Source organism: Dietzia natronolimnaea (genome assembly GCF_002289575.1).
In the GTDB taxonomy this organism is placed as follows: Bacteria; Actinomycetota; Actinomycetes; order Mycobacteriales; family Mycobacteriaceae; genus Dietzia; species Dietzia natronolimnaea_A.
This window is the reverse complement of the sequence record NZ_NTGA01000004.1, coordinates 57,502-171,920: the sequence shown is the minus strand read 5'-3', so window position 1 is coordinate 171,920 and position 114,419 is coordinate 57,502. Positions and strand designations below refer to the sequence as shown.

General features: G+C 70.8%; 103 protein-coding genes, 1 tRNA gene and 2 pseudogenes (2 of these 106 only partly in view). 39 read left to right on the top strand and 67 right to left on the bottom strand.

The window, feature by feature from the left end; translation table 11 throughout:
• Positions 1–115: the 3' portion of a hypothetical protein gene (locus tag CEY15_RS02365; protein WP_095717120.1), read on the top strand. 152 nt of this gene lie to the left of the window's left edge; only the last 115 of its 267 coding nucleotides appear in the window; its start codon lies beyond the left edge, outside the window; it ends in the stop codon at positions 113–115.
• A gap of 53 nt (positions 116–168) precedes the next feature.
• Positions 169–405, top strand: a complete 237-nt coding sequence (locus CEY15_RS02360; protein ID WP_095717119.1) for a hypothetical protein — start codon at positions 169–171, stop codon at positions 403–405.
• A 319-nt stretch (positions 406–724) separates the two neighbouring features.
• On the opposite strand, the gene CEY15_RS02355 is transcribed toward CEY15_RS02360, so the two are convergent.
• The 12 genes from CEY15_RS02355 to CEY15_RS02295 all read right to left on the bottom strand — a co-directional run bounded on the left by CEY15_RS02355 (position 725) and on the right by CEY15_RS02295 (position 6,891).
• A complete protein-coding gene (locus CEY15_RS02355; RefSeq protein ID WP_176474991.1) occupies positions 725–1,177 on the bottom strand; it encodes a hypothetical protein in 453 nt (150 codons plus the stop codon).
• Between the two features lie 530 nt (positions 1,178–1,707).
• On the bottom strand, positions 1,708–1,908 hold the full coding sequence (locus CEY15_RS02345; RefSeq protein WP_095717116.1) for a hypothetical protein: 201 nt from the start codon (positions 1,906–1,908) through the stop codon (positions 1,708–1,710).
• A 274-nt stretch (positions 1,909–2,182) separates the two neighbouring features.
• The gene (locus CEY15_RS02340; RefSeq protein WP_095717115.1) at positions 2,183–2,620 is read right to left on the bottom strand and encodes a hypothetical protein; all 438 of its coding nucleotides are present in this window, start codon (positions 2,618–2,620) and stop codon (positions 2,183–2,185) included.
• A gap of 8 nt (positions 2,621–2,628) precedes the next feature.
• Positions 2,629–3,009 carry a capsid cement protein gene (locus tag CEY15_RS02335; protein ID WP_095717114.1) on the bottom strand — a complete coding sequence of 127 codons (381 nt, stop codon included), beginning with the start codon at positions 3,007–3,009 and terminating at the stop codon, positions 2,629–2,631.
• A gap of 17 nt (positions 3,010–3,026) precedes the next feature.
• On the bottom strand, positions 3,027–3,914 hold the full coding sequence (locus CEY15_RS02330; protein WP_095717113.1) for a major capsid protein: 888 nt from the start codon (positions 3,912–3,914) through the stop codon (positions 3,027–3,029).
• A gap of 8 nt (positions 3,915–3,922) precedes the next feature.
• Positions 3,923–4,291 carry a hypothetical protein gene (locus CEY15_RS02325; RefSeq protein ID WP_095717112.1) on the bottom strand — a complete coding sequence of 123 codons (369 nt, stop codon included), beginning with the start codon at positions 4,289–4,291 and terminating at the stop codon, positions 3,923–3,925.
• A gap of 79 nt (positions 4,292–4,370) precedes the next feature.
• Positions 4,371–4,766, bottom strand: a complete 396-nt coding sequence (locus tag CEY15_RS02320; protein ID WP_095717111.1) for a helix-turn-helix domain-containing protein — start codon at positions 4,764–4,766, stop codon at positions 4,371–4,373.
• A complete protein-coding gene (locus CEY15_RS02315; RefSeq protein WP_095717110.1) occupies positions 4,763–5,077 on the bottom strand; it encodes a hypothetical protein in 315 nt (104 codons plus the stop codon). Before CEY15_RS02315 ends, CEY15_RS02320 begins: the two co-directional genes overlap by 4 nt.
• Positions 5,070–5,222, bottom strand: a complete 153-nt coding sequence (locus CEY15_RS18380) for a hypothetical protein (RefSeq protein WP_176474990.1) — start codon at positions 5,220–5,222, stop codon at positions 5,070–5,072. Before CEY15_RS18380 ends, CEY15_RS02315 begins: the two co-directional genes overlap by 8 nt.
• Positions 5,212–5,391 (bottom strand): hypothetical protein, encoded by a 180-nt coding sequence (locus CEY15_RS02310; RefSeq protein WP_095717109.1) that lies wholly within the window; start codon positions 5,389–5,391, stop codon positions 5,212–5,214. The genes CEY15_RS18380 and CEY15_RS02310 overlap by 11 nt, the downstream gene beginning before the upstream one ends.
• A 241-nt stretch (positions 5,392–5,632) precedes the next feature.
• Positions 5,633–5,839 carry a hypothetical protein gene (locus tag CEY15_RS02300; RefSeq protein WP_176474989.1) on the bottom strand — a complete coding sequence of 69 codons (207 nt, stop codon included), beginning with the start codon at positions 5,837–5,839 and terminating at the stop codon, positions 5,633–5,635.
• A 41-nt stretch (positions 5,840–5,880) separates the two neighbouring features.
• A complete protein-coding gene (locus CEY15_RS02295; RefSeq protein ID WP_176474988.1) occupies positions 5,881–6,891 on the bottom strand; it encodes a DUF3631 domain-containing protein in 1,011 nt (336 codons plus the stop codon).
• A 547-nt stretch (positions 6,892–7,438) separates the two neighbouring features.
• Here CEY15_RS02295 and istA point away from each other — a divergent pair.
• Positions 7,439–9,019, top strand: coding sequence for an IS21 family transposase (gene istA, locus CEY15_RS02290; protein WP_067718656.1), 1,581 nt, complete (start codon positions 7,439–7,441; stop codon positions 9,017–9,019).
• Positions 9,016–9,824, top strand: a pseudogene (istB, locus tag CEY15_RS02285) (IS21-like element helper ATPase IstB). The gene istA and the pseudogene istB overlap by 4 nt, the downstream one beginning before the upstream one ends.
• Before the next feature lie 99 nt (positions 9,825–9,923).
• Here the strand turns inward: istB and CEY15_RS02280 are convergent.
• The 5 genes from CEY15_RS02280 to CEY15_RS02260 form a co-directional block, all read right to left on the bottom strand.
• Positions 9,924–10,499 (bottom strand): hypothetical protein, encoded by a 576-nt coding sequence (locus CEY15_RS02280; protein ID WP_095717105.1) that lies wholly within the window; start codon positions 10,497–10,499, stop codon positions 9,924–9,926.
• Positions 10,496–10,696, bottom strand: a complete 201-nt coding sequence (locus CEY15_RS02275) for a helix-turn-helix domain-containing protein (protein ID WP_095717104.1) — start codon at positions 10,694–10,696, stop codon at positions 10,496–10,498. Before CEY15_RS02275 ends, CEY15_RS02280 begins: the two co-directional genes overlap by 4 nt.
• 100 nt (positions 10,697–10,796) lie before the next feature.
• Entirely contained in the window at positions 10,797–11,297 is a 501-nt protein-coding gene (locus CEY15_RS02270) for a hypothetical protein (protein WP_095717103.1), read from the bottom strand.
• Entirely contained in the window at positions 11,290–12,474 is a 1,185-nt protein-coding gene (locus tag CEY15_RS02265; RefSeq protein ID WP_095717102.1) for a tyrosine-type recombinase/integrase, read from the bottom strand. The genes CEY15_RS02270 and CEY15_RS02265 overlap by 8 nt, the downstream gene beginning before the upstream one ends.
• A gap of 148 nt (positions 12,475–12,622) precedes the next feature.
• A tRNA-Ser gene (locus CEY15_RS02260) sits at positions 12,623–12,708 on the bottom strand.
• Positions 12,709–12,846: 138 nt separating this feature from the next.
• Here CEY15_RS02260 and CEY15_RS02255 point away from each other — a divergent pair.
• Complete coding sequence (locus CEY15_RS02255) at positions 12,847–13,887, top strand: NAD(P)H-quinone oxidoreductase (RefSeq protein ID WP_095717101.1); 1,041 nt, start codon at positions 12,847–12,849, stop codon at positions 13,885–13,887.
• A gap of 110 nt (positions 13,888–13,997) precedes the next feature.
• Positions 13,998–14,453, top strand: a complete 456-nt coding sequence (locus CEY15_RS02250; RefSeq protein WP_095717191.1) for an SRPBCC family protein — start codon at positions 13,998–14,000, stop codon at positions 14,451–14,453.
• Positions 14,454–14,505: 52 nt separating this feature from the next.
• Here the strand turns inward: CEY15_RS02250 and CEY15_RS02245 are convergent, their stop codons facing one another.
• From CEY15_RS02245 to CEY15_RS02230, 4 genes are all read right to left on the bottom strand, one after another.
• Positions 14,506–15,057 (bottom strand): PadR family transcriptional regulator, encoded by a 552-nt coding sequence (locus CEY15_RS02245; protein ID WP_095717100.1) that lies wholly within the window; start codon positions 15,055–15,057, stop codon positions 14,506–14,508.
• A 4-nt stretch (positions 15,058–15,061) separates the two neighbouring features.
• Entirely contained in the window at positions 15,062–16,027 is a 966-nt protein-coding gene (locus CEY15_RS02240; protein WP_095717099.1) for an NAD(P)H-dependent flavin oxidoreductase, read from the bottom strand.
• A gap of 119 nt (positions 16,028–16,146) precedes the next feature.
• Positions 16,147–17,526, bottom strand: coding sequence for a polysaccharide pyruvyl transferase family protein (locus CEY15_RS02235; protein ID WP_095717098.1), 1,380 nt, complete (start codon positions 17,524–17,526; stop codon positions 16,147–16,149).
• A 49-nt stretch (positions 17,527–17,575) separates the two neighbouring features.
• The gene (locus CEY15_RS02230; RefSeq protein WP_095717097.1) at positions 17,576–18,592 is read right to left on the bottom strand and encodes an NADP-dependent oxidoreductase; all 1,017 of its coding nucleotides are present in this window, start codon (positions 18,590–18,592) and stop codon (positions 17,576–17,578) included.
• Positions 18,593–18,658: 66 nt separating this feature from the next.
• Here CEY15_RS02230 and wzm point away from each other — a divergent pair, with 66 nt between their 5' ends.
• From wzm to CEY15_RS02210, 4 genes are all read left to right on the top strand, one after another.
• Positions 18,659–19,546, top strand: coding sequence for a galactan export ABC transporter permease subunit Wzm/RfbD (gene wzm, locus CEY15_RS02225; protein WP_095717096.1), 888 nt, complete (start codon positions 18,659–18,661; stop codon positions 19,544–19,546).
• Between the two features lie 12 nt (positions 19,547–19,558).
• On the top strand, positions 19,559–20,377 hold the full coding sequence (wzt, locus tag CEY15_RS02220) for a galactan export ABC transporter ATP-binding subunit Wzt/RfbE (protein ID WP_095717095.1): 819 nt from the start codon (positions 19,559–19,561) through the stop codon (positions 20,375–20,377).
• A gap of 109 nt (positions 20,378–20,486) precedes the next feature.
• Positions 20,487–21,383, top strand: a complete 897-nt coding sequence (gene glfT1 / locus CEY15_RS02215) for a galactofuranosyltransferase GlfT1 (RefSeq protein WP_241730517.1) — start codon at positions 20,487–20,489, stop codon at positions 21,381–21,383.
• Positions 21,380–21,979, top strand: a complete 600-nt coding sequence (locus CEY15_RS02210) for a maleylpyruvate isomerase family mycothiol-dependent enzyme (protein ID WP_095717093.1) — start codon at positions 21,380–21,382, stop codon at positions 21,977–21,979. Before glfT1 ends, CEY15_RS02210 begins: the two co-directional genes overlap by 4 nt.
• Positions 21,980–21,997: 18 nt before the next feature.
• Here CEY15_RS02210 and CEY15_RS02205 read toward each other — a convergent pair whose 3' ends face one another.
• The gene (locus tag CEY15_RS02205) at positions 21,998–22,192 is read right to left on the bottom strand and encodes a ferredoxin (protein WP_095717092.1); all 195 of its coding nucleotides are present in this window, start codon (positions 22,190–22,192) and stop codon (positions 21,998–22,000) included.
• Between the two features lie 53 nt (positions 22,193–22,245).
• On the bottom strand, positions 22,246–23,745 hold the full coding sequence (locus CEY15_RS18930) for a fatty acid desaturase (protein ID WP_095717091.1): 1,500 nt from the start codon (positions 23,743–23,745) through the stop codon (positions 22,246–22,248).
• Positions 23,746–23,949: 204 nt separating this feature from the next.
• Here CEY15_RS18930 and CEY15_RS02195 point away from each other — a divergent pair, with 204 nt between their 5' ends.
• Both CEY15_RS02195 and CEY15_RS02190 read left to right on the top strand, forming a co-directional pair.
• Positions 23,950–24,423 carry a DUF4442 domain-containing protein gene (locus CEY15_RS02195; RefSeq protein ID WP_017837455.1) on the top strand — a complete coding sequence of 158 codons (474 nt, stop codon included), beginning with the start codon at positions 23,950–23,952 and terminating at the stop codon, positions 24,421–24,423.
• Positions 24,424–24,491: 68 nt separating this feature from the next.
• On the top strand, positions 24,492–25,691 hold the full coding sequence (locus CEY15_RS02190; RefSeq protein ID WP_095717090.1) for a TerC/Alx family metal homeostasis membrane protein: 1,200 nt from the start codon (positions 24,492–24,494) through the stop codon (positions 25,689–25,691).
• 24 nt (positions 25,692–25,715) lie between these two features.
• On the opposite strand, the gene CEY15_RS02185 is transcribed toward CEY15_RS02190, so the two are convergent.
• Both CEY15_RS02185 and CEY15_RS02180 read right to left on the bottom strand, forming a co-directional pair.
• The gene (locus tag CEY15_RS02185) at positions 25,716–26,729 is read right to left on the bottom strand and encodes a hypothetical protein (RefSeq protein WP_245847138.1); all 1,014 of its coding nucleotides are present in this window, start codon (positions 26,727–26,729) and stop codon (positions 25,716–25,718) included.
• 128 nt (positions 26,730–26,857) lie between these two features.
• Positions 26,858–27,226, bottom strand: coding sequence for a VOC family protein (locus CEY15_RS02180; RefSeq protein ID WP_095717089.1), 369 nt, complete (start codon positions 27,224–27,226; stop codon positions 26,858–26,860).
• A 62-nt stretch (positions 27,227–27,288) separates the two neighbouring features.
• Here CEY15_RS02180 and CEY15_RS02175 point away from each other — a divergent pair, with 62 nt between their 5' ends.
• Positions 27,289–27,747: a MarR family winged helix-turn-helix transcriptional regulator gene (locus CEY15_RS02175; protein WP_095717088.1), complete on the top strand. Its 459-nt coding sequence runs from the start codon at positions 27,289–27,291 to the stop codon at positions 27,745–27,747.
• Positions 27,748–27,809: 62 nt separating this feature from the next.
• Here the strand turns inward: CEY15_RS02175 and CEY15_RS02170 are convergent, their stop codons facing one another.
• Both CEY15_RS02170 and CEY15_RS02165 read right to left on the bottom strand, forming a co-directional pair.
• The gene (locus CEY15_RS02170) at positions 27,810–29,681 is read right to left on the bottom strand and encodes a glycosyltransferase (protein WP_095717087.1); all 1,872 of its coding nucleotides are present in this window, start codon (positions 29,679–29,681) and stop codon (positions 27,810–27,812) included.
• Between the two features lie 112 nt (positions 29,682–29,793).
• A complete protein-coding gene (locus CEY15_RS02165) occupies positions 29,794–30,300 on the bottom strand; it encodes a GtrA family protein (protein WP_095717086.1) in 507 nt (168 codons plus the stop codon).
• Positions 30,301–30,627: 327 nt separating this feature from the next.
• Between CEY15_RS02165 and CEY15_RS02160 the strand changes: the two genes are divergently transcribed.
• Positions 30,628–30,810 carry a hypothetical protein gene (locus CEY15_RS02160; RefSeq protein WP_095717085.1) on the top strand — a complete coding sequence of 61 codons (183 nt, stop codon included), beginning with the start codon at positions 30,628–30,630 and terminating at the stop codon, positions 30,808–30,810.
• Positions 30,811–30,857: 47 nt separating this feature from the next.
• On the opposite strand, the gene CEY15_RS02155 is transcribed toward CEY15_RS02160, so the two are convergent.
• Positions 30,858–31,679, bottom strand: coding sequence for an ABC transporter permease (locus CEY15_RS02155; protein WP_095717084.1), 822 nt, complete (start codon positions 31,677–31,679; stop codon positions 30,858–30,860).
• A gap of 86 nt (positions 31,680–31,765) precedes the next feature.
• Between CEY15_RS02155 and CEY15_RS02150 the strand changes: the two genes are divergently transcribed.
• The 6 genes from CEY15_RS02150 to CEY15_RS02125 all read left to right on the top strand — a co-directional run bounded on the left by CEY15_RS02150 (position 31,766) and on the right by CEY15_RS02125 (position 44,424).
• On the top strand, positions 31,766–33,211 hold the full coding sequence (locus CEY15_RS02150) for a lipase family protein (RefSeq protein WP_095717083.1): 1,446 nt from the start codon (positions 31,766–31,768) through the stop codon (positions 33,209–33,211).
• Between the two features lie 29 nt (positions 33,212–33,240).
• On the top strand, positions 33,241–34,689 hold the full coding sequence (locus CEY15_RS02145) for an FAD-binding oxidoreductase (protein ID WP_095717189.1): 1,449 nt from the start codon (positions 33,241–33,243) through the stop codon (positions 34,687–34,689).
• Between the two features lie 285 nt (positions 34,690–34,974).
• Positions 34,975–35,736, top strand: a complete 762-nt coding sequence (locus CEY15_RS02140) for a decaprenylphospho-beta-D-erythro-pentofuranosid-2-ulose 2-reductase (protein ID WP_095717082.1) — start codon at positions 34,975–34,977, stop codon at positions 35,734–35,736.
• 2 nt (positions 35,737–35,738) lie between these two features.
• Complete coding sequence (locus CEY15_RS02135; RefSeq protein WP_095717081.1) at positions 35,739–37,700, top strand: arabinofuranosyltransferase; 1,962 nt, start codon at positions 35,739–35,741, stop codon at positions 37,698–37,700.
• 12 nt (positions 37,701–37,712) lie between these two features.
• A complete protein-coding gene (locus tag CEY15_RS02130) occupies positions 37,713–41,075 on the top strand; it encodes an arabinosyltransferase domain-containing protein (RefSeq protein ID WP_245847135.1) in 3,363 nt (1,120 codons plus the stop codon).
• Positions 41,076–41,097: 22 nt separating this feature from the next.
• Positions 41,098–44,424 carry an arabinosyltransferase domain-containing protein gene (locus CEY15_RS02125; RefSeq protein ID WP_095717080.1) on the top strand — a complete coding sequence of 1,109 codons (3,327 nt, stop codon included), beginning with the start codon at positions 41,098–41,100 and terminating at the stop codon, positions 44,422–44,424.
• Between the two features lie 215 nt (positions 44,425–44,639).
• On the opposite strand, the gene CEY15_RS02120 is transcribed toward CEY15_RS02125, so the two are convergent.
• From CEY15_RS02120 to CEY15_RS02070, 11 genes are all read right to left on the bottom strand, one after another.
• On the bottom strand, positions 44,640–46,193 hold the full coding sequence (locus tag CEY15_RS02120) for an acyl-CoA carboxylase subunit beta (protein ID WP_095717079.1): 1,554 nt from the start codon (positions 46,191–46,193) through the stop codon (positions 44,640–44,642).
• Positions 46,190–51,265 (bottom strand): polyketide synthase Pks13, encoded by a 5,076-nt coding sequence (gene pks13 / locus CEY15_RS02115; protein WP_095717078.1) that lies wholly within the window; start codon positions 51,263–51,265, stop codon positions 46,190–46,192. The genes CEY15_RS02120 and pks13 overlap by 4 nt, the downstream gene beginning before the upstream one ends.
• 87 nt (positions 51,266–51,352) lie before the next feature.
• Complete coding sequence (fadD32, locus tag CEY15_RS02110) at positions 51,353–53,353, bottom strand: long-chain-fatty-acid--AMP ligase FadD32 (protein WP_095717077.1); 2,001 nt, start codon at positions 53,351–53,353, stop codon at positions 51,353–51,355.
• Positions 53,354–53,464: 111 nt separating this feature from the next.
• Positions 53,465–54,430, bottom strand: coding sequence for a cutinase family protein (locus CEY15_RS02105; protein ID WP_095717076.1), 966 nt, complete (start codon positions 54,428–54,430; stop codon positions 53,465–53,467).
• 214 nt (positions 54,431–54,644) lie between these two features.
• Positions 54,645–55,136 carry a hypothetical protein gene (locus CEY15_RS02100; RefSeq protein WP_095717075.1) on the bottom strand — a complete coding sequence of 164 codons (492 nt, stop codon included), beginning with the start codon at positions 55,134–55,136 and terminating at the stop codon, positions 54,645–54,647.
• Positions 55,133–57,124: an alpha/beta hydrolase-fold protein gene (locus CEY15_RS02095; RefSeq protein WP_095717074.1), complete on the bottom strand. Its 1,992-nt coding sequence runs from the start codon at positions 57,122–57,124 to the stop codon at positions 55,133–55,135. Before CEY15_RS02095 ends, CEY15_RS02100 begins: the two co-directional genes overlap by 4 nt.
• Before the next feature lie 241 nt (positions 57,125–57,365).
• Positions 57,366–58,508, bottom strand: a complete 1,143-nt coding sequence (locus tag CEY15_RS02090; protein ID WP_095717073.1) for an alpha/beta hydrolase — start codon at positions 58,506–58,508, stop codon at positions 57,366–57,368.
• A gap of 194 nt (positions 58,509–58,702) precedes the next feature.
• Positions 58,703–60,781, bottom strand: a complete 2,079-nt coding sequence (zomB, locus tag CEY15_RS02085) for a flagellar motor control protein ZomB (RefSeq protein ID WP_245847132.1) — start codon at positions 60,779–60,781, stop codon at positions 58,703–58,705.
• A gap of 16 nt (positions 60,782–60,797) precedes the next feature.
• Positions 60,798–61,832 (bottom strand): decaprenyl-phosphate phosphoribosyltransferase, encoded by a 1,035-nt coding sequence (locus CEY15_RS02080; protein WP_095717072.1) that lies wholly within the window; start codon positions 61,830–61,832, stop codon positions 60,798–60,800.
• Complete coding sequence (locus tag CEY15_RS02075) at positions 61,829–62,491, bottom strand: phosphatase PAP2 family protein (RefSeq protein WP_245847130.1); 663 nt, start codon at positions 62,489–62,491, stop codon at positions 61,829–61,831. Before CEY15_RS02075 ends, CEY15_RS02080 begins: the two co-directional genes overlap by 4 nt.
• Positions 62,475–64,481 (bottom strand): glycosyltransferase, encoded by a 2,007-nt coding sequence (locus CEY15_RS02070; RefSeq protein WP_095717071.1) that lies wholly within the window; start codon positions 64,479–64,481, stop codon positions 62,475–62,477. Before CEY15_RS02070 ends, CEY15_RS02075 begins: the two co-directional genes overlap by 17 nt.
• A 122-nt stretch (positions 64,482–64,603) precedes the next feature.
• On the opposite strand from CEY15_RS02070, the gene CEY15_RS02065 reads away from it, so the two are divergent.
• Entirely contained in the window at positions 64,604–65,338 is a 735-nt protein-coding gene (locus CEY15_RS02065) for a peptidylprolyl isomerase (protein ID WP_095717070.1), read from the top strand.
• Positions 65,339–65,352: 14 nt separating this feature from the next.
• Here the strand turns inward: CEY15_RS02065 and CEY15_RS02060 are convergent, their stop codons facing one another.
• Entirely contained in the window at positions 65,353–66,795 is a 1,443-nt protein-coding gene (locus CEY15_RS02060) for a DUF5129 domain-containing protein (protein WP_095717069.1), read from the bottom strand.
• 273 nt (positions 66,796–67,068) lie between these two features.
• Between CEY15_RS02060 and CEY15_RS02055 the strand changes: the two genes are divergently transcribed.
• Positions 67,069–68,379 (top strand): hypothetical protein, encoded by a 1,311-nt coding sequence (locus CEY15_RS02055; RefSeq protein WP_095717068.1) that lies wholly within the window; start codon positions 67,069–67,071, stop codon positions 68,377–68,379.
• A 33-nt stretch (positions 68,380–68,412) separates the two neighbouring features.
• Here the strand turns inward: CEY15_RS02055 and glf are convergent, their stop codons facing one another.
• The gene (gene glf / locus CEY15_RS02050) at positions 68,413–69,612 is read right to left on the bottom strand and encodes a UDP-galactopyranose mutase (RefSeq protein ID WP_095717067.1); all 1,200 of its coding nucleotides are present in this window, start codon (positions 69,610–69,612) and stop codon (positions 68,413–68,415) included.
• A 410-nt stretch (positions 69,613–70,022) separates the two neighbouring features.
• On the opposite strand from glf, the gene CEY15_RS02045 reads away from it, so the two are divergent.
• Positions 70,023–72,074, top strand: coding sequence for an N-acetylmuramoyl-L-alanine amidase (locus tag CEY15_RS02045; protein ID WP_245847127.1), 2,052 nt, complete (start codon positions 70,023–70,025; stop codon positions 72,072–72,074).
• A gap of 135 nt (positions 72,075–72,209) precedes the next feature.
• Here CEY15_RS02045 and CEY15_RS02040 read toward each other — a convergent pair whose 3' ends face one another.
• Positions 72,210–73,040: an HAD family hydrolase gene (locus CEY15_RS02040; RefSeq protein ID WP_095717065.1), complete on the bottom strand. Its 831-nt coding sequence runs from the start codon at positions 73,038–73,040 to the stop codon at positions 72,210–72,212.
• A complete protein-coding gene (locus CEY15_RS02035; RefSeq protein ID WP_095717064.1) occupies positions 73,037–73,858 on the bottom strand; it encodes a lysophospholipid acyltransferase family protein in 822 nt (273 codons plus the stop codon). The genes CEY15_RS02040 and CEY15_RS02035 overlap by 4 nt, the downstream gene beginning before the upstream one ends.
• A gap of 60 nt (positions 73,859–73,918) precedes the next feature.
• On the opposite strand from CEY15_RS02035, the gene CEY15_RS02030 reads away from it, so the two are divergent.
• Positions 73,919–74,449: a PaaI family thioesterase gene (locus CEY15_RS02030; protein WP_095717063.1), complete on the top strand. Its 531-nt coding sequence runs from the start codon at positions 73,919–73,921 to the stop codon at positions 74,447–74,449.
• A gap of 38 nt (positions 74,450–74,487) precedes the next feature.
• Here CEY15_RS02030 and serS read toward each other — a convergent pair whose 3' ends face one another.
• Together serS and CEY15_RS02020 are read right to left on the bottom strand one after the other, a co-directional pair.
• Positions 74,488–75,747 (bottom strand): serine--tRNA ligase, encoded by a 1,260-nt coding sequence (gene serS / locus CEY15_RS02025; protein ID WP_017837487.1) that lies wholly within the window; start codon positions 75,745–75,747, stop codon positions 74,488–74,490.
• Between the two features lie 90 nt (positions 75,748–75,837).
• Complete coding sequence (locus CEY15_RS02020; protein ID WP_202959120.1) at positions 75,838–76,185, bottom strand: ankyrin repeat domain-containing protein; 348 nt, start codon at positions 76,183–76,185, stop codon at positions 75,838–75,840.
• Between the two features lie 142 nt (positions 76,186–76,327).
• Here CEY15_RS02020 and CEY15_RS02015 point away from each other — a divergent pair, with 142 nt between their 5' ends.
• Entirely contained in the window at positions 76,328–77,443 is a 1,116-nt protein-coding gene (locus CEY15_RS02015) for a septum formation family protein (protein WP_245847125.1), read from the top strand.
• On the top strand, positions 77,440–77,790 hold the full coding sequence (locus tag CEY15_RS02010) for a metallopeptidase family protein (protein WP_017837490.1): 351 nt from the start codon (positions 77,440–77,442) through the stop codon (positions 77,788–77,790). The genes CEY15_RS02015 and CEY15_RS02010 overlap by 4 nt, the downstream gene beginning before the upstream one ends.
• 40 nt (positions 77,791–77,830) lie before the next feature.
• Here CEY15_RS02010 and CEY15_RS02005 read toward each other — a convergent pair whose 3' ends face one another.
• Genes CEY15_RS02005 through CEY15_RS01995 form a run of 3 tightly spaced genes read right to left on the bottom strand, consistent with a single transcriptional unit; the run spans position 77,831 to position 79,997 of the window.
• Complete coding sequence (locus CEY15_RS02005; protein ID WP_095717061.1) at positions 77,831–78,463, bottom strand: histidine phosphatase family protein; 633 nt, start codon at positions 78,461–78,463, stop codon at positions 77,831–77,833.
• A complete protein-coding gene (gene pheA / locus CEY15_RS02000) occupies positions 78,460–79,437 on the bottom strand; it encodes a prephenate dehydratase (RefSeq protein WP_095717060.1) in 978 nt (325 codons plus the stop codon). Before pheA ends, CEY15_RS02005 begins: the two co-directional genes overlap by 4 nt.
• 20 nt (positions 79,438–79,457) lie before the next feature.
• Positions 79,458–79,997 (bottom strand): hypothetical protein, encoded by a 540-nt coding sequence (locus CEY15_RS01995; RefSeq protein WP_095717185.1) that lies wholly within the window; start codon positions 79,995–79,997, stop codon positions 79,458–79,460.
• Positions 79,998–80,039: 42 nt separating this feature from the next.
• On the opposite strand from CEY15_RS01995, the gene CEY15_RS01990 reads away from it, so the two are divergent.
• From CEY15_RS01990 to CEY15_RS18665, 3 genes are all read left to right on the top strand, one after another.
• Complete coding sequence (locus CEY15_RS01990) at positions 80,040–80,729, top strand: hypothetical protein (RefSeq protein WP_095717059.1); 690 nt, start codon at positions 80,040–80,042, stop codon at positions 80,727–80,729.
• Positions 80,730–80,764: 35 nt separating this feature from the next.
• Positions 80,765–81,577, top strand: a complete 813-nt coding sequence (locus CEY15_RS01985; RefSeq protein ID WP_095717184.1) for a CPBP family intramembrane glutamic endopeptidase — start codon at positions 80,765–80,767, stop codon at positions 81,575–81,577.
• 107 nt (positions 81,578–81,684) lie between these two features.
• Complete coding sequence (locus tag CEY15_RS18665; RefSeq protein WP_245847123.1) at positions 81,685–83,187, top strand: LCP family protein; 1,503 nt, start codon at positions 81,685–81,687, stop codon at positions 83,185–83,187.
• Between the two features lie 37 nt (positions 83,188–83,224).
• Here CEY15_RS18665 and CEY15_RS01975 read toward each other — a convergent pair whose 3' ends face one another.
• The 5 genes from CEY15_RS01975 to CEY15_RS01955 all read right to left on the bottom strand — a co-directional run bounded on the left by CEY15_RS01975 (position 83,225) and on the right by CEY15_RS01955 (position 88,794).
• Positions 83,225–84,121 (bottom strand): hypothetical protein, encoded by an 897-nt coding sequence (locus tag CEY15_RS01975; protein WP_095717058.1) that lies wholly within the window; start codon positions 84,119–84,121, stop codon positions 83,225–83,227.
• A 135-nt stretch (positions 84,122–84,256) separates the two neighbouring features.
• On the bottom strand, positions 84,257–85,165 hold the full coding sequence (locus tag CEY15_RS01970) for a DUF5926 family protein (protein WP_095717182.1): 909 nt from the start codon (positions 85,163–85,165) through the stop codon (positions 84,257–84,259).
• A gap of 42 nt (positions 85,166–85,207) precedes the next feature.
• A complete protein-coding gene (locus CEY15_RS01965) occupies positions 85,208–86,020 on the bottom strand; it encodes a glycerophosphodiester phosphodiesterase (protein ID WP_017837499.1) in 813 nt (270 codons plus the stop codon).
• Between the two features lie 3 nt (positions 86,021–86,023).
• Positions 86,024–86,866, bottom strand: a complete 843-nt coding sequence (locus CEY15_RS01960; RefSeq protein WP_245847120.1) for a DUF4328 domain-containing protein — start codon at positions 86,864–86,866, stop codon at positions 86,024–86,026.
• 83 nt (positions 86,867–86,949) lie between these two features.
• Positions 86,950–88,794 (bottom strand): pyruvate kinase, encoded by a 1,845-nt coding sequence (locus CEY15_RS01955; protein ID WP_095717056.1) that lies wholly within the window; start codon positions 88,792–88,794, stop codon positions 86,950–86,952.
• A gap of 272 nt (positions 88,795–89,066) precedes the next feature.
• Between CEY15_RS01955 and CEY15_RS01950 the strand changes: the two genes are divergently transcribed.
• Positions 89,067–89,270, top strand: a complete 204-nt coding sequence (locus tag CEY15_RS01950; protein ID WP_017837502.1) for a cold-shock protein — start codon at positions 89,067–89,069, stop codon at positions 89,268–89,270.
• A gap of 114 nt (positions 89,271–89,384) precedes the next feature.
• Here the strand turns inward: CEY15_RS01950 and msrA are convergent, their stop codons facing one another.
• Positions 89,385–90,062, bottom strand: a complete 678-nt coding sequence (gene msrA / locus CEY15_RS01945; RefSeq protein ID WP_428844177.1) for a peptide-methionine (S)-S-oxide reductase MsrA — start codon at positions 90,060–90,062, stop codon at positions 89,385–89,387.
• A 104-nt stretch (positions 90,063–90,166) separates the two neighbouring features.
• On the opposite strand from msrA, the gene CEY15_RS18375 reads away from it, so the two are divergent.
• The gene (locus CEY15_RS18375; protein WP_176474987.1) at positions 90,167–90,340 is read left to right on the top strand and encodes a hypothetical protein; all 174 of its coding nucleotides are present in this window, start codon (positions 90,167–90,169) and stop codon (positions 90,338–90,340) included.
• On the opposite strand, the gene CEY15_RS01940 is transcribed toward CEY15_RS18375, so the two are convergent.
• Complete coding sequence (locus CEY15_RS01940; protein ID WP_095717054.1) at positions 90,302–90,808, bottom strand: NUDIX hydrolase; 507 nt, start codon at positions 90,806–90,808, stop codon at positions 90,302–90,304. The two genes, CEY15_RS18375 and CEY15_RS01940, sit on opposite strands and share 39 nt — an antisense overlap.
• 148 nt (positions 90,809–90,956) lie before the next feature.
• Between CEY15_RS01940 and CEY15_RS01935 the strand changes: the two genes are divergently transcribed.
• From CEY15_RS01935 to CEY15_RS01925, 3 genes are all read left to right on the top strand, one after another.
• Complete coding sequence (locus tag CEY15_RS01935; RefSeq protein ID WP_031265000.1) at positions 90,957–91,559, top strand: superoxide dismutase; 603 nt, start codon at positions 90,957–90,959, stop codon at positions 91,557–91,559.
• 151 nt (positions 91,560–91,710) lie between these two features.
• Complete coding sequence (locus CEY15_RS01930; RefSeq protein ID WP_095717053.1) at positions 91,711–93,789, top strand: neutral/alkaline non-lysosomal ceramidase N-terminal domain-containing protein; 2,079 nt, start codon at positions 91,711–91,713, stop codon at positions 93,787–93,789.
• A 77-nt stretch (positions 93,790–93,866) separates the two neighbouring features.
• On the top strand, positions 93,867–94,634 hold the full coding sequence (locus tag CEY15_RS01925; protein ID WP_095717052.1) for an SDR family NAD(P)-dependent oxidoreductase: 768 nt from the start codon (positions 93,867–93,869) through the stop codon (positions 94,632–94,634).
• A gap of 111 nt (positions 94,635–94,745) precedes the next feature.
• Here CEY15_RS01925 and CEY15_RS18370 read toward each other — a convergent pair whose 3' ends face one another.
• Both CEY15_RS18370 and CEY15_RS01915 read right to left on the bottom strand, forming a co-directional pair.
• Entirely contained in the window at positions 94,746–95,474 is a 729-nt protein-coding gene (locus CEY15_RS18370) for a hypothetical protein (protein ID WP_095717051.1), read from the bottom strand.
• Positions 95,475–95,650: 176 nt separating this feature from the next.
• Positions 95,651–97,246, bottom strand: a complete 1,596-nt coding sequence (locus CEY15_RS01915; RefSeq protein WP_245847115.1) for a TM0106 family RecB-like putative nuclease — start codon at positions 97,244–97,246, stop codon at positions 95,651–95,653.
• 195 nt (positions 97,247–97,441) lie between these two features.
• On the opposite strand from CEY15_RS01915, the gene CEY15_RS01910 reads away from it, so the two are divergent.
• Together CEY15_RS01910 and CEY15_RS01905 are read left to right on the top strand one after the other, a co-directional pair.
• Positions 97,442–98,284, top strand: a complete 843-nt coding sequence (locus CEY15_RS01910; protein ID WP_095717049.1) for a DUF6474 family protein — start codon at positions 97,442–97,444, stop codon at positions 98,282–98,284.
• Positions 98,285–98,301: 17 nt separating this feature from the next.
• Entirely contained in the window at positions 98,302–98,874 is a 573-nt protein-coding gene (locus tag CEY15_RS01905; protein ID WP_245847112.1) for a copper resistance CopC family protein, read from the top strand.
• Positions 98,875–98,898: 24 nt separating this feature from the next.
• Here CEY15_RS01905 and CEY15_RS01900 read toward each other — a convergent pair whose 3' ends face one another.
• Complete coding sequence (locus CEY15_RS01900) at positions 98,899–100,464, bottom strand: succinic semialdehyde dehydrogenase (protein WP_095717047.1); 1,566 nt, start codon at positions 100,462–100,464, stop codon at positions 98,899–98,901.
• Between the two features lie 147 nt (positions 100,465–100,611).
• Here CEY15_RS01900 and CEY15_RS01895 point away from each other — a divergent pair.
• Positions 100,612–101,360, top strand: a pseudogene (locus tag CEY15_RS01895) (MerR family transcriptional regulator).
• Between the two features lie 59 nt (positions 101,361–101,419).
• Entirely contained in the window at positions 101,420–102,310 is an 891-nt protein-coding gene (locus tag CEY15_RS01890) for an oxidoreductase (protein ID WP_095717046.1), read from the top strand.
• A gap of 88 nt (positions 102,311–102,398) precedes the next feature.
• On the opposite strand, the gene CEY15_RS01885 is transcribed toward CEY15_RS01890, so the two are convergent.
• The 3 genes from CEY15_RS01885 to CEY15_RS01875 form a co-directional block, all read right to left on the bottom strand.
• On the bottom strand, positions 102,399–103,475 hold the full coding sequence (locus CEY15_RS01885; RefSeq protein WP_095717045.1) for a hypothetical protein: 1,077 nt from the start codon (positions 103,473–103,475) through the stop codon (positions 102,399–102,401).
• Positions 103,476–103,627: 152 nt separating this feature from the next.
• Positions 103,628–105,148, bottom strand: a complete 1,521-nt coding sequence (cls, locus tag CEY15_RS01880; protein ID WP_095717044.1) for a cardiolipin synthase — start codon at positions 105,146–105,148, stop codon at positions 103,628–103,630.
• Entirely contained in the window at positions 105,145–106,311 is a 1,167-nt protein-coding gene (locus CEY15_RS01875; protein ID WP_176474986.1) for an amidohydrolase family protein, read from the bottom strand. Before CEY15_RS01875 ends, cls begins: the two co-directional genes overlap by 4 nt.
• 134 nt (positions 106,312–106,445) lie before the next feature.
• On the opposite strand from CEY15_RS01875, the gene rraA reads away from it, so the two are divergent.
• Entirely contained in the window at positions 106,446–106,928 is a 483-nt protein-coding gene (gene rraA, locus CEY15_RS01870; protein ID WP_095717042.1) for a ribonuclease E activity regulator RraA, read from the top strand.
• Positions 106,929–106,944: 16 nt separating this feature from the next.
• Here the strand turns inward: rraA and CEY15_RS01865 are convergent, their stop codons facing one another.
• From CEY15_RS01865 to gltB, 6 genes are all read right to left on the bottom strand, one after another.
• Positions 106,945–107,328, bottom strand: a complete 384-nt coding sequence (locus CEY15_RS01865; RefSeq protein WP_095717041.1) for a hypothetical protein — start codon at positions 107,326–107,328, stop codon at positions 106,945–106,947.
• Between the two features lie 97 nt (positions 107,329–107,425).
• Entirely contained in the window at positions 107,426–107,971 is a 546-nt protein-coding gene (locus CEY15_RS01860) for a hypothetical protein (protein WP_031265004.1), read from the bottom strand.
• Positions 107,972–107,976: 5 nt separating this feature from the next.
• Positions 107,977–108,213 carry an RNA-binding S4 domain-containing protein gene (locus CEY15_RS01855; protein WP_095717040.1) on the bottom strand — a complete coding sequence of 79 codons (237 nt, stop codon included), beginning with the start codon at positions 108,211–108,213 and terminating at the stop codon, positions 107,977–107,979.
• A gap of 88 nt (positions 108,214–108,301) precedes the next feature.
• Positions 108,302–108,685: a hypothetical protein gene (locus tag CEY15_RS01850; RefSeq protein ID WP_095717039.1), complete on the bottom strand. Its 384-nt coding sequence runs from the start codon at positions 108,683–108,685 to the stop codon at positions 108,302–108,304.
• Positions 108,686–108,798: 113 nt separating this feature from the next.
• Positions 108,799–110,271: a glutamate synthase subunit beta gene (locus CEY15_RS01845; protein ID WP_095717038.1), complete on the bottom strand. Its 1,473-nt coding sequence runs from the start codon at positions 110,269–110,271 to the stop codon at positions 108,799–108,801.
• A protein-coding gene (gene gltB, locus CEY15_RS01840; RefSeq protein ID WP_095717037.1) for a glutamate synthase large subunit crosses the window boundary here: on the bottom strand, positions 110,264–114,419 show its 3' portion. The gene runs 446 nt beyond the window's last position; 4,156 of the gene's 4,602 nt are visible here — the last part of the coding sequence; the start codon falls outside the window, past its right edge; its stop codon occupies positions 110,264–110,266. Before gltB ends, CEY15_RS01845 begins: the two co-directional genes overlap by 8 nt.

The window sequence follows — 114,419 nt, the reverse complement described above, 5'->3', positions numbered from 1 at the left end:
GTCCGGTGACATCGACCTCAACCTTGACCAGCTCTCAGACCTCAACGAGGCACTGTTCCGAGCGCAGTACGCGCAGCAGTCGGCCCGCCGCGCACAGCTCGAGGCACAGCGATGAGGGCCCCCGGCCAGCGACCCACCTGGTGCCAAGCACCAGAGCCCGAAGAAGCCATGACCGAGAAAGCCACCGGCGCGCAGATCGTCACCTGGGCTAGGTACTTCGCACCCAAAGGCGTCACCTGGGACGTCGGCCTCTTCGCAGAGGACCGACTGAGCCTCGACGGCCTCGACGCCGGCCCCACCTTCATCCGAGTATTCGACCCTGAATGCGACCTCACGCCCGCTGAGGCTGAGCAGTTCGCGCTCGCGATCATCGACGCCGTCAAGACAGCCCAGCAGCGGCCCTGAGCGCGGTTCCCCTTCACCCGGCCCAAGATGGTCGGGCGGGGCGGGATCGGCGCTCAGCGTGCCGTCTGTACGGGCGTTTCAGGGACGTTCGCCCATCCACTCAACGTCTTCCGGTGTGCTCACTCACGAACCGGCGTGGGCGCTCCCTGCATGGTGTCCGGCCGGACATGCCAGGGGGTCACGATCAGACTCGACCTCTCGCAGGCGGGTCTACTCGTCGTGGGCAGATGGTCTATGCCGACATGGTGACCGGGCAAACACTGGGGAAGGGGATCAGCACCAGCACCCCGTAGGGGTTCCTCGCCTTAGCGGTGAGGCTTCAGCTCCAGCTGCGATACAGCTTGTGGGTCGACCGGGACACCTCAAGAACGTCTCGGTAGTCGTCGCGAGCAGGCGTGACCCCAACCTCGATGCAGTTCTCGACGAAGTCCTCAAACGTCTGCCGGCCACCGATCCAGTGACGCCTCATCCCCGGGGGCGTATGGATGTGAGGCCTACCCTCGGTGCTGCGGCCATCCGGATGCCAGTCGAAGCGGAACTGATCCTCGCCGTCGAGAGCTAGCGAATACTCGTAGGCGCGTGTCGACACCCGATATCGGCCATCGTGCTTCTCTGGTTCGCACTCGACTACCTCGACTACCTGACGCGCGACGATCCCCACCGCGGTCCCGTCCGCCGTGGTTAGTTGCAGGTTGGCTCTGTTGAGCTCCCAGTACAGGTGCGCGCCCAGCTTGCGCTCCCCGTGCAGCACGATGAACGCTGCAGGGCTCAAGCAGTTTGCTGCAAGCCTGAGCGGCTCCAAGTAGTTTTCGCACGCCTCATGCGCAGTACGTCCCGGCATTCGTGAGTCAGCTGCGGACCATCGGCAGCGCCATAGCTACTGCGCGGAGACCGGGAACTGCGTCCCAATCGGCGCCGTCGAACTCGCCCGCGTCCCACAGGGCGAGGAAGTCGTCCGTTGACATCCGCATATGGTTCCGGCACAGCTCGTCGAATCGGACTCGAGACTCATCCGCGGTGGCGAAACTAACGTGCGCTTCCATGTGGATCGGAGCGGCCATCGTTGAATCCCCTTTCACTCGTCCTGTAGTAACTATGTCACTTTGTACCCCTGCTGTACGACAGGATGCCCCCGATAGATGCTTCTGGCCTGGTCACCGATCCGCGGCGACCAGACCTAGCCCACGGCGAGCCACCCCTCTCGGCGAGACAGAAGACGAGGAATGTTCAGGCCGGCGGGGGTCCTGACCCCACCCGCCGGCAGTCAGGCGTCTCTCTCCCCGAGCTGAAAAGTTCCGGCGGCTACTTGCCACGCATGATCTTGCGAGCCAGTTTCCGGGCATCAGTTGTGCTCATCGGCTTGCCGAACACCTTCTTCGTCGCCCGCTTCACGGCGTCCACGACCGCGGACTCGTTGCTGCCATCAACCTTGGCCAGCTCGGCGTTCAGTGCCTTCTCGAGGTCCTTCTCGTCGAAGCCACTCCACTCCAGTTTTACGCTCATGGACCGATCGTCACCCACCGCCGGCCGGAGTGTTGCGCTTCAGCCGAACCCGACCCACAACTTTCAGACCTGTGTAAAAAAGCGCCTGACTCCGGAGCGGGGGGGTCAGGCCCCTACCGGCCTCGACATTTTGGGGCGGCTCTTGTTGTGGGAGAGCCCCGCACGGGGTGACGAGGCTCGTGCGGGGCTCTGTGGTGGCGGGCGGGTTCGCTGGTCCCGTGTGCCCGCCGGCCCGTGTGCGCGTCAGGAAGGCCGCGCCACGGGGGTCTGTGGGTTAGCGGACCCAGCGAGGGGTATCGCCGGTGTCCTCGTCGAGGGCGTCGGAGCCGCCGCGGCCGATCTCGCTGCGTGGGATGAGGTCGGCAGGAAGGCGGGAGAGGGTGACTTCGGTGTCGTCGGGGTCGACGAGCATCCGCTGTACCCACCGGGCGCGGCTTGCTGCGGTGATCTTGTTCGCGTCCATTGCGGCGGCGACGACTGTTTCGGCCCGGTCGTGGCGCTGCCGGTCTCTCCACTTGAGTCCGTCTGCGGCGAGGGTCTGAAGCTCGGTGAGGGTGGAGGCTTCGACGGTGGTGAGGTCGGGGTCTGTTTCGGCGGGTTCGCGGCCGGCGAGGATCGCGGCGACGAGGTCGTCGGCGGCCGGGTCGGTGGTGTCGAGTCCGAGTGCGGCGGCCAGTGTGGCGACCTGATCGTCGGTGAGTTCGATAGTCACAGGTACTCCTAGATGAGGGAGACGGGCACGTCGGTGCCGTTGGTGGCGGTGTCCACGGCGTAGCCGACGACCAGACCGTCGGTGTGCGTGACCGCTCGGCCGTTGGTGCCGACCTGGACGTCGTCGCCTGCGGTGATCGCCCCGCCGGCGGTGACGGTGATGATGCGGCCGGATCCGCGGGCGATTCCGACGAGGTCGTCGGCTGCGGCGTCGTACTTGATGACGCCGGCGGCGCGGGCCCCGGTGGCGGCGGTGGCGATGGTGATGAGGTTGTCGACTCGGGGGCCGGTCACGGCGGCGAAGGTCTTACCGGTGACGGCGGCGTCGGCGCGGCAGGTGATGTCCGAGCCGTCGTTGTAGAGGTCTCGGGCGGGATTGTTGTATGTCATGGTTGTGTCCTTTCGGGTCAGGCGGCGAGGCCGGTGAGCTTGCGGACCGAGCGCGGCGACGTAACACCCATGACGGGCATTGCGTACGACTGCACCCAGGTCTGGCGGTGCTCTCGGTCGTCCCACGTTTCGCTGGTCAGGGGCATCTCGTAGTCGACGAATCCGACGGTGCCGGGGTCGACGACGTAGGCGGTGCCGGCGGGCACCTGCGTGGTCGAGGCGAGTGTCATCCCGGCGGCGTCCATGACGGCCTTGAGGCGTTCCCCGTAGGCGGTGGCCAGGGCGGCACGCTGGCGCGGATGCACCAGCAACATGCTGTAGGTGATGCCGAGTTCGTCCTCGTCGGCGGCGAGCTGCGCGGCGGCCAGGTCGGCGGTCGGGCGCTCGGATGCCGGGGTCGGGGTGGCGCCGTCGAGGGCCAGGTCGGTCCACGGGTGGCCGGCGATCTCTCCACCGTCGTCGAGGGTGCCGAGGGCGGCCTCGAGGGTTTCGATTGCGCGGGAGTTGAGCTTGCGGGTGATCGTGTTCGCCAGGCGGGTGACCGCGTTGTCGAAGTCGATCGAATTGTTGCGGCGGCGGGCCTCGTCGGTGACGGGGAACTTCCCGCCGAAGTCCTGCACTCGGGCGAGCTGCGCGTCGGGCTTCTCGGAGAAGATGACGGGGTATTCATCGCCCGGCTTGCGGTCGGCGACACCCTCGACAAAGAGATGCTTCTCGGTGGTCTGGGAGTAGATGACGGCGCCGCCGGTGACGGGCTGACCGACCGTGCCGAACACCTTGTCCACGAGGACCGTGTCGAAGGTCAGGTCAGCGAGCCGTTCGGTGATGACGGTGGGGTGATTCAGGGCCTCGTCGACGGTGATGAGGTTCCCGTTGAGGTCGGTATGACCCGGGTACAGGGGCATGGTTTCTCCTATCGTGAAACCCAGCCGGACGGCCGGGTCGGGTTGTTGCGGGCGAGGGATGCGGCGACGGCCAGACCTCGTAGGGAGGTCATGCCGCCGACTGCGGGCTGTTCGGCACCGAGTAGCGCCAAGCCGATGAGGCGGAAGCGGTGCGGGCCGTCCCTGAACACGCCCTCGATGGAGCGGTCGGGGTATTCGACGGGTAGCCGCCGGGCCAGGGCGGCGGGGATGGACTCGAGGTCCCCGATGAGGGTGCGGCCGGCGTTGGCCAGTCGAAGGTTGGTGACGAATCCGATGGCGGGTGATCCGGGCGCCGGGGTGACGTGACCGAGCTTGAGGCGGGGTAGCCGGTAGTCGTGGGCGTGCTGCGCGGCCACCGCGGCGGCCAGGTCAGCAGGGGTGAACGTGGCCGGCCCTGTTGAGGCCGGACACGTCCCCGCTTTCAGCAGTTCGACGTCATGCAGCGTGACCGTTCCGTTGGTGTTCTTGCTGGCGTGCGGCGCGGGCCTCGACTTCGTCGCGGGCGACGAGCAAGACACTCCCGTGACGGCGGCCGGTGAGCCTGCCACGCGCGACAAGGCTGCGGACGTTGCGCGGGCTGCATCCGAGTAGCTGCGCGGCGGTCGCCGTGGTGATCTGCTCATAGTCGATACCGTCGTCCGCGGCCTCTGAGGCGGGTTCCGTTGTGCCTGCGGCGGCACCGAGGTCCACGGCCAGGCGCCGCACGTCGGCGGGGAGGCGGCCACCCTGGCGGCGGACGATCTTCTCGCACGCCGACAGGGCGACCACCAGGCGCCGCGCCTGCGGCGGGGTGAGGACGAGGTCGCCCCCGGGCAGGCGCACCACGGTCATTCGTCGGCCTCGATCGCCAGGGCTTGCAACATGAACCGCAGTTCAGCGGCGATCGCTTTCGGGTCGATGTCGAACGGTCCCGCCCCGAGGGTCTGCGCGGTCGCCATCGCGACGGCCAGTGCGGCCCGGGCAACGTCTTGCACCGCCACCGTCGGCATCCTCTGACTCAGCATGTCGTCGGTGGCCAGCTGTAGGTCCGAGGGCCCATTGCCGGGGGTCGAGACGAGATTGCCGTTGGACATCAGCGTCACGTTCGGGTTGTGGCCGTCCAGCCCTGCGATGACCACGGCGAGTGCCTGACGATCAAACATTGCGGATACCTCGCTTCAGCTCGATCCACGCGGCCTGACGGTCTCGTGCCAGCCGCAGGTCCTCGACGGTCGCCTCGTCGAGGGTGGTGTCGCACCAACGCTGAAGCGCCAGGTCGACGAGGTGGTCACGTAGTTCACGCTGCATCGGCCGGCCCACCCTTCTCGGCGGCGTCGACCAGGGCATCGGCCAGGGCGTGCGCCTCGTCCGCGGTCATCTCGAAACGGAGCGATCCGAGCTCGATCTGAACATCGTGAGTGAAATGGTCGGGGTAGGCGCGGACTACTGGGGTCACGCGGGCTCGCTGAAGCTTCATGGGGTGTCCTTAGCGATCGGGGGCACGATTCCGGCCCACACGTGGTGTTGGAGGTGATTCTTCGGGGTCTGATCTGCGAGCGTTTGGCAGGCGCTGAAGGCGGTACACCGCTGACATTGGGTGGCGGCCCACCGGAGCCGCTCGAGACGGTCGACTGCGGTCTCCCCATCGAGGGCGTCGGTTTCCCAGTCGGTCCAGCGGCCCACGCACCGGGCGGCGGCGAACAGGTCAGGGTCGGGGATCACTGGGCGTCTCCGTTCGCATGGTTCTCGATGTCGTCCATGCCGGCCGCGGCGAGCTGGTCGGCGTACGCGTTGATTGCTGCGTCTCGGAACAGTCCGAGTGAGCGTGTGGCGGCGTTGAGGTCGTCAACCGTCGCGGAGTGCAGGGGCACTCCGGCCCACTCGATGAGGGTGGCGTCGAGCGCGTCGAGGGATTCGGTGGACATGCGGCCGGTCACGAGCGGCGCGAGGGGGCGTAGGTCGGGCATCATGCCCCCCGCGCGAAGTCGTGGTCCACGTCCCGGCGCGAACAGACACCGGATGGGGAAGGCAACAACAGTGTTTGACCACAGACTCGGCATTTGCCCTGGTCAGCCACTTCATCCGGTTCAGCCGGTTTATCCGGTTCGGCCGGTTCAGCCGGTTCATCCGGTTTATCCGGTCCCCCCATCCCCAACCGGCGCAGAACCGGATCGAGGTCCGCGAACAGGTACCCGCGGGGCCCGTTCGTGTCCGGTCGGGAGGTGTGGACTCCGAACTTCCCGGCGATCATGCGGCCCATCGCTTGCGAGGTGAGCGGGCGTCCCAGCTTTGAGAACTCTCCCCACTCCTCGGGGTGCTCGTGCTTGAGCGCGTCGAGGAGGCGTGCGGTGGGGATGAACGCTTCCCCCTCAGGCCACACGTCGGCCAGGTGCTCTACAAGCAGCATGTGACGTTGTTTACGCATGAGACCGTCCTCGGCCTCGACCGCGAGACGATCAGCCTCGGCCGTGGCGAGAGTGTCAACGGCGGCCGGCCAACGACCCCCCGCCATATGTGCCACTCGCTTGAGAGGTAGCCACCGCTCACGCGCACGCCCCTTGATCCCCTCCGGTAGTGGTGGACGTACCCCACGCACCTCGTCACGGATCAAGTCGCACCACGCCTGGATTCGTTCAGCGAGATCCAGGGCGTCAGGCTCGATCATCTCCCAATCGCTCTCATCGGCCGTGCCGTCAAGGTCGGGCATGAGCAGCACCCGGGCGCACCTCGAGAGGGTGTCCTCTGGCAGGTTCGGAGAGTTCCCCGCCATCGCCACCGGGGCGTGCGTTGCCATCTCGTCGACGTCCCAGCCGCCGCCCTTAGTCGGGGTGAGGACCGGGCGTGACGCCCCGGCCCGGTAGCCACTGTTGAGAATCGCCAGCAGTTCCCCCACTCCCTCTTTCTTCGGGTCGAGGGATCGGTCGGCCTCATCGATCAGGATGGTGCGCGGCCCGTTGGCGAGGACCCGGGCGAGCAACGCGGGCGACGACAGTGATGCGGCTTGGATCGGGTGAGCGCACAACCGCGAGAGGTGATCGAGACAGGTCGTCTTACCGGATCCCGGCATCACTGAGTCGATGAGTAACCGCGGGGTGGTGTACAGCTCGACTACCAAGTGGGTGTGCACCGCCCACAGGGTGAGCAAATCGAGGTCGACGTCGGTGGTGGTGCGAATGAATCGGGCGAGCCACTGGCGGACGTCATCGAGTGGTGCCGGTTCGACCGTTGGGTATCCGGATAGACCGGATGAAGTGGCTGAACCGGCTGAACCGGATGAAGTCACGCCCTCGAATGGATCAGACGTCAGCATCGCCGGCCCCCTTACGGGCAGCGGACAGCCGATCGTGCAGACCGCGCAGCCGAGTTCCCCCGGTAACGATCAACTCCCACAACTCGTCTGAGTGTGCCAGTCTGAATTGGCCCCACTTGGAGGCGTAGTGCTGCTCTGAAATGGCCCCACCCTCGATCAACCAGACCCTAAGTTTCGTGTCGTCCGACCAAAGACGTTCACGAGAGGCAAGGGGTTGAAGGAGAGATCGAGAGTGGAGCAGTTCGAACGTATCCGACGAGACGCCCGAGACGAAGGCCTGTCCATCCGGGCCCTCGCCGAGAGGCACAAGGTGCACCGCCGCACGGTGCGCGCGGCGCTGGCCGATGCGGTGCCGCCACCACGTAAGACCCCGCAACGCACCGCGCCGGTACTGGGCCCGCATGAGGCGACGATCCGGCGCTGGTTGACCGAGGACCTCACAGCGCCTCGCAAGCAGCGTCATACCGCTCGCCGCGTGTGGCAGCGCCTGATGGAGGAGGAAGGAGTGGAGGTGGCCGAGTCGAGCGTGCGCAACCTGGTGGCCACACTCCGTGCCGAGATCAGCGGCCCGAGAGAGGTGATGGTGCCGCAGACCCACCCGCCGGCCGAGGAGGCCGAGGTCGACTTCGGCGAATTCACCGCCACGATTGCCGGGGTGGTGATGAAGATATTCATGTTCTGCATGCGCCTGTCGCACTCGGGCAAGGCGTTCCACTTCGCCTACGCCAACCAGGCCCAGGAATCGTTCTTCGACGGCCACGTCCGAGCGTTCGCCGCCTTCGGCGGGGTACCGGTGGGGATGATCCGCTACGACAACCTCAAACCCGCCGTGACCAGGGTCGCGCTCGGTCGGGACCGGTTCGAGCACCCCCGCTTCGTGGCGTTGCGCTCGCACTACGGATTCGATTCGTTCTACTGCATCCCTGGCAAGGACGGCGCCCACGAGAAAGGCGGCGTCGAGGGCGAGATCGGCCGGTTCCGGCGCCGGCACCTGACCCCGGTCCCGAAAGTGGACTCCCTGGCCGAGCTCAATGAGCTGATCGCCGCCGCCGATGCCCGCGATGATGCCCGGCGTATCGGGGCCCGGGCCGAGACCGTCGGCGCCGCCGCGGCCCGGGAACTGCCGCTGCTGCGGCCGCTACCGGCCGAGGTCTTCGATGTGGACGCCGTCCTGTCGTGCCGGGTCGATGCCAAAGCGCGAGTGTGCGTGCGCCAGTCCTACTACTCGGTGCCCGCACGTCACGTCGGGCGTCGTCTCGAGGTCCGCCTGGGCGCCACGCGCATCCTCGTGCTCGACCCGGCCGCCCACGGCAAGGTCATCGCGCAGCACACCCGCTCACTGCACAAGGGCACCGAAGACCTGGTCCTGGACCACTACCTGGAGGTGCTGGTGCGCAAGCCCGGCGCCCTGGCCGGGTCGACCGCCCTGGCCAGCGCTAAAGCGTCGGGGGCGTTCACCGCCAACCACCAGCGATTCTGGACCGCCGCCCGCAAAGCGTTGGGCGACGGCGCCGGCACCCGCGCCCTGATCGGGGTCCTGCTGCTGCATCGCACCATGAGCGCCTCGGCGGTGGCCGCCGGGATGGCCGCCGCTGTGGCCGACGAGGTGTTCGATGCCGATCTGGTCGCCGTGCACGCCCGCCGGGCCACCACCGGGCGGGCCGCCACCCCGCCGATCGCACTGCCGACCACGGCCGCTCCGGCGGCCGCCGATCAGAGGCCCGCCCCGTCGCTGGCCGGTTACGACCAACTCCTGACCTCAAGCGGGCGCCAGCTCGAGGAGGCCATCGCATGAGCAGTAGCAAGACCCCGCCGGCGATGACTGCGCTGACCGACGCGGCCGCCGAAGCCGCCATTGGTGCCGCAGCCAAGACCCTGTGCCTACCCACCATCCGTGACCAGGCGATACCCATGGCCGAGGCGGCCGCCAAGCAGCGTCTGACCCACAAGGCGTTCTTGGCCGAGATGCTGTCGGCCGAGTGCGACGAACGCGATGCCCGCCGACGGATGCGCAGGGTCAACGAGGCCAAGTTCCCGCGCACCAAACGGCTCGCCGACTTCGATCCCGCCCGCCTGCCCGACCTACCACCAGCAACGTTGGCGCACCTGGCCGGCGGGGCGTGGATCGACGCCGGAGAACCACTGGTCCTGCTCGGCGACTCCGGAACCGGCAAAACCCACCTGCTCATCGCCCTGGGTACCGCGGCAGCCGAGCAAGGACGCCGAGTCCGGTATATCACCACCGCGGCCCTGGTAAACGAGCTCGTCGAAGCCGCCGACGACAAGCAACTGTCCCGCGTGGTCGGCCGCTACGCCCGACTGGACCTGCTGTGCCTCGACGAGGTCGGCTACGTCCACCTCGACCCACGTGGGGCCGAACTCCTCTTCCAGATCATCACCGCGCGAGAGGAACGAGCCTCCATCGCCTGCGCCTCCAACGCTCCGTTCAGCGAATGGGGCACCACCTTCACCACCCCCGACTGGCCGCAGCCGTGGTCGACCGCCTGACCTACAACGCCCACATCATCCAGACCGGCACCGCCTCCTACCGACTGGCCACCACCGCGGCCCAACACCGAAAGGAACCCGCGACCACCTGACCGCCCGGGACGCCAACCACCGGCGCACCCACCCCCAACCCATCACGAGGGTGGGGCCAAATCAAAACAGCACAGCGGGGCCAAATGGGGTTGTCATTCTCACTCGTCCTCACTGGCGGTGGCGGACCACCCGACCGCACCTTGCCCATACGACTCAACAGCCCGCCGGAACCGGTCAGCGAGGATCTGGGCGGCGTAGTACGGGAGGGCCTCGGGGACCCCGCCGGCGTGCGTCGCCTGCATGAGCTCGTCCCGCACGAGCTGGGATGCATCCCCGGCCCTGATGACCTCGTCCATTACAGCCCGGGCGCCCGTGATGCCACGAGAAGCGAGGGCGGTTACGGCACCCCACACGGTCTTGTGCGGTTCGTCCAAGTCCTCGGGGTGCACGAGGGAGGCAGCAGCCTTGACGGCCTCGGGAGAGCCCCACAAGCCACCGGACAGCAGCAACCGGCACGAGTCGGGCGCGGGGCCAGCGGGCAGAAGCTGTGTGACTCCAGTGTTGCCCCGATACGCGATCGGTCGATGGCCCTGGGCTACCCACGCCGCATTGAACTTGTCGAGCTGGTCGGTGATCTTCGACCGGTGCGCGGGCGGGGTAGAATCGTCGGTAGCAGCAGTGATTTCCTGGGGGCCGGTCTCGTGGTGGGGGCCGGCCTTCTCGTCTGCGCTCACGCGGAAGCACCCCCGGCAGCGAGGGGGCGGGCCAGTGCGTCGATCTCGTCGAGATCAACGCGGATCATGCGCGGCCCGAACCTGAAGCCGGAAATTCGGCCGCTGGAGATCCATCGGCGGATGGTCACGGGGTTCACGCCGTATCGATCGGCGGCTTCAGAGATGGACGCTGGGCGTCCAATACGCGGTGTGGACATGGCAGGTCGGCCCTTTCGGGTTTCGACCGGATGCCAACTCGGATTCTCGCATGTCCACGCACGGCGCTGTAGTTGTACGCCTGAGATTACATGAGTGTAATTAGTCGGTCAATGGGAGTCTGACCCGGTTCCCCTGACGCGTTCGATCGCTCAAGTCGTGCGCGATTTGCCGTGCCGGGATCTTCGTCCGCGGCAGGTGGTGGCACTCGACCCGGGGGCTGACATCGGGAACATCCTCCTCCCACTGGCAGATCCGTGACGGCTGGTCGCGCACCGGATACCCGGTACGCATCCCCGCCTCGCGGATGGTGCCAACGAAGTCGCGCGTATCGGCAACCCGGTCCATAACCTCGCGGCTCGGAATCCACCAGGAGTAGTTTGGGGAGCTCCGCGTCGGCGGGCGAGCGACGATAAGACCGGCGTGCCAGGGAAGGCGGAACACGTGCAGGAGCTCGCACCCCCGTCGCCGACACTGGTACGTCAACAACGCCGACTTGCCCATGGTTCGCCCGCTCAGCCGGTCGTCGTATTCGTCGTGGATGCGGCGCAAGGTGGCGTGCAATTCCCGGATCTGGTCGGGGGTGAGCTCGTCGTCAGTCATCGTCTTTCCCTTCGGCAAGCTTGGACATGCGATCAGCGATCTCTGCATCCCGGCCGGCGGCGGTGTGCTGGTAGATCAGGGCGGTGGTCGGCGTGGAGTGCCCGAGGCGATCCATAAGCTCGCGCAGGGTGGCGCCGACGAGTGCAGCCTGGACGGCGCCGAAGTGACGGAGCATGTGCGGGGACACGTCCGGCCGTCCCGCGGCGGTCGCGGCGCGCTCGAATACCTTGCGGAACGATGTGGGGCGAATCTGCGCGCCGGTGACGTTGGTGAACAGCAGGGCGTCACGTGACGGCAGAGTCTCGAGGTGGTCGACCAGCAGGGCGGCGACGTGGGGCGGAACCGTAACGGTGCGTCGGCCGGCCTCCGACTTCGGGGGACCTATATGCGCGGTCTCGCCCGTGGTCCAGGACACGGCGCGGGCCACGGTGACGGTCGCGGCGACGGCATCCCCGGCCCGGACAACGCGCACGTCTTTCTTGCGCAGCTCGGTCACCTCCCCTAGACGTAGGGCGCAGCCGGCCATGAGTTCGGCCATGAGTCGGTACCGCTCGGGCAGGGCGGCGACCAGGGCGGTGTACTCGTCGGTCGTCAACAGCGGCTTACGGGCGGGCTTCGGCTTGCGGCCGGCCTTCGGCGAGCGACACGGCGAGACGGGGAGCAGCTCGTCCTCTACAGCGTCGGCGCAAACGGACGAGAACAGCCGGTACGCCTGCGAGTTGCGGCTCTTCGTGTCGGGGAAGTCGGTAGCCATTGAGTCGACCCACGCGGCGACGGTGGCCGGGGTGACCGCTCCAAGCCCGATGTGACCGACGTAAGGGGTAATGCGCGTCTTGACCAGACTTCGGTACACGGCGGCGGATCCGGGGCGCAGCGGGTCGGGCTGTTTGCGGGTGCGGCGGTCGATCACCGTCTCGCAGTAGTTGGCGACGGTGACAGTGAGGGCCTGGGCGCGGGCCTGTCGTTCGTCCGGCGGGGTCCAGGTGTCGAGATCTATGAGCCGGCGCTCGGTGGCGAGCCAGCCCTCGGCGTCGATCTTGGCCTCGAATGTGCGGGGCGCGTTGTGGAGATCCCCGTCGGGCCCGGTGTAGCGGGCTCGCCACCGTCCCGAGGGCAGCTGGGCAAGGCGGCCGAAGCTTCGGCGTGGTCGTCGTGTCTGTGACCCCTTGGCAGCCATGCGGCCCCCTGTGCGTGTCTTAAAAGTGGCTGACACAGGTCATCTCGTGACCCCTTGTGTCAATCCGTGTCTTTAGGCTACCATGAGCCTAGCCAGGGAGAACAGCAAGAATTGCCAGGTCAGGAACAACCTTCGGTTTCCGGTTTTGCGGAAGTGGAGGGATTTGAACCCCCGGTGCTGTTGAGGCACGCTCGCTTTCAAGGCGAGTGCATTCGGCCGCTCTGCCACACTTCCCTGTCGTCACTCGCGACACGCTCGAGTGCGTGGTTCCACGTGGAACACGCGGAGACGACGGTGCTCATCGTAGTTGACCCCGCCCGCCCGCACCCAGCCCGGCTGCCGACCGGGGCCATCGCGGCTACGGTCGAGGGCATGAAGGCCATCGAGTATCGCAACGGTCCCGATTCCCTCCGTCTGACGGAGGTCGACGATCCGATCCCCGGTCCCGGCGAGGTGCTCGTCGACGTGGCGGCCACGGCCGTCAACCGCGCCGACCTGCTGCAGTCCAAGGGGCACTACCCGCCCCCGCCCGGTGCGTCGGAGATCCTCGGCCTCGAGTGCTCGGGGCGGATCTCCGCCGTGGGCGAGGGCGTCGAGGGCCTGGCCGTCGGCGACGAGGTGTGCGCCCTCCTGGCCGGCGGCGGGTACGCCGAGAAGGTGGCCGTGCCCGCCGGACAGGTCATGCCCGTTCCGGTCGGGGTGTCGTTGCACGAGGCCGCGTCCCTGCCCGAGGTGGCCTGCACGGTGTGGTCCAACCTCGTCATGACGGGCGGGCTCGGCCGCGGCGTCCTGACGCCCAACGCCCGCTGGGGCGACTCGGAGCTCGGGGCCCCGCGGGTGCTGATCCACGGTGGGGCGGGTGGCATCGGCTCCCACGCGATCCAGGTCTGCCGCGCGCTCGGCGCCCGCGTGGCCACCACCGCCGGAGGTCCCGAGAAGGTCCGGAAGTGTCGCGAGCTCGGCGCCGACCTGGCGATCGACTACCGCGAGGACGAGTTCCCCGACCGGGTCAGGGAGTGGACCGCCGACGACGAGAGAGGCCGTGGCGTCGACCTGATCCTCGACGTGATGGGCGCGAAGTACCTCGAACCCAACATCGCCTCACTCGCCCCGGACGGCCGACTGATCGTGATCGGCATGCAGGGCGGGGTGAAGGGCGAGCTGAACCTGGGAGCCCTGCTCCCGCGCCGCGCCGGTGTGCTGGCCACCAACCTCCGGGCCCGCCCGGTGGACGGTCCCGGCGGCAAGACCGGCATCTGCCGGGAGGTGGTGGACCACGTCTGGCCGATGATCGCGGCGGGAGACGTGACCACCCGCGTCTCGCGTGAGATCCCGCTGGAGCGGGCAGCGGAGGCGCTGGGCCTGCTCGAGTCGGGCGAGAGCCACGGCAAGATCCTGCTGACCGTCGACTGATCACTGACCGTCGAGTGATCCCTGACCGTCGAGTGACCGAGGAGGAACTGACGATGGCCGCCACCGCAGACGCCGACGACCCCGGTGCCGAGCACGGTCCAGCCACCTTCATGACCGCGAGTCGCACGATCCCGGCGTCCGCGTCGGAGGTCTTCGCGCTGCTGGCCGATCCGACCCGCCACAAGGACACCGAACCCGGGGACTGGGTACGCGACGCGGTCACGACGGAGGCCATCAGCGGGGTCGGGGACGTCTTCGCGATCACCATGTACAGGGAGGCCGGGGGCGGTGACTACGTCATACACAACGTGGTCACGGCATTCGAACCGGACCGCACGATCGAATGGGAGCCCGGCCGGACCGACGAGGCCGGTCACCTCTCCACCGGCGGGTGGAGTTGGCGGTACGACCTGGCCCCGGCGGGCGCGTCCACCGAGGTCACCCTCCGGTACGACTGGACCCGCACACGGGAGGGGTTCGCCGCCGAGATCGGCGGGATGCCGCCGTTCGGACGCGATTTCCTCGAGGCGTCACTGGCCTCGCTCGAGGCGGCGTTGGCGAACTGAGCCCGGGTGATGCGCTAGTGGGACGAGCCGGCGCGGTGAGCGGGTACGACGGTCAGCCCGCCGGGAGGCGGTCCAGCATCTCGAGCACCTCGTCGCACCAGCTCACCCACGCCTGCTCCACCTGGATGCCCAGCGTGAGCACCCGGTGCTGGAGGAGGTCGCGGGCGTCCCCCGGGTCGGGCCGGGCGAAGTCCCTGTCCTCGATCTCGCGGTAGCGGCGGAGGTTGGCGGCCCGCTGGTCGCGGTGGTGCGTCAGCGCCTCCCGGACCTCGTGGACCGCCCCCGTCGCGGCCGCGGCACGCACCCGCACCGCCATGGTGGACCGCATCGGGTCGGGCTCGTCCGGCTCGCGGATCCACTCGGTGAGCAGCCTCCGGCCGTCCTCGGTGACCTCGAAGCGGCGCGGGTTACCCCGCGAGGGGGCGCCCTCGAGCGGGAGCTCCCGGATCAGTCCGGACTCCCCCAGTCGATCCAGCTCCCGGTAGATCTGCTGGTGGGTCGCCGGCCAGAAGTACCCGATGGACTTGTCGAACCTCCGCGCCAGCTCGATCCCGCTCCCCGCCCGCTCGGTGAGGGAGGTGAGGATCGCGAACTTCAGCGACACGGTGTCAGCGCGCTGCCAGAGCGGACGCCGCCTGCTCGTACTCCGCGCGGAGCCGCTCGACCAGGTCGCGGACCGAACCCGTCGAGGTGACCGCGCCGACGCCCTGGCCCGCACCCCAGATGTCGCGCCACGCCTTGGAGTCCGCGCCCCCACCGGAGCCGAAGTCCATCGCCGTGGGATCCGAGACGGGCAGGTCGTCGGGGTTCAGCCCCGCCGCCTCGATGCTGCCCCGGAGGTAGTTCCCGTGGATCCCCGTGAACAGGTTGCTGTAGACGATGTCGGAGGCGGAGCTCTCGACGATCATCTGCTTGTACTCCGCGGCCGCGCGGGACTCCTCGGTCGCGAGGAACGCCGACCCCACGTAGGCCAGGTCGGCGCCGGCGGCCTGCGCGGCGAGGATCGACCGGCCGTGCGCGATCGCCCCGGACAGCAGAAGCGGGCCGTCGAACCACTCGCGGATCTCCTGGATCAGGGCGAACGGCGACTGCGTCCCGGCGTGTCCACCGGCGCCGGCGGCCACCGCCACGAGCCCGTCGGCGCCCTTCTCGATGGCCTTGCGGGCGAACCTGTCGTTGATCACGTCGTGCAGCACGATCCCGCCGTAGGAGTGGACGGCGTCGTTGACCTCGGTACGGGCACCGAGGGAGGTGATGACGATCGGCACCTCGTGCTCGACGACGGTCGCCAGGTCCTGCTCGAGCCGGTCGTTGGACCGGTGGACGATCTGGTTGACGGCGAACGGGGCCACGTAGCGGTCCGGGTTCGCCGCGGCGAAGGCCGCGTTGCTCTCGGTGACCTGGTCCAGCCACTCCCCCAGGACCGACTGCGGTCGCGCGTTGAGCGCCGGGAACGAGCCGATCACGCCGGCCTGGCACTGCGCGGCCACCAGCTCGGGGCCGGAGTAGATGAACATCGGCGAGGCGACCACCGGCACGGTGAGCGGGCCGGCGAGGACGGAGGGAAGGGCCATGAGCAGTCCTTTCGGGACCGGGATGAGGTCGGCTTTCCCCGACCGTACGGCCGCCCTCGGTTTTATGCAACTAGTTGCACAAAGATCCGGACGCGTGGCGGTGAAGCGTCCCGATCACCTCATCGCTCGCCGACCGGGTAGATCTCCTCGGCCACCCGCTCCGCCGCCGACACGAACGCGGCGACCGTCGCGGGAGCGAAGCCGCCCGAGTCCGGAATCGCGGGGATCCCCGTCGACCCGGCCGCGCCGGGGTCCTGGGCACCCGCGGCCCCCGCCCCCGGCGACTCCCCGGCTCTCACCGACCACCACGGTGACCCGGCGGCCAGCAGCGACCCGTGCTTGACGTCGTAGAAATCCGATCCCGTCCGCAGGGCCACACCCGAGGCCCCGCGGGCCGCAGCGAAGAGATGGGGGTGGAAGCGGCTGGTCAGCCAGACCTGCCCGGGCCGGGCGGGCAGTCCCGTGGACCACAGTTCCTGGAACGGCACGAAGCGCGCGCGGGGCAGCTGCAGGGCCGCCAGGGCGCGACCCACCTCGTCGTCGTCACCACCGGCGCCGGACGCGGACTCGGCGCGGTCACACACCATGTCCCACACCACCCGGTCCCCACCGGGGATCGACTCGACCACGGTGATCCGCTCCCCCGGCACCGCCCACGCGGCGAGGACCCGCCCGAGGGTGTCGGCGAGCACCTCCGGCTCGACCAGGTCGGACTGGGCACACACCACCAGATCGCGGCAGGTGTGCGGATCGGGGGAGTAGACGGGGTGGTCACCGGCCTCCACTCCCCCCGCGCAGGACAGCGCCAGCCACCCGTCGTCGGCCACGTGGCGGACGGGCACCCCCGTGCCCTCGAGGAGCCCGGAGGAGGCCGCGTCGCGGACGGTGACCAGGTGGTGGTCCCGCAGCGCCTCCGCCAACACCCCGGGGTCCCCGCACGGCACGAACCCCTGGCCCGTGGCCACCACGTGCGCCCCGCTCAGCCGGCCCGCCTCTCCCGCCGCCGCGACCACGCCGAGGTGGTGCGGCCACAGGTCGTTGACGTACCCGCCGCCGATCAGGTGCACGACCGACGCGCTGCGCAGCAGGTCGATGCCCGACGCGAGCGCGGGTCGCACCCCGAGGTCGCCCACGGCGGAGCGACAGAACCCGATGGCCTCCACCGCGCCCGTGTGTTCCCCTGCCAGGCGCCACAGCGTGTCGGTGAACAGGACGTCCGGGTGCTCGCCGTGATGGAGGACCGCCGCCTGCCCCGGGGTGTGGCAGTCCACCACCACGGGGGTGCCGGGCAGCCGGTGACGGAGGTACCGCAGCCACCCCGCCAGCAGTTGCTCGTCGCCGTGGTTGGGGTGGCCGGCCGGGGCGATGAGGTAGACGGGACGGTGGACCTCCCGGGGTCGACCCCAGCGCGCGTCCGCGGCCGCCCTCGTGGCATCGAGCCGACGGCGGGCCCGTCGTCGCAGGCGGGAGGCGGGCGCGGCTCGAGGAGTCGACGTCATGGGTCCACCCTGCCCCACGGTGGGGTCGCGCCCGGGCCGACCCCGCTGATCAGATCTTGACCAGCATCTTCCCCACGTTCGCCCCGCGCATGAGGTCGAGGAACGCGTCGACGGAGTTGTCGATGTCCTCGACCACGGTCTCGTCGAAGACGACCTCGCCCGAGGCCACCCACGGCCCGACCTTCTCCGCGAACTCCTTGAACAGGTGCATGTACTTGTTCACGGTGAAGCCCTGCAGGGTGAGCCCGCGGGTGATGGCGTGCCACATGTTGTCCGGGCCGGGCGAGCGCTCGGTGGCGTTGTAGGAGCTGATCGCGCCGCACAGGGCCAGGCGACCGTCGTCGTTCATCAGGTCCAGCGCGGCCTCGAGGTGGTCGCCGCCGACGTTGTCGAAGTAGACGTCGATGCCCTCGCCGTTCTCGCGACCGAAGTGCTCGCGCAGCAGCGTGCGGACCGGTCCGTCCTTGTAATTGATCGCGGAGTCGAATCCGTAGCTCGAGGTGGCCTTGTCGACCTTCTCCGCACTCCCGGCCGAGCCGACGACCTTCGAGGCGCCCATGAGCCGGGCGATCTGCCCGACGGCCGACCCGACGGAACCGGCCGCGCCGGAGACGAAGACGGACTCGCCCTTCTGGAACCGCCCGATGTGCAGGAGCCCCACGTAGGCCGTGAGGCCCGTGGTCCCGAGGATCCCCAGGTACGCCGAGACGGGAACGCCCTCGATCTCCTGCACCACCCGGAACTGCCGGCCGTCGCCCTGGGCGACGTCCCGCCAGCCGAGGTCGTGCATCACGACCGCGCCGACCGGGTGGGCGTCGGAGCGGGACTCCACGACACGCCCGACGGCGCCGCCGGTCATCGTCTCGTTCAGCTCGAACGGCGGGATGTAGGAGCGGCCCTCGTTCATCCGGCCGCGCATGTAGGGGTCGACGGAGAGGTACTCGTTGGCCACGCGCACCTCGCCCTCGGCGATCGCGGGGAGGTCGACGACGACGGTGCGGAAGTCGTCATGGGTCGGCCAGCCGCGGGGGCGGCTGACGAGCTGGATCTGGGTACTGGTCGTCATCACTCATGTGTACGCGCCCTGTCTGCGGGGCTGCCACCGGCCACACCTCTAGTAGGCTTCGCCTTCGTGCAGGACCAGCCCACTCCCGACCCCGCTTCGGCGACGCTCCCCGACGAGCGCGTCCGCAGTGAGATCGTCAGCGACTCCCACACCTTCCGCCGGGCCGTGGCCGACCTCCGCCAGGGGCTGGGCCAGCGTGAGCTCTGGCTCTCGCTGGGCTGGCAGGACATCAAGCAGCGCTACCGCCGCTCCACACTGGGGCCGCTGTGGATCACCATCGCCACCGGCGTCATGGCCACGGCGTTGGGGCTGCTGTACTCGATCCTCTTCCAGATCCCGTTGGCGGAGTTCCTCCCGCACGTCACCGTGGGCCTGATCCTCTGGGGCTTCATCTCCGGCTGCATCAAGGAGGGCTCGGAGGTCTTCATCTCCAACGAGGGCCTGATCAAGCAGTTGCCCAGCGCGCTCAGCGTCCACGTCTACCGGCTGGTGTGGCGGCAGTTCCTGTTCCTGTGCCACAACCTGGTGATCTGGGTCGTGCTGATGCTCATCTACCCGCGGCCGCTGGGATGGGACCTGCTGCTGGCCGTGTTGGGCCTGGCGGTGCTCATGGTCAACGGCGTCTGGGTGGCGATGCTGTTCGGCATCCTGGCCACCCGCTTCCGCGACATCGCGCCCCTGCTGGACTCCATGGTTCAGCTGCTGTTCTACATGACCCCCATCGTGTGGACCACGCAGACGCTGTACGAGCAGGGCGGGGAGATCGCCAACCGCGCCCGCATCGCCGAGCTCAACCCGCTCTACCACTACCTGGAGATCGTCCGCGCCCCCATGCTGGGCCAGCCCGTCGCCGCGTACCACTGGTGGATCGTCCTGGCCTGCACGGCCGTGGGGCTCATCCTCGCCTTTGTCGCACTGCGCCGGTTCCGCTCCCGAGTCCCGTACTGGGTGTAGGAGGTATATCCCATGAGCCCCGCCACACCCACCCCCGGCGGCGTGTCCATCGACTGTGTGGACGCGTGCGTGGACTTCCCGATCTTCGACGCCAAATCGCGCTCCCTCAAGAAGGCGGTCCTCGGCTCCGCCGGAGGCGCGATCGGCCGGAACTCGTCCAACGTCGTCGTCGTCGAGGCCCTGAAGGACATCACCCTCTCCCTCCGCGAGGGGGACCGCATCGGGCTGGTCGGGCACAACGGTGCCGGCAAGTCCACGCTGCTGCGGTTGCTGTCCGGAATCTACGAGCCCACCCGCGGCGCCGCCCGGATCAGGGGTCGTGTGGCGCCGGTGTTCGACCTGGGTGTGGGTATGGACCCGGAGATCACCGGGTACGAGAACATCATCATCCGTGGCCTGTTCCTGGGCCAGACCCGCAAACAGATGAAGGCCAAGATCGAGGAGATCGCGGACTTCACCGAGCTCGGCGATTACCTGGACATGCCGCTGCGCACCTACTCGACCGGCATGCGCGTCCGGTTGGCGATGGGCGTGGTGACCTCGATCGACCCCGAGATCCTGCTGCTCGACGAGGGCATCGGAGCCGTGGACGCGGAGTTCATGAAGAAGGCGCGGGTCAAGCTGGCCGACCTGGTGTCCCGGTCCGGGATGCTGGTGTTCGCCTCCCACTCCAACGAGTTCCTGGCCCAATTGTGCGACTCGGCGATGTGGATCGACCACGGTCGCATCCGGCAGCGCGGGAGCATCGAGGAGATCGTCACCGCCTACGAGGGCCCCGAGGCCGGGCGGTCGATCGCCGCGTACATGGAGAGGATGACGCGTGAGGGCTGAGGGGTCCGGCGCGGCCGGCGGGGCCGCGGAGTCCGGCGCGGACTCCCGGCGGGTCGTGGCCGTGGTCGTCACCCACCGACGGCTCGACCAACTCCGCGCCTCGCTGGAGATGGTGTGCGGGCAGACCCGGCCGATCGACCACCTGGTGGTGGTGGACAACGCCGACGAGCAGGCCGTGCGCGAGCTCGTCGAGTCACAGCCCGTGGAGGCCACCTACGTGGGCTCCAGGCACAACCTCGGCGGCGCCGGCGGATTCGCGTTGGGGATGCTGCACGCGCTGGCCACCGGCGCCGACCTCGTGTGGTGCGCTGACGACGACGGCAGGCCCGAGGGGCCCGAGGTCCTGGCCACGCTGATGGCCTGCATGGACCGCCACGGGCTGGCGGAGGTCTCGCCGGTGGTGTGCGACCTCGCCGAGCCCGACCGCCTCGCCTTCCCGCTGCGCCGCGGCGTGGTGTGGCGACGCTGGCGCAGCGAGTTGTTCGCCGACGGCGAGGGCGGCGACCGCGGTGCCGGTGACCCTGGTGCCGGCGTCCCTGGTGCCGCCGGCCCCTCCCGGACCGACACCGACCTGCTGCCCGGCATCGCCTCCCTGTTCAACGGGGCGCTGTTCACCGCGGACTGCCTGGACCGTGTGGGCGTCCCGGACCTGCGGCTGTTCATCCGCGGTGACGAGGTGGAGATGCACCGGCGCCTGGTGCGCTCCCGACTGCCCTTCGGCACGTGTCTGACGACCGCGTACCTGCACCCGCAGGGGTCGGACGAGTTCAAACCGATCCTCGGCGGCCGCATGCACACCCAGTTCCCCGACGACCCGGTCAAGCGGCACTTCACCTACCGCAACCGCGGCTACGTGCTCACCCAGCCCGGCAACCGGCGCCTCATCCCGCAGGAGATCCTGCGCTTCGGCTGGTACTTCCTGGTCACCAGACGAGACCCGGCCGGCCTGCGCGAGTGGCTGCGTCTGCAGCGGTTGGGCGCGGGCGAGCGGTTCGACAAGCCATGACCGACTGGATCGCCCTGCAGTCCCGGGCCGCCGACCTGTACGACCGGGTCCTGCCGATGGTCACCGACTGGGACGCCGCCACCCCGTGCAGCGAGTGGACGGCCCGTGAGGTGCTGGCCCACGTCGTGGACGAGCAGATGTGGGTCCCGGGGCTGTTGGCCGGGGGGACGGTCGACGAGGTGGCCGGGGACCTCGAGGAGCCGCTCCGTCGGCTCACCGGGGCCAGCGGCCCCGACCTCGTGGCCTTCTGGCACACCCTGCGCGCGCCGGTGGCCGCCGCGTGGCGGGGAACCCCCACCGACGACGAGGTCCACCTCTCCTACGGTCGGGCGCCGATGGTGCACTATCTGGCGCAGCAGACCTTCGATCTGGCCGTCCACGCCTGGGACCTGTCGGTCTCCCAGGGGGTCGACCTGCCGTGGGGCGACGAACTCGAACACGCCGTCCTCGACTTCGTCCGGACCGATCTCGCCGACGACCCGGCCCCCGAGCTGTTCTCCGCTCCGCTACCGGGCTTCGACGGAGAAGGGGTCCCGACCCGGCACGCCGCTCTCGCGCGTACCGGTCGGGACCCCTCCGCCTGGCCGGCGGCCTAGCAGACCCTGGCTGGTGGCCTACCCGGCCTCGCGGAGCGCCGCCATCGGGCACTTCTCGATGGCCTTGCGAGCCCTCTTCTGGAGTTCCTCGGGGACCTCCTCCACGAGCAGGCGCACCACCTCGTCGTCGTCGCCCAGGGCGAAGACCTTCGGGGCGAGGCCGACGCACACCGCCTGCCCCTCGCACCGGTCCGGGTCGATCGCGATCTTCATGGGAAACCTCCTGGTTGGAACACTGGGTACACGGGTGTCACGGCCTGTCGGTGTCAGCTCACCGGCACGAAGTCGACCTTGTCCCGGACGCCACAGTCCGGGCACTGCCAGTCGTCCGGGATCGCCGACCACGGCGTGCCGGGGGCGAAGCCCTCCCGCGGCTCACCCAGCGACTCGACGTAGTGGTGGCCACAGTTGGGGCAGGCATAGGTGCCGATCGGCGAGACGGCGCCGCGGACGGCGTCCACGTCGGGCTCGGGATCCAGGACGGCGGTCGCCGTGGCGGCCGGGGCGGAGGACCGGCTGGTCGCGGTGCTCGCGCCGGTGGCCGACGGGTCGCCGTAGCGGGCGAGGATCCGCTCCCGCTTGGACGGCTGGATGTTGGCCCTGGTGACGTCGCCGTCGTAGTGGTCGAGCACCCGGTGGTCCATGATCCGGCGCCAGATCGGCGGGAAGTAGGCCACCACGATGAGCGCGGCGTACCCGGCGGGGAGCTGCGGGGCGTCGTCGGTGGTGCGCAGGACCTGGTAGCGGCGCATCGGGTTGGCGTGGTGGTCCGAGTGGCGCTGCAGGTGGTAGAGGAAGATGTTGGTGACCAGGTGGTCGGAGTTCCACGAGTGCTCGGGCCGGCACCGCTGGTAGCGACCGCTGTCGAGCTTCTTGCGGCGCAGCCCGTAGTGCTCGAGGTAGTTGACGACCTCCAGCAGACTGAACCCGTACACCGCCTGCAGGATCAGCCAGGGAAGGACCTCGAGTCCGAAGACGGCGGTGAGGCCGCCGAACAGGACCAGCGTCATGAGCCAGGCGTTGATGTTGTCGTTACGCAGGGTCCACGGTGACTTGCCGAGGCGCTCGAGGCGGTTCTTCTCCAGCTCCCAGGCGGAGATGAGGGAGCCGATGACGCTGCGCGGGAGGAAGGCCCAGAACGACTCACCGAGCCGCGAGCTGGCCGGGTCCTCCGGGGTGGCGACGCGGGCGTGGTGACCACGGTTGTGCTCGATGTAGAAGTGCCCGTAGGCCGTGGTGGCGAGTGCGATCTTGGACAGCCACTTCTCGGAGTTCTGGATCTTGTGTCCGAGTTCGTGGGCGGTGTTGATGCCGATGCCCCCCGCGATGCCCACGGCCCAGGCGACGCCGATCTTGGCCACCAGCCCCAGCCCGCCCTCGTGGCCGAAGAACGACAGGTCGTCGGCGGTCCACAGGTAGCAGGCGAAGATCAGGGCGGCGTACTGCACCGGGAGGTACAGGTAGGTGCACCACCGGTAGAAGGGGTCGGCCTCCAGGCGTTCGATGACCTCCTCCGGCGGGTTCCGACCGTCCACCCCGACGACCATGTCGAGCAGAGGGATGAAGACGAACACGACGAAGGGGGCGACGAACCACGCCACGACGGCGGCGGTGCCCCACCCGGCGTGGGAGAACCACGAGAACAAGCCGAGAGAGATGAACAGGGCGCCGGCGGGGATGAGCCCGAGCAGCCACAGGTATCGCTTGCCGTCAGTCCAGGGGTACGGCTGCGCCGCGGTCTCCCCTGCCTGGAGGTCGGTGTGCATCACAAGTCTCCCTTGATCGAGCCCGGCGGCGTGTGTCGCACGCCACCTAGTGGGTCAAATCTAGACAAACATCAGCCGTTTGTCTAGACAGGGACCCTCTTTTTGTCCAGAGACCTCGTCGGGCACCCCGCCCCGCAGGCCCGCCGCCGTGCGCCCGCTCGACCGTGGGCCGGAACTGACTCACGAGTAAGTTAGGATCGGCGCGTGCCCAAGACCCTGCTGCACCGCTACACCTCCAGCCCCCGCGCGTTCCCCCTGCTGGCCTCGCTGTACCCCCCTCTGCTCGGGTCCGGGATCCGCATCCGGCACATCGCCCCGGATTGGACCCGCGGGGAGCTGAGCATGCACGTCGCACCGTGGACCGCCAACACCAACGGCACCGCGTTCGGCGGCGCACTGTTCGCCGCGACCGACGTCCTCTACGGGGCCCTGCTGTCCGGGCAGCTCGGTGGCGGGTACCAGGTGTGGACCAAGAGCGCGACGATCGACTTCCGGGCCCCCGGCCGGGGCCGACTGCGGTGCGTGGTGGACGTCCCCGGCCCGGAGGCGGACGCCATCAGGGAGCGACTGGCCGACCATCCGAGCACCAGCGTCGTCCACACCGCGGTGGTGAGCGACAGCCGCGGCACGACGGTCGTGGAGGCGCAGCACACCATGTTCATCCGACGGAAGAGCTGACCGAAGGCGATCCGGCCCGAGGCGCGTAGGATTATCCGGTCCCCGGCCCTCCTCGGAAAGGAATCCCGTTGGGAGCCACCCCGCTCGCCTGGTCGCTGTCCGTCGGTCTGATCGTCGGACTTCTCCTGTTCGACTACTTCTTCCACGTTCGCAAGGAACACATCCCGACGCTCAGGGAGTCGGCAATCTGGTCGGCGATGTACGTGGGGATCGCGATCGTCTTCGGCTTCCTCGTGTGGATCTTCGGCGGAAACCAGATGGGCGTCGAGTACTTCGCCGGTTACATCACCGAGAAGGCGCTCTCGGTGGACAACCTGTTCGTCTTCCTGCTCCTGCTGACCAGCTTCAAGGTCCCGCGCGCGGGACAGCAGAAGGCACTCCTGTTCGGCATCGTGTTCTCGATCATCGCCCGGACCGGGTTCATCTTCGTCGGCGCGGCGCTGCTCAACGCGTTCAGCGCGCTGTTCTACGTGTTCGGACTGTTCCTCATCATCACCGCGGGCCGTCTCCTGGCCGAGGACGACGAGGACGACGACGCCGACAACGTCGTGGTGCGCCTGGCCAAGAAGTTCATCCCGGCGACCGATCACTACGACCACGACAAGCTGTTCACCATCGAGAACGGCAAGAAGGTCATGACGCCGATGATGATCGTCATGGTGGCGATCGGCGGCACCGACATCATGTTCGCGCTGGACTCGATCCCCGCGATCTTCGGCCTCACCCAGAACGTCTTCATCGTCTTCACCGCGACCACGTTCTCGCTGCTCGGCCTGCGCCAGCTGTACTTCCTGTTGGACGGCCTCCTCGACCGCCTCGTCTACCTCAAGTACGGCCTCGCGGCGATCCTGGGCTTCATCGGCGTCAAGCTGATCCTCCACGCCCTGCACGAGAACAACCTGCCGTTCATCAACCAGGGCGAGCACGTCGACGTGGTGGAGGTACCGACCTACCTGTCACTGGGCGTCATCGTGGCCGTGCTCGTGGTGACCGTCGTGGCCTCGCTGGTGAGCCCGGCCGGGAAGGCGCTCACCGTGCTCGGGAACCTCAAGCGGCACTCGCACGAGTACCTCAACAAGAACTTCACCGACGACCCCGTCGAGCGCGCCAAGCTGTGGGCCAAGATCCTCGACAACGAGGACAAGCTCAAGTCGATCGATCGGAAGTACTTCGGCTCCGAGGGCGACGTCTGGGAACTCGAACAACTGCTGCGGCGGGTCTGGGACGATCACGCCCGTTACGAGCGCGCCACGGACTACACCCGCTGACCGACCACACCAGCCGACCGGCCTCTACGCGCTCCGTCCGGCCCACATCCCGAGGGGATCGGCGACCGGTTCCCCGGGGAGCGGCGGGAGCAGCAGGGCCCCCGGCCACAGTGACCGCAGCGCCGGGAGCACGCCATCCAGACCCGGGTCGCAGATCCGGGTGTGCGGCGCGAGAACGGCGCCGGCCGCGTGGGTGGCGCGTCCGGGCACGGCCGGCCCCCGCGCGTCGATGACCGTCCAGCCCGCCCGGCGCAGGGCGGCCCGGTAGCGCCCGGCACCGACTCCGTCCGGTAACACCACCGCACAGCGGAGGGCCGGGTCGGCCAGAGGGAGTGGCACCGCGCGCCCGGCGATCCTGATGCGGACCCCCTCACGGAACCCGCCGAGCCCCGCCGCCGCCAAGCGCAGCCGCGCCCGGGTCGTCTCGGCGGACACCGATCGGGGCTCGACCGCGGCGACCACCTCCGCGAACCGGCGGGCCCCCCGGCCGGACGGGTGCCCTGCCGCGGCCGCGAGTACCCCCGCCAGTCCCGGGTTCGCCGCACACAGCCTCTCCACCGCCACCACCGCGTCCTCGGGGTCCAGATCGCCGGCCAGGTCCCGGCAGGTGCGCAGCGGCGTGGTGACCCGGATCCCGCCCAGCTCGGTGACGGCGGCCGGTGGCATCGCGCCGTAGCGGTAGACCCGTCCCGCGCGGGACCGACGGGTGGCCGGAAGCCAGATCTCGGGCGGCGCATCGGTCGGAGCCGAGTCGTCACCCCACAGCAGGGCGGCGCTGCGCCCGCGCAGGACCCCCTCGGGCCAGCTCCGGGCCAACGCCACGCTCCGTAGCCGGAGGTCGTCGACCTGGTCGTCCCGCCGGTAGTGCCCGTGCCAGATCCGGACGTAGCGACCGCGGTCCCGTGGATCGGGCACTGCCGCGGCCAGTTCGGCTGTGGTCAACGGGCCCGGCGGCAGCCCCGCCGGGTCAGGCGGGGTTGAGGTGCGCGGTTCCCGCGCGCTCGAGGTCTGGACTCGGATCGGGGCTGTTGCTCTCATGCCTCCCACTGTGCGGCACGTGGCCGGCCGACCAGGACCGACGAGCGCCTTCACCGACCCCCGCTGTGGACAGGTCGACCCTGTGGATGACGGACGGATCCAGGCACGTGAACGGGTCGGCCCGGTTCTCAGACGCGGTCGTGCAGGGTGACGTGATATCCATCGGGGTCGGCAAAGGTGAAGGTGCGACCGAACGGGCCGTCGACCGGTTCGGAGACGATGGTCCGGCCGTCCGCGGCGAGGGCGTCGTGGACGGCGTCGACATCGGTGGCGTGGATCCAGATCGCCACACCGAGGCCCGGTTGATCGACTGAAGCGAGATCGGTGCCGGGAACGATCTCCCTGAGCGCGAAAGCGATCGGCTCGGTCTGGAAGACGACGGCGTGTGGCGGTCCGGCCGGTGAGCGTACGAGTCCCAGATAGCGCTCGTAGAACGCCTGGGAACCGGCGAGGTCGCGCACCTGGAAGGAGATGAAGTCGGGGCCGGTGGCGGGCATGGAGGGTTCCCTGTCGACTGTGTCAGTTATCTGACACAGCCAATCTATGTCAGAATACTGACATGGGTCAAGACGATGAGGGGGTCGATCTCGGGTCGTCGCTCGGTTACCTTCTGAAACAGGCGTCGACCGCCCTCCGCAGAGCGATGGAAGAAGCCCTCCGCCCCCTCGGACTGAGCGTGACGCAGTACGCGTGCCTCGAGCTCCTGGCGCAGCGCCCGGGATTGTCGAACTCGGAACTCGCGCGGGGGGCGTTCGTCACCAGGCAGTCGATGAGCGTGGTGCTTCACACGCTGGAACGCCAGGGATACGTCGCCCGTCCGGCCGAAGCACCTGTAGGTAAGGTGCTGCCCACCCGGCTCACCTCCAGTGGACGTCTCGAACTCCGGGCGGCGACGGCGGCGGTCCGATCCGTCGAGGTCAGGATGCTGGCCGGCATGACCGAGGACGAGCAGACCGAGGCGTTCCGCGCGCTGCAGCGGATGGTCCGGTCCCTGAGCGACGCGGGCGACGACTCATAGCCGTACCGGATGAACCGCCGTCCGCTCCAGCCGGTCCTCCCTACACCCGTACAACCGCGCCCCTACACCCCGTACAGCCGCGCCCAGTTCTCCCGCGTGGTGAGGCGGGCCTGCGCCTCGCGCCACCGCGCCTGGGCCGCGGGGGCCTCGCGGACGAACCGCGCGAGCAGGGAGGCCAGGCGCTTCTGCAGTTCCGTGACCCGCTGCGGGTCGACCTTGCGGTGGTGGACCCCGGTCTGCGAGGCGTCGGTCACGTAGACCTCGTCGAAGAGCGAGACGTGCCACCAGGCCGCGTCCTCGTAGGGGACGGCCACGGCGCCACGGCGCTGTCTGCCGAGCTTCTGCACGAGCAACCGCTTGGCCAGCACCTGGTCCTCGCGGTCCTCGCGCGGGATCCCCACCTTGCGCTCCACCCTGATCCCCGGGGGAAGGGCGTCGACGGCGAGCTTGGCCGTCTCGGGGTATCCCGCGCGTTCGGCACGGATCGCGGCCAGGGCGGCCTGCCCGCCATCACCGACGCCGAGGGCACCGTCGGGGCCGTCGAGGAACGCCTCGATCCCGCGCATGCGGGTGGCGGCGAGGCCGTACTGCATGGCCACGAGCGCCCGCAGGACACTCCGGCCCAGGTTCGTGGCCATCGCGCGCGGATCGATCCCCTGGCGGAGGGCGGCGGTGGTCAGCGAGTTGCGCATCGAGAAGAACTGACCGAAGTCGTCGCCGTCCTTCCAGTAGAAGTCGGCGTGCCACACGGCCGCCCCCTGCAGGGTGCAGGTGGGCATCCCGGCCTGTCGGCACCGCAACCCGTACTCGATGTCGTCCCACTGGAAGAAATACGGCAGGGGCAACCCGACCCTCTCCACCGCCTCCCCCGGCACCAAACAGGACCACCACGCGTTGTACTCGGCGTCGACCCGCCGCTCCTGCCGGTTCTCCACCACGGACTCGTCGCGCAGGGCGAACTCGTCCGCGTCCAGCCCGCCCTTGAGCTGATCGAGCTGCGTGCGCTCGGCCGAGACCAGCAGGTAGTCCGGGTTGAACAGGTACAGCATCTGCGCGCCGACGATCATCGGCTCGCGGGTGAGGGCCGCGAAGGCGAACAGCCGCAACACCGTCTCGGGCTCGACCCGGACGTCGTCGTCCATGAGCAGCACGTCCACCGGCCCGGTGGAACCGGGCGCGGTGGCCTCGAACATCCCGCGGCTGAACCCGCCGGCGCCGCCGAGATTGGGCTGGCGCAGGTAGTGCAGCCGCTCGCCGAACTCCCCGGCCGCGCGCCGGAACGCCTCCCGTGTCTCGACCAGGTCGGTCCCCTGATCCGTCACGTAGAGGTCGTCGATCAGCTCGGCCACCACCGGATCCGAGGCCAGCGAGTCGACGGTGGCGGCGCAGTCGTCCGCCCTGTTGAAGGTGCAGATGGCCACCGCCGCGCGGCGGGCCGGGCTCGTCGTCGTCACACCCCAGGTCACCTCGGACACGGTCGCCTCGGCGTCCACGGCGTGGAACTCCAGCCACATCGCGCCACCGTCGACGAACGTGTCCACCGGCACGTGCAACACCGCCATGCCGTCCCCATGGTGGTGGAACACGTCCACGGTGCGCACGTGGGACCCGATGTCGGACGCGCGGACCAGGACGTCGAGGCGCCCCTCGGACTCCACCGCGACCCGCACGGTGAGGCTGGTGACCGTGGTCCAGCGCTGCCAGTAGGAGGCCTCGAACCGGCCGAAGTAGGTGTTGGTGTCGACGACGGCCCCGGCGTCCAGGTGCAACTCGGCGCGCGTGCGGCGCACGACCCCCCGCACGATCCGCGAGTACAGGTCGTCGTTGACCCACCTGCGCGGGCCCGAGAACAGGGTGCGCTGCACCAGCAGGTCGCGCTCGTCGGGGGCGGAACCGGCGTCGGCACCTGCGGCTGTCACGGTGGTGGCGTCCATGTGGCGGGTGCTCCTGGGGAGTCGGGGCGGAGGTCGTCTCACTCCCGGGCGACTGCTGGCCCGGGCGCGCCGTCCAGGCTAACCCCGGCCGGCCGGTAACTCGGGAGGGCGGTCAGCGCACCCGGAAGATCACGGTCCGCTGGACGATGAAGTTGGTGACCGTCGCCACGCCCTGCGCGATGACGTAGCCGATCGTCGTGGCCCAGAACGTGCTCCAGCCCAGGTCGTGGAACCACGGCACCAGCAGCATGAACAGGCCCCACTGCACGCCGAACATCAGCGCGTACAGGCCCATCGTGGCGACGAAGCGGGCGCGGGAGGGCTCGGCCTGGAAGGTCCAGCGGCGGTTGAGCGAATACGCAGTGAGGGTGCCTGCCACGAAGGACAGCGCCTTGGCCGGCCCGTAGCCCAGGCCGAATAGCATCAACAGCTGCAGCAGTCCGTAGTCGACGACCGCCGAGAGGACGCCCGTGAGGAAGAAGCGGGTGACCTGGGTCCGGAAGTCCGTCGGCCGTGCCGGATCGGATTCGTGTCGGGCTTCGAGCGGGTCGACGGCCCCGCGCAGGGAGTCGAGGACGGAATCGTCCGGGATGTCCGCGCCGCCGGTAGGTGTACTCACCAGGACAGCGTAGGTCGCGGCCGCCCCGCACGAACACCGGCACGACGACTTGTGCTCGGCCCCCGGACATGTGATCGTCGTTCCATCGCGCGCCCACCAGCGCGCCTCTGGTCGAACAGACGGGCGGCACCTCCGCCGACAGCGTTCGATTCCGCGGGAGCGATCGGTTCCGGCCACCCCATCTCCGCACGGCGTCCACACCACCAGGTCCGCGCCACCCCCCGGGTGAGCCGACGTCGCCTCCGCACCGCATCGCCAGAAGGACTCGTCGGCACCGCCCGTGGCGGCCCGTCGTCGGTCCTTCCCCCGACGACCAGGAGGAATCCCGTGTCCCAGTACCGCAACCCGGCCCTCACCACGGCGCCGACCGTCTTCTCGTACACGCCGACGGGCCGGGCCGTCCCGACGTCGTCGCCGTTGCGCACGCCCGACCGACGCCCGGCGGCGCCGTCGTGCACACCCACCGGTCGGGTGGTCCTCTCGACGCCGACCACGCACGGCTCCGCCTGAGCAGACCGCCCCAGCGGACCGCCTGTAGCGGGCCCGCGCCGGGCCCGCTACAGGCGGTCGGCGGCCACGAGCAGGGTGGTGACGACCAGGGCGATCGCCCCGCAGGCGAGGATCCCGGTCGAGACGAACAACTGCATCACGCCGGCCTGCCACGGCTCGGCGCCGCCGAGGATCATGCCCACGAAGGCGCCCGGGATGGTCACGAGGCCGATCGTCCGCGTCTGGTCCAGCGACGGGGAGAGTGCGGTCGCGGCCGCCTCGCGGCAGACCATCATCCGCGCCGGGTAGTCGGTGAACCCGAGCGACAACGCCGCCTCGACCTCTCCGTGGCGCACCTCCAACTCGTCGTGCGCCCGCCGCCCGGCCAGACCGGCGATCGCCATGGCGTTGCCCAGGAAGATCCCCACGACGGGGATGACGGACAGGCCGTTCGGTCGCACGACCCCCGCGGCGAGCAGGCCGGCCACCACGACGAGGGGAGGCACGGCCACGGGCAGCGCGCACCACAGCGCGTCGCGCACCCTGGCCCGCGTCCCCCTCGCCCACGTCCTCGGCGACCCTGTCATCGCCGACCCCGTCATCGACCCCCGCGGGGTGCCGCGCCGGGCCATCCTCCCGGCGGCCGCCCACGACGCCGTCGTCGCCATCACCACGACGAACACCCCGACCAGCCACGCCCGGTCGGCCACGTATCCGATGACGAGCGCGAGCGCGATGAGCTGCACGGCGGCGCGGATCGAGGCCCACGGGACCTCGCGCTCCAGTCCCGTCCGCCCCAGCCAGGCGGCCGCCGTCCCGATGACGACGAACAGCACCACGGCCACCGCGAGGGCGGGGCCGAGCTCGATCATCGTGGCGCCCACGCGCACGAGCGTATAGCGGCCGGGGGCCGCGCGACGCCGACCCGCGGCACGGATCCGTCGTCCCCCCGGGACGGTCGCGCTACCGTACGCGCATGTCCTCCCGCCGCCCACTCCGTCCCGGGACCGTGGCCCTCGCCGCGGCGTGCGCGCTCGCGTGCGCGGTCGCCGGCACCCCCGCAGGTGCCCAGCCCCGGACCGTCGATCACCCGCCGGCCGCGCTCTCCCCCGGGTCCGTCGACCCCGGACCTGTCGACCCCGGACCCGTTGACCCCGGACCCGTCGACCCCGTGGCCGCGTTCCGCCCGGTCCCACCCGACCAGCGCACCCCGGAGCGGTATCTCCCGAGCCCCTCGCCCGACCCGTGGTACTCCTCCCCTCCCACCCTGGACCCCGACACGGCTCCCGGCACCATCCTGGCCACGCGTCCGGTGTCGATCCCGCCGCACAACGTCCGCAACTTCGGGCGCGGATGGCAGGTCCTGGTCCAGAGCTCCGACTCCCACGACCGGCCGCACCAGATCGTGTCCACGATCATCGAGCCGGCCACGCCGTGGCCCGGCCCGGATCCCCGGCCGCTCGTGTCGTTCAACGTGACCATCGATTCGCTGGGGCTGACGTGCATGCCCTCGCACGTCCTGCCCCACAAGTTCAACATGGAACTGCCGCCCTTCCTGCAGATCCTCGCCGATCGTGGTTACGGGCTCGTCCTCACGGACTTCCAGGGCCCCAAGGCCGCCTACGCGGCGGGACGGGCCAACGGCCGGGCCGTCCTGGACGGGATCCGCGCGGCCCGCGCCTTCACCCCGGCCGGCGACCCGGGTCCGCTCTTCTCCGGGTCGCGCGTGGTCCAGGTGGGGTACTCCGGCGGGGGTATCGCCACGGGATGGGCCGCCCAACTGCAGCCGGTGTACGCCCCCGAGCTCACCGGTGTGCTCGTCGGGTCCTCCGTCGGCGGGGTCCCCGCCGACTACGCGGATCTGTTCGACACGATGGACGGGACGCTCGCCTCCGGCCTCTACCGCGCCGCCGTACTGGGTCTGGCCCGCGAGTACCCGCAGTTGTACCCGCTGCTCAACGACACCGGTGATGTGGTGGCGCACCAGCTCCGCGACGCCTGCGCGTCGACCAACACGGTCGGAGGACTCGCGCCCTTCCCGCTGTCGGCGCTGACCGACGTCGACCCCCGCACCGATCCCACGGTGATCGAGGTCATGGCGCGGAACCGACTGGGACGCGCCGACCCCGCCCACGGGGCGGATCCCCGCGAGGTCCCCACCGGGCCCGTGCAGGTGTGGCACGCCGACGCGACCGTCCCGATGGGCCCCGGCCCGGGCTCGTCGCAGGGCCCCGGGGACACCTTCGTCCCGGAGTGGACCGCCCACAGGCTGGTCGACGAGTGGTGCGCGGCGGGTGCGGACGTGGAGTACACGCCCGTGGCCGGAGAACACGTGACCGGCGCCTACACGGCGGTCGGACCCGCTCTCGACTGGGTCGACGCCCGCGCCCGGGGCGTGCCGTTCACCACGGGGTGCCGCTGATCGCCGACCCCGGCGGTAACCTCGACCGGGTGAGCACCACGCAGCAGACCCCCCCGGCCGAGTCCGCCCTGGACACCGAACTCAAGCGACTCACCGGCTGGGGACGCACCTCGCCGGCCGTGAGCCATGTGCTCACCCCGCGCTCGGTGGAGGAGATCTCGGCGGCCGTCGCGGCGGTCAACGACGCCAACGCCTCCGGTCCCGCACACCTGCGGCGCGGGGTCGTGGCCCGGGGACTCGGCCGCTCGTACGGGGACAGCGCGCAGAACTCCGGCGGCCTCGTGCTGGACATGAGCCGCTTCAACCGCATCCACGAGCTAAACGCCGAGAAGGCGCTCGCCGTGGTCGACGCCGGTGTGAACCTGGACCAGCTCATGCGCGCCGCCCTGCCGTTCGGCCTGTGGGTGCCGGTCCTGCCGGGCACGCGCCAGGTCACCGTGGGCGGGGCGATCGGACACGACATCCACGGCAAGAACCACCACTCGGCGGGGTCGTTCGGCAACCACGTCACCCGGATGGAGCTGCTCGTCGCGGACGGCCGGGTCCTCACCCTCGAGCCCGGCGGGACGTCCGACGACCCCGGGGGCACGCTCTTCTGGGCCACGGTGGGCGGCAACGGCCTCACCGGCGTGGTCCTCAAGGTGTGGATCGCCATGACCCGCACCGAGACCGCCTTCTTCCTGGCCGACTCCGATCAGACGGCCTCGCTCGACGAGACCATCGCGCTGCACACCGACGGCTCCGAGTCGAGGTACACCTACTCCTCGGCGTGGTTCGACGCGATCAGCGCACCCCCGAAGCTCGGTCGCGCGGCGGTGTCCCGCGGTTCGCTCGCCACGCTGGCCCAGCTCGAGGAGTACGCACCCAAGCTCGCCAGGGACCCGCTGGCCATGAACGCCAAGCCGCTGGTCACGTTCCCGGACGTGTTCCCCAACGGCCTGGCCAACAAGTACACGTTCGGCCCCATCGGCGAGGTCTACTACCGCCTCGGCGGCACCTCGCGGAACAAGATCAAGACCCTCCCGGCCTTCTATCACATGCTCGATCTGTTCGGGGAGTGGAACCGCGCGTACGGGTCCGACGGCTTCCTGCAGTACCAGTTCATCGTCCCGCCCGGGGCGGTCGACGGGTTCAAGGAGATCATCGGCGACATCCAGCGGTCGGGCCACTACTCGTTCCTCAACGTGTTCAAGCTCTTCGGACCCGGCAACCAGGCCCCGCTCTCGTTCCCCATGGAGGGGTGGAACGTGTGCGTGGACTTCCCCATCAACGACCGCCTGAACGCGTTCGTCAACGAGCTCGACGCCAAGGTCATGTCGATGGGCGGCCGGCTCTACACCGCCAAGGACTCGCGGGTCCCTGCCGAGCGTTTCCACGCCATGTACCCGCAGATCGACTCGTGGATCGCCACGCGCCGTGGGATCGACCCCCACGGGGTCTTCGTCTCCGACATGGGCCGTCGTCTCGAACTGCTCTGACCCGGGGGCTGTACAGGCGGTCGTCGGCGGGCCCACAATAGGGTGACCCCGGACGACGAGGGTCGCCCGGAGGCCGATCGGGAGTCCGCCATGATCCTCCGCACCGTCGCCGCCGCCGTCGTCCTCGTCGCCGTCTCCCCGCCGTCCACCGCGTGGAGACGGGCACCGCGGAGGCCGCCCCCGGCACCTCCCGGGGTCCGCCCACCCCCACGGGGTACGCGCCCCGCCGGGTAGTCCCGGCCACCTTCCCCGTTCCGGCGGGAAGGCCTCGGTAGACTCCTGCGCATGATCAATGCCGTCGGCGTCCCCCAGACCCTGCTCCTGCTCGGAGGCACCTCCGAGATCGGCCTGGCGATCTGCGGGGAGTACCTCCAGCAGGGGCCGATGCGCGTGGTGCTGGCCTGCCTCCCCGGAGACCCGGGCATCGAGGACGCGCGCGCCGAGATGACGGCCGCCGGGGCCACCGCCGTCGACGTGGTGGACTTCGACGCCGCCGCCACCGACTCCCACCCGGCCGCCTTCGAGCAGATCTTCGCCGGGGGCGACGTCGACGTGGCCATCGTGGCGTTCGGCCTGCTCGGGGAGAACGAGGAACTCTGGTCCGATCAGCGCAAGGCCGTGCAGATCGCCCAGGTCAACTACACCGGCGCCGTCTCGGTGGGCGTGCTGCTCGCCGAGCGGATGAAGACGCAGGGATACGGCCGGATCATCGCCATGAGTTCGGCCGCCGGGCTCCGCGCCCGCCGCTCCAACTTCGTCTACGGCTCCACCAAGGCCGGGCTCGACTCCTTCTACACGGGCCTGGGCTACGCGCTCGACGAGTACGGGGTGGACGTCCTGGTGATCCGCCCGGGTCAGGTCCGCACCCGCATGTCCGCGCACGTCAAAGAGGCACCGCTCACCATCAACAAGGACGACGTCGCCCGCATCGCGGTCAAGAAGTCCGGGGCGGGCAAGGGCGCCGTCTTCGCCCCCGCCGCGTTCGGCGGCGTCATGGCCGTGCTCACCCACGTGCCGCGCCCGATCTTCCGCAAGCTCCCCTTCTGACCATGCCGGTGGCGCTCCGGGGGCCGGGCCTGGCGGCCGCGGCGACGCTGCTGGCCGCGGCCGTCACCGCCGTGGTCCTGATCGGCTTCTCCCTCGTCTCGTTCCCCGCCTACGGCAACTCCAACGTCCTGCGGGCGCTCACGGTCGTGGGCCAGACCGCCGCGTTCGCGATGGTGGTGGCGGGCGTGCTGTGCGCGCGCGCCGGGGAGCGGCCGGGCGGTCGGGCGGCACTGGTCCGCGTGGGCAAGCTCGCCGCCCCCACCGGGTCGGCTCTGCTCGTGGCCTCGACCCTCGGCATCCCGCTCGCCGCGTCCCGCCTGTACCTGCACGGTGTGAGCGTGGACCAGGAGTTCCGCACCCAGTTCCTCGGCCGCTCGGCCACCTCACTCGGGCTCCCCGACATGGCCTACGCCGACCTGCCGTCCTTCTACCCGTCGGGGTGGTTCTGGCTGGGTGGACGCTTCGCGAACTTCGCCGGTCTGGAGGGCTGGGCCGCGTACAAGCCGTGGTCGATCCTCTCGCTCGCGGTGGCCGCCGCGCTGGTCACGGTGCTCTGGACCCGACTGCTGCGCACCGACCTCGGCGCGGTGGTCGGCGTGGTCTCCACGGCGGTGATGCTGGCCTACGGCAGCCCGGAGCCGTACGGGGCGGTCGTGGCGCTGTTCATCCCGCCGATGCTGATCCTGGCCTGGCACGCCGTGAACCCCACCGCCCCGCGCGCCGGCCGCGGCGCGGCTGTGGCCACCACCCTGTTCCTGGGTGCCTCGGCCAGCACGTACACGCTGTACACGGGCCTGGCCGCGGGCACCGTGGTCCTCATGGCGTTCGTCGCCACCGTCGCCGCGACGGCCCGCCGACACCCCCGGCACCCCGGGGGCGCCCGGCCCGCACCGTTCCCGCTGTGGCTGCCCACGGCCCGGCTCGTGGCGATCGGTGTCGGGTCGCTCCTCATCGCCCTGGTGGTGTGGGCGCCCTACCTCCTCGCCGCGCTGCGCGGCACCCCGGCGGACTCCGGGACCGCCATGCACTACCTCCCGGACGCCGGCGCCCGCCTGCCGCTACCCATGACCGCGGGCGGACTCACCGGGTGGGTGTGCCTGGCCGGGCTGGTGTGGATCGTCGCCCGGGCGTGGACCTCCCGGCGCGCGCAGGCCCTGGGCCTGGGCGTGGTGGCCGTCTACCTCTGGAGCCTGGCGTCCATGGCGGTCACCGTGCTGGGCACCACCATGCTGGGGTTCCGCCTCGAGCCGGTGCTCATCCTGCTGCTGGTGGTGGCCGGGGTGTTCGCTGTCGCCGAGCTCGCCGGACTCGCGGTGCGGGCCGCGGGTCGCCAGGGCGGCGCCGACCGACCCGCCGCCGAGGCCGCCGACCGGCGTCGCCGGGCCACCGCCGTCGTGGGCGTCGTGGCCACCCTCGCCGCACTCGCCCACGCGCAGGGGATCCCCGATCACCTGCACGAGGAGATCCGACTGGCCTATACGGACACCGACGGCGACGGCGAGCGCGCCGACCGCTTCCCGCCCGGGCCCGAGTCCCACTACGCCGAGGTCGACAGGGTCATCCTCGAGGCGTTCCCGGGCCGCGAGAAGACCGACCTCGTCGTCGTCAGCACCGCCGACGCCTTCCTGGCCTACCACCCGTACCTGGCCTACCAGGCCGTCACCTCCCACTACGCCAACCCGCTCGGTCGGTACGACGAGCGCAACGAGGTGATGCTCGGCTGGGAGGACGCCACCAGCGGCGACGAGCTGTACGCCATGATGAACGACACGCCGTGGCGGCGCCCGGATGCCGTGGTCGCCCGCCCCTCGGGTTCCGGGTACGCGCTGCGCCTGGCCGAGGACACCTATCCCAACGACCCCAACGTGCGCCGGTTCGGCGTCACCATCCCCGCCGAGGCCGTGGAGGGCCCCCACTTCGAGGTCCACGACGTCGGACCGTTCGCCGTGATCGTGGTGCGATGAGGTGACCCCACTGTGACGGCGAGCGACCGGCGCCCCCTCGGGCGGCACCCCTACCCGGGGATGGACCGCGACCGACGGCTGGCCGTGATCACCGGCTTCCTCGGCGCGTTCCTGGCGATCCTGTCCGGGTTCCTCCCGGTCCACCAGGACACCACCGAGGTGCGCTGGACCGCCGGACCCGACTACGCCTCCGTCACCGCGCCGCTGGTCTCCGGGAGACCGCTCGACCTGACCATCACCGCACCGTGTGGCCCGTTGTCGCAGGTTCCCGACGACACGATCGTGTTCTCGACCCTGCCCGAGGGCGCACCCGGTCGGATCTCCGACGGCCTCGTGGTGCAACGCTCCGCCGACGCCGCGGGGGACCCCGCCATCGAGGTGGCGGTCCGCAACACCACCCTGCTCTCGGTCCCCCTGTCCACCCTCCGGGACCCGGCCTGCGAGTCGCTGCGGGTCAGGGCCGAGGTCGGGGTGCTGGTGGCCGAGCTCACCGGCCTGTCCGAGGTCGGGGGCCAGGGCGGGGACGACGACGAGAACGGCCAGGACCCGGTCAGCGCGGCCGTCCCGGGAACCATGCGCCCGCAGGTGACAGGGGTGTTCACGGACCTCACGCCCACCTCCGCGCCCGACGGGCTGGGCGAGTCGACGGTGGAGATCACCGTCGACTCCCGCTACTCCTCCAGCCCCACGGCGCTCAAGCTGGCGTTGATGGTGCTCGGGGTCCTGGCCACCCTCGCCTCGGTGGTGTTCCTGCACCGCCTCGACGGGATCGACGGACGGTCCGACCGCCGGTTCGTCCCCCGCTCGTGGACCCGGTTGTCGGCGGTGGACGGCGTGGTGGTGGGCGTCCTGGGGTTCTGGCACCTCGTCGGCGCCAACACCTCCGACGACGGCTACCTCCTCACCATGGCCCGGTCGGCCGGACCCAGCGGGTACATGGCCAACTACTACCGCTGGCTCGGATCCCCCGAGTCGCCCGTGGGCTGGTACTACGAGATCCTGCGGTTGTTCGCCGAGGTGTCCACCGCGAGCCCGTGGATGCGCCTGCCCACCCTGGCGTGCGGCATCCTGGCGTGGCTGATCATCAGCCGGGAGGTGGTCCCGCGCCTGGGCCGGCTCGCCCGCACCTGGCACCGGCCGCGCTGGACGGGCGCCGCGCTCTTCCTGGCCTTCTGGATGGCGTTCAACAACGGACTGCGGCCCGAGCCCGTGATCGCGCTGGGCGCGCTGCTCACCTGGTCGCTCGTGGAGCGGTCCATCGCCACGCGCAGGCTCGTCCCGGGCGTCGCCGCGATCGGGGTGGCCGCGTTCTCCCTCGGGGCCGGGCCGACCGGGCTCATGTGTGTGGCCGCCCTGGCCGCGGGCGCACGCGAGTTCGTCCGCATGGTCCGCCGCCGCGCCCTGGTGGTCGGCTGGGCCCCCATCCTCGGTCCGGTCCTCGCGGTGGGACTGGCCCTGCTCTACACGGTGTTCGCCGACCAGACCCTCGCCGCCGTCCTCGAGGCCACCCGCATCCGCACCGAGCTCGGCCCGAGCCTTCCCTGGTACGGGGAGAAGGACCGCTGGGAGGCGTTGTTCGGGGTGTCCGCCGACGGTGGTGTGGCCCGGCGCTTCCCCGTCCTGCTCATGCTGATGTGCCTCGCGCTCGTCACGGCCGTGATGCTGCGCCGCGGCAGGATCCCCGGGGCCGCCGCCGGACCGTCCCGCCGGCTCATCGGCGTGATCGCCGGCTCACTGCTGTTCCTGGTGTTCACCCCCACCAAGTGGACCCACCACTTCGGGGTGTTCGCCGGGCTCGCCGGGGCGCTGGCCGTCCTGGCGGTGATCGCCCTGCGGTCCTCGACCGTCTCGCTGCGCCGCAGCCGGTGGCTCGTCGGCGCCGCGTTGTGCCTCGTCGTGGGCCTGTCCACGGCGACCAACAACACCTGGTGGTACGTCTCCGATTACGGCATCCCGTTCTCCGACACCTTCCCCGACGTGCTGGGGGTCCAGGTCCAGTACGTCGCGTTCATCGGCGGCCTGGTGTGCCTGCTGGTGGCCGGACTCATCCACGCCGGGATCCTGCCCGACTCGCCCGACGGGGCGGTCGCCCGCAGGTTCTCCCGGGCCCTGCCCTTCCGCCGGTCGGGGCCGGACACCCCCGCCGCCCGGACCCGCGACCGCCGCCGGGTCGGGGCCGGACGTGGCCCCGGCATCGACGGCGCCCCACTGACGATCGTGGCGTTCTCCGTCGTGATCTTCGAACTCGTCTCCGCCGTGACCGCCGTGTTCGTCCAGACCCCGGCGTACACGGTCGGGCGCGCCAACCTGCGCGCCCTCAGCGGTGAGCCGTGTTCGCTCGCCGACTCGGTGCTGGTCGAGGAGGACTCCAACGACGGCCTGCTCAGAGCCGTGGGCGCGGGGCCCGAGATCTCCCTGGGTGCGGGCGTGGTCAACGGGTTCGCCCCCAACGGCCTGCCCGACACGATCACGGTCGACAGCACGGAGTCCTCCGGGTCACTGGCCCTGTCCGACTCCGGCGAGCGCGAGCCGGGCGACGGCGTCGACGCGGGCACCACCGGCGGCCGGGGTGAGGTCACCGTCAACGGCTCCACCGTCGCGCTGCCCTTCGGCCTGGACCCCGACACCACACCGGTGCTGGGCTCCTACCGTCGCGGTCCCCAGGTCGCCGCCGAACTCACGTCGGCCTGGTACGAGCTGCCCGCCCGCCGCCCCAACAGCCCCCTGCTGGTGATGGCCGCGGCCGGCCGCATCGGCAACGGCGATCTGACGATCGAGTACGGCCGACCGGGCCGGGTCGGCGCGGCGGGCCCCACCGACTTCGAGGTCATGGGCTCCACGACCCCCGTCGACATCGGTCCCGCCCCCGCCTGGCGCAACCTCAGGATCCCCCTCGAGTCGATCCCCTCCGACGCCGAGGTCGTCCGGGTGGTGGCGACCGACGGCAACCTCGACCCCGACTGGTGGCTCGCCGTGACCCCGCCCCGGAACCCCCGGCTACGCACCCTCGACGAGGTCGTGGGCCACACCGACCCGGTGCTCGTCGACTGGGTGGTGGCCCTGGCCTTCCCCTGTCAGCGCCCGTTCGTCCACAACGGCGGGGTCGCAGAGATCCCCCGCTACCGGATCCTCGCCGACCGCGAGTCCTCGGCCGCCGCGAACTGGTGGCAGAGCGCGGGCGGCGGCGGACCACTGCTGTGGACCACCCAGACGGTGGAGGCCGTCACCGTCCCCACCTACCTCGACCACGACTGGTCGCGGGACTGGGGTTCCCTCCAACGGTTCGAACCCCTCGACCCCGGGGCGACGCCCGCGGACCTCGTGCGCAGCAGTTCCGTCCAGTGGGGCTGGACCACGCCGGGTCCCATGAAGTGACCGTCGCCTAGAATCGGGCGTCGTGTCAGACTCCACCGTTGCTTCCGGCCCGGTCGCCGCCGACGCCCGTGTCGCGAGGCTCCGCCTCGTCGCCATCGTCAGCGGCCTCCTGGGCACTCTGTGCTTCCTCTCCCTGCCGTTCCTGCCGGTCACCCAGACCACATCGAGCGTGCAGTGGCCACAGAACGGATCGGTCGACTCGGTGACCGCGCCGCTGATGGCGCACTCGCCCCAGCGGTTCACCGCCTCCGTGCCCTGCACCCTGGTCGCGGACCTGCCCGCCGACGGCGGGATCCTGCTGTCCACCGCCCCGGCGGGTGGTGAGGAGGCCGGCGACCGGGCACTGTTCGTCCGGGCCTCCGCGGACACGGTCGACGTGGTCTCCCGCAACCGGGTCATCGTCTCCGCACCGCGGGAGGAGGTCGCCGCCGGGGACTGCACGCAGTTGACCGTGACCGCCGCCCCGACCTTCGTCGAGGCGGAGTTCGAGGGCATCGACGACGCCGCCCGCCGGGTCGATGCCGACGACCTCCGACCGATGGTCGTGGGCATCTACACCGACCTGCCCTCCGACACCGTGGTCCCCGACGGCCTCGAGGTGGCCGTAGAGGTCGATTCCCGCTTCACCACCGACCCGACCGCCCTCAAGTGGGCCGCCATCGTGATCGGGCTGATCGCCACCGCTGTGGCCCTCTGGGCCCTGCACGGGCTCGACCAGACCGACGGCCGCCGGTCCCGCCGGTTCCTGCCCCGCGGGTGGTTCAGGATCCGGCTACCGGACGTGGCCGTGATCGGCACGCTCGGTGTGTGGCATTTCATCGGCGGCAACACCTCCGATGACGGGTACATCATGTCGATGGCCCGGGCCGCCGACCCCGCCGGCTACATGGCCAACTACTACCGCTGGTACGGCGTCCCGGAGTCTCCGTTCGGCTCCCCGTACTACGACCTGCTCACGATGCTCGCGCACGTGTCCACCGCCAGCCCGTGGATGCGTCTGCCCGCGCTCGTCGCCGCGATCCTGTGCTGGCTCGTCATCAGCCGCGAGGTCCTGCCGCGGCTCGGCCGCGCCGCGCGCACCACCCCGGTGGTCGTGTGGAGCGCCGCCGCCGTGTTCCTGGCCTTCTGGATGGCCTTCAACAACGGCCTGCGGCCCGAGCCCGTCATCGCCCTGGGCGCGCTGCTGACCTGGGTCTCCGTCGAACGCGCCATCGCGACCCGACGCATGTTGCCGTACGCGATAGCGGTGATCGTCGCCTCGTTCTCGCTGGCCACCGGCCCCACCGGACTCATGGCCGTCGCCGCGCTGGTGATGGGACTGCGCCCGGTCCTGCGCACCGTCGTGGTGCGCGGGCGCGAGGTCGGGTCTCACCTCGCGCTGGTCGCCCCGGTGCTCGCCGCGGGGACCATGGTGCTCATCAGCGTCTTCGGCATCCAGTCCCTGGCCTCGGTGCTCGAGGCCATCCGGGTGCGCGGCGAGATCGGCCCCAACCTGAACTGGTTCGAGGAGTTCGTCCGCTACTACTACCTGATGATCCCGACGGTCGACGGCTCGCTCTCGCGTCGACTCCCGGTGTTGCTGGTCCTGCTGTGCCTCATCATGGTGATCGGCACCCTGCTGCGCCGCGGCAAGATCCCGGGCGCGGCCTCGGGGCCCGTCTGGCGCCTGGTCGGTGTGGTGGTGGGCACCGCGTTCTTCATGATGTTCTCCCCCACCAAGTGGACCCACCACTTCGGTGTCTACGCGGGGATCGGCGCGGCGATCGCGGCGCTCGGCGCCATGGCCATCTCCGCGTCCGCGGTCCGCACCGCCCGCAACCGGACCGTGTTCCTGGGGATCATCCTGGTGGTGCTCGCGCTGGCCTTCGCCGGACCCAACGGCTGGTGGTACGTCTCGAGCTACGGCATCCCCTGGTGGGACAAGGCGCCCAGTGTCCGCGGCATCGACGCGGCCACCGTGCTCCTGGGTCTGGCGGTCCTGACCTTCGCCTATGCCGGCTGGCAGCATCTCAGGCAGGACTACGTGGGCACGCAGGCGCCCAGGACGCGCGAGGGCCGGCGGCGGGTGCGGACGATCGCCGCCGCACCCATCGCGGTGGTCGCGGGTCTGCTCGTCGTGTTCTCCGTCGCCTCGTTCGCCAAGGGGGTCCACAAGCAGTACCCGGCGTACACGATCGCGGCCGGCAACTTCTCGGCCCTGGCCGGGAACCCGTGCATGCTCGCCGACCGCGTCCTGGTGGAGCCCGACGCCAACGCCGGCATGCTCACCCCGCTCGCCGCGACCCCCGGACCGGACGGCGCGATCGACCCCGCGGACCGCGCGGCGGCCATCGAGGCCGGCGACAACTCGGGGTTCACCCCGGACGGTGTCGCACCCGACCTGTCCGCGGACGCGGTGGTGGCCGATCCCGGTGCCGCCAACACCACCCAGGAGCCCGGCGGCGGCCCCTCCGTCACCACCGGCGAGAGTGCCGGCACCGCCGGTGGCCAGGGCGCCGAGGGCGTCAACGAGTCGACCGTCGCTCTTCCCTTCGGACTCGACCCGGCCACCACCCCGGTGCTGGGGTCGTACCTGGTGGGGCCGCAGCGCGAGGCGAACCTCGAGACCGGCTGGTACCGGCTGCCGGAGAACCGCGAGACGCACCCGCTCCTGGTGATCTCGGCCGCCGGACGGATCGGCCGCTACGACGCCGACGGCCTGTACAAGTACGGGCAGGAGGTCATCGTCGAGTTCGGTCGCGCCGCCGGGGACGGAGCCGACGTGGTGGGAGAACCCGTCGTGCCGTTCGACATCGGCCCCGCCCCCACCTGGCGGAACCTGCGGGTCGACATGCAGGACGTGCCGGCCGAGGCCGACGTCATGCGGATCCTGGTCGACGACGACGACCTGACCCCCGACCAGTGGGCGGCGATCACCCCGCCGCGCGCGCCCGAGCTCGTCACGGTCCAGGAGCTCGTCGGATCGGAGTCTCCCGTCATGCTGGACTGGGCGGTGAGCCTGCAGTTCCCGTGCCAGCGGCCGTTCTCGCACTACGCGGGGGTCGCCGAGCTGCCGGAGTACCGGATCCTCCCGGACCGTCCACTGGCGGTGGCCGCCACCAGCACGTGGCAGTCGTACGAGTCGGGGGGCCCGCTCGGGTGGATCGAGGTCGCCCAGCGCGCCCGCACGATCCCGTCGTACCTGCGGCACGACTGGAACCGGGACTGGGGCTCCATCGAGGCGTACACCCCGCTGGGGACCTACCAGGAGGACCCGCCGGCGCCGGCCGAGGTGACCACCGGGACCGAGACCCGCTGGGGTTGGTGGCAGCCCGAGGGCCCGATCCTCGTGACCGACCCGGAGTCCTAGTCCGGGCTACCGGCCCGAGCCCCCAGGGCCCGGACACAGGGGCAGCGCGTCCCGCGTGGGATGCGCTGCCCCTTGTCGTCGGTGTGATGTCTCGGGACATCACACAAGCCCCGGCACACCGTACGTTCAGCCAGCACTACCAGGGGTCGGGGACGACGAAGGCCGGCCCGCCTCCGGAGAGAGCGGACCGGCCCAGGCGTGCTGCCGCGCGTCGGCTACAGCGGCGCGATGGGGTGCTTGCGCGGGGGCTCGTTGCGGACCTTGTCGCGCAGCTGGGCCAACGCGCCGCGCAGCACCAGACGGGTCTGCGACGGCTCGATCACCGCGTCGATGTACCCGCGCTCGGCGGCCGAGTACGGGGTCGCGATGAACTCGTTGTACATGTCGATCAGCTGCTTGCGGAGCTTGGGACCCTCTTCCGGGCCCGCCTCCTCGATCTGCCGACGCTGCAGCAGGTCCACCGCGCCCTCGGCGCCCATCACCGCGATGCGTGCGGTGGGCCAGGCGAAGTTGAGGTCGCCGCCGAGGTTCTTGGACCCCATCACGGCGTAGGCGCCGCCGTAGGCCTTGCGGACGACGAACGTGACCTTGGGGACCGAGGCCGCCACCACGGCGAAACCCATCTTGGCCCCGCGGTGGATGATGCCGAGTTTCTCCTGCTGCAAGCCCGGGAGATAGCCGGGGGTGTCCACCACGTAGACCAGCGGGATCGAGTAGGCGTCACACAGCATCATGTGCCGCGTCGCCTTCTCCGACGCGTCGATGTCCAACGCGCCCGACAGGTGCAGGGGCTGGTTGGCGACGACGCCGACGGACTCGCCGTCGACCCTGGCGAAGCCCGTGATGATGTTGGACGCGAACTGTCCGGAGGTCTCCACGAACTCGCCGTCGTCGAACATCCGCAGGAGCACGTCGTGCATGTCGTACGCGGCGTTGTCCGTGTCCGGGATGATTGAGTCCAGCTGACGATCCGACTCCGTGGTCTCCGCCTCGAGACCCGGGTTGATCCGCGGTGCCTTCTCGGCCGCCGAGGACGGCAGGTAACTCAGCAGGTTACGCACGTACATGAAGGCGTCGTGCTCGCTCACGGCCACGTGGTTGACGTTGCCGTTCTTGGCCTGCTGCAGGGCCGAGCCGAGTTCGTCCATGGTGACGTCCTCGCCGGTGACCTGCCGGATCACGTCGGGGCCGGTGACGAACATGTACGCCTGGTCCTGGACCGCGATCACGAAGTCGGTGGTCGCGGGGGCGTAGACGGCGCCGCCCGCGCACTTGCCCAGCATGATCGAGATCTGGGGCACGTACCCGGAGGCCGGGTACTGGCGCCGGGAGATCTCCGAGTAGTAGGCCAGCGAGGTCACGGCGTCCTGGACTCGCGCGCCACCGGAGTCGTTGATGCCGATGATGGGGCACCCGACCTTGATCGCGAAGTCCATGATGGCGCAGACCTTCTTACCGAAGCCCTCGCCGACCGACCCGCCGAACACCGTGTTGTCGTGCGCGTACACGGCCACCGGGCGACCGTCGATGGTGCCGCGACCGGTCACCACACCGTCCCCGAACGGGTTGTCCGGGCTCCCCGGAGCCTTGGCCAGCTGGCCCATCTCCACGAAGCTTCCCGCGTCGAGCAACTCCGCGATGCGCTCGCGCGGCGGGGTGTGGCCCGCGGCGTCGCGTCGGGCCCTGGCCCGCTCGCTGCCCGGGTCGCGGGCCTGCTCGGTCTTAACCCGCAGTTCAGCGAGCTTCTCCGCGGTGGTCCTAGCCGTCACGCGTCCGATCCCTTCAGTACTCCCGCGTCGATCTCGACGAGTCGACGCGCCAGGTGCTTTCCGACCGTACTGACCACCGGCTCGTCGACCACCGCGAGGTGGTCACCCTTGAGCTGGACCACCTCCAGATCGGAGACGATCCGGGCCCAGCCACCGTCGCGGTCGACGTGGGCGTAGCGGGGTTCGAGCTCGATGGCGCCCTCGTGCATACGCTCCGCACGGTAGAGCACGAACGGCACCTCCGCACCCACTCCCGACCACGTGGACAGGTCCGCGCTCTGCAGGATGCGGTTGTCGACGAAGCTGGCCCGCTGGTGCTCGATGACGCCCCCACCCATGGCGTTCGCCTCGGCGCCCAGGCCCTCCAGGAGCATTCCCAGTACGCCGTCCTCGCCGTGCTCGGCGAGGAACTCGCGCGGCACCTCCACGTCCAGGCCGTAGGTGCGCTTGGCGAACTTCGAGTAGCGCTTCCAGCGTGCCTCCGCCTCGTCGAGAGTGTCCGGGATCGGCTCGGACGGCTGCACGGTGTCCAGGAGGGCCACCAGCGCCACGACGTCGTCGGCGGCCCGCAACTGACGGGCGACCTCGACGGCCAGGGCGCCACCGAAAGACCAGCCGCCGAGCGCGACGGGACGCCCCGAGGCGATCTCCCGGATCCTGTCCAGGTACCCGGCGGCCCTCTCCTCCAGCGGCCCCTCCGTGCGCTCGACGCCGTAGACCGGGGTGTCACCGTCCAGCCGATCGACCAGCGGTTCGTATACGAACGACGATCCGCCGGCCGCGTGGAACAGGAACAGGGGTGTGCTGTCGGTGGAACCCTCGCGAAGAACGCGGATGTTGCCCTCCACCGCCACCTCGGTGAACGGGCGCAGCAGGTCGGCGACCTCCGCGATCGTCGTGGCCCCGGCCAGCTGCTCGGCGGTGATCTCGCCGCCACATCGGGTCGACAGCCGCTCGGCCAGTGCCGTCCGGGTGGAGTCGTCGAGCGCGGGCAGCGTCCCGGTCACCCCGGGTGCCGCCGTACCGGTGACCACGGCCCACGCGCCGAAGGCCATCCGCTCGGTGTCGTCCCGGGGGGCGATGGCGACGTCGGGCGTGGCGGCCTCACCGGCAGCACCCCCTGCCGCGGCCGCCGGCGAGTCCCCGCGCAGGGCGGCCACGTCGACCACGCCCTCGCCGCGGGCCTGCTGGTCCGCGAGCTCTCCCACCTTGTCCGGGTTCTCCACGGCGAACGTCACCATCTGCACGACGTCGTTCATCGACGCGTCCCGCATGGCCTGCAGCTCGAGCGGCGGTATGGAGAACTCGTGCTCGACCCGGTTCTTGATGCGCACGGCCATGAGCGAATCCAGGCCCAGGTCCAGCAGGGGCAGCTCACGCGGTAGGTCGTCGGGGCTGTACCCCATCGAGGAGCCGACGATCCGGGCCAGGCGCTCGCCGATCGACTCGTTCCCGTCCGGGCTCCAGCGGTTGTCCGCCTCGTCGTCGTCGTCACCATCCACGACGGGCGCGTCGGACTCGGCCGACACGTAGTGCGGTCCCGGCTGGTCCTCCGGATCGATCGGCGTCCCACCGCTCACCGCACACTCGGCGACGAGCGTGAAGGACTGCGTGGCGCCGTCACCGGTGTGCGCGTGCACCTGCAGCGACGCACCTCCAGGGTGCGGGGTCATGGTGGTGGTGACCGCGCCCGCGACCGGGAGGACGCCCGGGCGGTGGACGGCCGCGAGGACGGCGCCCTCGAGGACGGACGCCGCCGCGGCGCCCATCAGGGCGTCGACGCTGGGCACGACCTCGGCCCGGACCTGCCACGCGTGGCGCCCGTCGGGCAACGCCACGTGGGAGCCCGGCATGCGGCCCTCGCCCGACCCGCCACCGGCGGTGACGGTCGGCCACAGCGTCCGTCGCTTCCACGCCGTGCCCGGCACCGCGGCGTAGCGACCGGGACCGGTGACGTAGCCGTGCAGCATCTCCACGACCTGGTCCATGTTGACCTCGTGGCCGTGGACATAGAGCTGGGCGATCGCGTGGAGCAGGGTGTCGGCCTCGGACTCCTTGCGCTTGAGCGTGTGGAGCAGGTTGGGCTCCATCAGGCCGGCGTCGAAGCAGGTCGCCGCCACGGACATCGCGGCGACCGGGTTGGGCGCGAACTCCAGGAACGTCACGTACCCGGCCTCGACGGCCTTGCGCACGGCGTGGGTGAACCACACCGAGTGCCGCATGCCCTTGACCCAGTACTCCTCGGCGTGGATCGGCTCGTGGCCGGCGCGGTAGAAGGTCTCCTTGTCCACGGAGGAGAACAGGCCGGATCGGAGTTCGCGAGGCTCCAGGCCCGCGATCTCGGCGGCGAGCTCACCCAGCAGCATGTCGACGTCGGAGGTGTGCCCGGCCCCGCGGACCTGGAGCTGGCGGGCGAACTTGCCCTGCTCCTCGACCCAGGCCACGAACTCGGCCACGGGCTTGGCGCGGCCGCCGACCGTGGTGTGGGTGGGCGCGGCGTAGACCGCGGGCTCGATCGAGGCGAACTGCGGGTTGTCGGCGATGATCTGCGCGATCTCCTCGGCCGAGTACTCGACCAGCGCCATGGCGCCGGCGTCCTCGTCGGAGACCTGCTGCTCGGCGTCGCCCATGAGGCGCGAGCGGACGCAGATCACCCGCACCGCGTCCTCGAGACTCAGCCCGCCCGCCGCATAGGCGGCGGCGACCTCGCCCATCGAGTGGCCGATCACGGCCTCGGGCTTGGCGCCGAGCGCCTTGAGCGTGTCGACCAGCGCGACCTGGACGGCGAAGATGCCGACCTGCGCGTTCTCCACCTCGTAGGTGACCGAGTCGTCGAGGAACATCTCGACCATCCGGTAGCCGGCCTCGAAGTCGATGAGCTCGTCCACCGCGTCCAGGCACAAGGCGAACAGCGGGTTGGACAGGTACAGCTCCTTGGCCATCTTGCGGTGCTGGGCACCGAAGCCCGAGAACACCCAGACGTCACCGGTGCCGGCGGGGGCGTCCGCGCTGAAGACGCCGGGGCCGGGGTCGCCGGCCGCCAGGGCGCGCAGCCCCGCGACCAGCTCGGTGCGGGTGTGGCCCACGACGGCGCCGCGGGAGCGGCCGTGGTTGCGCGTGGCCAGGGTGCGCGCGACGGCACCGAGGTCCACGGAGTCGTCCTGCGCCTCGAGCCAGTCGGCGAGCTGACCGGCGGTGGCCTTGCGGCGCGACGGCAGCGAGCCGGACACCACGAGGACGGTGGCGGCCGCGCCCGGGGCGGACGTGCCGGTGGTGGCGAGGACCTCGGCGTTGCGCGCGACCGCCTCGGCGACGCTGCGGGCCACGTCGTCCTGCGGGGCGGCCTCCGTCGCGGCGGTGTCCCCCGCGTCGGCCGTCCGCGCGACGGTGTCCTCGGCGCCGGTCGCCTGCGAATCGACCGTCTGTGAGTCGACCGTCTGCGGATCGGTCTGCTGAGCGGCCCGGACCGGGGCGGGCTGGTACTCGGCCACCACGACGTGGGCGTTGGTCCCGCCGAAGCCGAATCCGGAGACACCGGCCAGCGCCCGGCCGCTGTAGCGCGGCCACGGCCGGTTCTCCGTGACGACGCTCAGCCGCGCGGCGTCGAAGTCGATGTACGGGTTGGGGCCGGCGAAGTTGAGGGTGGGCGGGAGCGAGTCGTGCCCCATCCCGAGGATGATCTTGGCCAGGCCCGCGGCACCGGCCGCCGACTCCATGTGCCCGAAGTTGGTCTTGGCCGAGCCCAGCAGCGTGGGTCGATCGGCGTCGCGGCCGCGGCCGAGCACCTGTCCGATCGCGGTGGCCTCGATGGGGTCACCGAGGATCGTGCCCGTGCCGTGGGCCTCGATGTAGTCGACGTCCCTCGGGTCCACACCCGCGTCGGCGTACGCCTGGCGCAGCACCGCCACCTGGGCGTCCGGGTTGGGGGCGGTCATCCCGTTGGAGCGTCCGTCGGAGTTGACGGCGGACCCCTTGATGACGGCGAGGACCACGTCCCCGTCCCGTTCGGCCTCGGACAGGCGCTTCAGGATGAACAGTCCCCCGCCCTCCGCCCGGCAGATGCCGTTGGCGTCGGAGGAGAAGGCCTTGATGCGCCCGTCGGGGCTGAGCGCGGCCCCGGTCTTGGCGAAGCCCATGGTGGCGGCGGGCGCCAGCATCATGTTGACGCCACCGGCCACGGCCAGGTCGGACTCGTGCAGGCGCAGCGAGTTGACGGCCTCGTGGATCGCGACCAGGGAGGTCGAGCACGCGGTGTCCAGGGTCATCGAGGGGCCGCGGAAGTCGAACGTGTACGACACCCGGTTGGAGATGATCGAGTTGGAGGCGCCCGTGACCGCGTACGGGGAGGCGGCGGCGGAGTCGGAGGTGAGGAACACCTGGTAGTCGCTGGACGACGAACCGATGAACACGCCCACCTCGTGGCCCTTGAGGTCACTCGCGGGCAGGTGCGCGTGCTCGAGGGCCTCCCAGGTGAGCTCGAGTGCGAGCCGCTGCTGCGGGTCCACCATCTCCGCCTCGCGGGGACTCATGCCGAAGAACTCGGCGTCGAAGTCCCGCACCTCGGAGTCGTCGAGCCACCCGCCCCGGTCCGGGGCCTCGGCCAGGACCTGCTGGACGTAGGAGTCACCCGCCCACTCGGACCAGCGGGTCGCCGGACGCGGGCTGGTGGCGTCCCGGCCCTCGGACAGCAGTTCCCAGGTGGCCTCGGGCGAGTCCGCGCCGCCCGGGAAACGGGTGGCGAAGCCGATCACGGCGACGTCGAACTCCATCCCCGCCCCACGGTGGCGGAAGGTGTGGAGGTCTCCGGGCTCGTCGATCTCGGCCGGTCCGTTGACCACGTACTCGGCGAGAGAGGCGATGGTGGGGTGCTGGTAGGCCACCGTGGCGTCCAGGGGACGGCCGAGCAGGTCCTCGAGATCCGCCGAGAGGGTCACCGCGTCCCGGGAGGACAGCCCGAACTCCTCGAGGGAGCGGTCGTCGGTCACCTTGGCGACGTCGAGCCCGGTGGCCCGGGAGACCCAGCCCCGCAACCAGTCGCGGAGCTCTACTACCGTCATCTCGCTCTGTGCCATCGTGGGGATCGCCTTTCCATCGGGTCTCGTCCGGTGTGCTCGCCCGTCGCCGCCGCGCACCGGTGGTGCCGTGACGCGGCCCGGAAACTACTCCGCCGGCTCGTCGGGGAAGGCCGTCTGCTGGTGGCCTCCCCGCAGGGTCCCGCCGACGTAGGCGGTCTTGCAGGCGCGGCGGGCGATCTTGCCGCTGGAGGTTCGGGGGATGGACCCGGCGGGGACCAGGATCACGTCCTGCGCGGTGACCCCGTGCCTCGCCGAGATCGCCGAGCGGACCGCGTCCGCGATGGGTCCGGGATCCGCCTTCCCCGCACCGGGGGCGCGCTCGCCCACCACCACGAGGGTCTCCGAGGAGTCATCGGAGGGGATCACGGCGCCGTTACGGGCGTCGATCGGGAGCTGGTTGGCCGGCACGGAGAACGCGGCGACGAAGCCCGGGCGCAGCGAGGCGGAGGCGTCCTGCGCGGTGTTCTCGAGATCCTGCGGGTAGTGATTGCGTCCGGCGACGATCACGAGGTCCTTGACCCGACCGGTGATGTACAGCTGGCCGTCCACGTAGGCGCCGTAGTCACCCGTGCGGAGCCACCGTGCGTCCTCGGGGACGGTGCCGAACTCGCGCACCGTCCTCGAGTGCTCCGGGAGCCGCTCCGTGAGCCTGTTGCCGAACGTGGCCTCGGACTCCTCCGGCCGACCCCAGTAGGCCCGCCCGACGTTGGTGCCGTAGAGCCAGATCTCCCCGACCCGGCCCTCGGGCAGTTCCCGGCCGGTGCCGTCGTGCTCGCCCGTCGACCCGTCGACACCCGGCTCGACGATCACCGCCCACTGGCTGGGGGCCACGTACCCGCACGCCACCTGCGGGATGGCGTCCTCGTTGCCCTCCACCGCGTCGGGGTCCAGGACGGTCATGACGCCCTTGTTGAGGTCCTCCCGGTCCACGTGGATGACGATCGCCTCGTCGTCCTTGCGGGGCGAGGAGACGAAGAGCGTCGCCTCGGCCATGCCGTAGGAGGGCTTGATGGCGGTCGGCGCCAACCCGTACGGGGCGAACGCCTCGTTGAACGCGCGCATCGAGGCGGGGGTGACCGGCTCGGACCCGTTGATGATGCTGGTGACCCCGGAGAGGTCGAGCGACTCGCCCTCCCGGGGCAGGCCACGACGGGCCGCGTGTTCGAACGCGAAGTTGGGGGCGGCGGCGAAGACCCCGTCGCCGTCGGACATCGCCCCGAGCTGGGTGACCCACCGCCCGGGACGCTGCACGAAGGCCCGGGGGCTCATGACGGTGATCGTGGCGCCGCCCATCGCCGGCAGGATCACGGTGAGCAGACCCATGTCGTGGAACAGCGGCAGCCAGGTCACGCCGCGGGAGGCGCGGGTCAGGCCCAGCCCGTCGAAGAGCTGCATGACGTTGGTGACGACGTTGCGGTGCGTGATCTCCACGCCGGCGGGGACGCGGGTCGACCCGGAGGTGTACTGCAGGTAGGCGATGTCGTCCGCACCCAGATCGGGCCGGGTCCAGCCCGAGCCCAGCTCGGCGGGGATCGCGTCGACGGCGACCGTGCGGGGCCGCTCCCGGGCGGGCAGGTCGCGGAAGAGCTTGCGGACCCCCGCCGCCGACTCGGTGGAGGTGAGGATGACGGACGGCGTGCAGTCCCCGAGGACCGCGTGGAGTCTGTCGTGATGACCCGGCTCGTCCGGATCGAACAACGGCACGGCGGTGAGACCGGCGTGGATGGCGGCGAAGAACGAGACGATGTAGTCGAGCCCCTGGGGCGCGAGGATGGCCACGCGGTCTCCCCGCTCCGCCACCTGCTGCAGCCGTGCGGCGATGGCGTAGAGCCGGTCCCCGAAGTCCGACCACGACAGTTCGGCGACCTCACCCTGCCGCGACGACGAGTAGTCGATGTAGCGGTAGATCAGCCCGTCCGCCGCGGGGTCCCGGCGTGCTGCGGAGACGTTGGATTCGACGAAGTCGACCAGGGTGGTGCGATCAGGGATGACGATCGCCCCGCTGGCGTCGTGGTACTGCTCGAACTCCACGTTGCTCCGTTCCGAACCGATGACTGGATGGTCGACGTCGCCGACCTCGGACATACCGGGCGACAAGCTTGGTCGATCTTACAGCGTGCCCCTGCGCACATCCGAACTCCGAATCCTCGACCCGGCCAGGCGTGTCGCGCCCATGCACGGTACTCGGTCGGGCGGTCAGTCGTGGGCGATCTCCGGTGCCGCGTCGACGAGTTCCCGCACGTGTCCGATGGTCCACTCCGGAACCGTGGTCCCCATGACGACGTCCGGGTTGGTCGCGTACATGGCGTGGATGGCGTTGTTGGCGACGAACTCCTGGAACCGGGCCGCCCCGTCCACCACGTTGAGCGGGGCGTTGCAGATGAGGTCCCGGGAGTCGCAGATCTGGGCGGTCCGGTCGTCGAGCGCCCCGAAGCCGCCGGGCCGCGGGCCGGTCATGGTGGCACCCGCGATGAGCTGCGTGAAGCCCGTCACCGGCTGGAGCGAGATCTCCATCCCCTGACCGGTCCCCGGCGACAGCCCCGGGGACTGGCCCTCGCCGGGCAGGCGCCGACCGTCGGCGATGAGGACCGAACCCCGGACGAGCTCCGCCGGGACCGGCCCGTTGCCGGTGCCGATCTCGCTGGTGAGGTCGCCGGCGATCACCGCCCCCTGGGAGAAGCCGAGCAGGATGTAGGAGGTGTACGGGCAGCGGTCGTGGACCGCGACCAACTCGGCGCGCGCGCGATCCGTGCCCTCGGCCCGGCTCTGGTCGTAGGTGATCTCGTCGGGGCGCTGGGGGTTCCGGAACTGTGCCACGTACGGGACCGTGAAGACCTCCAGGCGCTCGGCGGGGTACTGCTCCCCCAGCGGGTCCGTGATGGTCTTGAGCAGCGCGTTGGGCAGGAACGACGGCGCGTAGGGGTCGTCGGTGGGGCTGCTCTCCCAGGTGCCCGGCACGGCGATCATCTGCACGTCGGGGCAATCCGCGGGCTGGGTCAGCTCCGGCTCCGCCGGGCCGGGCAGCGGGCCGTCCGGACCCGTCGGCAGTCCCCGGTCACCGATCCACCAGCCGATCCCCAGCACCAGCAGGACCACCATGACGAGCGCTCCGAGCGAGCACCCGAGACGGCGGCCACCTCCACGACGCGATCCACGAGCCACGATACGAACTCCTTCCCGGGCGCCCGACACGAGTCCGCGGGCGGCCGACGACAGGTCCAACGCGCCACGGGGCCGCCGGGTTCCGCCGGCGGTCGTGGCACGTGTCACGACTCACCGCCCCGGGCGGCGCCCGGGGCGCACGCGCGTCTGGGGTCGAGCTGTGTCAGGGGTAGAGCGGCGTCACGGGCAGAGCGGTGTCAGGGGTCGAGCGGTGTCACGGGCAGAGCTGCCCGGCCGCGGAGTCCACGACGATCCGGGAGATCTCGTCGACCTCGCGGTCCGAGTACCCGCCCACCGAGATCTGCCCGGCCACGGCGTCGGCGATCGTGGTGGTCTCCCCCGCGGCCCCGCCGGTGGTCCGGATCCGACAGATCGTGTTGCCGGCGGCCACGAGCGAGTCGGACAGTTCCGCGGTCTCGATGTCCTGGGCCTCGAGCGCCGCGAGGTACCCACGCTCCCGCGCCCCCACGACCGGGGCCGTGTACCCCGGGGCGTCCGAGCCCACCGGTGCCGGCGCCTCGGTGAACCGCCCCGAGTCCTCGGTGGCGGGGACGCGGGCCTGCGAGGTGGCGGCGCCGCCCGGGGGCGGGGCCATCGTCTCGGAGTCGGGGACTCCCGACACCGTCGAGTCGCCTCCGCCGCACGCGGTGAGCATCCCGCCCGCCACCACGAGCGCCGCGCCGAGAGCCGCCGCCCTGGCCGTCACGAGATCTCCGCCCGGCCGCCGGTCACCGTGATCCGGCCGCCCTCGAACTCCATGACCTGGCCGTCCCGGGTGGTGCGCAGCGCGCTGGTGGGATAGCCGAGCCGGCCACGCTCGTAGTCGACCGTGCCCCAGGCGTCGAACACCGGACCGCGGGGGATGGCGTGCGCACCGGTGCGCGGCGACCAGTAGATCGCCCCGCCCTGGAAGCGACTGAAGGCGCCGCCACGCGTGGTCAGGGAGATCTCGTCGGTCGTCGGGTACCCGAGTTCCGAGTTCTCCGCGCCGGCCTCCCGGTAGGTGCTCAGGATGGCGCCCTCGACGACCCTGGGGCCAGTGGCGGAGGACCAGTAGACGGTGCCGCCCTGGAATCCCTGGACAACGCCGGGCTTGTTCGGGTTGGTGACCTCGTCGGTGGTCGGGTACCCGAGGTCGCCGCGCTCGGCGCCGCGCTCCTGCCACATCGACCGGATCGCCCCGCGGATCGCGTGCGCCCCGGTGGTCGGCGACCAGTAGATGACCCCGTTCTGGAACTGGGTGAACCGGCCCCTGCCGTCGGGCGTGGTGGTCTCACCGGAGGTGGGCAGACCCAGCGGGCCGTCGGGTCCACCCTCGGCCTGGTAGGCGGCGCCGATGGCCCCGAGGACCGAGTGCGCGCCCGTCTGCTGCGACCAGAAGACGCGGCCGAAGCGGAAGTCGGTGGCCTTGCCGCCCTTGACATCGTACTCGCCCGTCAGACAGGGGCCCAGACCGGGCTGACGCTCGGCGACCCGGGCGATCTCGCCCTGTGCCGCGCACGGGGGCTCGACGTTCTCGATCTCGACGGCGCCCGCGAACTGGGGCCATGCCTGCATCATCTCGAACTGCCAGTACGGCCACGTGTGGGTGCCCGAGGGCCGGAAGTTTGCGGTCACCTCGACGCCGGCCCCGCGGGCCTTGTTGACGAAGGTCTGGGTGGTCATCCGCGACAGCAGCTCGAGCCCGTAGCCCGGGAAGTTGGTGGGGATGTCCGGCAGCCCCGACGGCTGATCCCACGGACCGGTGTTCCCGCTTCCCGCGGAGACGTAGACGCTCTGGCCGCGGAGCTTGTCCGCGTGGAGCTTGGGGTCCTGCTCCTGCCACCTGGCCGAGCCGAGGGGTCCCCACATGCTCTCCGCCTGATACCCGCCGGCGTCCTGCATGGCCACCTTGATGGCCTCGGGCATGCCGAAGCTCGTGGTGTCGAGGAAGCCCGAGTAGCTCGCCGCGAACTGGAAGTAGTCCGGGTAGCGCTGCGAGAGCATCATGGCGGCCGTGCCGCCCATCGACAGTCCGGCCACACCGTGCTTGTCGTTCACCCGCCAGTCGCGGGCCAGTAGCGGCGGCAGCTCCTCCATGAGGAACGTCTCCCACTGGTAGGCCGAGCCGTTGGCGTCCGCGACCCAGTCCGTGTAGAAACTCGACTCGCCGCCGACGGGGAGCACGATGATCGCGTTCTTGGCGTCGAAGAACTGGGAGATCTTGGTCTCGAGGGTCCACCCGCTGGCGTCGTTGCGCGCCCGCAGGCCGTCGAGCAGGAGCAGCGAGGGGTAGGTGCGTTCCGGCTCGGCGTTCCACCGCGCCGGGAGCATGAGTTGCACCTGGATGGCCTGCTCCATGGCCGGGGACTGCACCCACAGTGCCACCCGGTTGGCCGTCTTCCACTCGACCTTGTCCAGGCGGACTCCGGTCGGGAGGGTCGTCGGCACGCTCAGGGAGGGGGAGTCCACCCGGTTCCCGGGGTTCGCCCGGGCCGGGTCCTCCTGGCCGGGACCGGTCTGTGCCGGGGAGGCCTGGACCGGGGAGCTCTGGGCGGGAGTCTCCTGGGCCGGGGTCACCCGGACCGGGGTCTCCTGCGCGCCCGCAGCCGGAGGGACGATGAGGCCCGAGCCCACCATTCCCACCACGAGCGGGGCGGCCAGGAGGGACGCCCACCGGGTGCGGGGGCTCGCGTGTGCGCTGGGGGTCGCCATGTGAGGTTCTCTTCCTTGCCGCGTCGTCGCCGAACGTCTCGGTGAACGGGCCGCGAGCGCGACCCGGACAGCTTCTGCCCGGGGCCCTGATCCGCCGTCCGTCCGCGGGCTCCCCTCCCGCGGCCGAACCCGGTGGTCACGCAAGCGACCGGGGCCCCGCACGAGAATCTACGCACGGGCCCCGGTGTGACGGGTGAGGACTCGCTGAGCGGAGCCCGATTCGTCTGCTAACCGGTCGTGATCACCACGCGAAAGCGTTCATCACGGGCAGGATCTGCGCCGAGCGGGCGGCGATCAGGTCGTCGTTCCAGTAGCCCCACCCGTGGATGCCGGTGGTGCGGTAGTCGAACGTGGCCTGGTTGGGCCGGGCGTTGAGGGTGTTCTGGAACGCGATGGTCGATCCGCGCGACAGGCCCTCGAGGATGATGCCGTTGAAGGTGTTGAACACCGCCTGCAGGCTGGAGGGCTGGTCGTACTGGCCGGGGATGGCCGAACCCGCGGTGATGTACATCGGGATGTCGCGCAGCTTGTCCGCATTGAGCAGCGGGTCGTGCTCGCCCCAGCGCGGGGAGCCCGGCAGGCCCCACATGGCGAACGGGTCGCACTTGCACTGGTCGAACATCGCCAGCGGGATCATCGTGTACATGCCCGGCGCGGTGGGGTTCATGTAGCCGGAGAACACTGAGACCTGCTTGAACTGGTTGCGGTGCTTGGCGGCGAGCATCGCTGCGGCGGACCCGCCCATGGACAGCCCGGCGATGGCGTTGTTGTCCGTGCGCACACCGAAGTGGGCGTTCAGGTACCCGGGCAGCTCGCGGGTCAGGAAGGTCTCGTATTTGTACTCGACGAGGTTGCCGCCCAGGTTGATGGGCCGATCCCAGTCGGAGTAGAAGGAGACCTGGCCGCCGACCGGCATGACCAGGGTGATGTTGTCCTGGAGGAAGATGCGCTGCGCCTGGGCGTCGCGGGTCCACGCGTTCCAGTCGTCCCGCGCGCGCAGGCCGTCGAGGAGGTACAGCCCGGCGTTGCCGCCGAAGCGGGCCGGCTGGACCTGGACCTTGATGTGGCGGTTCATCGCCGGCGACCAGACGTCACACAGCTGGACCCACGAGGCGACCGGATCCCAGCTGCACCCGGGGCGCAGCCAGTTCCGGAAACCGACCGGGTTCTCGTTGCCGGCGGCCGGCTGGAACGCGGGGGCGGCGTTCGGCGCATCGCCCGATCCGGCCGATCCTGCCGATCCGGCGGAACCGAGGCTGGCCGACGAGCCCTGCTCGGTGGCCTGGGCGCCGACGAGGGCCGGGGCGCCGACGACGAGGCCTGCAGCCGTCGCCAGGGCGGTGAGCCCGGCGGCGAACTTGCGCCGGAGGGTGGTCTGGGACATTCGTGGGTTCCTTTGTTCGTTCCTGGTGCCCCCAGGGAATCCGGGGCATCGGTGACGTCCATCGGACCGGCCCCACCAGGGGAGGACCGGAACTGCGACATCGTTACTGTCGCTCATTCTGGGACAGGTGTTACAGGTCGGGGACCTGATCGATCCCCTACTGTTATCGATTCGAGACAACAGTACGCGCCACACTACCGAGTGCCCTGGTACTTCTCCACTTCCTCAGGCATGGGCAACCCGCACCTCTGCACCTCGTATGCAGGGATTCTGTTGATCCGGTACTCGGCGAATGAAAATGCGTTAACCAGGTTGGACCAGCGCTTCTCCAGCGTCAACGGGCCGGAATAGGAGTCGATGAGGGCCTCGGTCGCGGGACACGTGAGCGCCACTTCGGCCTGGTTGACCCAGTTCACGTCGATCCACCGCGGGAAGTTGACCGGGTCCTCGACCACCCCGGTGCGCGCGAGGACCCAGTCGTACGGCAGGAACTTGTCGTGCCCGATACGCCCGTCCTCCATGCGGTCGGTGTGCGCGGCCAACGGCGAGGCCAGGCCCACGGTGTCGTAGACGTCCACGTCGAGCGGCAGGTTCATGCTCGTCATGCCCAGGTTGAGGAACACGACCGTCTTGAGGGGATCGTCGGGGAGCTCGAACGGCGCCAGACCGGGCATCGGCCGGTCGTAGGCCACCACGTCCCACCGGTCCTGGAAGCCCGGGACCGGGAGGAAGACCGCCCCCGTCCGGTTGGTCGAGACCTCCCTCACCAGGGCCCGCATCCGCGGGAAGTCGAGGTAGTCGTCCGCGAGCAGCGGATGCTGGTGGCCTGTGCGCTGGATGTAGTACTGCCGCTCGTCGACGATCCCCGCCGCGGTGATGGACTCCGGTTCGTCGCGGAACGGGTCCTGGACCACCTGGACGGTCACCGCCCATCCGACGACGACGAGCCACGCACCGGCGACCACCGGGACCGCCACCCGCCGAACCCGGGCGTCGCCCACCCCGCGGGCGGGTCCGACCGGGAGGGGCACCACGGAGACGGGCAGGAGGAACAGGAACAGGGACGGCAACAGCACCCGGCCGTGCATGAAGTCCCCGCCGACCCGGGTGACGTAGGCCAGCATGATCACGGCCACCACGAGGAAGGCGACGGTGACGACCGGGGTCGAGCGGACCCGGCTGCGCAGGCGGAGCAGGCCGCCCCCCTCGTCGTCGTCACCGGTCACCCCACCCCGGCGACGCCGGGACCCGGACGCGGCGGGGTCCGACCGGCGCACGGCCCACAGCGAGACCAGACCGGCGACCAGGACCACCGCCAGCGGCAGGAGCAGGACATACGGCGACAGCAGGTCCCACAGGTACTGGGCCCCCTTGTCCCACTTGGACCCGCCCGCGTCCTTGGCGACGGCCGTCAACGGATAGGGCAGGGCGTAGTACGACATCCGCCAGATCTGGTAGACCACCGGGACGGTTCCGGCGATGGCGACCAACCAGCCCAGATGCCGCCACGACTGCTGTGACGCCGCCAGCAGCGCCAGGAACACCACCGCCGCCAGCGCCAACTCGGGGCGCACCAGTGGACCGAGCCCGGCGATGAACGCCATCGCGGACGTGCCCACCGCGGGTAGACCGAACCGGTACTCGCGGTGCGGCGCGCGGGCCCACCGCTGCAGGCCGAGCCACATGACGCCGATCCAGCAGATCACCAGCCCCGTCTCCAGGCCCGAGCTCGCGAAGTCCCGGGCGGGCGGCAGCATGATGTAGACCACCACGCCCAGCGGCAACAGCAGCATCGGACCACCGGCGGGGGCGCGCCGGGTGCCCCGGTACATCACGCGGGTGCCGAGCATCGCGCACGCGACCGCGATCATGCTCAGCGTCAGCGCCAACCCCAGGGCGACCAGCTCGAGCCGATAGCCGACGACCTCGTGGGTGAGATAGACGAGATAGGTCCACAGGGTGGAGGTGTTGGACTCGACCCGCTCCCCCGCGTTGAACACGGGCCCGTTGCCGGCGATGAGGTTGCGGACCGTGCGCAGGACGATCAGCCCGTCGTCGGCGATCCACCGGCGCTGCCACGCGCCGGCGAGGAACACCGCCACCACCACGACGAGGCCGCCCCAGAAGACGGCCGGCTCGGCCCGGGGTCGCTCGGTGATCCGCTCCGTGATCCGGTCGGTGATCCGCTCAGGGTTCCGCGAGGCCACGGGCGCCGGGGGCCGGTCCGCTGCCGGACGCCCTGCTCCCGAGCCCCCCGCTGTCACCTCCGACATCGCCCGCCCACCCCGGTCAGGCGAAGGACGGCACGAGGTAGACGCCGATCACGACGGTCAGGACCCACAGCCCGGCCAGGACCTGCAGGACGCGGTCCCCGAGCGCGATGTCCTCGGGCTCGCCGGCCTGGGCGGCGTCGACGTCGACCGCATAGCGCAGCACCGCGATGGTGAACGGCACGATCGAGATCTGCAACCACACGGCCGAGCCGGACGGCTGGGTGGGATCGGAACCGCGGTCGTACGCCCAGAGGGCGTAGCAGAGCACGAGCACCGTCGCCGACAGCGTCCACACGAACCGCAGGTAGGTCGGGGTGTAGCTCTCCAGGGCCTTGCGGATCTTCGCCCCGGTCCTCAGGTGCAGGTTCAGTTCGGCGTACCGCTTACCGGCCGCCATGAACAGCGAGCCGAACGCCATGACCAGCAGAAACCACTGGGAGATCTCGATCTCGGCCGCCGCGCCGCCCGCCACCGCGCGCAACAGGAAGCCGGAGGAGACGAAGACGATGTCGAGCACCGGCTGGTGCTTGAGTCCGAAGCAGTACATGAGCTGCAGCACGATGTACACGGCCACGACGATCGCCAGGGCCGGGTGCGCGAACAGCACCGAGATGGCGATCGACGCGATGATGAGCACCACCGCCATGCCGTAGGCCAGACCCACCGGGAGCACCCCGGCGGCGATGGGCCGGAAGCGCTTGGTGGGGTGCGCGCGGTCCGCCTCGACGTCCATCGCGTCGTTGATCAGGTAGACGCTCGAGGCCGCCATGCAGAACGCCACGAAGGCGATGAAGACCGAGAAGAGGACCGAGGTGTCGGTGAGCGTCTGGGAACCGGCCGCCGCGGGCGCCGCGACCACGAGGACGTTCTTGACCCACTGCCGTGGCCGGAGGGCCTTGATCATGCCGTCGAGCAGGTTCTTGGGCGGCGAGCCCTTGGCCTCCTCCTCGGCCTCGGCGAGGTCGATCTCGTTGGCGGTGTGCGGCTCCGCACCGAGGAGGTGGTGATCGCCCCCGCCCCGGGAGGCCGGCATTCCGGTCTGATCGGTCATCGATTCTCCTCGGGGGTCGGGGTGGTGCGCGGTCCGGGCGCGCCGTCACGCAGCGCCTCCGGCAGCAGGCGCTGGACGGGGTCCGTGGGCCAGACCGCGCGGGTGAGCGCGGCGCAGCCCGCGCCGACCGCGGCGCCGGCGAACACATCCGAAGGGTAGTGGACGCCCAGGACGAGCCTGGACGCCAGCATGACGGGAACGAGCGCGGGGGCCACGGGGACGCCGCTCACCGCCCCCGCCAACAGGGCGAACGCGGTGGTGGACGTGGCGTGGGAGGACGGGAAGCTGAGCGAGGAGGGCGTGCCCACCCCCACCGCGACGGTGGGGTGGTCCGGCCGTCGCCGCCGCACGACCCGCTTGATGACGACGGAGGTGGCGTGCGCCCCGAAGCTGCCCACACCGACCATCGCCCACCGGCTCCGGCGGGCGGGGTCGGCCACCACGCCGACCGCCGAGATCGCCATCCAGCCCAGCGCGTGCTCCCCGACGTGCGAGAGCGTCACGGCGGCCTCACGCGATCCGGGCACCGCGAGGAGCCGGCGCTGGATCCCGGCCAGCAACCGGACCTCACCGGTCGGGACGGGGATCTCCACCGTCGGCCCCGTGCCGGCGTGGTCGGGGCCGGCCGGCCCGGGTGCGGTCTCAGGCGTCGAAGACACGGCTCCAGGCCTCCTTGGTGACGAGTTCGGTGTGCGCATCACGGTAGCGGCGGCGCATCTCCGGGAACCGGCGGAAGAGCTCCCTGTGCACGGCCACCGACTCGGCGAACAGGGATCCGGCCTGCTCACGGTCGCGCTTGCGGTAGACCACCCCGCGTCCGTCGGCGGTGGTGACGGTGGCGCCGTCGACCCGGCTCAGCGAGTACCAGCGCGCCTCCACGGGCGGGAAGTTCGCCTGCGGCACCTCGTGGTGCGCCTTGTCGTCCCGGCTCAGGGTGTGGATGAGCCCCTTGCCCAGGGCGAGGGCCTTGCGGACCGGGCCCCGGGGCTCGGAGTGGATCCCGGCCGGGCCGCCGGAGGGCGCGGGCAGGTCCACGGCCGAGGGGATCACCACGGCGTCGGGGAACCGCGCGCGCATCGCCCGCACCTTGGGCAGGGCCGTCGGCAGCAGCTCGTAGAGCGCCTCAGGTCCTCGCAGGAAGTCGCGGATGGCCTCGATCTGGATGGCCACCGTCGAGTACTCGAGGCACACCAGGTGCTTGACCAGCGCCTTGAGGCTCGACTGCATGATGCCCTTGTGGTCGCCGTCGTGGTACAGCGACGCCACCACCAGCCGGTTGCGCAGGTGGAAGTAGGCCTGCCAGTCGATCGCGTCGTCCTTGTCCGACCACGCCATGTGCCAGATCGCCACCCCCGGCATGGAGACCGTGGGGTGGCCGGCGCGGCGCGCCCGCAGGCCGTACTCCGCGTCGTCCCACTTGATGAACAGGGGCAGGGGCTGGCCGATCTTCTCCGCGACCACCCGCGGGATCAGGCACATCCACCAGCCGTTGTAGTCCACGTCGATCCGGCGGTGCAGTTCCTTGGGGTTCTCCCGGTCGGTGAGGGGGTACCGGGAGAAGTCGTAGTCGTAGTCCGCGTGCGGGGCGGCGGTCCACATGAAGTCGTGCGCCCCCACCACCTCGCCCATGGTGTGGAGGTGGCTGCGCTCCTGGAGGTTGAGCATCTGGCCGCCGACCAGCATCGGCACGCGCGAGAAACGGGCGAAGGCCAGGGCCCGCAGGATCGAGTCGGGCTCGATCTCGATGTCGTCGTCCATGTAGAGGATGTACGGCGAGTCGGTGAGCCGCCGGGCCTCGTACATGATGCGGCTGTACCCGCCCGAGCCGCCCAGGTTGGGCTGGTCGAAGATCCGCAGGCGCTCGCCCAGGTACTCGGCGGCCTCCGCGAACCCGGGCTCGTCACGCACCTTGCGGTCGCCCTGGTCCGGCATGAGCACCGCGTCCAGGACCGCGTCCACCTCGGGGTCGGAGGTGAGCGCCCGCAGCGCCGCGACCGCGTCCCCGGGGCGGTTGAAGGTCGGGATACCGACGGTCACCCGGCGGTCGTTGGGCACCTGCACCGACGGATCGGGGGTGCCGTCCGGGCCCGCGTCCGGGCGGGTGGCCGGCGCGTCCACGGCCGAGTACCACCCACCGGCGAGCACCTCGACGTCCGTGTCGGAGGTGAGGTCGAACCAGATCCACCCGCCGTCCTCGAACGGGCCCAGGTCGCAGACGAACTCGACCGTCGTGACCCGGTCCGCCCCCGACTCGCCCGGCTCGCCCACGACGTCCCCGGTGATCGCGATGCGCGAGCCGTCGATCTTGGACCGGTAGAGGTCCACACGGCCGGCGCCGCGGATCGTCAGCCGCAGGACCACCTCACCGAGGATCGTCCAACGACGCCAGTACGCCGCCGCGAAGGCGTTGAAGTAGGTGGCGAAGGAGACCTCGGAGTCCGCGCCGACGCTCAGGGTGGTGCGGCCGGCGGAGTGGGCGCGGCGGGCGTTGGTGGGGGCCTCGGCGAGGTAGAGCGATCTCACGTCCAGCGGCTCGCCGGCCCGGGGCAGGATGACCCGCTGGAGGCACTCCCGGCCGATCGGGTCCGCGAGACCGGCGACCGACCGCTCGACCTCGTCGACCAGTTCGTGGTGGCCGTGGTGGTGCATATGGATGAGTCCCCGTCCCTAGTCGAAAGCCGGGTCGATCGTACCCGGCGGGCCGGGGCGATCCCTCCCACCACGCGGAACCGGGGGTTCAGCGGCGTGGACGCGCCACGTAGGTTTGTCTCATGCAGCTCTCCGCCACAGCCCGGCCCCGTCCGACCCTCCGCACCGCCCTGGGCATCCTCGCCCTGTCGGTGCCCCTGGCGCTCGCCGGGTGCGGCACCGACGACTCACCCGCCGAGGACGCGGCCACCGGCACGACCGCGGGGACGCAGACCGGGGCCGGGGCGTCCGACGGAGGGACGGCCGACGCGGTCGAGTGCCCGCCCACCGAGGGCACCGACGAGCGGATCACCTCGTTCGACTCCGCCCCGCCGATGTGTCTGACCCCCGGGGTCGACTACTCCGCCGTGATCACCACCGACGCCGGCGTGGTGACCGTGGACCTGCTCGAGGACAAGGCGCCGGAGACGGTGAACAACTTCGTCTTCCTGGCCCGCCACAAGTACTACGAGGGCATCACCTTCCACCGGGTGATCCCCGGCTTCATGATCCAGGGCGGCGACCCGCAGGGCACCGGCAGCGGCGGACCGGGCTACCAGTTCTCCGACGAGCTCCCCGCCCAGGGCGAGTACGAGATCGGGTCCATGGCCATGGCCAACGCCGGCCCGGACACCAACGGCTCCCAGTTCTTCATCGTCACCGGCGACTCCGGCGTCTCCCTGCCGCCGGCCTACAGCCTCTTCGGCACCGTCACCGACGGGATGGACGCCGTCACGGCGATCGAGGACGACGGCAGCCCGCAGGGCGCCCCGCGGACGGTGCACACGATCGAGTCGGTCGAGATCGTCGAGGGCTGAGGCGGGCCGGGGGTCTAGTACCCGCTCGACCCGCCGCCACCGGAGAACGAGGCGTTGGAGTAGCTCGTGTTGGTGGAACTCGCCGCCTGGGCCGCCTGCACGTCGTGGGCGTGCCAGCTCGAGACCACGTAGAACGGCACGAAGCCGTTGTAGCCGTAGCCGGCGCGCCAGTCCCGGTCGTACAGCCTCGGCGCGTGGCGGTCACCCGCGTCGTCCGCCGCCTCGACATCCGCCATCTCGCGGGCCCGGATGGCCTCCACCACGAGCCGGTAGTCCACCACCAGCCGTGCGTAGCGGTCCATGAAGTCGGCGGCCTGCGTGTCCCGGGAGAGCTCGTCCGCCCGCGCGTCGAGGGCCCTGGCCTCGGCGGCGAGACGCTCGTCCTCGGTCCCCAGCGCGGCGGCCAGCATGTCCTCGTGGAGCTCGCCGAGCTGGCGGCGGCGCACGTCGGCGTCACCCTGCTCCATGCGGAAGAGCTGGTCGATGTTCTTCTCCGCCGTCTCCATCTGATCGACCGTGGTGTGCGCGGTCTCGATGTCGTCGGCCTTCTCGCGGAACTCCGCGTCGGTCGACTCCGGCCGCAGGTCACCGATCCGCCCCATGACGGTGTCCAGCGACAGGAATCGGTCCCGCACATCCGCCCACTGTGACCGCAGCTCGTCGTCTGCCAGCGGGGACGTCAGCGAGTTGGCGCGGATGTCCAGCCCGGTCAGTTCCCCCGCGACCCGCCCGTACTCGCGGGAGACCCGGTCGTAGCGCTCCCTCGCCGTCGCCGCCTTCTTCTTGCGGCTCGCCGCGACGCCCGCACCGATCGCGCCGGCGCCCACGGCCCCCGCGCCGCCGAGGGCCCACGGCAGCCAGGACGGCATGCCCTCGGACTCCGGGGCCAGGACCGTGGGATCGGCCGCCGCCTGCGCGCCCGCGAGCAGGCCCACCGCGTGGTTCTCGCGGCGCATCGGGTCCTTCATCGCCTCCATCGAGCCGTCGAGGTGTCGTCCCTCGAAGATGTCCAGCGCCGCGCAGACGTCGTCGCCGCAGTAGATTCCGACCCGCCGCGACTCGGTGTCGTTGGCCACGATCAGCGTTCCGGGCGCCCACTTCTCGCGATCCTCGGACACCAGATCCGGTCGCGCGGCCTGGGCGAAGCGCTCGGTGGTGTCGTTGAGGTTCTCGTTCCCGTCGTCGAAGACCAGGTACTCGACCCGCTGCACCTGCGGCGGGAACGCGATGCGCTCGGTCTCGACACGGAGGAGGACCCGGTCTCCGGAGGAAAGCACGCCAGCGGGATCGGTCACACCGACTTCTACGACGGAGGGCTGCGCGGGTGCGGGTGCGGGTGCGGGTGCGGGCGCCTGGGCGCCGGCAGGGGCGAGCGGGAGCAGCATCAGCAGCAGGGCCGCGGCGCCGGACAGCACCACGAGCAGGAGGCGGAGATGGCGGGACACCGAGCGGGTCATGAGTTCACTCTAGGTGCGGCGCATCGTCGTCGTCGCACCTCTGGCCGGTCCCGCGAAGGCACCCGCTCACGTTCCCGCCTCCGCCGATGCCCGCCGGCCCGCCCCCCTGCGCACGCGGGAGTCCATGCCCGGGAGCGGCTGTGGTCGAGCCGAGCAGGCGCTCTCGCGCATGCCCGCACGCGCGGCACGCTGGCGGCGGGTCCGCGGCGGGTCCGCGGCGGGTCGCAGACGGGCCGGTGGTGAGCGCGCGGCGGACCCCGCTAGCCTCGTCCGGTGTTCATCCTGGAAACGCTCATCGCGATCACGGTCGCCATGACCACGGCGTTCGGCGGACTGGTCGCGGAGGATCTCATCACCCGCGATGCGGCCTGCACCATCTCGGCGGTGCCGGACCTGTGGTCGCAGGAGTGCACCTCCCCCTCCCGCCTCGGCTGGTTCGTCGGAACCCTGGCGGTGCTCATCACGGCGATGGCGGTCCGCGCCTGGATTATCGCCCACAACGGCACCCTGTACTACCTACGACTGCTCCCCGCCGAGAGCGCGGACCGTATGCGCGCCGCGGTGGACGTGGCCAACGCCCGGAGCCTGGACTTCCGTTCCGCGACCGGCTGGTTCGGCACCGACGGCGACGTGGTGGACCTGCGACGGGCCGTGGACCACGTGTCGGATGAGCTCGAGAGGGCGATGAACGACGACGACGACGCGACAGGCTATGTCCTGGCACCCAACCTGGCGTTCCCCGCCGCACTGGCCGTGGGATACGACACCCTCCTGCGCGAGCGCACGCACCTCGCGGAGCTGCCCACCGAGGCCCGCAGGCGCCGGTTGCCCGGAGGGGACACGGGGGTGCGGACGGTGTACTTCGACGACGGCGACGACATGTGGGCCGAGCGTCGGTGGCTGTCGCGACGGAGCCGACCGGACTCCGAGCTGTCCATGGTCACGCTCCGCCCCGGACTCCCGGCAACCGCGCACTCGACCGCCGCGCCCGCGGACCGGACCGCTGTGGGTCGCGTGTGGCTCTCGCTCCAGCTCGACGGGGGCGGAGCCGTCTCCGACGTCGACGCGCAGCATCCACTGCGGGCGGCGGCGGACCTCGTCGTCGTCGTGGGGCCCACCGCCACCACCGACGGAGTGGAGACCCTCCGGCCGTGGACTCTCCCCGCCGGCCGGCTGTACCCGGGCGCGAGCGGTCGGCAGATCGACCGGCGCGCGTTCGCCCGATTGGTCGAGGAGCTCTCCGGTGCGGTCGAGCAGGTGCTCGACGACTACCCCGAGGCCGACGTCCTGCTGTCCGGCCGGATGCCGCGGAGTGTCGCGTTCGCGCTCGGTTACGTAATCTCTCAGCGCAAGGACGACCGTATCGAGGGCAAGCGCGCCACCCACCACCCGACCCGCCCCGACGACACCCGGGCCGAGCGCGCCCAGGCCCGCGCGGAGAACGAGGGGCTGAGCTCGCTGAGCCGCTTCTGGTCCTCGGTAACCCCGGTGCTCGAACACCTCGGGGAGGCCAAGCCGGCGCTGGTGCACGCGGCGCAGCGCGAGGACGTCGTGCGGCACCTACCCGTCGGACGCGCCGCCTGAGGGCCGACCCGCCACGGCCAGGCCAGCCGGGCCTCAGCCGGCGAGCGGCGTCCCATCCCGCAGGTGCGGCGCCAGCGTGTTGTCGAACATCGTCAGCGCCGAGGCGATCGCCATGTGCATGTCGAGGTACTGATAGGTGCCCAGACGTCCGCCGAACAGCACATTGGCGGCGGCGGTCTCAGCCTTGGCGCGCTCGCGGTACAGGGCGAGCTTCTCGCGGTCGGTCGACTCGTTGATCGGGTAGTACGGCTCGTCGGATCGCTCGGCGAACCGGCTGAACTCGCGCATGATGACGGTCTTGTCCGTCGGGTAGGTGGTGCGCTCGGGGTGGAAGTGCCGGAACTCGTGGATGCGCGTGTAGTCGTACTCCGCGTCGTTGTAGTTCATCACCGGGGTGCCCTGGAAGTCGCCGGTCGGAAGGACCTCCGTCTCGAAGTCCAGGGTGCGCCAGCCCAGCTCCCCCTCGGCGTAGTCGAAGTACCGGTCCAGCGGCCCGGTGTAGACCACGGGCGCGTCGGGGCTGGCGGCGCGGACGGCCTCGCGGACGTCGAACCAGTCGGTGTCCAGGACCACGTCGATCTTCTCGTCGGCGGCCATGTTCTCGAGCCACGCGGTGTAGCCGTCGACGGGCAGGCCCTCGTAGGTGTCGTTGAAGTAGCGGTTGTCGAACGTGTACCGCACGGGCAGGCGGGTGATGTTGCCGGCGGGCAGGTTCTTGGGATCGGTCTGCCACTGCTTGGCGGTGTAGTCCTTGATGAACGCCTCGTAGAGCGGTCGGCCGATCAGGGAGATGGCCTTCTCCTCGAAGTTCGCGGCGTCCTCGGCGGAGAACTCGGAGGCCTGCTCGGCGATGAGCTCCCGCGCCTCGTCGGGCGAGTAGTAGCGGCCGAAGAACTGGTTGATCAGGCCCAGGCCCATGGGGAACTGGTACGCGGTGCCCTTGTGCATGGCAAACACGCGGTGCTGGTAGCCGGTGAAGTCGGTGAAGCGGTTGACGTACTCCCACACCCGCTCGTTGGAGGTGTGGAACAGGTGCGCGCCGTACTTGTGGATCTCGATGCCGGTTTCCGGCTCGGGCTCGGAGTAGGCGTTGCCGCCGATGTGGTGCCGCCGGTCGAGCACCAGCACGCGCTTACCGAGCTCGGTCGCCGCCCGCTCGGCGACCGTCAGGCCGAAGAATCCGGACCCCACCACGATGAGGTCATAGGTCCCCCACTGCCGATCGCCTGCCATCACGTCGAACCTTCCCGTTGTCCCCTGGCGGGGGTGCGGGCACGGTGTGCCCGGGTCCCCGCTTGTCCCCGCTTGTCCACGCGCCGGTCGGCGCGGGTCCGGGCACAAGGGTATCGGGCGGACGGGACGAGGGGACCGGTGCCACACCAGCCGACGACGACGAGTGCATCGCCCGTTAGCGGTGCCCCTGCTCAGTCCCCACACCGGGCGGCCACGCAGTCGTACATCGGTTCGAAACTACACGAATGTGACCCCAGAATTCACATTCTTACCACTTGGTTTCACGCGTTTCTTAGCTACCATTGACCACGTTCGTCACATTCGTCCCAGTGGTCGCTCGTGTTGCGGCCACCGGGGAGAAGTGTTCCGCAGCGGGATCCGCGGGACACAGACCTGATCTGGAGAAGCCCTTGAGCACACGACGCCGCCCCCTGTACGTCAGCGGTCGACGCAGGACCCTCGCCCTCGCGGTGGCGGTCGCGGCGTCCGTCGTCACGCCCCTCGCCGTCTACGGCGCGGACCACCTGGCCGAGTCCGGAGACGACATCGCCACCACCGCCGGTTCGGCCGTCCCGACCGGGACCGCCGAGGTCGCTCTGTCCGACGCGCCCGCCGCGGCAGGCGTGGACACCGACATCGCGGTGGGTTCGGCCCCGGTCAAGGAGGTCACCTCCGAGACCCCGTTCTCGATGGTCGGCGTCACGTGGAAGGGCTACAACCCGGAGGCCGTCGCGGCCCTGCGCGCCAAGAACCCGGACGGGTCGTGGGGCCCCTGGTACGAGGCCGAATCCGTCGACGACGAGGGTGAGAGCGCCACCGGCAGCGGAGGCACCGAACCGGTCTTCCTCGGGGTGGACACCACCACGGTCCAGATCAAGGTCTCCGGAGTCGACATAGCGGACACCTCGCTGGCCGACGCGCCGGAGAGCGCCGAGTCGGACGCCACCGGAACCGAGGACGCCGAGACCCAGAGCTCAGAGACCCGGAGCTCAGAGATCGAGGAGGTCCGGGCCCAGGACGACATCGCGGCAACCCGGTCGGCCGAACCGGCCCCGGCGCGGCCCGCCACCGACACCTCCCCCCCGGTCCCGACACGCTACGCGGACATCAAGCCCGTCGCGGAGTCCAGCGACCTGACGGCCGACTCGGTCACCGCGGTGCTGATCTCGCCCGACGACACACCGACCCCCGAACCCGATTCCTACGGGGACATCGCCGCCCAGGGTGGAACCGGCGCGAGCGGGGACATCGCGGCCAGGCAGCCGGCGATCATCAGCCGCGCCGGCTGGGGCGCCGACGAGTCCATCCGGTGCCGCAACGCCACCTACGACAACAGCCTCGCCGCCGCCGTGGTCCATCACACCGCCGGCAGCAACAACTACACCCGCGAGGGCTCGGCCGGAGTGGTGCGGGGCATCTACACCTATCACGCGCGCAACCTCGGTTGGTGCGACGTCGGATACAACGTCCTGGTCGACAAGTACGGGCAGGCATTCGAGGGCCGCCATGGCGGGCTCAACCGCAACGTCCAGGGCGCTCATGCCGGCGGCTTCAACGGCAACACCTGGGGCATCTCGATGATGGGCGACTACTCCACCGTGGTCCCGCCCGACGCCACCGTGCGCAAGATGGGCGAGATCATCGGCTGGCGCCTGTCGGTCGCCGGGGTCAACCCCAAGGGCTCCGACACCCACTACTCCGAGGGCACCTCGTACACCAGGTACCCGGCGGGTGCCGCGGTCCGGCTGCCCAACATCTTCGCCCACCGCGACGTCGGCAACACCTCGTGTCCCGGCAACGCCGGCTACGCCAAGATGGGCCAGATCCGCGACATCGCGGCCGCCTATGCCCAGAGCGGCGGCGGAACGCCCGCGCCCACCAACCCCACTCCCCCGGTCACCAACCCGGGCACCACCCCCCGACCGGGCACCGGCGGCACGACGATCCCCGGACTCACGCAGGGCAGTGTCCAGGACGCGGTCACCTCCGCGCTCCGGACCGTGCTGTCCGGCGGTCGCCTGGACGCCGCCGAGCTGACCCGCCTCCTCACCGGCGGCAAGACCCTGGCCGACATCCCGTTCGACGCCGGCTCGGTGCAGAACGCCGTCGGCGGCGACCTCGGCTCCGTCGGAGATCTCCTCGGCGGCGACTTCGCCAGGCTCGCCTCGCAGTTCTCCGGCCCGCTCGGCAAGGTCCTGTCCGGTGTCCAGCGGTTCGGCAACGTCTCGCTGGTGAAGCACGAGAACGGGGCGCTCTACTCGTCCCCCGAGACCGGTACCCATCCGGTGTGGGGCGTGATCGGCGACGCCTGGGCCTCCCAGGGCTTCGAGCGCGGACCGCTGGGCCTGCCGGTCTCGAGCGAGTCCGACCGCGAGGACGGCACCATCGCGCAGCGATTCGAGGGCGGCACGCTGGTCTTCGACCCGTCCACCGAGGAGCTCACGGTCGAGCCCAACCCCTGATCTCCGGCCGACGCCGAGGCGTCGGCCGGCACGACTCACGGACCGGGTCCCACCAGGTGTGCCCGCCGCCCGGCGTTGACGGGCGGCGGGCACACCGGGGAAGTGGTGGGGACCGGTCCGTGCAGCCTTCTCCGCCTAAACCCACCAGCGGCGCAGCACGTGCGCCAACCCCGCCTCGTCGTTGGTCAGGGTGATCTCGTCGGCGGCGGCGTGCACCGACGGGATCGCGTTCCCCATCGCCACCCCGTGGTCCGCCCACCGCAGCATCTCCAGGTCGTTCGGCATGTCGCCGAAGGCGACCGTCACCGGGACCGCGGACGACGCCGCTGTCGACGCCGCGGTGGTGGCCGCGATCTGGCTCAGACCGCTGGCCTTGGTCACCCCGCGGGCCGCGAACTCGATCAATCCGTCGGTCGTGGAGTAGGTGACGTCGGCCAGATGGTCGACCTCACCCCGGAGCGCGGCCAGCATGTCGGCGCTGGGCATGCCCGGAACCCGGGCCAACAGTTTCAGAACGGGTTCGGAGAGCACCTCTGTGTGCCCCACCTGCAGGTGTGCGGGGTGGATCCAGGCGTGTTCGTAGTCCGGGCTGGCAACGAAGTCGGCGTCCGCCGCGTCGGTGCCCAGCCGTTCGGCCGCGATACCGCTGTGCGGGAGCCTCCGGCGCAGTACCTCGTCGATCGCGGCGAGAACGTCCGGTTCGAGCAGCCGGGTGGCCAGGAACTCGCCGGAGTCGGTGTCCATGATCACCGCGCCGTTCGCACAGACCGCGAGCGGCGCCACGGGCAACTGGTCCACGACCTGGTCCAGCCACCTCGGGGGGCGCCCGGTCGCCAGCACGAACGTCGCGCCGTCCGCGACGAGGTCCGCCACGACCGCCCGGTTGGCCTCCGGGATGAGCTCATCGGTCCCGAGCAGGGTCCCGTCGACGTCGGTGGCGACGAGCAGGGGTCTGGTCCGGGTCACGGAGCGTCCGGGCCCGCCGGACCCTCCGGGGCGTCGGATTCGTCAGCGGCCGGATCCACGATCTTCTCCGCCCGCCGGCGCATCCGCTCGGCGTGCTCGGCCTCGTCGAGGGCGGTGGCCTCCTCCAGGGTCGGGGCCGAACCACCGAGGCGGGCCGGGACCCAGTTCGCACCGGCCGGGTACGGGCCGTAACGCCGCGCGTACTCATCCTGCAGCCGCTCGAGGGTGGCCTGTATCCGCGAGCGCAGCTCCTCGGTGCACTCCTCCACCGGCTCGTAGGCCGGCATCGGCTCGCCGACCTCCATCATGATCGGCACCTTCGGACGCACCAGCTTCTTGGGCAGGCCCTTGGTCCACACCCGCTGCGAACCCCACAGGGTCACCGTGATGATCGGCACGTCGGCGGCGAGCGCCATCCGCACCGCACCCGACTTGAAGCCCTTGACCTCGAAGCTGCGGCTGATGGTGGCCTCGGGGAACACTCCCACCAGCTCACCGGCCTTGAGCCGGTCCACCGCCTCGTCGAACGACGCCTTACCGGCGGTGCGGTCCACCGGGATGTGCTTGAGCTCCCGCATGATCGGCCCGGACACCTTGTGGTCGAACACCTCGACCTTGGCCATGTAGCGGATGAACCGCTTGTGCACGCGCGCCGGGATGCCGCCGTAGACGAAGTCGAGGTACCCGGTGTGGTTCATCACCACCACGGCCCCGCCGACCTCGGGGAAGTTGCGCTCGCCGCGCATGGTGATGTTTAGTCCCTGGACCTTGAACAGTGCCCGGGCGAACCCGATGATCCCCGTATAGAGCAGCTCCACGGGCCCCAGCGTAGCGGCCCGTCCCGAACGGCGTGATCGCCTGCCGGTAGGTTCGACGCCGTGGATGACGACGAGGCCTTCGACGCGCCCTTCGACGAGATCGACACGGCGGCGCACAGTCGCCACTACTCCTGGCCGCCGCTGCCCGGCGCCTCCGACCGCAGCCCCCATGCGGGCCTGGAGGTCCTGCAGAGGATCGTCGACGGGGAGCACCACCTCTCCCCCGGCTCGCACACTCTCGGTCTCGCGCTCTCGTCGGTCGCCGAACGGGTGGTCACCCTGACCGCGACCCCCGGGGAGTGGGCCCTGAACAACGGGGGGACGGTGCACGGCGGGATCGTCTCGGGGTGGGTCGACTCCGCCCTCGGGTACGCCACGGCGACGGTCGTCGACGAGGGCGTGGGCTACAGCACGCTCGACCTGACCGTCCGGTACATCCGGGCGCTCCGGCTGGAGAAGACCCCGGCGACGATCCACGCCGAGGTCGAACACGTGGGTCGATCCACGTGCGTCGTGCAGGCCAAGGTCCTCGACACCGACGGTCGGACCTGCGCCAGCGCGAGCGGCGTCATGATGCTCTTCCGCCCCTGACCCTCACCGGCGGCGGGGCCGACGCCCCGCCACCACGGCTACCGGGGTTCGAGCACGTCCTTGCCGACGAACGGACGCAGCGCCTCGGGCACGACGACGGAGCCGTCCGCCTGCTGGTGGTTCTCGAGGATCGCCACGAGCCACCGCGTGGTGGCCAGCGTGCCGTTGAGGGTGGCCGCCGTCTGCGGCTTGCCGCTGCCGTCCCGGTAGCGCACTCCCAGTCGGCGGGCCTGGAAAGTCGTGCAGTTGGACGTGGAGGTAAGCTCCCGGTAGGCACCCTGGGTCGGGACCCACGCCTCACAGTCGTATTTCCGGGCGGCCGACGACCCCAGGTCCCCGCCGGCGATGTCGATCACCCGGAACGGCAGACCCATGGCCTGCAGCATCTCCTTCTCGAACGCCAGCAACCGCAGGTGCTCCTCGTGCGCCTCCTCCGGCGTGCACCAGGAGAACATCTCGACCTTGTCGAACTGGTGCACGCGGATGATGCCGCGGGTGTCCTTGCCGTGACTGCCGGCCTCGCGCCGGAAGCAGGAGGACCAGCCCACGTAGCGCTTGGGCCCGTCCGCCAGGTCCAGGATCTCGCCCTGGTGGTAGCCGGCGAGCGCGACCTCGGAGGTGCCCACCAGGTAGAGGTCGTCGGCCTCGAGCCGGTAGATCTCGTCGGCGTGGGCACCGAGGAACCCGGTCCCCTGCATGATCTCCGGGCGCACCAGGACCGGCGGGATCATCAGCGTGAAGCCGTTGGCGGTGGCCTTCTGCGCCGCCAGCTGCAGCATGCCCAACTGCAGGAGGGCGCCGTAGCCGGTGAGGAAGTAGAAGCGCGCACCGGAGACCTTGGCGCCGCGTTCCATGTCCAGCAACCCGAGGCTCTCGCCGAGCTCGAGGTGGTCCTTGGGCTCGAAGTCAAAGGCGGGGATCTCACCGATCCGCTCGATCTCCACGAAGTCGTCCTCACCGCCGGCGGGCGTGCCCTCCTCCACGACGTTGGAGAGCATCCGCTGGATCCGGTCGACCTCGGCCGCGGCGGACCTCTCCGCCTCCTCGGCGTCCTTGACCGCCTGCTTGAGCGCTCCCGCAGCCTCCAGCAGGGCCGGGCGGTCCTCCGGAGAGGCCTGCCCGACCTTCTTCCCGTGCGCCTTCTGCTCCGCACGCGCCCCGTCCGCGGCGGAGATCGACGACCGCCGGGCCTCGTCGGCCGCCAGGAGACGGTCGACCAGCGCGGGGTCCTCGCCGCGGGTGCGCTGGGAATCGCGGACGAGGTCGGGGTTCTCGCGGAGGAGCTTAAGATCGATCACGGCGACCAGCCTAGCGGCCCGGTCCCCCCACCCGGATCGGCTGTCCCGACCCCGCGCGGGCCGGCCTCGGGGCGGCGCCGACGGCTCGGGTCAGACGCCGAAGAGCTCGAGGAAGGCGTCCTTCTCGAACATCCGGGCCGTGTCGACCGCCGTGGGGGTGCCGCCGTGGGGATCCGCCCCGCCCTCGAACAACACGCGGACCACCTCGCCGTACCCCTTGAACACCGCGCCCGCGAGCGGGGTCTGACCCCGGTCGTTCGCGCGGTCGACATCCGCACCGCGGGCGAGCAGGGCCCGGACGGTGTCGGGGTGCCCGTTGTAGGCGGCCAGCATGAGCAGCGCGTCACCGCGTTCGTTCGTGAGGTCCGGGCTCACCCCCGCGTCGACGTAGGCGGCCAACCGTTCGGTCTCGCCGTCGCGGGCGAGCTGGAAGAGCATCTGCGCGAACTCGAGGACCTCGGGGTCGACCCCTTCGCGCGGCGCGCGGGTTCCGCTGTCCGGCCCGCCGGCCGCGTCTCGGTTCTGTCCGCTCATGCCCTGAATCCTATCGGGGCGGCGAAGTTGCGGCATCATGGATGCGATGATCACTTCCTCGCGATCACCACACCCGGGCCGGCCACTGCTCCGGACCCGGGGCGCGGTCATGGCCTCACTCGTCGCGATCCTGGCCGGTGGGGCGATCACCGGTGGCCTCATGGCCTCGGCGATGGGAGATCCCAACTCCGCGGCGGCGGAGCGGATCGCGGCGATCGTCCCGCAGGTCGACCCGAGGACGCTGTCCGGGCCCGCCTACGCCGACGCGGCCCCGGGAACGTGCCTGACCTGGCAGGTCGACGCCGCCGAGCGCGTCACGGCGTTCACCACCGTCGACTGCGAGGAGCCCCACCGCTTCGAGGTCGCCGGTCGCATCGACCTCTCCGGGGTACCCGGGTTCGGTGAGAACACGCCGCTTCCGGACAACACGAGGCTGGCCCCGATCGGCAGCGATCGGTGTCTGCCGATGATCACCCGCTACGCGGGGGGCCGGGAGGTCGACCCGGCGGGCCGGTTCACCGGGTTGGTCGTGCCCCCGTCCGAGGAGGGGTGGGACAAGGGTGACCACTCGGTGTTATGCGGGGTCGCCGCAGCCGAACTCGACGGCCGCTCGACCACCTCGACAGGGGTGTTCGCGGAGGCGGACCAGCACCGGCGGTGGGACCCGGGAACCTGCCTCGGATTCACCGACGACGGCCTGCCCGGTGCGCCGGTGCCGTGTTCGGAGGACCACTCCATCGAGGTGGTCTCCGATGTCGACGTCTCGGGCCTCTTCCCGGAGGACCCGAACCCGCCCGAGCCGAGGGTGCAGTCCGAGCTCACCGCGGACGCCTGCCTCGCGGCCGGGGCCGCATACCTGGGCGACGGGGAGGCCCTGCGCCAGACCACCCTCATCTCCACGCTGGTCAACCCGATCTCACAGATCTCGTGGGCCACGGGGAGCCGCACCGTCAACTGCGGCCTGATGCGCGCCGCCGATCCCGGGCCGTTCGCGGTGCTGCGGGGGTCTGCTCGGCAGGGCGTCCTGATCGACGGCTCCACCCCGGCGCCCCCCACCACCACCGAGGTCCCGCCGCCCGGCGTCGGCCAGGGGACCCCGGGGACGCCGACGGACGCCGATCCGGGGACCGTGACCGTCCCGATCCCCGGGGGCACGCCGTGAGCATCGACGTGACCGAGTCCCGCTTCGAGGCTCTCGTCGACGACGCCCTGGACTCCGTGCCGGACGCGCTGTTCTCCGCGATGGACAACGTGGTGGTGCTCGTCGCCGACCGCCATCCGGACGAGCCCGGCCTCCTGGGTCTGTACGAGGGGGTCGCGCTGACCGAGCGCGACACCACCTACTCGGGCTTCCTCCCCGACACCATCACGATCTACCGGGGCGCACTGTGCGAGTTCTGCTCCACCGAGGAGCAGTTGGTCCACGAGGTGGCGGTGACGGTCATCCACGAGATCGCCCACCACTTCGGGATCGAAGAGCACACGCTCCACGCCCTGGGCTGGGGCTGACCGGGTTCCCCCGCGGGATCACCCGTCGCCCGCGCGTCCGTCAGAACGGCGGGCGACCGAGGTGGTCGCCCCACCGCTCGCAGGACCACCCGCCGCCGTCCGGCGCCAACTCGATGACCCCGCAATTGGGGATCCTGTTGACCAACGCCCACTGCGAGGGGACGGCGCCGGCGAACACCGCGATCATCCGCATGAGGGTGCCGTGGACCACCAGGACCACATCGGTCCCGTTGTCCAGGTGACTCTCCCGCAGCTCGGACACCACCGGCATCGCGCGCTCCTGCACGGCCAACGCGCTCTCGCCCCCCGGCAGGCTCGAGGTGAGCACGCCGTCCTCCAGCCAGTCGCGCACGAGTCGGTTGTACGCCAGCAGTGCCTCGTTCCCGGTCCGCATCTCGAACCGCCCGGCCTGGACCTCGTACATACCCGGCACGGCCTGCGTGCGCAGCCCCGTCGCGTCGGCGATCAGCCCGGCGGTCTCGCGGGCACGCGCCGCCTCGGAGCTGAGGATCACACTCGGTGCGATGTCCGACGCGGCGAGCTCCGCCCCGACCGTCCGTGCCTGGTCCCGCCCGAGGTCGGTGAGGGGAGCGCCGGGCAGCGCGGTGTCCAGGGCGCCGGCGACGTTCGACGGGGTCTGACCGTGCCGGACCAGGTGCAGTCGCGCGCTCACGGCTCGAGGCCCTCCTGCCGATGAACGGCTCGTCCGCCGACCCCTGGCTCGTCGACCCCGCGCCGGAGACCCTCGATCCAGTCGATCGCCTCGGATCGGTCCGGGGGCGCGGCACCGGCCCCGACCCCGTCCGCCACGGGCCACGATCCGAGGAAGCGCAGGTCGGCGGTCCGGTGGTGCAGTGCCGCCAGCGCCTCGGCCACCACGGGATCGTCGATGTGCCCGACGAGGTCCACGTGGAAGAGGTAGGTGAACCGCTCGACGCGGGTGGGTCGCGAGCCGATCCGGGTGAGGTCGATGTCGCGGATCGACAGCTCCGTCAAGGCCTGGACGAGCGCGTTGGGCTCGTGCGGCAGTCCGAAGATCACACAGGTCCGATCGTGTCCCGTGCGCCCGAGCGGTGGGGCGGGCCGGCCCACCAGGACGAACCGGGTGCGGGCCCCGCCCACGTCGGCCACCTTCTCCGCGAGTGGGACGAGTCCGTTGATCTCGCCGGCGCGGGCGGGCGCGGCGGTGGCGTCGGCGTCTCCCGCCGCCACCTGCTCGGCACCGGCGGCGGTGGACGAGGTGGTCTCGATGTGGGCCCGCGGCAGATTCACGCCGACCCAGCGGCGTACCTGCGCTGCGGCGATCGGGTGGGTCCGCAGGACCCGGACGTCCTCGGCGGCCGTGCCGGGCCGGACGAGGATGGAGAACGCCACGTCGAGCTCCGTCTCGGCGAAGATCTGCAACCGCCGCCCCGCGGCGAGCGCGTCACCGGTGGGGTTGACGGTGCCGTCGACAGAGTTCTCGAACGGCACGCACGCGTAGTCGGCCGCACCGTCCCGCACCATGGCCAGCGCCTCGTCCGGCGTGCCGGCCGGAACGGCTTCGGCGCCGGCGAGCAGCGCCGAGGTGTGCGCGTCCGCGCGCAGGCGGTGCAGGGCGGCATCGGTGAAGGTTCCGGGCGGGCCCAGGTAGGCGACGGTGACCACGACGACAAGACTAGCCAGCGTCAGGTCCGCCGAGCCGACGCGAGGTCTGCAGACACCTCGTCCACGGACCCCTCGGGCACCACGGCGCACGTCACGACGTCCCGGACCGCCTCCCGCGCGGCCCGCGGCAGGCCGACGAGAGCAGCCGGGTCGGGGGAGGCGAGTGCGGCCCGGACGTCTCCCCCCGTCATCGCCGCGACCGCGCCCGCGAGCAGGGCCCACACCTCACCGGCATCCGTGCACCGCGGGATCAGACCCGAGCCGAATCCGACGCCGGAATGGGCGGCCAGCGCGAGCAGATCGACCAACCGGTCGGCGGCGGGCCCCCGCCCACGCAGACCAGGCGCGATCTCGATCACCGCTGCCGTGTCGGCCGCCAGCACCGCGGCGACCGCGTCGAGGTCGGGCAGTCCGAGGTCCGGATCCCCCGGCACCTCGACCGGGTTCGCGACCGACCACCGGGACAGTGCCCCCGCGAGCCCCGACGCGGTCACCACGAGGTCCTCCAGGAGATCGGGACGGGAGGGGCCGCGGCTGAGCAGTTCGAGTGAGACCGTCATGACCACAGGTCTACACCGCCGCGTTGCTAGTCTCTCCTGACGATGGGTTCCGACGACTCCCCCGCATCCGATCTGGCTTCCGCCCCGGACGATTCCCCCGATGCCCCCGACGCCTCTCACCTCACGCCGGAGGAGAAGCGTGGCCCGCGCACGATCCACGTGGCACTGGCGATGCTGGTCGCCCTTCTCATCGCGGCGGTCGCGACTGATCCCGCCTCGGTGCTGCCCCGGGACTCCACGCTGCACGGCGCCCACCACCTGGATGAGGAGTCCGGTCTCGACATCGCCGTCCCGATCGGGTGGCAGATCGTCGGCCGGCCGGAGATCGGCTCCGTGCAGATGGTCCCGGTGGGCTCCGGGAACGCGCTCGACACCCGGATCATCGCGGGTGTGCTCGAGCCCGGTATCGCGGCGGCCGCGATCGTCGACGACCAGGGTGCCGCCACCGCGCTGGCAGAGACCATCCAGCTCTACCTGATGGGGATCTCGGGGACCCGCGACGAACTGCGCGTCACCGATGTCCGCAACGAGGCCGGCACCGGGGTCGCCGTCTCGTACGTCCTGGCGCCCCACGACCCCGAGGACGCCACCGCCGGGGGGTTGGTCTACGCCGCCGTGTTCGGTTCCGAGGGACGGCGGTGGTGGGTCGCGTACGTGACCACCGCCCAGCAGTCGACCCCCGGCCCCCGCTGGATGGACCGGATCGTCGGCGACATACGGTTCCCCGGGTGAACGACGAGCAGGGCCGCGTCCCCCCGGCGGGCCGCGTGCGGCGGGCGGTCTCGCCGCGGGAGGCGTTCCGGCGCTACGTCTCGAGGTTCGACCCGGTCACCGACCCCCGCACCCGCCGGCTGTTGGTGGTCGAACTCGTCGTCGTCCTCCTGGTGACCTTCGGCCTGGCCGGCCTGTACTCGGTCCTCGATCTCGCGTCGGCGCTGCTCGCCCCGGAACCCCTGGCGGGACAGACCGCCACCCTCAACCCCTCGCGCTCCACGCACGCGTGGCTCGATGTGGCGTACCAACTGCTCGCGGTGCTGCGGTTACTGGCGTGGTCGGTGCTGCCGCTGGTCCTGCTCGCCCACACCGGGCTCGGCCCCCGGGCGGTCGGACTCGCCCGGGACCGCGCCGGCCGCCAGATCGCGTGGGGGATCGCCCTGGCCGCCGTGATCGGCATCCCCGGGCTCGCGTTCTACCTGGGTGCCGTGGCGGCGGGGATCAACCTGCAGGTGGCGGGCTCCGGACTCACGGAGACGTGGTGGCGCCCGATCGTGCTGGTCCTGTCGGCCGCGGGCAACGGCGCCGCCGAGGAGATCCTCGTGGTGGGTTATCTGCTCGTGCGCCTGCGCCAACTCGGGATCCCGCCCGCCGTCGCACTCGTGGGCACCGCCCTGTTGAGAGGGTCCTACCACCTCTATCAGGGCTTCGGCGGGGGGCTGGGCAACCTTGCGATGGGGATCGTGTTCGCCCTGTGGTGGATGCGCACCCGGCGGCTGTGGCCGCTCATCCTGGCGCACACCCTCCTGGACGTGGTCGCGTTCGTGGGCTACGCGGTGCTCGCCCCGCACGTCGCCTGGCTCTGACGACCCGCCCCACAGTTTCTCTCGTCCGCTCCTGCGACCCCACCGCCCTGACCGGCGGCGCGGTGCGCGACGCCGACCGGGCCGGTGGCCAAGTAGAGTCCGATCCCATGACCGACGACTCCAGGCGCCGGCACCTCACCCCCGAGGAGGCCGCCGAGCTCCGGCGACGCGCGCGCGAGCGCCGCGGATACGCCGACCCCGGTGCGCCACGCGGGTCCGCGCCGCGCCGTGAGCCCGGCCGGGAACCGCGCCGTGAGACCGGCCGGGAACCGCGCCGTGAGACCGGTCGGGAGCCACGCCGTGAGCCCGGTCGCGAGTCGGGTCGGGACCCGCGTCGTGCGGCCGGTCGCCAGCCGCGACGTTCGGCCGACCCCGGCCGAGATCGGAGCGCCGCCCCGGGCGGCTACCAACCGCGCCAGACGCCCGAGCCCCTCCCCAGGGAGGAGCGGGCGAGGTACGCCGGCCGGGAGGGCGCGGGCGGCGATCCCCGTCGCGACCCGAACCGCGACCCGCGTGCGGCCCGGCCCGGATCGGGGGCGCGTGACCCCCGCCGGCAGCCGGTCGACCCCCGCGGCGCCCGCTCCACCCGACGGCCCCCGCGGGGCGCATACGGGCCGGCGGGTGAACGCCGGCCTCGCCGGGCGCCAGGAAGACGGCGGCTCGGCCCCGTCCGGATCCTGGGCCTGGCGCTCGTCCTGGTCCTGACACTCGGCGTGGTGAGCGTCCTGTGGGCGGACTCGAAACTGCAGCGGATCGACGCACTGCCCGACTACCCCGGGCGGGGCGGCAACACCCCGGGCAGCATCACCCTGCTGGTCGGGACGGATTCGCGCGAAGGGCTCACCCCGGAGCAACAGGCCCAACTGTCCACCGGGTCGGAATCCGATGCCGGCGGCAAGCGCACCGACACCATGATGCTGGTCTACACCCCGCGGGACGGCGGACGGACCATGCTCATCTCGCTCCCGCGCGACCTCCTGGTCGACATCCCGGACTACGGTCAGAACAAGCTCAACGCCGCCTACACCTTCGGCGGCCCGGCGCTGCTCACCCGAACGCTCGAGGAACAGACCGGTATGCGCATCGACCACTACGCGGAGATCGGGTTCGGCGGTTTCGCCGGGATCGTCGACGCCGTCGGGGGCGTGGACATCTGCATCGAGGAGCCGATCAACGACCCGCTCGCCGGACTCGATCTGGCCGCCGGGTGTCAGACCCTCGCGGGGCCTCAGGCCCTGGGCTTCGTCCGCACCCGCTACGGGTTCGCGGAACAGGACCTCCAGCGGGTCCGAAACCAGCGGCAGTTCCTCGGCGCGCTGATGAGCGAGACCATGTCCCCGGGGAACCTGCTCAACCCGTTCACCGCGGTGTCACTCATCGACTCCGCCTCGGAGGCCGTGACCGTGGACTCCGGGGACCACATCTGGAACCTCGCCTGGGTGATGTGGAAGCTCAGGGGTGATCCCCTCACCGTGACCGCCCCCTACGACGGCATGGACTCCGGTTCCGTGGGGTCGTATCTCGTGTGGGGCCCGAGCACCACGGGGTTCTTCGACGCGGTCGCCTCGGGTCGTACCCCGCCCCAGGAGTATCTCGACCCCGGCCCCTGAGCCGGCGGCCCGGGTCGCTCGATCAGGCGCGGGTCCGTCATCCGGCGGGTGTGATCGAGACGATCCCCCAGGTCCCGTCGGGGTTCTCCGCCAGCCGTACCCGTTGTCGCATCACCACCGGCTCGGAATCGGGCGGGGACTCGGTGAGCGTCACCTCGAGGAGCGTGGGCGACAACTCCCGGGCGTCCACGCAGTGAGTGGTGCCCTCGGGCACCCGATCCACCCCGTCGGCGCGCAGCTGGTCGAGGGTCATCCGGCTCGATGGCGAGACCGCCTCGAACGCCTTCTCGGCCGAGCGCTCGGCGTAGTACGCGTGGTCGAAGGCCAGGACCGTCTCCAACGGCGTGTCCAGGGACCCGGGGCCGGAGCCCACCACGTGCCCGGGGTCGGAGACCGGGGCGCAGGCGGTCGGGTCCTCTCCCGGGGAGAGTATCCCGCGGGTGAGGACGAACCCCAGTACGGCGGACCCGGACAGCACGGCCACCCCGGCTGCCGCGAACAGCGCCACTCGGCGCGTGCGCCCGGCGCGGGCCGGAGACGCGGACTTGAGCCGATCGGATACGGCCGGGTCCGACACCGGCCCGTCGGACGCGGGCCGGCCCACCGCACCGAGGCGCAGCGAGGTCAGGTCCCGGGCACGACGCCCGCGGGTGACGTCGTCGGGCGCGTCCGGTCCCCCCTCCCCACCCAGTCTGATCCGGTTGGGGGAGACCTCCCGCGAGGGACCCTTCCCTTCGGGGTCGATCCGCGCCGGGTCTGCGGCATCACGCCCGTCGCCCGTCCTCGGCGACGACTCCGATACCGAATCGGGTGCCGGTTCCAGGACCGACTCGACGTCGGACTGGTCGCGGACAGGCCCGGTCCGCAACCACGGCGGCACGGTCACCTCGGAGGGCGCCGCGTCGTCGTCGTCCCGCCCCGGCTGGTCGGCCACCCGGCCACACCCCCTCCGCCACACGTCCGGCCCGGCGACCCACTGGCCGCCCGAGGGGATACTAGAGGCCCCCGGGCCCGGCCGGGGGTCCGTGCCGGGTCGGGGTTGCGCTCCGGGTCGGGGTCCCGCGCCCGGTCAGCGCAGGGTGACCTGGCGTGCCCGGAGTCCGTCCCGCGAGGCGCGCTCGTCGGAGCTGAGCGGGCCGTCCTTCGCCAGTGCCTCACCCAGTCGCGCGTCGAGTTCGAGAAGCCCCGGCGCCCACTCCTGGTGGTGCATCTCCGGGTCCAGGTCGAACACCGGCACGAGCACCCCGTGGGTGCGGAAGGACCCCGCGAACCGCGACCCCTCCCCCAGGTGGAGGCCACCGGCGGAGTGCACACGAGCGAGGGCCTCGAACAGCGCGTCCTCGTCCTCCGGGCGCACCCACCGGACGTGGGCCTTCTCGCCCGCGTCGACCCACCAGGCGGCCTCGATGCCGTCCGCCGCGACCCGGGCCGAGGGCATCATGACCTCGTCGGCGTTCTTGATGGCCTGGGCGATCTCGGGACGGACCTGGGCTCCCTCGGCGAGCCACCACGAGAAATCTCCGTGCACCACGATCTCCAGCGGCGCGTCCTTGACCACGACGTCCTCCAACGCCGGGGTGGACTCGTCCGTGTGGGCGGTGGTCAGCGTCTCCCCGCCCCCTGCGCGCGAGGCCCAGTCCACCGCATACGCCAGGTCGGCCGCCGGATCCGGTCCGTGTACCTGGACCTGGAGACCCACCATGGCCTCGCCGCCCAGCTCGTCGTCACGCACCAGCCCGGCGATGGCGCCGGGCAGGACGGTCGCCAGGGTGATGTCGCGTTTCTGGGTGCTGGTGGTCAGCCGCGCGGTCGCCGACGGAACGAACTCGCGCATCGCGACCATGTCGCACTCCCCCGCGAACCCGGCGAAAGGCCTGGGCTGTGTGCTCAGTTCTTCACGCTCGGCCGCGCGAGCGGCGATCTTGGCCTGGCGGTTGCCGCCGGACTTGGGCTCATTATGGCGCTGACGTCTACCCACGGGCACCACGATACGGTGCGTCAGCGCAGCTCGTCTGGCGGGTCAGGAACTGCGGGCGGGACCGTCCAGCACGGCCCTGGCCCGTGACGGGACGTTGGTCGCCACCCACTCCACCCCCAGGTCGCGGCACAGGAGCATGTCGGCCGGGTCGTCGACGGTCCAGCAGTAGGTTCCCATCCCCCGCGACCTCCAGTAGTCGACCAACCACGGCCGCGCACGGAGGGCCCCGATGCTCGGACCCATCAACTGGGCACCGAACCCCTCGGCCGGCCACGACTTGAGGACGTTGCCCCGCTCGCGCAGCTGCACGGTCGGTACCTGCGGGGCCAGCTGCCGGAACCGCCGTACCGCCATCACGGAGAAGCTCATCATGAGCGCCCGCGACTCGGCGTGCGAGGCGGGACGATCCAGCCCGAAGTACCTCAGCTCATCCCGGAGCGCGACCTCGACCCGGCCACCGGTGGGCACGGGGTGCTTGGTCTCCAGGAAGAGCTTCACGTGCGGGTACGCCTCGGCCATGACCAGAAGACTGCGCAGGGTGAGAAGCGGCTCGGACTTACGGTGCACCGGATGCCAGGAGCCGAGGTCGAGGGTCGACAACTCGTCGAGGGTGGTGGAGTGGACCCAGAGGTCGCGGTCCGCGACGCGCGCGGTCCGTGGGTCGTGGAGGAGCACGGGGACTCCGTCCGCGGTGAGCCGCACGTCCACCTCGAGCGCCTTCGCCCCCTGCTCGAGGGCCTTCTCATAGGCGATGAGCGTGAGTTCCGGATACTCGGCCGACGCCCCCCGGTGGGCGACGACCCTGCTCCCGGTGGACACCGTGGACCTCGGATGTGTGGTCGCGGGGACCGTCACGTCTCACTCCTCTCGAGCCGGGGACGCGTTCACGATCCCCCGCGGGAGAAGCCGGTGGGTGAACCGCGGGGGAGGCTCGTCGAAACTCCGCATGACGGCTCGGGTCTCCCTCGCGGCCCACACCGCGGCCGCCGCCGCGAGCGCGGTGAGCAGCACCGTGTCCGCCGCCGCCTGCGAGCCCTCTCCCGCGCCCCGCCACAGCGCGAGTGCGACCGCCAGCCCGTTCACGGCAACGGCCACCCACCAGCGGACGAGCCCGGACCGGGTGGGAGCGCGGCGGGAGGCCATCCGGAGTTCGGCCAGGTACACCGGAATCCGGAACCAGTTGACGACGGGGACCAGGCACCCCACCCACAGACCCGCCCGTCTCCGCGGGTCCGGGGCGGGTGAGAACACCCGGCGACGGGTGTCGACGAGCCACGCGGTCGCCGCGACGGCCGCCGCCACCCCGACGACGACGGCCACCACGCCCGCCACCCACACGACCGCGGTCGTCGTGGCCTCCACCCACCACGGGGTGAGGCGCTCGGAGTACCAGGCCAGCACCGCGTATCGGAGTGCGTGGACCACCGCGGTCGCGGCGAACCACGCCATGGCCACTCCGACGACCCCGGGGGCGGCCGCGGCGATCCGTGGGCGCGCCGCGGGTCGGGGGGACTCGAGCCGACGCGGGATCGCGACCAGTGGCAGGCCCCACCTCGGGGTGGCCGGGTAGGTGGGCGTCCGATCCCCCCACGCCGGCCCGGAACGGTGCCGGGGCTCCGGTGGCCTCGTCCCCGGCACGGGCGGGCGCCACGGCGGGTGCGCGACCCATCGCCACTGGCCGGTCCGCCGCGGTGAGGTCATGGCGACCATGCTGGCACAGCCCGCGCGGCTCGCGGTGACACCGCCGGGGCGGAGCTGTGGCGGGGCCGTAGCGGTGGCGGCGGTCAGCCCCAGCTGTCGACGTGGCGCATCAGAGGTAGCGCCTTCCGCTGGATCCGGCCCATCCGGGAGTGGATCGCGTCGAGGGTCTCGATCGCCTCGGCCACATAGGGCCCCTTGTTGAGCATCACGCACTCGGACCTCTGCGCGGACCCGGCGTCGGAGATCTCCGCGCGCGAGGGGATGCCGGTCTTCGCGAGTGACTCCAGAACCTGCGTCGCCAGGACGACCGGGACACGGGCCGCCTGGCACATCAGCGTGATGTTGCGCGGCACCTCGGAGAGCGACTCGAAACCCATCTCGACGGCGAGGTCACCGCGCGCGATCATCACCCCGATCCGGTCGTGACGCATCGCCTCCAGCAGCAGGTCCGGTAGCGACCGGTACGCCTGCCGGGTCTCGATCTTGAGGAGAAGTCCCACCTCCCGCCCCGACTCCGAGACCGCGGCCGCCAGGGCCTCTACCGCGTCCGCGACGTCCCCTCTGGTCCGCACGAACGACACCGCCACGAGGTCGGCGTGACGGGACGCGAAACCCAGACTCCGACGGTCCTCCTCGGTGAGCGCGGGGGTGTCCACCTCCAGGCCCGGGACGTTGATCCCCTTCTCCGACCCCAACCAGCGGCCGCCCTCCCGACAGCGCACCACCTCCAACCTGACCCAGGGGGCGTCCGTCGCACCCGGTGTGGCGGTCTCGATGACCTCCGCGGAGATCACCCCGTCGTCGAACAGGACGCGGTCACCCACCGTCAGCGCCTCCACGACCGCCGGCAGTGCACATCCCAGTCGGATCTCCGCGCCGGACCGCGGTGGATCCACCGGTTCCATGTCCACGGTGAGCAGGATGCGGTCCCCGGAGTGAACGCGAATCCGCTGGGGCACTGCGGGGATGCCACGGACCCTGGTGCGCTCGAAGTCGCAGTCGATCAGCGTGCCGTCCCGCACCCACGCGTTGCGATCACCCTCCGCGAGGACTCCAGCGGCATCCACGGAGACCACGGTGAAGCGTCGGCGGAGCCGCCGTGCATCGGGGACCTCGATCACGTCCCCGGGCGTCCGGGCCGCGAGCCACCGTGGGTCCACGCGGACGCACAGCGGGGGGCGGCCGCGGGTCGGGGGCGGCGTCGGCGCCCCGGCCGGATCGATACCGTCGCGGGTGAACCACAGTCGCGCGGGCTCGACCACCCCACCTCCCGGTTCCCGGGTGACCCGAGCCCTGCCCACCGGAGCACCCAGGGCCACCGGCCCGGTCCGCAGCTTCGGACCGGCCAGGTCCATGGAGATCGGGATCCTCCTGCCCACGGCGCGCTCCGCGGCGCGGACCCCGGCGATCATCGCCTCCCACCGCGCCGGGTCGTCGTGGGCGCAGTTGATCCGGGCCAGCCCCATGCCCCGTTCGGCCAGGCCCAGGACGAGTCCGGGATCGTCGGCGGCCGACGAGGGCAACGTCACCATCACCCGACCCGACCTCCCGGGGCGCGGCGCACCCAACAGGGCCTCCGCATGGGTCGCCAGCGCCGCGTCCCCGGCGGCGCGGGCCTCGGCCGTGGTCCGACGGTCCGCGAAACGCGTCGGGTCCTGCCCCCCGAGCGCGGCCAACGCGGCCCGCGCGGCGCGCAGAGCGGCCTCCACGTCGTCCTCGCATCCGACCAGAGGGGAGACGCCGACGTCGAGCAGACGGTCCTGCAGATCCCGGAGGTCGTGTCGGCGCAGGCTCGCGTAGTCGACGAGGTTCCGGGCGCCCTCGCGGTGGGTCGGCGCCACCGACTCCACGTCCCGCGCCCTCGCCGCGCGGCCGGGGGCGAGATCGCCCAGGATGGAGTCGAGCTCACTCGTCAGATCGGAGTACACCCGCCCAGTGTGGTCCCCCCGGGGGGTCGCCCGGGAGGGCAGGAATCGAGGTGGAACGGCGAATTCACCTGCCGGACACCCCGCGGGGGTGACGGACCGCCTCTCAGGCTGTAGGGTTCTGCGCAGTAGTTGAAAACGTACGTTGTATTTCTGTAGATCCACCGTTCTTGCGAGAGAACGATGCGGCACCGCAGGGAAACACACAGCACGCTCTCTGCTGCATCATCTGGTACCCCGACAAGCGGGGTATCGACTCTCGAAAGGACGCCATTATGGCTACCGGCACCGTGAAGTGGTTCAACGCCGACAAGGGCTTCGGCTTCATCGCCCCCGACGACGGCTCCGCCGACGTCTTCGCGCACTTCTCCGCCATCAACGGCTCGGGCTACCGCTCGCTCGAGGAGAACCAGCAGGTCTCCTTCGACGTCGCGCAGGGCGCCAAGGGCCTGCAGGCGGAGAACATCACCCCGATGTGAGCTGACGTCAGAGCGATCTGACGCCGCATCGATGTGAAGGGCCCCGCCCGGGATCACTCCCGGGCGGGGCCCTTTCGCATGTCCCCTTCCGCGTGCCCCTGAGCCCCGGTGGCCTCAGATCGGGCAGGCCACCCCGCTGCGCACGTGGCAGTCATATCCACCGGGGTTCTTGACCAGATACTGCTGGTGGTAGTCCTCGGCGTAGGCGAACTCGCCGGACCGGACCTCAGCGAGCAACCCGAATTCGGTGGTCAGAGGGCCGTAGCCCGCCGCGTCGAGTTCCTTCTGGTACTCGGCCCCCAACCGACGGGCCGTCTCCAGCTGAGCGGTCGTGGTCGCGAACACGGCGGACCGGTACTGGGTTCCCCTGTCGTTGCCCTGCCTCATACCCTGGGTGGGGTCGTGCCACTCGAAGAACGTGGCGAGCAGTCGTTCGACGGGCAGCACCTCGGGATCGAACACCACGAGAACGGCCTCGGTGTGACCCGTCGCGCCCGTGCAGGTCTCCTCGTAAGTGGGATTGGGGGTCCATCCGCCCGCGTACCCTACGGCCGTGGTCCACACCCCCTCGAGCTGCCAGAGGATCTTCTCCGCCCCCCAGAAGCACCCCATCCCCAGCACGATCGACTCGTGCCCCTCGGGGAACGGGGGCACCATCGGGTTGCCGGTGACGATGTTGGTCGGCGCCACCGCAACCGGGTCGGGCCTGCCCGGCAGTGCCGAGTCCGCGTCGATCACCTCGGTCGCGGTCCGCATCGTCGAGTGTCGTATCGCGTCCTGTAGCCATCCCATGAAGCCAGGGTAACCCCGGGAGAGCGACGTGATCCGGACGTGATGTGACGAACACCATAGATCGCGCTAGGGTGGGCGGCAGATCGACCAGTGGGGAGCTCGACGTGACCGCTTCAAAGCCCGCCGCACAGCAACTGCGCGACATCCTGGACCGTGGCTCGTCTCAGCCCTTCGAAGGGTCAGGATGCAGTGATCACGTCAGCCACCGGAACATCGCCGTCACCGTGGTGACCGCCGCCCTACTGCTCCTCGCACTCGTCGCGATCGTCGCACTCTGACCCGCGGTACCTCCGCCACCACGATCCCTCGCGGACCACCCTGACCAGGAGCGGGGCCCACGGCGCACACTCGTCCTCCGGCAGCTCCGCCAGGGCCCGCAGCTCGGTGGTCGTCAACCAGCGCGCCTCGGCGATCTCCGCCCGGGGCTCCACACGCACGTCGGTCTCCGCGGCGAACACTTCGGAGACCAGTCGGAACCCGGGCTCGTTCGCCGTCGCGGTGTCGAAGCGTCCGAGCGGGGTCAGCCGTTCCGGGGCGAGAGACACGCCCAGTTCCTCTCCGAGCTCGCGGACCGCGCAGTCCAGCGGGGCCTCGCCCGGTTCCCACTTGCCCCCGGGGAGCATGAAACGGTCCGTGCCCTTCTTGCGCACGGTCACCACCGCCCCGTCCGGACGGGTCACCACCACCGCGGAGACCGTGATGACGCGGACAGAGGTCGAATCAGAATGATCCACGCCCTTGATCATGGCAGGTGGGGCGATGGATCGCCCGGCTCCTCCGCCGGTGGACGACACCACCGGTGCGCGATCACTATGGTGGGAACCGGACGTCGTGACGGGCGCCATGGGCCGGACCCACGCGCGGCCCGTCACCCAACTGAGAGGACTCACCACTATGGCCGAGTACGTTCTTCCCGACCTCGCCTACGACTACGGCGCGCTGGAGCCGCACATCTCCGCCGAGATCATGGAGCTGCACCACTCCAAGCACCACGCCACCTATGTCAAGGGCGCCAACGACGCGCTCGAGCAGTTGGCCGCGGCGCGCGAGGACGGCACCATCTCCACCAAGGCCCCGCTGCTCAGCAAGAACCTCGCCTTCCACCTCGGTGGCCACACCAACCACTCGGTGTTCTGGCAGAACATGTCGCCCGACGGTGGCGACAAGCCCGAGGGCGAGCTGGCCTCCGCGATCGACGCCGAGTTCGGGTCCTTCGACAAGTTCCAGGCCCACTTCAACGCCGCCGCCACCACCCTGCAGGGTTCCGGCTGGGCGGTCCTGGGATGGGATCACATCGGCCAGCGCCTGATCATCCAGCAGCTGACCGACCAGCAGGGCAACATCTCGATCAACATGACCCCGCTGCTCATGCTGGACATGTGGGAGCACGCCTTCTACCTCCAGTACAAGAACGTCAAGCCGGATTACGTCAAGGCCTGGTGGAACGTCGTGAACTGGGCGGACGTCGCGGAGCGCTACGCCGCCGCCAAGAGCTGACCACACGTCCCGAGTGACGGGCCTCCGCGCAGGTGCGCGGGGGCCCGTTCCCGTTCACCCGGACCGAAGTTCCGGTCAAGTGTCCAGTTGGGTAGTCTGACCGCACTAGAGGTGACCAACGTCACCTGCACACCGCGGACCCGGGAGCCCGATGTCGATGTCACGCCACGTCTCCATGCGCAACGGGGAACAGCACCACGGGGTCGGGCGCCGCACCGTCCTCGGCGGGGCCGCGGCCCTCGGGGGGGTCGTCGCCCTCCACTCCGTCCTCCCCGCGGTCGCCTCCGCGCAGGCCACCCGGATGTACGTGGGCCGGGGCATCGGCGACATGACCGGGGAGTCCCTCGGGGCGGGGATGAACGGTTACGCCGACACCGAGCAGCACTCCGTGGGGCTGCACCTGCGTCAGCGAGCACGTGCGTTCATCTTTGCCGACTCGCCGTCGTCTCCCAGGTTCCTCCACGTCACCGCCGAGATCGGGCTGGTCTTCCAGTCCATCCAGCAGGAGGTCCTCCGACGCCTCGCCGCCGAGTTCGGCGACACCTACCACGAGGGAAATGTGGTCATCACGGCCACACACACCCATTCCGCCCCCGGTGGGACGTCGGGTCACCCCATGGTCGACCTCTCGATGCTCGGGTTCCGGCCCGTCACCTTCGACGCCAACTGCGCAGGGATAGTCGACGCGGTCCGCATGGCGCATCACGACCTCGCGCCGTCCAGCGTCGGGGTCACGACGGGCCACCTGCACGACGCCGGCGTCAACCGCTCCCGCGGGTCGTTCGAGCGGGACCCCGCCGAGGAGCGTGCCCAGTTCCCCACCGGAATCGACCCCCGGTCGCAGTCTCTGCAGGTCACCCGGGACGGGAGTCTGGTCGGGGTGATCAACTGGTTCGCCTCACACGCCACCTCCATGACCACGTCCAACAGACTCTCCTCGTCAGACAACAAGGGGTACGCCGCCTGGTTCTGGGAGCGCGAGGCCGCGGGGCAGGACTATCTGGCCGGAGGAACCCCGGCCCTGGTGACCGCGTTCGCCCAGACGAACCCCGGCGACGTGAGCCCCAACCTCGACCTCCAGCCCGGGCGGGGGCCGACTCCGGACGAGTGGCTCAACACCCGTATCAACGGTGAACGGCAGTTCGCCGCCGCCCGCGACCAGGTGGGCCGGAACGTCCGCCCGCTCGGGGGCGGCATCGACGTCCGTCACCAATGGGTCGATATGTCGATGGTCGACGTGCGGCCGGAGTTCACCGGGGACGGTCGCACACATCGAACCGCAGTCGCAGCACTCGGCGCGGCGTTCGCCGCCGGCAGCCAGGAGGACGGAGGGGGCGCGGAGGAGCTGCCCTTCACCGAAGGGGACCGGGGTGGGAACCCCGCGGTCAGAGCCGTCTCCGAGGTCGTGATCCCCGCCTGGCTGCGGGAGGCGCACGGCGCCAAGGACATACTCCTGCCGGTCGGCCTGGTGCCGCACGCCATCCAGCGCGTCTACCCGTTCCACCTCGTCCGGCTGGGCGGGCACTATCTGTTCAGCCTCGGTTTCGAACCGACCGTCGTGGCGGGTCTGCGACTGCGCCGGACACTGGCTGCCGAGCTCGCCGTCCCCGAGGACCACGTCACCGTTCAGGGGTACTCCAACGCCTACGGGCACTACGTCACGACCCCGGAGGAGTACTCGGCCCAGAACTACGAGGGCGGCGCCACCGCGTTCGGACCGTGGACACTGCCCGCCATCCAACAGGTGGCCGCCGATCTCGCCCGGTCGATGCGGTCCGGGACACCTCTGGACCCGGGGACCTCCGAGCGGGACCTCACCGGGCAGATCCCCGTCTCCCCGCTGGGTAACCCGCTCGTCGACACCCCGGCGCCGCTCCGGAACTTCGGGGACGTGCTGGACCCTCCCCTGCCCGCCTATCGGACGGGTCAGCGGGTCACGGTGCGGTTCTGCGGCACGAACCCCAACTCCGACCTGCGGCGGGGTGCCACCTACCTCGCCGTGGAGCGCCGGGACGGCGGTCGGTGGATCCGGGTCCACGACGACGGCGACTGGTCCACCATGATCGTGTTCGAGGGGCTGCTCACGGTGACCAACGCCCTCATCACCTGGGACATCCCACCGGGCACCCCGGCCGGCGAGTACCGGGTGGTGTACACCGCCTCGGGTCGCGGTCTCGACGGTCGACTCTTCCCCGTGCGGGGGGAGAGCCCGGCCTTCGACGTGCGCTGATCACGGTTCTGGAACACTGGGCCGGTAAGTGCTTGCACCTCCTAGTGCTGGCCTCCTAGAGAGAAAGGACATCGCCCGTGGACATCAAGGGTGCTTCCGTCATCGTCACCGGCGCCGCCTCCGGCCTGGGCAACGCCACCGCCCGTTCGTTCGCCGAGAAGGGGGCGATCGTCTTTGGCCTCGACCTGCAGCAGTCCATCGACAAGGCCGTCGAGCAGGGCATCGATGAGGGGATCACCCTCCTCGCCGCCGACGTCACCAGCGAGGACGACGTCAAGGCCGCCATCGCCAAGGCCACCGAGGCCGCCCCACTGCGCGTCGTGGTCAACTGCGCGGGCATCGCCCCGGCCGCCCGCATCGTCTCCAAGAAGGGCGTGCACGCCCTGGACCTGTTCCAGACCTGCATCTCGGTCAACCTCGTCGGCACGTTCAACGTGCTGCGGCTCGCCGCCGAGGCGATGTCCACCCAGGACACCGTGGACGAGGACGGCCAGCGCGGCGTGATCATCAACACCGCCTCCGTCGCCGCGTACGAGGGCCAGGTGGGCCAGATCGCCTACGCCGCGTCCAAGGGCGGCGTGTACTCGATGGGCATCTGTGCAGCCCGCGACCTCGCCCAGTTCGGTATCCGGGTCAACACCATCGCGCCGGGCACCATCGAGACCCCGATGCTGCGGGGCCTGACCGAGGAGTTCCAGAAGACCCTCGAGGCCTCCATCCCGTTCCCCTCGCGGCTCGGCCGCCCCTCGGACTACGCCAAGCTGGCGAACGCGATCGTCGACCAGGACTACCTCAACGGCGAGAGCTTCCGCATGGACGGCGCGCTGCGCATGGCGCCGCGCTGATCTCCAGGCACCGCGGTGGTCTGACCGCAGAGACACGACTGAGGCCCGCCCCCTGGTCAGGGGGCGGGCCTCAGTGCCATGGTGCGGAGGTCCGGCGGTAACGCCGACCGGTCAGCCGCGACCGTTCGGGGTGTCCGGACCCGGAGCCTGGGGAGCGGGCGCCGGGGCGGCCTGCTCGGGCACTGCCGGGGCCCACGGGAGCGGGGGCAGCGGCGGGAGGGCGATCCCGGCGTCGGTGAGGGCCTGGTGGATCTGCGGCGCGAAGTAAATCCCCGCGCCGAGGGCTGCAGACCCGCCCACGAGCACCAGCGGACCGAGCGAGCCCGCACCCGGCAGGGAACCGGCGTCGGAACCGAGCACCAGGGTGGCACCGTCGCCGATCCCCAGTGAGCCGGCGATGGGTGCGTAGATTGGGGCGAGGGAGCCCGTGGTCGGCTCGCCCAGGAGTGCGGAACCGCTGGTGTCCACCGATCCGGCTCCGTCCCCGGGGTTGAGCACGTTAACCGAACCATTAGCACCGGCCAAGGATGAGGTCAACGGCGCCAGGGAACCGGTAGTCGGCTCACCGAGCAGGGCGGAACCCGAAGTATCGATGGAGCCCTCCCCGGTGGCGTTGCCCTCGAGGATGAGCGAACCGAGGTTCTGCGGGAGCGAGCCCTCGCCCAGCGAGTCGCCGATGCCTTCGCTCCCACTGCTGAGGTCACCCAGACTGTCGGCACCGAGGCTGTCGGCGGACAGGCTTCCGGTGCCCTCCTGGGCGGCGGCGACTCCTGTGGCTGCGGTCAGGGCGAGGGCGGAGGCGGCTGCGACGGCAGCGGCCCTACGGATCGAGAACGTCATGGGTTCTTCTCCTTGTATGGCGCGGTATCCGCGTGGGTTCGCGACGGGACACCCCGTGAGGGCGGACTTCCGGGACAAGTCACAGACGGCGGGGAGCGTCGTTAACTTTTTCCCTTCTTTCCCACCATATCCCTGAAGTTAAGGTAAGCAACAGCACTCTCTCAGTGAGAAATCGGTTAGATTCCGCGCGAAATCCACTCCCGCACAGCCCTCGTCGCCCGGACGTCGTCCTCGTTGTAGGCCATGATGCGCTCCCGGCCCCTCTCCCGCTCGACCCCCCGCGAGGCCTGCGCGTCCCGGTACCACCCGATCGACGCCTCTCCCCCGGCGTCCGGGTCGCGCCATCGGAACCCGGCGACCGGCGCCACCACCTTGAGTCCGAGTCCGGAGGTGGAGACGAACTGCGTGGCCACCGCCTCGTGGACGTCGACCCACTGGGGGGAGGAGAGGAACCCGCGCACCTCGGCCACCGAGGGCACGCCCCTGACCTCGGCCACCGTGCCCTCCGGCCCGAACCGGGTGGCGGTCGAGAGCATCCAGCCGTTCTCGGCGGATCTGAAATAGCAGTAGGCGCGGAAGGTGCGCCCCTGCCCCTCGGCCCTGTCCCGGATGCCGGTGAGCCAACGCCAGAACTCCGCGAACGAGCGTCCCTCGTCCGGGTCCGGCAGTCGGGCCCAGGTCGCGAACGGACGGTATCCCTCGGCCTCGAGGCGGCGCCCGTCCCGCAGGGTGAGCAGGGTCCCCCACAGGTAGGCGCCGTCGTCCAGGTGGCTCTCCAGGTCCACGTCCACCTCGATGTCCGCGCGCGGGATGGTCGGTCGGGCCACTTTGGGGACGACGACCTCGCCGTCCCGGTGCGCTCGGGCCCGCAGGACGGCGTCGGAGAACGGTTCGCCGTTCCAGTCCGGCGGGCGCTCCGGCCCGGCCTCGGCGAGCTCCGCCACCGTGCGGACGCCGGCCGCACGGACCGGTCCGACCTGCCCTCCGCCCACCACCAGGCTCACGTCATCGGCGACGACCAACCGGTCGCGGCACCCCGCCACGAGAGTGCCCCGGTCGTCCCAGCCCTCCCACCACGGGCAGGTACGGCACTCACCGACCCGACTCGGCGCCGTGTCGACCTCACCCCGGAGGACCGCCAGCCGCGTCGCGTGGTTCCGGTCGGCCGCGGCCAGGACCGGGTCGAGCTCGTGGACCACCGCGCGCGCGGAGCCCAGTCCCAACACGGCCCCGACCGGGTGCGATGCCGCGTACCCCAGCGCCTCGAGGAGGTGCCACGCGTGGACGAGGCGGTCGAGGTCCGCCGGGTGGCGGCGCAGTCGCAGCGTCGGATCAGGAGCCGGGTCCCAGTCGAGCAGGCGGGTCACCACCGCCCCCGACGACCGTCGGCTCCGCCGCGGGTCCACGACCTTGTGGTTCACCACCAGGACGGGGACGTAGCCTCCGCCCGGCACCGCCGCGAGCGTGCAGCGCAGGCCGGCCCTCCCCGTGCCGCGGTCGGCGGGCAGGGCGGCACCCCACACCAGTGCCGCCCCGCCCGCCAGAGCCTGGCGGGTGACCGACTCGTCGTCGTCACCCGGGACGTCGCCCGGCAGATCGGTCCAGTGGTCCCCCACCACGTCCACCACCAGCGCGTCGGGACGTGCACTTCGCAGCGCCCGCTCGCGCAGTCCGGCGCGGCGATCTGCGGCCGCCATCGCCCGCAGGCGCACACCCTCGTCGAGAGGGGCCGCCCGCCACCAGGCGGGGCCGGCGTCCCGCTCACGAGCCACGCGGTGCAGACACCTGGACCCCGAGGCCGGTCCCGCCACCGCACCGCCGGGGCCCCCGCTCGATCCGTTCCGGGCTCCATCCATCGACGTCCATCATGGCCCACGCCGCGCGCGGACACCGGTCCGGTGCTCACCGGTGGCCCGTTCGCCTAGGCTGGGGACCTGATGTTCGCGACGAGAGAAGGATCGACGCCCATGGGCAAGCTGACGACCTACCGCGACAAGCGCGCCGAACTCCGCGCCCACGCCGCCGCGCTCAAGGCCACCGCCATGACCGAGGCCAAGCTGGCCGCCAAGGAGACCCGGCACAAGGCCAAGGAGGCGCATCGCGTCGAGCTCGCCGAGGCGAGGAAGCGCGCGAAGCTGGCGGGCAAGAACGCGGACCGTAAGGCCAAGCGGGAGGCCAAGCGCGCCAAGCGGCAGGACGCGCTGGCCCAGAAGGCGTCCAGGAGGGACCGCAAGGCGGAGAAGACCCTGGCCAAGCAGGAACGGGCCACGATCAAGCGGGAGGCCAAGTTCCTTGCGAAGGACCGGAAGGCGGCCGAGAAGATCGAGGCGGCGGGCCGGAAGCATGAGTACCAACTCGCGGAGATGGAGCTGAAGAAGCTCGAGGGCACCAAGCTCGGCAAGGAGGACGTCCAGCGGTGGCTGAGCCTGGCCAAGGTCGCCACACCGGTGTTGCTGCCGATGGTCTACAAGCTCGTCTCCAACGCGCAGGGTTCCGACAGGTCCGCCGGGGCCGGTGCGGTGGACCTCAAGGCCGCGGGGATCGACGCCACCGGCCCGGGGGCCGCTCTCGGTGCCCGCATCGTCCGACTGGAGCAGACCCTCGACCAGCTCGAGCTGGACCGCCGGGGCGACCGACAGGTCGAGGACTTCATCACCTCCACCCGCTCCCGCCTCAAGGATCTGAGGACGGCCGTCGAGACCGCCGAGACCACTCCGACCTCGCAGCGCCGCGAGGTGCACTCCGCCATCTCCGGGGAGCTCGACCGGGTCAACAAGGATGTCCTCGCCCGCCTCGGCGTGGCCCCGTGACCGCGATCCGGACCCGCGTGACCTCTACAGCGCTGGCTTCCACAGCGCTCGCCGCCGCCGTGATCGCCGGTGGCGCGGCGGTTCCCGCCACCGTCCTCGCCCCGGTGGCCGCGGCGCACTCGGTCCTCGTCGCCGTCGATCCACAGGACGGGGCGACTCTCGACACCTCGCCCGACCAGGTCGCCCTGACGTTCAACGAGGAGATCAACCAGATGTTCGCCTCGGTCGCCGTCACCACCGGCGACGACCGGACCAATCTGGTCGTGGGAGAGCCCACCGTGGAGGGCGAGACCGTCACCGCGGAGGTCGATGACCTGCCGGACGGCGCGTACACCGTCGGCTACCGGGTGACCTCTGCGGACGGGCACGTGGTGACCGGCTCGTCCGTGTTCACCGTGCGGTCCGCGGCGGGTGCCACCGGCGACCCGGCAGGCGAGGCCGACGACCGGGCCGACCCCGCCGGGAACCAGATCGCCGACGAGACGTCAGGCGAGGCCACGACCGGCGTCAACCCGGCACTGTGGGTCGTCGCCGGACTGGCGGTCCTGCTGATCGGCGGGGCCGTCGTGCTGCTGCGCCGCGGACGCTGACGGGCGGCCCGGCTGAACTGACGCCTAGCGCCCGGGCAGGAAACGCATCGCGTTGGTCGCCGGGGCGAGGAATGCGTGCCACTGCTTGCGGGGGAGGAAGGGCGGCCCACCGAGGTGCATGACGCGCTGGGTCGCGATGGTCTGGGCCTCGGTGTACTTGAGCAGGCCCTCGTCGCCGTGTCGACGACCGACCCCTGAGGCGCCCATGCCGCCCATCGGGCCCGCGACCGAGCCCCAACCGGCCACGTACCCCTCTCCGACGTTGACGGTGCCGGTGCGCAGGCGGGCGGCGATCGCCTCGCCCTCCGCGTCGGACGCGGCGAAGACCGAGGAGTTGAGCCCGTACTCGGTGTCGTTGGCCTTGGCCACCGCCTCGTCCACCGAGTCGACCGGGTAGATCGACACGACAGGTCCGAACGTCTCCTCACCGAAGCAGGTGGCGTCCTCGGGCACGTCGGCCAGGAGAGTCGGCTCGTAGAAGAGAGGACCGAGGTCCGGACGGGGACGGCCACCGGCCAGGACGCGGGCCCCCTTGGCCACGGCGTCGTCGACGTGGGCGGTCACGGTCTCCAGCTGGTCGCGGGAGATCAGGCTGCCCATCTCCGCCTCGAAGTCGTACCCGGGGCCCACGCTCATGGACTGGACGCGCGCGGTGAGCTTCTCGACGAGCTGGGGAGCGACGGACTTCTCCACGTACACCCGCTCCACGGAGATGCAGAGCTGACCGGAGTTGGAGAAGAAGGCTCGCGTGGCCACCTCGGCGACCTCGTCGAGGTCGGCGCCCTCCGCGACGATCATGGCGTTCTTGCCACCGAGTTCGGCGGAGAACCCGATCAGACGCTCGCCGCACTGGCGACCGAGCGTCCGGCCCGTGGCGGTGGAGCCGGTGAACATGAGGTAATCCACGTTCTCCACGATCGCCCCACCCACGGTGCGGCCCGACCCGGGGACCACCTGGAACAGATCCCGGGGCAGGCCTGCGCGGTACAACATGTCCGCCGCGGCGAGTGCACAGAACGGCGTGATGGAGGCGGGCTTGATCACCACGGCGTTACCCGCGGCCAGTGCCGCCAGCGCGTCGGTGGCGGCGAGGTTGAGCGGGTAGTTCCACGGCGCGATCACGCCCACGACACCCTTGGGGTGGCGCCGGACCACGGCCTTGGTCAGGCCCGGGAGCATGCCCTGGACCCGCTTGGGGGCGAGCAACGCCGGGGCCGTCCGGGCGTAGTGACGTGCGGTGATGAGGCAGTCCAGCACCTCCTCCTGGGCCGAGGCCCGGCTCTTGCCGGTCTCCGCCTGGACGATGTCCATGAGCTGATCGCGGTTGCTCATGACCAGGGACGCGAACCGCTTGAGCACGGCGACGCGATCCGCGGGATCGCGCTCGGCCCACGCGACCTGGGCGGCCCGGGCCCGTCCGACCGCGGCCACCACGTCGTCGGCGGTCCCCACCGGGATCTCGGCGAGCGGCTGTCCCGTGAAGACCTCCTCGATCACCGTCGACTCCCGACTCGACGGATCGGCGCGGAACTCGGGGATCGCGACGAGGTCGCGCAGTCGGTCGTAGACACGTGATGTGGGTCGGCTCATACCCCGATATTACCGACGGGTAAGCCCTCGCGGTACCGACCGGCCCTTGACCCTGACATCGCGTCAGGGCCCAGGGTGGTCGATGTGAGAGATGCTGGAGCAATGACGAGGAGCGAGGGCCTCACCGTGGGCGCGGTCGCCTAACTCGTGGGCGTGAGCGTCCGGACCCTGCACCACTGGGACCGGATCGGGCTGGCGCCGGCGAGCGGTCGGACGTGGTCGGACTACCGGGTGTACGACGACGACGACGTCGCGCGCATCCACCGGATACTGGTCTACCGCGAACTGGGCCTCCCGCTGGCCCAGATCGGTGTGCTGCTCGACGACCCCGATGTCGACGAGGGGCCCAGCTGTCCCGGCAGCGCGAGCTGCTCCTCGAGCGGATCTCTCACCTGCAGGAGATGGTCTCCGCAGTAGACCGCCTGAAGGAGGCGATCGCAGTGAACACACCACTGACCCCCTCGGATCGTGCCGAGATCTTCGGTACCGACTGGAACGAGGACTGGCCGGCCGAGGCCGAGCAACGGTGGGGCGACACCCCGCAGTGGGAGCAGTCGCAGCAGCGGACCGAGGGGATGTCGAAGGAGGACTGGCGACGGGTCAAGGCGGAGACGGACGCGCTGAACGCCGACCTGGCCGCCGCGAAACGGGCCGGCGTCGACCCGGCCTCGCCCCGGGCCGCCGAGTTGGTCGAGCGGCATCGGGCGTCGATCACGACGTTCTACGACTGTTCGCGGTCGATGCAGGTACTGCTGGCGCGCATGTACCGGCAGGACCCGCGTTTCAGCGAGACGTACGACTCGCTCGAGCCGGGCCTGACCGAATGGCTCGAGGCCGCCGTCGAGGCCGATGCCCGCGCGCACGGCGTGGACCCCGACGCCGCCACGTGGGACTGACCCGCAGGCTACGCACGGACGCCGGTCGGCACCCGACCGGGCGTGCGTAGCCTGGGCGCATGACCAGTCGATGGACCACAGCAGACATCCCCGACCAGACGGGCCGGACCTTCGTCATCACCGGCGCCAACGCCGGCCTCGGGCTCGAGTCCACCCGAGCGCTCACCGCGGCGGGCGCCCGGGTCCTGATGGCGTGCCGGGACACCAGCCGCGCCGAGGCCGCGCGGGCCGGACTGGCCCACCCCGATCGTGGCGAGGTCGTGCAGCTCGACCTGGCCGACCTGGACTCGGTCCATTCCGCCGGGCGGATTCTGGCAGACCATCGGCCCGACGTCCTGATCAACAACGCCGGACTCATGAACATCCCGCCGTCCCGCACGGCCCAGGGCCACGAGATGCAGTTCGGGGTGAACGTGCTCGGACACTTCGCACTCACCGAACAACTCGTGCCGGTACTCACCGACCGGGTGGTGTGGCTGGGTTCGATGATGCACAAGCGGGGCACGGTGGACCCGGCCGATCTCGACTGGACCCGCAAGAAGTACTCGCCGATGGGGGTCTACGCGGCCACCAAGCTGGCCTGCGTCATGCTCGCCTACGAGCAGCAGCGCCGGTTCGACGCCACGGGATCAACCCTCAAGGCCGTGGCCGCGCACCCCGGGTACTCGGCCACCAACCTCCAGTACCGCAGCGGCAGCCGAGTCCAGGACCTGGCGATGCGGGTCGCGGAGAAGATCCCGTTCCTCGTCCAGCCCGCCGAACGCGGAGCCCTGCCCCAGCTGTACGCGGCCACCGTCCCCTCCGTACCCGGTGGCGCGTACGTGGGCCCTGACGGGTTCGGCGAACTGAGTGGCTACCCGAAGATCGTGGAATCCACCCGTGCGTCGCACGACCGCGCGGTCGCGGAAGCGCTGTGGGCGCGGTGCGAGGAGATGGCCGCAGGTCGATGACGAGGGGCTGAGAACCACCACCGGACCGAACTCGCGGCTCAGCCGCAGGTCCGATCTCGCGGCTCAGCCGCAGGTCCGATCTCGCGGCTCAGCCGCGGCGCCTCGACCCCGCCAGCAACAGCGCGCCCACGAGCAGGCTCACCGTCGCCAGGCCGGCGATCGCCGTCGTCTCGGCGCCGGTGGCGGCCAGAGTCGCAGGGCCCTCGGCCTGAGGTCCGGCACCCGGGGCCTGGTCCCCCGAAACCCGGGCGACCCCCGCCGCGTGGTGGTGGATCGTGGGCTCGGCCATCACTGCTGCGTCGGTCAACGGGGGCATACCCGCGGCGGGTTCCCGGCCGTCGGTGAGCCCCTCGGCCACAGCCTCGTCGTCGGCCACAGCCTCGTCGCCGTCCCCCGCCTGATCAGTGGCCTGGCCACCGTCGGTTGCCTCCGCCTCCGCGGCGGCCTCGGCGATGGCCCGTCGCCGCTCGTTCTCCTCGACGGGATCCTGCAGCGCGGAGCGCTGGACGGCGTCGATGCTCCCGGCCAGTCCGCCGGGCAGCTCGGTCCCGGCCTCGGCCGCGGCGTCCTCCAGGACACCGCCCGCCTCGGCCGACCCCAGCACCACGTCGTGCCAGAACGACAGCTCGTGCGGATAGAGCTCTCCGGCCTCCTGGCGCTCGGCCATTGCGGCGAAGTACCCGCCGGCCAGCTGCACGCTCAGGACCGGGAAGAGGTACTCGGGTATGGACAGCGATCCGAGTCCGATGGTGCCCGACCCGAGCGATCCGGTCGGATTCACGTACACCGAACCGGGCAGACTGCCCGAGGACGCCACGGAGGCGGCCGCGGACCCGCCCGCCGACCCTAGCGCCTCGAGGGGCGCCACAGATCCCAGGACCTGCCCCACGGACAGTGCGGTGTCCGGCACGATGCCGCTCCCGAGATCCCGTAGCCCCTCGGATCCCGCCCCGACGCCGGGGTTCCCGATCACGATCTCGTCGGGGATCAATCCGATGAGGCCGTCGACGCTGCTGTTGCCGGTCTGGGTGGGCACCGAGGAATCGGAACCCGAGGTCTCCTGCCCCAGGGCCGTGGCCGGGATCCCGACGGACGCCAGTGCGGTCGCGGCGACGACCGCGCCGATGCGCCGTGCCCGGAGTCCGGAAACACTGTTCTGGGGCATGTGTGCTGGCCTCTCGTCACGAACAGGGCCCTTCGGCCCACGCACGCAAAGCGTACTACTACAGGGCCGGTCCCCTGGGCCGGGTGCCTCGCGGGGCCGGCCGCCCAGGCGGAGACACCCGGGGCGAGCGTGCGACCGGACGGTCACCAGGTCTACTGGAGCGCCGAACTCAGTCGCGCGACGTTGTCCACGTAGCGCCCCGGCCAGGGTCGGCGCTGCCAGGTCTCCAGGTCGAGAGGAGTGCTGTCCTCGAGGTAGGCGTCCACCGCCTCGTTCATCTCGGCCACCGCCTCTCCGCCGAGGACCAGCAGGCTGATCTCGAAGTTCAGGTTGAACGACCGCTGGTCCATGTTGCTCGACCCCACCACCCCGGTGAAATCGTCGATAAGCAGCATCTTGGTGTGCAACACCGCGGGCGAGCGAAACCTGTTAATCCGGACCCCGGCCTCGAGCAGCGCACGGAAGTAGGACCGCTGGGCGTGGTGGACCAGGAACTGGTCGGCGTGTTCGGGAACGAACAATTCCACGTCGACACCCCGGAATGCCGCCGACGTCACGGCGTGGAGCAGCGCCTCGTCCGGGACGAAGTACGGACTGACGATCCTGATCCGATGCTCGGCCTGACCGATGAGCTGGGTGAACATGCGCAGGTTGGGTTGCGTGCGGTATCCGGGCCCGGACGGGACGAGCTGGAAGGCGCTGACCGGGTCGCCGGCGGTCGGGTCGCCCGCAAGACGTCCGGCCGCCACCGGTAGTCCCCGGGACAGTTCCTCGAGGGTGCCGATGACCTCCCCGCACTCGGAGTACCAGTCCACGAGGAAGACCCCGTCCATCGCGCGGACGATCTCCCCCCGGACCTCCATCATGAGGTCCACCCACTCCCGGCCCAACCGGGCGTTGCGGGGACTGCCGTAGTTCCGGGCGATGAGGTTCTGGGAGCCGATGAATCCGCGGTCTCCGTCGACGATGAGCATCTTACGGTGGTTCCGCAGGTCAGGCCGTCGGAACCTGCCCACGAACGGGTTGATCGGCAGCATGAGGTGGACCTCGACCGGCGTGCGGCGCAGACGCCGGCGGAGCAGCGCGAATCCCCGGTACCTCAGCGAACCGAGGTGATCGACCAGCACCCGGACCGCCACCCCCCGCTCCGCGGCCTCGACGGCGGCGGCGAAGAACTCGTCGGTCTCGTCGTCCCAGGACTGGGCGTAGAACTCGATGTGCACGTGGTCACGAGCGGACCGCACCGCCGCCGTCATCGCCGCCAGCGACGCGGAGTAGTCCGAGTGCAGCGCCACGAAATCACCTGACATGCAGGGGATCGAGGTGAGCGTGCGGTTCATCTCGAGGATGGTCCGCACACCGGGATCCACCCGCACCGCGTCCGGGACCGTCGGCTGGTCCTCGAGGGCCTCCTCGTAGAGCCTGTTGGCCTCCGCCTGGATGATGTGTCGTCGCCCGGTGATGTACGGGTTGCCCAGCAGCAGGAACAACGGCACCCCGACAATCGGGATGAACAGGATCACCAGCAGCCAGGCCTGCGAGGACGCCGGTTGCCGGTTTTCCGGGACCATCCCCAGGGCCAGGATCTTCAGCGCGTACTCGGTGATGAGCAGGGCCGAGGTCACACCAGCCGGGAACGGGAGGAAGGCCAGTCCCTCGACTACGGGGTTCATGTGCCGCGCCGGGACAGGACGGCGCCCCTGGCGAGGGATCGGGGATCGACGACGCGACCGTCGGTCATGGTCCAGCGCACCACTCCCGCCAGTGCCCTCTGGGCGTACACCGAGTCGGTCGATCCGAGCTCGCGGGCCCCGGGGAGGACGACGAACGCCTCGTCGTCGGCGACGGCCGTGAAGTCGGCCCGCAGACCCGTCCGGATCTCACCCCGGTCCTTGAGTCCGACGATCGCGGCCGTCCTCCCGGACATCCAGCACGCCACGTCCGCGAGATCGCACCCCCTCCGCCGTGCTTCCGTCCACACGACCGACAGCCCGAGCCGGGCGGAGGCGATCGCGTCGATCGTGCCGTCGCGCAGTGCGTCCCAGAGAAGTTCGCGGCTGGCGGCGTCCCGGATCGGGGGGTCCAGCTCGGCGGCGGCGGCCCCGCCGTGGGTGACCTCGGAGACCAGGGCGAGCAGGTGCGGGCTGGTGGAGGCGGTGACCCGAAGGCCCTCCGACTTCGCCGCGCGCAGGATCGGCACCTCCTCGGGGTCGGCGACGGACCGCAGATGCAGGCTGCCGCCGGTCCCGCGACAGACGTCCAGCAGGGCGGTAAGGTCCCCGATGCCGGCATCCGCCGCGAACAGGCCGCCGTGACCGGCCACCTCTTCCGCTGCCGCCACCAGCTCCCGGCCGGTCAGAGTTGGGGCCCCCGCGACACCCTTGCCCTCCGCCACCGCGGAGATGCCGAAGACCCCCCTGTCCAGCAGGGCGCCGAGCCGACCCAGGTTGTCGGGCACCGCGGCACCCCACAACCCCACGTCGACGAAGGACTCCCCGGCCACGGCCTCGTGCCAGCGGTCGACCTGCTCCACGGTGGTGGCCGCCGGGTCGCCGTTCGTGCCGTAGTCGACCACCGAGGTGATCCCCCCGAGGGCGGCCGAGCGGGTCCCCACCGCGACGTCCTCGGTGCTCACATGAGGGTCGACCAGACCGGGCATCAGCACGACGTCGTCGCCGAGATCGACGGTGTGGTCACCCGCCAACCCGACGTCGCGAGCCTCGGACCCCGTGCGCACGGAGGAGATCACCCCTCCGTCCACCGTCACAGCGGCCTGCTGGATGCGTCCGTCGACCACGGCGCGGCGGGCGTGGATCAGGAGTTCGTACTTGGCCACGAATCGGTCCTCCTCCGTCTCGGGGGATCTCGGTGACACCGTCAGGTGCCATTGTCCCCCACGGCCGAGGTCTCCCGGGCCGTGGTCGCGGGATAGCGTGAAGGGAACTCGACACGAGACCAGGAGGGCCAGCCATGACCGACACCCCCAGCGGATTCGTCCCCACCGCCGACCTCGTCGACGAGATCGGGGAGGGTGTGCGGAGTTGCGACACCCAGTTCCTCGACCTCGGTGGGCGCACCGAGTTCTTCGGGCCGATCTCCACCGTCCGGTGCTTCCAGGACAACGCACTGCTCAAGAGTGTCCTGGGCGAACCCGGACACGGCCGGGTTCTGGTGATCGACGGTGACGCCAGCGTGCACACCGCACTCGTCGGAGACCTCATCGCCGAGCTCGGACGGTCCAACGGCTGGGCCGGGGTGGTGGTGCACGGGGCGATCCGCGACTCGGCGGTCATCGGTGGGATGGACTTCGGGTGCAAGGCCCTCGGGACCAATCCGCGGAAATCGTCGAAGACCGGAGCCGGGGATCGCGACGTGACGGTGAGCTTCGGCGGGGTCGAGTTCGTCCCCGGCGAGATGCTCTACGCGGATTCCGACGGGATCGTGGTGCGCTGACCCGCACCGACCGCCACTAGGACGCCCCCGCGAGGGACCCGATGGAGCCGACGGCGAGCTCGCCGATCGAGGCCTCCGGACCGTAGCTGCCCAGCGACCCGGGCGCGTACGAGCCGGTCGAGTTGGGCACGTCCACGGACAGGACGACAGAACCGGTGTTGATGATCGTCGACAGCAGGTCCATCAGCGAACCGGTGCCGAACGAGCCGTAGCCCAGGCTCCCCAGCGCGTCGATGGTCGCCGGATCGACCGACATGCAGCGCAGGCCGTTCTGCGTCTGGATCCACACGCAGAACGGCTCCGTCGGTTCATCCGGCGCCGCCGCCGCCGATCCGGCGCCGACGACCAGGGCGGCCGTCATCAGGGCGGACGAGGCCGCGGCGATCATGGTGGTGCGCATGTCAGGGAACCTCCGGGTAGGCACCCCACCCGGGCGTGGGGGCGTACTCACGAAGTGTAACGGGTATCACAATGCGAGCGTCGGGCGCCCTGGCGGTTCACGCCTCGCGTCTGATCCACCGCAGGAGCGGACCGAGAGTCAGGCGGTCCGTGAGGTCCAGCCCGCCCAGTTCGAGCATCGACTCCTCCTCGGGGGTGCGGTCCGCCTTCCGGCGCAGCGCCGCCAGCGCAGTCTTGACCCCCAGACGCTGGCGGAATCCGAGTTGGTCAGGGGTCACCACGCCGCGCAACTGGAACAACTTGAGGGCGCGGAGCTGGTCGGCGGAGAACTCGCTGGACATCAGGTCGATCCGGGCGTCATCGGTGACCGGGGTGGGACCCACCATGACGACGGCGACCCGTCGACCGGCCTCCACCAGAGCCTCCCAATTGTCCTTGATGAACCCCGACCCACCCAGACCACCGCCAGGACGCATGCCCGTCACGAGCACGACCGTCCCGGCCACCACGAGCTCGGCGGGGTCCACTGAATCGTAATGGGTGCTACGGGTCTCGAACTCCTCCGCCAACCACCCCGCGTAGCGGCGGGCCCCGGGGTCGTCGTCGTGCAACACCACCGGGGCCGGCGCGGCACCGGACGTCATCTCGGTCACTGGTCTCTCCCCTGTCCGTCACGGGCGACCACGCGGGCCGCTCGAGCCCCGTACGCCACCACGTCGCCATCGACCAGCCCTCGACCCCGACGCTCGTCGACGTCCCCGTTGACGGTGACCGCGCCGGACGCGACAGCGTCCTTGGCCTCCGCTCCGGAGTCGAGCAGGGACGCCAGTTTGAGGAACTGGCCCAGGGTGAGCTTGCTGCTCAGATCACACTCGACGTCGTCCACTGGCGGACCGGCCGGAGGTGTCACCCGCGAGGTCCGTCCCCGTCCTGCGATATGGCGACTCATACCGCCGAGCCTATCGGCCCCGCCGTCACGGGGCAGGACCGGTGGGCGGGGCCTGCTCCTCCGGCAGCACCACTCGGCCGCGCCGCGTCACCAGGGCCAGGCCCATCCCGCCGGCGACGAGCACTGCGGCGGCCAGACCCAGCGCCACGGTCTGTACGCCGGAGATCCCCAGAGGGGACGAGTCCGACTCATCCTCCGGCGCCGGTGAATCCCCTTCCACCGGGAGGGGCGGGAGTTCGCTGAGCACGGGCAGATCGGTCACCTCGACGCGCGCGCCGGAGCCGGTCCCCTGTGCGGAGGCCACGGGACCGCCGACCATGACCAGCGACAGGCCCAGCGCCACGAGAAAGGCGGCGACCAGTGGGAGGAACACGGCACCGGACACGGCGGCAGGGCGACGGCGGACCATGTATGCCTTCCGTGACGGCGGCCGGGGCGGCCTGGAGCGAAGTGCCTCACATCTTAGGTTCTATTAAGGCAAAACGATACCCCGCTGTGCGGCCCCGACCGCGCATCCCCTGGTCAGCGCTGAGCGACGTCCGTGGGTCGCACGGGAGACGGCAGGGCCGTCTCCCCCATCAGGAAGCGATCGACCGAGGCCGCCGCGGCGCGCCCCTCGGCGATCGCCCACACGATCAGCGACTGGCCGCGCCCCATGTCGCCGGCGACGAACACCCCGTCGACGTTGGTCGAGTACTTCTCATCCCGGTCCACATTGCCCCGGTCGCTGAAATCCACCCCGAGGTCGGAGCACAACCCCGACTTCTGCGCCCCCGTGAACCCCATCGCCAGCAGGACGAGATCCGCCGGGTACTCGAAGTCGGTGCCGGGCACCGCTTCGAAACGCCCGTCGACCATCTTCACCTCGGACCCCTTGAGCGCGGTCACATGGCCGCCCTCGCCGAGGAACTCGGCGGTCGAGACACTGTAGACCCGCTCGCCGTTCTCCTCGTGCGCCGACGCCGTCCGGAACATCAGCGGGTAGACGGGCCAAGGGGTCGAGGCGGCTCGGGTCGCGGGAGGCTTGGGCATGATCTCGAAGCTCTTGACCGACTTCGCGCCCTGGCGGGTGGCCGTCCCGAGACAGTCGGCGCCGGTGTCGCCACCGCCGATGATGATCACATGCTTGTCGCGTGCATGGATCTCGGGCAGCCCGTCGGCGTCCACGACCGGATCGCCGACAGCGGCCTTGTTGGCCAGCGGCAGGTAGTCCATCGCCTGGTGGATCCCGTCGAGCTCCCGTCCCGGGACCGGGAGGTCTCGGCGCATGGTCGCGCCGCCGCAGAGGACGACCGCGTCGAACTCGGCGCGCAGCTGCGAGGCGGTGATGTCCTTGCCCACGTTGACGCCGGGGCGGAAGACCGTGCCCTCCGCCTCCATCTGGGCGAGGCGACGGTCGATGATCTCCTTCTCCATCTTGAACTCGGGGATCCCGTAGCGCATGAGACCACCGATGCGGTCATCGCGCTCGAAGACCGTGACCGAGTGCCCGGCGCGGGTGAGCTGCTGTGCGGCCGCCAGCCCTGCGGGTCCGGACCCCACGATCGCCACCGACTGTCCGGTACGGAAGGAGGGGATCACCGGCTCCATGTCGCCGTCTTCCCACGCCTTCTCGGCGATCTCCACCTCGACCTGCTTGATCGTCACCGGTGGCTGGTTGATCCCCAGGACGCAGGAACCCTCGCATGGGGCCGGACAGAGTCGACCCGTGAACTCGGGGAAGTTGTTGGTCGCGTGCAGACGGTCCACGGCCGCGTCCCACCGTCCGCGGTGCACGAGGTCGTTCCACTCCGGGATGATGTTGCCGAGCGGGCACCCCTGGTGGCAGAACGGGACGCCGCAGCTCATGCAGCGACTGGCCTGGGTCTTCAGGTCGTCTTCCGGGAGGGTCGTCGACTCGTAGACCTCCTTCCAGTCCATGATTCGCAGGTCCACCGGGCGGCGCGCGGGGAGCTCGCGTTCGGTGTGCTTGAGAAAGCCCTTGGGGTCAGCCATTTGCGGCCTCCATGATCGCCTCGTCCACGTTGCGTCCGTCCTTCTCCGCCTGCTCGATGGCGAGCAGCACGCGCTTGTAGTCGCGCGGCATGACCTTGGCGAAGTGATTCACGTTCTGCGCCCACCCGGACAGGATCTCCCGGGCGCGGGCCGAGTCGGTCTCGGCGGCGTGCTGCTCGACGATGCGGTGCAGGAACTCGACGTCCTCTGTCAGCAGCTGCTCGATCTCGACGAGTTCGTCGTTGAGGTTGGCGGGCAGCTGACCGTCCGGGTCGTAGAAGTACGCGACACCTCCCGACATCCCGGCCGCCACGTTGCGACCGGTCGACCCGAGCACCACCACCTGACCGCCCGTCATGTACTCGCAGGCGTGGTCACCCACGCCCTCGACCACGGCGGTGACACCCGAGTTCCGGACGCAGAAGCGCTCGCCCACGATCCCCCGCAGGAAGATCTCGCCTCTGGTCGCCCCGTAGCAGATCACGTTTCCGGCGATGATGTTGTTCTCCGCCACGAAGTCCGGGGCCGCGTCCAGTGCGGGCCGGACCACGATCCGTCCGCCGGACAACCCCTTGCCCACGTAGTCGTTGGCGTCACCGAACACCCGCTGGGTCACGCCGGCGGCGAGGAACGCCCCGAACGAGTTGCCCGCCGAACCGGTGAAGGTCAGGTCGATCGACCCCTCGGGCAGGCCCGAAGCACCGTACGCCTTGGAGATCTCGTAGCTGAGCATGGTGCCGACGGAGCGGTTGACGTTGCAGATCGGGTACCGACCGGTGCCCGGACCGGTCGACGGGTCGGCGATCACCGACCGGAAGTCCTCGATGAGCGTGCGGTCGAGCACCCCCACCAACTTGTGGTCCTGTTGCTTCGTGCAGCGCAGGTCCTGGTGCATGAAGGGGGAGTCCGCCTGGGCGAAGACCGGCTCGAGGTCCAGCTTCGCGGCCCGCTTGTTGTGGGCGAACGCCCGGGACTTGTCCAGGCACTCGGAGCGCCCGATCGCCTCGTCGAGGGATCGGAAGCCCAGCTCGGCCAGGTACTCGCGGACCTCCTGCGCGATGAACTCCATGAAGTTCACCACGTACTCGGCCTTGCCGTTGAACCGCTCACGCAGCACCGGGTTCTGGGTGGCCACACCCACCGGGCAGGTGTCGAGGTGGCAGACGCGCATCATGACGCATCCGGCCACGACCAGCGGGGCGGTGGCGAAACCGAACTCCTCGCCACCGAGCAGCGCGGCGACGATCACGTCGCGGCCCGTCTTGAGCTGACCGTCCACCTGCACGACGATCCGGTCGCGTAGCCCGTTGACCAGCAGCGTCTGCTGGGTCTCTGCGAGCCCCAGCTCCCACGGCCCACCCGCATGCTTGAGCGAGGTCAGCGGCGAGGCGCCCGTGCCGCCGTCGTGGCCGGAGATCAGCACCACGTCGGCGTGGGTCTTGGACACACCCGTCGCGACGGTCCCCACGCCCTGCTCGGCGACGAGCTTGACGTGGATCCGCGCCTCGGGATTGGCGTTCTTCAGGTCGTAGATCAGCTGCGCCAGGTCCTCGATCGAGTAGATGTCGTGGTGCGGCGGCGGCGAGATCAACCCGACGCCCGGCGTGGAGCCACGGACCTCGGCCACCCACGGGTACACCTTGCCCGGCGGGAGCTGGCCGCCCTCGCCCGGCTTGGCACCCTGGGCCATCTTGATCTGGATATCGGTGCAGTTGGCCAGATAGTTGCTGGTCACGCCGAACCGCCCGGAGGCCACCTGCTTGATGGCGGACCGGCGCCAGTCCCCGTTGGGGTCGGGGGTGAACCTCGCGATCGACTCGCCGCCCTCACCCGAATTGGACCGGGCGTGCAGGCGGTTCATCGCGATCGCGAGGGTCTCGTGCGCCTCCGCGGAGATGGAACCGTAGCTCATTGCGCCGGTGGAGAACCGCTTGACGATCTCCGACACCGGCTCGACCTCGTCGATGGGCACCGGCGAGCGGTCGCTCTTGAGCTCGAACAGGCCGCGCAGCGTGGCCAGACGCTCCGACTGGTCGTCGACGAGCCTCGTGTACTCCTTGAAGATCTCGTACCGGCCGGAGCGCGTGGAGTGCTGGAGTTTGAACACCGTGTCCGGGTTGAACAGGTGGTACTCGCCCTCGCGCCGCCACTGGTACTCACCGCCGATCTCGAGCTCGCGGTGGGCGGCCTCCTCGGGACGCGGCAGGAACGCGAAGCGGTGCCGACGGGCCACGTCCTCGGCGATCTCGTCGAGGCCGATCCCGTCGATCGGACTGATCGAGCCGGTGAAGTACTCGTCACACAGCTCCTGCGACAGTCCGGTGACGTCGAACAGCTGGGCGCCCGTGTAGGAGGCGAGCGTGGAGATACCCATCTTGGACATCACCTTGAGCACGCCCTTGGCGGCCGCCTTGCGGTAGTTGGCGCAGGCCTCGACCGTGTCGATACCGGTGAGGTCGCCCGTCTTGACGAGTTCGTCGATCGACTCGAAGGCCATGTACGGGTTGATGGCGTTGGCGCCGTAGCCGAACAGCACCGCCATGTGGTGCACCTCGCGAGCGTCACCCGACTCCACCACCAGGCTGACCCTCGTCCGGGTCTTCTCCCGGACCAGGTGGTGGTGCACCGCGGAGGTCAACAGCAGCGACGGGATGGGGGCGTTGCGCTCGTCGGACTCCCGGTCCGAGAGCACGATGATCGCGGCCCCGTCGTCGATCGCGTCCGAGACCTCGCGGCGGATGCGCTCCAGCGCGATCCGCAGACCCCGGCCGCCGTGCGCCACGTTGTAGAGCCCGCGCACGGTCACCGCACGCAACCCCGGGTGCGCCTCCCCCGCCGCCAGCAGTGAGGCGAGCTCGGCGTTGCCCAGAATCGGGTTGTCGAGCTTGATCTGACGGCACGAGTCCGGACCGGGGTTGATGAGGTCGCCCTCGGGCCCGAGCGTCACCCCGTAGCTGGTGACGAGCTCCTCGCGGATGGCGTCGAGCGGCGGGTTGGTGACCTGGGCGAACCGCTGGGCGAAGTAGTCGAACAGCATGCGGGCCCGCTGCGAGAGCACCGGCAGCGGGGTGTCGGTGCCCATCGACCCGGTCGCCTCGGCCCCGATCCGGGCCATCGGGGAGACCAGGATGCGCAGCTCCTCCTCGGTGTAGCCGAAGACCCGCTGCCGCAGCACCACGCGCTCGTGGCTCATGATCTCCTGGTCGACCCGCGGAAGGTCGGTGAGCCGGACCATGCCCTCGTCGAGCCACTGCTGGTACGGGTGCTCCGCGGCCAGCTGCGCCTTGATCTCCTGGTCGTCGATGATGCGCCCCGCGGCGGTGTCGACCAGGAACATGCGACCGGGCCGCAGGCGGGTCTTGGTGACGACCTTGTCCTGCGGGATGTCCAGGACGCCGACCTCCGAGGCCATGACGACGAGGCCGTCGTCGGTGACCCAGATCCGGGAGGGGCGAAGCCCGTTGCGATCGAGGACCGCGCCGATGACGGTGCCGTCGGTGAACGTGATGGACGCCGGACCGTCCCAGGCCTCCATGAGGGAGGCGTGGTACTCGTAGAACGCCCGCTTGGCCGGATCCATGGTCTCGTGACGCTCCCAGGCCTCGGGAACCATCATCATCACGGCGTGGGGGAGAGTGCGGCCGGCGAGCGTCAGCAACTCGAGCGCCTCGTCGAACCGCGCGGTGTCGGATCCGCCCGGGGTGCACACGGGCAGCGCTGCCGACAGGTCCTCGATGTGCTCGCTCGACATGAGCGACTCCCGGGCCCGCATCCAGTTCTCGTTGCCGCGGGCGGTGTTGATCTCACCGTTGTGTGCGACGTAGCGGAACGGGTGCGCGAGCGGCCAGGCCGGGAAGGTGTTGGTGGAGAACCGGGAGTGCACGATTCCCAGGGCGGACTCGACGCGCTCGTCCTGAAGGTCGAGGTAGAAGTCCGGGAGCTGCTTCTCCGTCAGCATGCCCTTGTAGACGAACGTGCGGGGGCTCAGGGACGGGAAGTACACGGTCTCGGAGCCCAGGTCGCCCTTGCCGGGCCCCTTGGATCCGAGTTCGTGCTCGCACCGCTTGCGGACTACGAAGCACTTACGCTCCAGGGCGAGCCCGGTGAGCAGGGCCCCGTCGGCACCCGCGGCCTTGACGAAGATCTGG

Bases quoted from the DNA above. Each gene is read 5' to 3' on its own strand.
- CEY15_RS02360 (WP_095717119.1), top strand. From the start codon at position 169: ATGACCGAGAAAGCCACCGGCGCGCAGATCGTCACCTGGGCTAGGTAC.
- CEY15_RS02345 (WP_095717116.1), bottom strand. From the start codon at position 1,908: ATGAGCGTAAAACTGGAGTGGAGTGGCTTCGACGAGAAGGACCTCGAG.
- CEY15_RS02335 (WP_095717114.1), bottom strand. From the start codon at position 3,009: ATGACATACAACAATCCCGCCCGAGACCTCTACAACGACGGCTCGGAC.
- CEY15_RS02330 (WP_095717113.1), bottom strand. From the start codon at position 3,914: ATGCCCCTGTACCCGGGTCATACCGACCTCAACGGGAACCTCATCACC.
- CEY15_RS02320 (WP_095717111.1), bottom strand. From the start codon at position 4,766: ATGACCGTGGTGCGCCTGCCCGGGGGCGACCTCGTCCTCACCCCGCCG.
- CEY15_RS02315 (WP_095717110.1), bottom strand. From the start codon at position 5,077: ATGTTTGATCGTCAGGCACTCGCCGTGGTCATCGCAGGGCTGGACGGC.
- CEY15_RS18380 (WP_176474990.1), bottom strand. From the start codon at position 5,222: ATGCAGCGTGAACTACGTGACCACCTCGTCGACCTGGCGCTTCAGCGT.
- CEY15_RS02310 (WP_095717109.1), bottom strand. From the start codon at position 5,391: ATGAAGCTTCAGCGAGCCCGCGTGACCCCAGTAGTCCGCGCCTACCCC.
- CEY15_RS02300 (WP_176474989.1), bottom strand. From the start codon at position 5,839: ATGTCCACCGAATCCCTCGACGCGCTCGACGCCACCCTCATCGAGTGG.
- CEY15_RS02275 (WP_095717104.1), bottom strand. From the start codon at position 10,696: ATGTCCACACCGCGTATTGGACGCCCAGCGTCCATCTCTGAAGCCGCC.
- CEY15_RS02270 (WP_095717103.1), bottom strand. From the start codon at position 11,297: ATGACTGACGACGAGCTCACCCCCGACCAGATCCGGGAATTGCACGCC.
- CEY15_RS02265 (WP_095717102.1), bottom strand. From the start codon at position 12,474: ATGGCTGCCAAGGGGTCACAGACACGACGACCACGCCGAAGCTTCGGC.
- CEY15_RS02255 (WP_095717101.1), top strand. From the start codon at position 12,847: ATGAAGGCCATCGAGTATCGCAACGGTCCCGATTCCCTCCGTCTGACG.
- CEY15_RS02250 (WP_095717191.1), top strand. From the start codon at position 13,998: ATGACCGCGAGTCGCACGATCCCGGCGTCCGCGTCGGAGGTCTTCGCG.
- CEY15_RS02240 (WP_095717099.1), bottom strand. From the start codon at position 16,027: ATGGCCCTTCCCTCCGTCCTCGCCGGCCCGCTCACCGTGCCGGTGGTC.
- CEY15_RS02235 (WP_095717098.1), bottom strand. From the start codon at position 17,526: ATGACGTCGACTCCTCGAGCCGCGCCCGCCTCCCGCCTGCGACGACGG.
- CEY15_RS02230 (WP_095717097.1), bottom strand. From the start codon at position 18,592: ATGACGACCAGTACCCAGATCCAGCTCGTCAGCCGCCCCCGCGGCTGG.
- wzt (WP_095717095.1), top strand. From the start codon at position 19,559: ATGAGCCCCGCCACACCCACCCCCGGCGGCGTGTCCATCGACTGTGTG.
- glfT1 (WP_241730517.1), top strand. From the start codon at position 20,487: ATGGTGTGCGGGCAGACCCGGCCGATCGACCACCTGGTGGTGGTGGAC.
- CEY15_RS02210 (WP_095717093.1), top strand. From the start codon at position 21,380: ATGACCGACTGGATCGCCCTGCAGTCCCGGGCCGCCGACCTGTACGAC.
- CEY15_RS02205 (WP_095717092.1), bottom strand. From the start codon at position 22,192: ATGAAGATCGCGATCGACCCGGACCGGTGCGAGGGGCAGGCGGTGTGC.
- CEY15_RS18930 (WP_095717091.1), bottom strand. From the start codon at position 23,745: ATGCACACCGACCTCCAGGCAGGGGAGACCGCGGCGCAGCCGTACCCC.
- CEY15_RS02185 (WP_245847138.1), bottom strand. From the start codon at position 26,729: ATGAGAGCAACAGCCCCGATCCGAGTCCAGACCTCGAGCGCGCGGGAA.
- CEY15_RS02180 (WP_095717089.1), bottom strand. From the start codon at position 27,226: ATGCCCGCCACCGGCCCCGACTTCATCTCCTTCCAGGTGCGCGACCTC.
- CEY15_RS02175 (WP_095717088.1), top strand. From the start codon at position 27,289: ATGGGTCAAGACGATGAGGGGGTCGATCTCGGGTCGTCGCTCGGTTAC.
- CEY15_RS02170 (WP_095717087.1), bottom strand. From the start codon at position 29,681: ATGGACGCCACCACCGTGACAGCCGCAGGTGCCGACGCCGGTTCCGCC.
- CEY15_RS02150 (WP_095717083.1), top strand. From the start codon at position 31,766: ATGTCCTCCCGCCGCCCACTCCGTCCCGGGACCGTGGCCCTCGCCGCG.
- CEY15_RS02140 (WP_095717082.1), top strand. From the start codon at position 34,975: ATGATCAATGCCGTCGGCGTCCCCCAGACCCTGCTCCTGCTCGGAGGC.
- CEY15_RS02135 (WP_095717081.1), top strand. From the start codon at position 35,739: ATGCCGGTGGCGCTCCGGGGGCCGGGCCTGGCGGCCGCGGCGACGCTG.
- pks13 (WP_095717078.1), bottom strand. From the start codon at position 51,265: ATGGCACAGAGCGAGATGACGGTAGTAGAGCTCCGCGACTGGTTGCGG.
- fadD32 (WP_095717077.1), bottom strand. From the start codon at position 53,353: ATGTCCGAGGTCGGCGACGTCGACCATCCAGTCATCGGTTCGGAACGG.
- CEY15_RS02095 (WP_095717074.1), bottom strand. From the start codon at position 57,124: ATGGCGACCCCCAGCGCACACGCGAGCCCCCGCACCCGGTGGGCGTCC.
- CEY15_RS02090 (WP_095717073.1), bottom strand. From the start codon at position 58,508: ATGTCCCAGACCACCCTCCGGCGCAAGTTCGCCGCCGGGCTCACCGCC.
- zomB (WP_245847132.1), bottom strand. From the start codon at position 60,781: ATGTCGGAGGTGACAGCGGGGGGCTCGGGAGCAGGGCGTCCGGCAGCG.
- CEY15_RS02080 (WP_095717072.1), bottom strand. From the start codon at position 61,832: ATGACCGATCAGACCGGAATGCCGGCCTCCCGGGGCGGGGGCGATCAC.
- CEY15_RS02070 (WP_095717071.1), bottom strand. From the start codon at position 64,481: ATGCACCACCACGGCCACCACGAACTGGTCGACGAGGTCGAGCGGTCG.
- CEY15_RS02065 (WP_095717070.1), top strand. From the start codon at position 64,604: ATGCAGCTCTCCGCCACAGCCCGGCCCCGTCCGACCCTCCGCACCGCC.
- CEY15_RS02060 (WP_095717069.1), bottom strand. From the start codon at position 66,795: ATGACCCGCTCGGTGTCCCGCCATCTCCGCCTCCTGCTCGTGGTGCTG.
- glf (WP_095717067.1), bottom strand. From the start codon at position 69,612: ATGGCAGGCGATCGGCAGTGGGGGACCTATGACCTCATCGTGGTGGGG.
- CEY15_RS02020 (WP_202959120.1), bottom strand. From the start codon at position 76,185: ATGCTCTTCCAGCTCGCCCGCGACGGCGAGACCGAACGGTTGGCCGCC.
- CEY15_RS02015 (WP_245847125.1), top strand. From the start codon at position 76,328: ATGATCACTTCCTCGCGATCACCACACCCGGGCCGGCCACTGCTCCGG.
- CEY15_RS01995 (WP_095717185.1), bottom strand. From the start codon at position 79,997: ATGACGGTCTCACTCGAACTGCTCAGCCGCGGCCCCTCCCGTCCCGAT.
- CEY15_RS01990 (WP_095717059.1), top strand. From the start codon at position 80,040: ATGGGTTCCGACGACTCCCCCGCATCCGATCTGGCTTCCGCCCCGGAC.
- CEY15_RS18665 (WP_245847123.1), top strand. From the start codon at position 81,685: ATGACCGACGACTCCAGGCGCCGGCACCTCACCCCCGAGGAGGCCGCC.
- CEY15_RS01960 (WP_245847120.1), bottom strand. From the start codon at position 86,866: ATGACCTCACCGCGGCGGACCGGCCAGTGGCGATGGGTCGCGCACCCG.
- CEY15_RS01950 (WP_017837502.1), top strand. From the start codon at position 89,067: ATGGCTACCGGCACCGTGAAGTGGTTCAACGCCGACAAGGGCTTCGGC.
- msrA (WP_428844177.1), bottom strand. From the start codon at position 90,062: ATGGGATGGCTACAGGACGCGATACGACACTCGACGATGCGGACCGCG.
- CEY15_RS01940 (WP_095717054.1), bottom strand. From the start codon at position 90,808: ATGATCAAGGGCGTGGATCATTCTGATTCGACCTCTGTCCGCGTCATC.
- CEY15_RS01935 (WP_031265000.1), top strand. From the start codon at position 90,957: ATGGCCGAGTACGTTCTTCCCGACCTCGCCTACGACTACGGCGCGCTG.
- CEY15_RS01930 (WP_095717053.1), top strand. From the start codon at position 91,711: ATGTCGATGTCACGCCACGTCTCCATGCGCAACGGGGAACAGCACCAC.
- CEY15_RS18370 (WP_095717051.1), bottom strand. From the start codon at position 95,474: ATGACGTTCTCGATCCGTAGGGCCGCTGCCGTCGCAGCCGCCTCCGCC.
- CEY15_RS01910 (WP_095717049.1), top strand. From the start codon at position 97,442: ATGGGCAAGCTGACGACCTACCGCGACAAGCGCGCCGAACTCCGCGCC.
- CEY15_RS01900 (WP_095717047.1), bottom strand. From the start codon at position 100,464: ATGAGCCGACCCACATCACGTGTCTACGACCGACTGCGCGACCTCGTC.
- CEY15_RS01890 (WP_095717046.1), top strand. From the start codon at position 101,420: ATGACCAGTCGATGGACCACAGCAGACATCCCCGACCAGACGGGCCGG.
- CEY15_RS01885 (WP_095717045.1), bottom strand. From the start codon at position 103,475: ATGCCCCAGAACAGTGTTTCCGGACTCCGGGCACGGCGCATCGGCGCG.
- cls (WP_095717044.1), bottom strand. From the start codon at position 105,148: ATGAACCCCGTAGTCGAGGGACTGGCCTTCCTCCCGTTCCCGGCTGGT.
- rraA (WP_095717042.1), top strand. From the start codon at position 106,446: ATGACCGACACCCCCAGCGGATTCGTCCCCACCGCCGACCTCGTCGAC.
- CEY15_RS01865 (WP_095717041.1), bottom strand. From the start codon at position 107,328: ATGCGCACCACCATGATCGCCGCGGCCTCGTCCGCCCTGATGACGGCC.
- CEY15_RS01860 (WP_031265004.1), bottom strand. From the start codon at position 107,971: ATGACGTCCGGTGCCGCGCCGGCCCCGGTGGTGTTGCACGACGACGAC.
- CEY15_RS01850 (WP_095717039.1), bottom strand. From the start codon at position 108,685: ATGGTCCGCCGTCGCCCTGCCGCCGTGTCCGGTGCCGTGTTCCTCCCA.
- CEY15_RS01845 (WP_095717038.1), bottom strand. From the start codon at position 110,271: ATGGCTGACCCCAAGGGCTTTCTCAAGCACACCGAACGCGAGCTCCCC.